This window comes from Bradyrhizobium australiense (genome assembly GCF_013114825.1).
In the GTDB taxonomy this organism is placed as follows: Bacteria; Pseudomonadota; Alphaproteobacteria; order Rhizobiales; family Xanthobacteraceae; genus Bradyrhizobium; species Bradyrhizobium australiense.
Window position 1 is genome coordinate 169,902 of the sequence record NZ_JAAVLX010000006.1, and the last position, 115,343, is coordinate 285,244.

A 115,343-nucleotide genomic window follows, 5' to 3' on the forward strand; every position below is an offset into this window, starting at 1 on the left:
GCGGCGGAGGTGGTAGTCGGTGTCTCCAAACGTGTTCTCGATCATGGTCAGCCGCTTGAAGTAGTGGCCGATCTTGGCTTCCTGGGTCATGCCGATGCCGCCGTGAAGCTGAATCGACTGCTGGCCGATGAATTTTCCGGACTTGCCGATCTGCACCTTGGCGGCGGCAACCGCGGTGGCGCGCTCCTTGGCGTCGTCGAAATCGGCCGCCATGGTTGCGAACATCGACATGCTGCGGGCCTGTTCGAGGGCGACGAACATGTCGGCGGCGCGATGCTGCAGGGTCTGGAAGCTGCCGATCGGCACACCGAACTGTTTTCGCGTTTTGAGATATTCGACCGTGGTCTTCAGCGATTCATCCATCGCGCCGACCGCTTCCGCGCACATCGCGGTGCGGGCATCGTCCACTACGCGCTCGATCAACGGCAGGCCGTTCTCGGGATCGCCGATCGCAGCATCGCTACCGACCTCGACGCCGGTGAAGGTGATGTCGGCCGCATGCAGCCCATCCTGGGTCGGATAGCCCTTGCGGGTGACACCCTTGGCGTTGGCGGGCACGAGAAACACACCGATGCCAGTCTTGTCATGCCGGCCGCCCTTGGTGCGCGCGGTCACGATCAGGGTGTCGGCGTTCTCGCCGTTGAGCACGACGAACTTTTCGCCGTCGATCACCCAACCGGCTTCCTTCTTCTTGGCCGTGGTGGAGACATCGGCGAGGTCGTAGCGCGAGTTCTTCTCGAGTTGGGCAAAGGCAAAGGTCTTGCTGCCGTCGATGATGCCGGGAATGTGCGCGGCTTTCTGCTCGGCCGAACCGCCATGGCGCAGGAAGCCGCCGCCGATCACGACGGTGGCGAGATACGGCTCCAGCACCAGCGCCTTGCCGAGCGCTTCCATCACGATCATGGTCTCGACCGCGCCGGCGCCAAAGCCGCCATCGGCTTCGGCGAACGGCAGGCCCAGCAAGCCCTGCTCGGCGAGCTTGCCCCAGACGGCCTTGCTCCAGCCGCCCTTCTCCTTCTGGTATTTCTTGCGCGCATCGAAATCGTAGGAGTCGGTCAACAGACCGTCGATGCTTTCCTTGAGAAGGCGCTGCTCCTCGGACAAATCAAAATCCATGTTCTTTTGCTCTCTCAAATCATGCCTGAGGCATGGAAATCGAACGAACCCGTAGGATGGGTAGAGCGAAGCGAAACCCATCGCACTGTTCGGTCTTGTGTTGTGATGGGTATCGCTTCGCTCCACCCATCCTACGAACGCTCAATCGTGATCCCCGTGGAAGCGGGGATCCAGTAATCCCAGGCGCCTGCAGTTCACGACCATCGCGGCGTACTCGGTCCCCCGCCTTCGCGGGGGACGACGTTTGTTTGGGTGGCGGCTTTACAGCCCCAGCACCGCCTTGGTGATGATGTTGCGCTGGATCTCGTTGGAGCCGCCGTAAATCGACACCTTGCGATTGTTGAAGTAGCTCGGCGCGATCTGGGCGGTCCAGTCCATGGTCTCGTTGGAGGCGTCGTCGCCATGTTCATCATAGGGCGCGGCGAACGGGCCGATCACTTCCATCAAGAGTTCGGTGGTGGTCTGCTGGATTTCCGAACCCTTGATCTTCAGCACCGACGATGCAGGATTGGGCTTGCCCTTGCCGTGCTTGCCCTCGTCGGCAACGACGCGGAGCTGCGTCAGCTCGAGCGCCTTGAGCTCGATCTCGCAGGCCGCCAGCTTCTCGCGGAAGCCCTGATCCTCGATCACCGGCTTGCCGTTCGACTCGACCTTGGAGGCGAGCTCCTTGATACGGCGCAGCCGCTCCTTGGAGACGCCGACCCTGGCGATGCCGGTACGCTCGTTGCCGAGCAGGAATTTGGCGTAATCCCAGCCCTTGTTCTCCTCGCCGATTAAATTCTCGACCGGCACCTCGACGTCGTCGAAGAAAACTTCGTTGACCTCATGGCCGCCGTCGATGGTCTCGATCGGCCGCACGGTAACGCCCTTCGATTTCATGCTGAACACGATGAAGGAGATGCCCATCTGCTTCTTCGCTGACGTGTCGGTGCGGCACAGGCAGAAGATCATGTCGGCGTGCTGGGCCAGCGTGGTCCAGGTCTTCTGGCCGTTGATGATGTACCTGTCGCCCTTGCGCTCGGCCTTGGTCTTCAGAGAGGCGAGATCGGAGCCAGAGCCCGGCTCCGAAAAGCCCTGGCACCACCAGTCGTCGACATTGGCGATCCGCGGCAGATAGTACTGCTTCTGCTTTTCGTTGCCGAAAGTGTAGATGACCGGCCCGACCATGCTGACGCCGAACGCGAGCGGGGCCGGCGCCGGATGCATCTGCAGCTCTTCATTGAAAATGTACTGCTGCACCGAGCTCCAGCCGGTGCCGCCATATTCCTTCGGCCAGTGCGAGACGCCCCAGCCCTTCTTGTTCAGGATGCGCCACCAGGCGACCATCTCGTCCTTGGAGAGATGACGGCCCTCGACCATCTTGCGCCGCGTCTCCGGCGGCACGTTGTCGCGGAAGAAGGCTCTGACTTCTTCACGAAACGCGATTTCTTCCTTGCTGAAAGCGAGATCCATCGGATCCTCCTGTGAGCGAACTGTGATTGTTGTAACGCGAACTCTTCGTTTCCGTCGTCCCTGCGAACGCAGGGACCCATAACCACCGGCTTTGTTGTTAGCAAAGCCGTCTCCCAATCTGCCCCAGGCCAGGCCGCGGCGTATGGGTCCCGGCTCTGCGCTTCGCTTGGCCGGGACGACGGCGGAGTTTAGGAACGACCTCCCGTTGCAACTTGCTGCTGTTTGATTGATGCGGCTTGCGGCGAACTCTGCTGCATGCGTAATTCGTGGCGCGATAATTTTCCGACCGGTGTGCGCGGCAACTCGTTAACGAATTCGACCGCCGCGGGCAGTTCGTGCTTGCCGAGCTTGCCGGTGAGGAAGGCGCGCAGTTCATCCAGCGTGAACGGTTTTGCGTCCGCGCGCAGCTTGATGAAGGCCTTTGCCGCCTCGCCGCGATAATCGTCGGGAATGCCGATCACGATCACCTCCTGCACGGCAGGATGCGTATAGATCGCCTGCTCGATCATCTGCGGATAGACGTTAAAGCCGCCGGAGATGATCATGTCTTTCTTGCGGTCGACCAGATAAAAATATCCATCGGCGTCCATGTAGCCGATGTCGCCGGTGAGAAAGCGGTCGCCGACAAAAGCTTCCGCGGTTTCCTTCGGCCGGTTCCAGTATCCCTTGGTGACGTTCGGACCGCGGATGCGGATTTCACCGGTTTCGCCAACCGGCATCAGTTTGGTCGGATCCTCCAGCGACACCACGTCCATCTCGATGCCGGGCAGCATCAGGCCGATCGAGCCGGGCTTGTCAGGCCCCTCCTTCGGGTGTGCGGTGCCGGGCGAGCAGGTTTCGGTCATGCCCCAGCCGCTCTTCAGCTTCATGCCGACCCTCTGCTCGAGGATCCGTGCGACTTCAACCGGCAGCGGTGCGCCGCCCGAGCCAACGCTGACCAGCGAGGACAGATCGCGCTTGTCGAGGTCGGGGAGCCCGGCGATCGCGATCCACATGGTCGGCACGCCCGGGAAGGCGGTCGCGCGTTTCACCTCGATGTCGCGCATCACAGCCTCGACATCGAAGCGCTGGTGCAGCGAGATCAGATTGCCGCGCCGGATCGACGACAGCAGCACTACCGTCAGTGCATAGATATGAAACAGCGGCAGCACGCAGATCACGCGTTCGATCGCATTGCGCTCGGCGCGCGCCGGCTTGCCCCAGACATCGTAGACCGACACCGCTGACGTCAGATTGCCGTGGCTCAGCATCGCGCCCTTCGGCAAGCCGGTAGTGCCGCCCGTATATTGCAGCAGCGCGACGTCATCGGTCGATATTGCCGGCCACTTCGTCGGCTTCTCCGCACCATCGATGAATTGCTTGTAGGGGACGATCTTCGAAGTATCCGGCAGCGCCGCTTGCGGTGTGCCGACCTTCCCCCAATGGTCGTCCTCGCAAACGATCAGGCGATCGAGCAGCCCCTTATCGAGAAATTTCAGCGCGGTCGGCAACAGGGCCGACAGATTGCTGGTCACCAGCACACGCGCGCCGGAGTCAGAGAGCTTATGCGCCAGCGCGATCTCGCCGTCGAGCGGCGACAGATGCACGACACGGCTGCCTGCCTTCAACGCGCCGAAGAAATTGATCGGGTGGTCAGGCGAATTGCCGAGGAACAGCGCGACCGAATTGTTCTTGCCGTAACCGGCGCGCAGAAAGGCGCTGGCGGCGGTCTCCGCCAATGCTTCGAGTTCGCTGTAGCTGATCGGCCGGTCGCGGAATTCAATTGCCGGCCGCGAGGCGAACTCGGCGGCCGCATCCGATAATAGATCCGGCAGCGTGCCGCGCGCGATCGAATCGTCCCAGCGGACGCCTTGCGGATAGAACTGTTCGCCGGGGTGGGTCATGGACGCCTCGTTGGCAGTGAGGCGGGCACGAACGGATCGGCTCCCCTCCCCCTTGCGGGGTCGAGACGAGCGAAGCTCGCTCTTGGGGATTGGGGAAGAGGGTCCACACCGGCAGTCCCGATGCGGCTAACCCCCTCCCTAACCCGCAAGGGGGGAGGCAACCGAGAGACCGTGCCGACCATCACCATCAAGCTGCTTTCGACTGCTGGGCCAGCGACGCAAACGTCTTACCCTCCGCGGCGAGGCGCTTGAGCAGCGGCGCCGGTTCGAGCGAGGGATCGTTGGTCTCCCTCGCATAGTACGACAGCCGGTCGGCGATGTGCTTCAGCCCGACCTGGTCGGCATAGAACATCGGGCCGCCGCGATAGATCGGCCAGCCGTAGCCATAGAGCCAGATCACGTCGATATCGCTCGGCCGCGCCGCGATGCCCTCCTCCAGGATGCGGGCACCCTCGTTGATCATCGGATACATCATGCGCTCGAGAATCTCGTCGTCGCTGACGACGCGCTTCTTGCGGCCGAGACGCTGCAGCGTCTCGTCGATCAGCTTCTCGACCTCCGGATCCGGCAGCGGCGCCCGCGAGCCGCCTTCGTACTTGTAATAGCCCTTGCCGGTCTTCTGGCCGAAGCGCCCGGCCTCACACAGCGCGTCAGCGATTTCCGACTTGATGCCGCGGTCCTTGCGCGAACGCCAGCCGATATCGAGCCCGGCGAGATCGCTCATCGCGAACGGCCCCATCGGCATGCCGAATTTCGTCACCACGGCATCGACCTGCTGCGGCAATGCGCCTTCGAACAGCAGCTTCTCCGACTGCTTGCCGCGCTGAGCCAGCATGCGGTTGCCGACAAAGCCGTCGCAGACGCCGACCACGGCCGGCACCTTTGCGATCTTGCGCGCGATGGAAACGGCGGTCGTCAGTGCGTCCGGCGCGGTCTTGTCGGCACGCACGATCTCGCACAGCTTCATCACGTTGGCCGGCGAGAAGAAGTGCATGCCGAGCACATCCTGCGGACGTTTTGTCACCTTCGCGATCTCATCGATGTTGAGATACGAGGTGTTGGAGGCCAGCACGGCGCCCGGTTTGGCGTATTTGTCGAGCGCCTCGAACACCTCCTTCTTGACCGCCATGGTCTCGAACACGGCTTCAATCACAAGGTCAGCGTCCTTGACGTGCTCGAGACCGACCTTGCCGTCGATCAGGCCCATGCGCTTGGCCGGCGCATCGGCCGGGATGCCGCCGCGCGCTGCGGTCGCCTCGTAATTCTTCTGCATCACGCCCATGCCGCGCTTGAGCTGCTCTTCGCCGGTCTCGATCAGCGTCACCGGGATACCGGCGTTGGCAAAGGACATCGCTATGCCGCCGCCCATCGTGCCGGCGCCGATGATAGCGACGCGTTCGACGGGACGCGGTTTTGTTCCCTCGGGCACGCCGGCGATCTTGGCGGCTTCGCGCTCGGCGAAGAAGGCGTAACGCTGCGCCTTGGACTGGTCGCTGGAGACCAGCTTGAGGAAACCTTCGCGCTCCTTTTTCAACCCTTCATCGAACGGCAGTTCGATGGCGGCGCGCACGGCATCGGCTGCGGCGAACGGCGCTTCCAGTCCGCGCGCCTTCTTGGTCAATGCGGCGACTGCGTTGGTAAAGATCGAGATGTCGGCCTTGGCGGCAGCGAGCTTGCTGTCATCGTCGCGCAGCTTGCGCAGCGGGCGCTTCTCCGCCAGCACCTTGCGCGCGAAGGATTCACCGCCCGACGCCGGCCCCTCGACGATTTCCTCGATCAGGCCGTTCTTCTGCGCCTCCGCCGCGCCGATCGGATCGCCGCTGACGATCATCTTGACCGCGAGCTCGGGGCCGACGGCGCGCGGCAGGCGCTGTGTGCCACCGGCGCCCGGCAACAGGCCGAGCTTCACCTCGGGCAGGCCGAGCCTGGCGTCCTTGGTCGCGACGCGATAGTGGCATGCCAGCGCTACTTCGAGACCGCCGCCGAGCGCCGTGCCGTGAATGGCGGCAATGATCGGCTTCGGCGAGTTCTCCATGAGATCAAGCACCTCGGCGAGGCCCGGAGGCTTCGGCGGCTTGCCGAATTCGGTGATATCGGCGCCAGCGATGAAGGTGCGGCCTGCGCAGGTCAGCACGATTGCCTTCACTTCCGAATCCGCGATCGCGCTCTTCATGCATTCGAAGATGCCGCCGCGCACCGCGGCGCTCAGCGCGTTGACGGGAGGGCTGTTGACCGTGACGATGGCGATAATGTCATGACGCTCGAGTTTTACAACTTCGTTCACGGGACTCTCCCTGGATCGTTTGTTCTTGGATGCCGCTCAACTTGCGTTGAGTAGCTACGGCCATTTCACCCAATTTCGCATTGCGAAATTTAATTCCACATCTTGACAGGGAGGGTTATTTTGAAGCACGTCCCTTGTCAACGAGCTCATCAGCAGCAGTAGCGGGTAATGAAACGTCCAGGGAAGAAAGTGGCGACTGATCGCAGCTTCGTCGTCGCGCTCTCCCGCGGACTTGATGTGTTGCGCGCATTCCAACCCAATGACGGGCTTCTCGGGAATCAAGAACTCGCCGCCCGTACTAAACTGCCGAAGCCGACCATTTCCCGGCTGACTTACACCCTCACCAAACTCGGTTATCTTACACCCGTTCCGCGCTTCGAGAAGTATCAGCTCGCGCCATCAGCCATGGCGCTGGGGTATGCCGCCCTTGCCAATCTCGGCGTTCGGCATTTGTCCGAGCCTTATCGCGAAGCGCTGATGCGCGAGACCGGCGGCGCCGTCGCGGTCGGCGGACGCGACCGTCACAGCATGATCTATTTCGGGCAGAGCCGTACCGGGCTGCTCGGCGTGCAGCTTGACGTCGGCTCACGCGTTCCGATCGCGACCACTGCGATGGGACGGGCCTATATCTGGGCCCTGCCCGACGACGAACGCGCCTCATTATTGCGCGAACTACGCGACCATTACGGCAATCGCTGGCCCAAAATGCGCGACGGCATCGAGCGCGCGGGCGAAATGCTCGCGCGTCACGGATTCACTATCTCTGCCGGCGAATGGCAGGACGATGTGCACGCCGTAGGTGTGCCGTTGAAGCTCAGCGACGGAACCGGACCGTACGCCTTCAATTGCGGCGCGCCCGCTTTCCGCTTCACGGAAGATCGCTTGATCAACGACATTGGACCTCGCCTTGTCACGATGGTAAGGAACATCGAGGCAGCGCTGGGCGGCGCGGCACCGCAATCAAAAAAAACAGAGAACAAAAAGTTGAAAGCAGGAGGAAGAGTTGCACGTTTGGCCGAGGGGATCAGATAGCCTTCACCATGACCGGCAAAAACATTTGCGCGGTCATTCCCGCTCCGTGATCAGGGCGGGCGGGACGCGATGACGCAGGCACAGCTCGCGCAGGGCAATTCTCCCCTGCTCGCGGTTCGCGACGTCAGCGTCGTGTTCGGCGGCATCATCGCGCTCAACGGTGTGTCCTTTAACATGCATAAGGGAAACATCCTCGGGCTGATCGGACCAAACGGCGCCGGCAAGACGACTTTGTTCAATTGCCTCTCCAGGCTCTATCAACCGTCTTCCGGGGACATCCTGATGGAGGGCGCCAGTATCCTGACGCGCCCGCCGCACCGGATCGCCGAGATCGGCATCGGTCGCACCTTCCAGAACGTCGCGCTGTTTCCCAATCTCTCGGTGCTCGACAATGTTCGGGTCGGCACCCACGCCCGCACCTCCAGCGACATCATCTCGGACTCGCTGAAGCTCACCTGGGTTCGCCGCAGCGAGGCTGACGTCAACAAGAAGGTCCATGAGATTCTCGACTATCTGGATCTTGAGGACGTCGCACACACGACGGTGTCCGGCCTGCCGTTTGGCACCCAGAAGCGCGTCGAGCTGGCGCGCGCGCTCGCCGCCGATCCCAAGATCCTGCTGCTCGACGAGCCGGCCGGCGGCCTCAATCACGAGGAAGTCTACGTGCTCGGCGATCTGATCCGAAAGCTTCGCGACGAGCGCCATCTCACCGTGTTGCTGGTCGAACATCACATGGGTCTGGTGATGTCGATCGCCGACCACGTCGTCGCGCTCAACTTCGGCCGCAAGCTCGCCGAGGGAACGCCGGCCCAGGTCCAGGCCGACCCGGACGTCATCAAGGCCTATCTCGGGAGCAAGGACCAATGACCGCGATGCTTAACGTCAGGGATCTCCGCGCCTATTACGGCCAGGTCCAGGCGCTTCATGGCCTCTCCTTCGCCCTCAACGAGGGCTCGCTGACCACCCTGCTGGGCGCCAACGGCGCCGGCAAGACCACCACCTTGCGGGCAATCTGCAACATGGTGCGTTCGACCGGCGCGATCGAGTTCGAGGGCAAGCCGCTGTCAGGCAGGTCCACCGAAAACGTCGTCCGTCTCGGCATCGCTCATGTGCCGCAGGGCCGCGGCACCTTCACCACCATGACGGTGGAAGAGAACCTGCAGTTAGGGGCCATCACCCGCACCGACAAGAAGAACATCGTCTCCGACATCGAACGGATGTATGCGCATTTCCCGGTGCTCAAGGAACGCCACACCCAGCAGGCCGGTACGCTGTCGGGCGGCGAGCAGCAAATGCTGGCAGTTGCGCGTGCGCTGATGCTGCGGCCGCGGCTGATGCTGCTGGACGAGCCGTCGTTCGGGCTGGCGCCCTTGATCGTGCGCGATCTGTTCAAGATTCTCGGCAAGATCAACCGTGAGGACAAAGTCACCATTCTGGTGGTGGAGCAGAACGCACAACTGGCGCTGGAGCTCGCCGATCAGGCGTACGTGATCGAAACCGGACGGATCGTGATGTCGGGTGACGCCAAGGACATCGCGACCAACGAAGACGTCCGCAAATCCTATCTCGGCTACTGAGGAGCAGGACAATGGAGCTGTTTACCAACCAGGTCCTGGCCGGCATCGCCACGGGCGCGATCTATGCCTGCATGGCGCTTGCCGTCGTGATGATCTACCAGGCGATCGACCACCTCAATTTCGCCCAGGGCGAGATGGCGATGTTCTCCACCTTCATGTCGTGGCAGATGATGCAATGGGGCGTGCCGTATTGGGGCGCCTTCATCCTCACGCTGGCGCTGTCGTTTATCGGCGGCATCGCGATCGAACGGCTGTTGTTCAAGCCGCTCGCCAAGGCGCCGGTCCTGACCAACGTCGCCGGCTTCATCGCGCTGTACGCCATCGTCAACTCGGTCGCCGGGCTGATCTGGGATTTCACCATCAAGCAGTATCCGACGCCGTTCGGATCCTCCCCCTTCCTCGGCAGCCAGCTCATCTCAACCCATCAGGCCGGCATGATCGGCATCACGCTCTTGATGCTGGTTCTGCTGTTCGTTTTCTTCCGCTTCACACGGGTGGGCCTGGCGATGCGCGCGGCCGCGTCATTGCCTGAATCGGCGCGGCTGGTCGGCATCAATACCTCGTGGATGATCGCGCTGGGTTGGGGCATGGCGGCCGCAATCGGGTCGGTGGCCGGCATGATGATCGCGCCGGTGGTGTTCCTGGAACCGAACATGATGCTGGGCGTGCTGATCTACGGATTTGCCGCCGCCGTGCTCGGCGGCCTGACCAGTCCGTTCGGTGCGGTGATGGGCGGCTTCCTGGTCGGCATCTTTGAGAACCTGGTCGGGACCTACATTCCCGGCGTCGGCAACGAGCTGAAGCTTCCGATCGCGCTCGCGCTGATCATCACCGTATTGGTCGTCAAACCGGCGGGCCTGTTCGGCCGGCCCATCGTGAAGCGAGTTTGATCATGAGCGCTGTTGAAGAAGTCGTCACCGAAGCCCCGGCCGTCGAGGCCGTTCCGAAGCGAGCCATGACGCTTGGCGTAGGTACCTCGCTGGTGGTGCTGGCAGCGCTGGTCCTCGCGCCGCTGTTCGTCAAGAACTTCATCATCTTCCAGATGACGATGCTGCTGATCTACGGCCTGGCGGTTCTGGCGCTGAACATCCTGACCGGTGGAAGCGGACAATTTTCGCTCGGCCAGAGCGCGTTCTACGCGGTGGGCGCCTACACCTCGGCAATCCTGATGGAGCATGTGGGCATGAACTATGCCCTCACGCTGCCGATCGCCGGCATCATCTGCTTCGGCTTCGGCTTCCTGTTCGGCCAGCCAGCGTTGCGGCTGTCCGGCGTCTATCTGGCGCTGGCGACGTTTGCGCTCGCCACCGCGATGCCGCAACTCTTGAAGCTGGGCTATTTCGAGCACTGGACCGGTGGCGTGCAGGGACTGGTCGTGACCAAGCCTGACGCTCCGTTCGGCCTGCCGATGTCGCAGGACATGTGGCTGTATTACTTCACGCTTGCGATCACCATTGGAATCTATATCGCCTCGGTCAATCTCCTGCGCTCGCGCTCGGGCCGCGCCTTCATGGCGATCCGTGACAACGAGATCGCGGCCTCCGCGATGGGCGTCGACGTCGCGCTCTACAAGACGCTGGCGTTCGGCGTCTCGGCCGGCATCACCGGCGTGGCCGGCGGCTTAGGGGCCATCGCGGTGCAGTTCGTGGCGCCCGACGGCTACACCATCACGCTCGCGATCTCGCTGTTCCTCGGCATGGTCGTCGGCGGCGTCGGCTGGCTGCCCGGATCGATCGTCGGCTCCGCCTTCATCATTTTTGTGCCGAACATCGCCGAGGGCATCTCCAAAGGCCTCTCCGGCGCGGTATTCGGCGTGCTTCTGTTCCTCGTGATCTTCCTGGTGCCGCATGGCGCAAGGCAAGTCGCGATTGTTGCGCAGCAGATGCTCGGCAAACTCAAGAAGAACTAAGAACTTTAAAGAAAAAACTCAGGAGAAACTATGCTTGCAATACTACGGACTACCGCCTTCCCGGCGGCGGTCGTCGCCTTCGTTTTCACTTCCAGCAGCGCACTCGCCCAAAAAAAGTACGACACCGGCGCGACCGATACCGAAATCAAGATCGGTCATATCGTGCCCTATAGCGGCCCCGCCTCCGCCTATGGCGTCATCGGCAAGACCGAAGAAGCCTACTTCAAGATGATCAACGAAAACGGCGGCATCAACGGCCGGAAGATCAAGTTCATCTCCTACGATGACGCCTATAGCCCGCCGAAGGCCGTCGAACAGGTACGCAAGCTGGTCGAGAGCGACGAGGTGCTGGTGGTGTTCAACCCGCTCGGGACGCCGTCCAACAGCGCGATCCAGAAATATCTGAACGCCAAGAAGGTCCCGCAACTGTTCGTCGCCACCGGCGCAACCAAGTGGAACGATCCGAAGCATTTTCCGTGGACCATTGGCTGGCAGCCCTCCTATCAGAGCGAGGCACAGATTTACGCCAAGTTTCTGATGAAGGAGAAGCCGGACGCCAGGATCGCCGTGCTCTATCAGAACGACGACTTCGGCAAGGACTACCTCAAGGGTCTGAAGGACGGGCTCGGCGCCAAGTCATCAATGATCGTTACCGAGGAAAGCTACGAGACTTCGGAGCCGACGATCGACAACCACATCGTCAAGCTGAAGACCACCGGCGCAGATGTCCTCGTCGACATTTCGACCCCGAAATTCGCGGCCCAGACCATCAAGAAGATGGCCGAGATCGAGTGGAAGCCGATGCACATCCTCTCCAACGTTTCGATTTCGGTCGGCAGCGTAATCAAGCCGGCCGGCCACGAGAATGCACAAGGCATCCTCTCGGCCGCCTATGCCAAGGACGGTACCGATCCGCAGTGGGACAATGATCCCGGCATGAAGAAGTTTTTCGCCTTTCTCGATAAATACTATCCCGAAGGCGACAGGCTCAACAGCTCGGTGGTCTATGGCTACGGCGCGGCCCAGACCCTGACCAGGATCCTCGAATTGTGCGGTGATGATCTGACCCGGGCCAATATCATGAGACAGGCCGCCAACTTGAAGGACTACACGCCCGACACGTTGTTGCCTGGCATCAAGATCAACACCTCGTCCACCGACTTCGCTCCGATCGAGCAACTTCAGATGATGCGCTTCAAGGGTGAGAAGTGGGATCTGTTCGGCGACATCATCAGCGGCGAGCTCGGCCATTAACTAATATTCCGCCGGGCGGTAGTTTCCCGGGGGTCTGACTAAATTAACGCCTCCCGCGACACCGTCGCGGGGGGCTTTTTGTTGCTGGAGGCAACCGAAAGGTATTCAATGCTGCCCAAGAGCCGCTAAGCGCTCCAATAAAAAACAATGACACAGTCATCGATCCCAGGGAGATCAAAAAATGTCCGCCATCAACTTGCGACTGGGAGCCTTTGCGGCTGCCCTCGCATTGCTTGCCGCGACCAGCAGCGGCGCGTTTGCACAAAAGAAATACGATACCGGCGCCACCGACACCGAAATAAAGATCGGCAACATCATGCCCTACAGCGGGCCGGCTTCCGCTTACGGCGTGATCGGAAAAACCGAAGAAGCCTATTTCAGGAAGATCAACGCCGAGGGCGGCATCAACGGCCGCAAGATCAACTTCATCAGCTATGATGACGCCTACTCTCCGCCAAAAACGGTCGAACAGGCGCGCAAGCTGGTCGAGAGCGACGAAGTGCTGCTCGTCTTCAATTCGCTCGGCACGCCGCCGAATACGGCGATCCAGAAGTACCTGAACAGCAAGAAGGTCCCGCAACTGTTCGTCGCGACCGGCGCCACCAAGTGGAATGATCCGAAGGACTTTCCCTGGACGATGGGCTGGCAGCCCAATTACCAGAGCGAGTCGCAGATCTACGCCAAGTACATTTTGAAGAACCACCCGAACAGCAAGATCGCCGTACTCTATCAGAACGACGACTACGGCAAGGACTATTTGAAGGGCTTCAAGGACGGGCTCGGCGCCAAGGCCGCATCGATGATCGTCATCGAGGAAAGCTACGAAGTCTCCGAACCGACTATCGATTCCCACATCGTCAAGATGAAGGCGACCGGCGCCGACGTCTTCTTCAACATCACCACGCCGAAATTTGCGGCGCAGGCGATCAAGAAAAACGCCGAGATCGGCTGGAAGCCGCTGCACTTCCTCAACAACGTCTCCGCCTCGATCGGCAGCGTGATGAAGCCGGCCGGGTTCGAGAATGGACAGGACATCATCTCGTCGCAATACTTCAAGGATCCAACCGACGCGCAATGGAAGAACGATGCCGCGATGAAGGCATGGAACGAGTTCCTCGATAAGTATTATCCGGAAGCTAATCGGGCCGATGCATCGGTGATGTACGCCTATATCGTCTCTCAAGGTTTGGTGCACGTGCTAAAGGCCTGCGGCGACGACCTGACCCGCGCAAACATCATGAAGCAGGCGGCCAGCATCAAGGATCTCGAACTCGACGGCCTGCTGCCTGGGGTCAAGGTCAACACATCGGCGACCGATTTTGCTCCGCTCTCGCAATTGCAATTGATAAGATTCAAGGGCGAGACCTGGGAACGCTTCGGCGAAATTCTCTCGGGCGATGTTGGCGGCTGACCCGACTGCGAGCTCTGCTGAAGATGCAGCCCCTGCGGCTTTTGCCGCAGGGGCTTTTTGTTGTGACGCCTCTGGCAAGATGCTAATCACGACGGTGTCAAAAGAGCCTTTTGAAGAGGCCCGACGGTTACATTAAGAAATGAAAAGGGAGAGACAGAAATGTCCACAATGAAAAAACTTGCGGTTGTTTCGACCGCTCTTGGACTACTCGCTGCAACTTCGAGCAATGTTCTCGCACAGAAGAAATACGATCCGGGCGCGAGCGACACCGAAATCAAGGTCGGCAATATCATGCCCTACAGCGGACCGGCTTCCGCCTATGGCGTGATCGGCAAGACCGAGGAAGCCTATTTCAGGAAGATCAACGCCGAAGGCGGCATCAACGGCCGCAAGATCAACTTCATCAGCTATGACGACGCCTACTCTCCGCCGAAGACAGTTGAGCAGGCGCGCAAGCTGGTCGAGAGCGATGAAGTGCTGCTGATCTTCAACCCACTCGGCACGCCGCCGAACACGGCGATCCAGAAGTACCTGAACAGCAAGAAGGTGCCGCAACTGTTCGTCGCCACCGGCGCCACCAAGTGGAACGATCCGAAGAACTTCCCGTGGACCATGGGCTGGCAGCCCAACTACCAGAGCGAAACGCAGATCTACGCGAAGTACATTCTGAAGGAGAAGCCGAACGCCAAGGTCGGCATCCTCTATCAGAACGACGACTATGGTAAAGACTACCTGAAGGGCTTTAAGGATGGGCTCGGCGCCAAGGCCGCATCAATGATCGTCCTGGAGGAAAGCTACGAGGTCTCCGAACCGACCATCGACTCCCACATCGTCAAGCTGAAGGCATCCGGCGCCGACGTGTTCATCAATATCACCACGCCGAAATTCGCGGCGCAGGCGATCAAGAAGAACGCCGAGATCGGCTGGAAACCGCTGCACTTCCTCAACAACGTCTCGGCGTCGATCGGCAGTGTCATCAAGCCGGCCGGGATGGAGAACGCCCAGGACATCATCTCCTCGCAATACCTGAAGGATCCGACGGATGCGCAGTGGAAGGATGATCCGGGCATGAAGGCGTGGAACGAGTTCCTCGACAAGTATTACCCGGAAGCTAACCGTGCCGACGCATCGGTGATGTTCGGCTATACCGTGGCGCAGGGTCTCGTGCATGTGCTGAAAGCCTGCGGCGACAATCTCACGCGCGAGAACGTCATGAAGCAGGCCGCAAGCATCAAGGACCTCGAACTCGGAGGTCTGCTGCCGGGTATCAAGGTCAACACCTCACCGACCGATTTTGCGCCGATCTCCTCGGTGCAACTGATCAAGTTCAAGGGCGAGACCTGGGAACGCTTCGGTGAAATCCTGTCCGGTGATGCCGGCGGCTAGTCATTTAGAATCTCGATCGGCCGATTTAGGCCTGAAGACCCCCGCAGGTAGCCTGCGGGGGTTTTCTTTTGCGGCGATTGGATGGATAACCTAACTCCCGTCTCAGTGAAATTCCCGTGCAACCATGACCGACCGACGTCCCCTCTTGCGTGCGATCTTTGATGCGGCCGTTGCGGCCGCGCATCCCGACGTCGTGCTTTCCGCTCATCTGCGTCCCGCGCCCAAGGGCGAGGTGATCTGCCTCGCCGCGGGCAAGGGCGCGGCGGCGATGGCGGCTGCCGCCGAACGACACTACCTAGATACGCTGGGGCTTGATCCGTCGCGTCTGACCGGCATCGCCACCACGCGCCATGGCCACGGCGTCCCGACGCGGCGGATCAGGGTCATCGAAGCTGGCCATCCAGTGCCCGACGAAGCCGGGCTGAAAGCCGCCGACGAAACGCTGCGTCTCGCCGCCGAGGTGACCGAAGACGATCTGCTGCTGGTGCTGTTGTCCGGCGGTGGCTCGGCGAACTGGATCGCGCCAGCCGAGGGCGTTTCGTTCGCGCAGAAGCAGCAGGTCAACCGCGCGCTGTTGCGTTCGGGCGCGCCGATCGGCGAGATGAACGTCGTCCGGAAGCATCTGTCGCGGATCAAGGGCGGCCGGCTGGCCCGCGCCGGGCAGCGCGCCGCCGAGATCGTGACGCTTGCGATCTCCGATGTACCGCACGACGATCCGTCCGCGATTGCATCGGGACCGACGGTACCTGACACCTCCACGCTGGCGGACGCCCGCGCGCTGGTCGCGAAATACAATCTCACAGTCGACGATGCCGTCAGGCGCGCACTCGACGACGTCAGGAACGAGAGCTGCAAGCCCGGCGATCCCGCCTTTGCCCGCGCGCAATTCGAGATGATTGCAAAGCCGAAGGCTTCTCTCGACGCGGCGATCAAGGTCGCGAGGGACGCAGGATATGAGGTCGTCGGCCTCGGCGCCGATCTCGAAGGCGAGGCACGCGAGGTCGCGGCCGACCATGCGCGGCTGGCGCTGAAAGCACAGAGCGAGGGCAAACGAACCGCGATCCTGTCGGGCGGCGAGCTCACGGTGACCGTGCGAGGCAATGGCCGCGGCGGTCCCAACCAGGAATATGCGCTCGCGCTGGCGGATCTTCTGAAGGATACGTCCGGCATTGTGGCACTGGCCGCAGACACCGACGGTGCCGACGGCGGCGCCGGCAGCGCGACCGACCCGGCCGGCGCTTTGATCGATCAGACGACGTTTGCGAAGATGAAGTCGCTCGGCCTCGACCCTGCGGCCTATCTCGCCAACAATGATGCGACTGCGTTCTTTTCGGCCACCGGCGATCTCCTGCTGACCGGCCCGACCCTCACCAACGTCAACGACGTCAGGGTGATCTTGGTGGATCCGTCGTAGATCTCCGGGCAGTTCCGGAACCTCGCACGCGCCGAAACGGCGTTAACGCTCTGTTGAGCAGTTTGCGAGGATCCCGCGCGCATTGTGTCCATCGCGAAGGCGCGATTCACCAGCTCGGCTTCTAATAGCCGTTCTCCTGGAGGAGGAGAGCCGCCAATGGCGGCTGGGGAAACGCTCCATGACGGATCACCGCCAGATAACCGCGCCGCGGTCAGCGCATTTGAGTGCGCGCCTCGAAGAGGCGATCGACCATTTGTCGCTCGGTATCGTCGTCTTCGACGAGAGGCGCGAGGTCGTTTTCTGCAACCGCCGCTACAGGGAAATGTACGGGCTCTCGCCTGAACAGGTGAAGCCGGGAACACCGACCCAAGAACTCATTCGGCACCGGCTGAATCTCGGCCTGAAGGTGCAGGTCGCGGTCGATGATTATATCCGTGAGCGCGTTGGTCGCGACATCGCACTCGACACCACCGTGCAGGAGTTCACCGACGGCCGGATCGTTGCCTACACCGTCTATCCGATGCCCGGCGGCGGCGGGATGGCGACCCACGAGGACATCACGGAGCGCGAAGAGCTCAATGCCCGGCTGAAGAAACAATACGAGCGCGGAAAAGAACAAGAGGAAGCCCTGCGCGTCAGGAACTTCCAGTTCGACACCGCGATCAACAACATGTCGCAGGGGCTTTGCTTCTTCGATGCCGACCACCGCCTGATCGTCTGCAACGACCGCTTCGTGGAGATGTACGACATTGCGCCCGAACGCGTCAGCCCCGGCATGTCGCTCATCGAGATCGTCGACCTGCGCTTCGAAGCCGGCAGCTTCCCCGCCATGACACGGGACGAATATCTGCAATGGCGCACCAACGTGGCGGTTTCCAATGAAGCCAAAGACAGCATCGTCGAACTGAAGAACGGGCGTACCTTCAAGATCCGCCACCGCCCGATGCCCGGCGGCGGCTGGGTCGCGACGCATGAGGACATCACAGAACAGCGCCAGTCCGAGGTCAAGATCGAGTACATGGCGCATCACGATGCGCTGACCGATCTTGCCAATCGGGTGCTGTTGAACGAGCGGCTCGAATATGCGCTGGGCAGGGTTTCGGGCGGGGAAATGGTGGCCGTCCATCACCTCGATCTCGATCAGTTCAAGGCCGTAAACGATACGTTCGGCCATCCCTGCGGCGACAGGTTGCTGAGGATCGTCGCCGAACGGTTGCGCTCCCTCGTTGGTGATTCCGACACGATCGCGCGGATGGGCGGCGATGAATTCGTCATCGTGCAGGCCACGATCTCGGACCCCGCCGATGCCACTTCGCTGGCGCAGCGCGTCATCGATGCGTTGAACGAACCCTATGAAATCGACGGCCAGCAGGCCGTGATCGGCGTCAGCATCGGCATTTCGGTCGGTCCCGGCGACGGATCGAATCCCGACAAATTGCTGCGCAACGCCGACCTCGCGATGTACCGCGCCAAAAGCGACGGCCGCGGCACGTTCCGTTTCTTCGAGCCTGCGATGGACCTGCAGATGCAGACCCGCCGCATCATGGAGCAGGATCTGCGCAAGGCGTTGCCGGCGGGCGAGTTCGAGCTGCATTACCAGCCGGTCGTCAACCTCGCGAGCAAGGAAATCAGCGGCTTCGAGGCGCTGATACGCTGGAATCATCCGACCAAGGGAATGATCTCGCCGGCCGCCTTCATCCCGCTGGCCGAAGAGATCGGCTTCATCGTGCCGATGGGCGAGTGGGTGCTCAGGAAGGCTTGTGCCACCGCCGCGCAATGGCCCGACAACTTTCACGTCGCCGTCAATATTTCAGCGATCCAGTTTCGCAGTCCCGGCCTGATACAGGTGATCGTCGGCGCGCTCGCCGCTTCCGGCCTTGCGCCGACCCGGCTGGAGATTGAAATCACCGAGAGCGTGTTGCTCCACAACAAGGAAGCGACGCTTGCGTTGCTGCATCAGTTGCGGGCGCTCGGAATCCGGATCGCGATGGACGATTTCGGCACCGGCTATTCGTCGCTGACCTACTTGCAGAGCTTTCCGTTCGACAAGATCAAGATCGATCGTTCCTTCGTCAAGAACATCACCGAGAATTCGAGCTCGCTCAACATCGTGCGCGCGGTTGCCGCGCTCGCCAATGGAATGGGCATGACGGCGACCGCCGAGGGCGTTGAAACGGCGGAGCAGCTCCACAGCATCGCATCCGAGGGATGCACGGAGATGCAGGGCTTCCTGTTCAGCCGGCCGCTTCCCGCCGCCGAGATCGAGCGGCAATTCCTGTCGGGACGCGGGACGCGCGGGGCTCAGGGCCGTATTATCGCGGCCTGACAATATCGACACCGTCATTCCGGGGCGATGCGAAGCATCGAACTATGGTGCGCAGTTGCGCACTTGAGAATCTCGAGATTCCGGGTCTGGTCCTTCGGACATCCCGGAATGACCGCCAACTCAAAACTCCGCCGCGATCTTCGACAGCATTTCCAGCAGCGCGACGCGGTTGGCGGGACCCAGCAATTCGTTGAGACGCGCCTCGTGCTTGCTGGCAACGAGCTTCTTGGCACGCGCCAGCACCGCTCTTCCCTTATCGGTCAGAACCAGGATGTGCGAGCGGCGGTCGTTGGTCGAGCGCATCCGGGCGCAGAGGCCGCGGCTCTCCAGCGCATCCAGCATCGAGACGAAATTCGGCCGGAGGATGCCGAGCGTGTTGGCGATTTCGGTCTGGTTGCGCCCGGGATTGCGGTCGAGCAACAATAGCACCGAGAATTGCGCCGGCGTCAGTTGCAGCGGCGCGACACAGCGCAGGAAGTCCTCGAATACCTTGAGCTGCGCGCGCTTGAGCGAATAGCCGAGCAGGTCGGCCAGCTCGCCCAGTTGCAGAGCGCCATTCTCGGCCGCGCCATCGGCGATTTCCTTGCCGTTGCTGCGCAACGGCTTGACGGCATCGGTCGCTGCCTTGGAAAATGTCATGGCGTGAGGCTCGCCCCTGAACAAGGCTCGGCCGGTGGACCGGGGCCTTGATGTTATATTTGATAATTGTTATCGGATATATCAAATCTCGGCGTGTTTCAACTGCCGAGATATGGGACGGCCGGCGGACCTTGCGGGGTCAGGACCGGCGACGCTTTTAGGGGGAGCGCCAGTCTTGAATACGACGATCATGCTGTTCCTGTTGCAGGACGGCATTACCAATGGCGCGATCTATGCGCTGCTCGGGCTTGCGCTGGTGCTGGTGTTTGCCGTCACCCGTGTCATCCTGATCCCGCAGGGCGAATTCGTCACCTACGGCGCCCTGAGCTACGCCATGCTGGCGACCGGTCAGGTGCCGGGCACCGCGAAGCTGGCGGCCGCCATGGGCGTGGTCGCCTTCGGCCTCGATCTGTTTGACGCACGGCGATCGTTGCGGCTCAAGCGGGTCTTGCGCGCCTTTGCCCTCAACATCGCACTCCCCGCCATGATCCTGGCCCTGACTTACGGCCTCGCAGGTCCCAAGACTCCGATCGGAGTCAACATTGCGCTGTCGCTTCTGATCGTCGCGGCAATCGGGCTGTTCCTCTACCGCATCGCGTTCCAGCCGATCGCCCATACCTCGGTGCTGGTGCTGCTGATCGCGTCTGTCGGCTGCCATCTCGCGCTGCAGGGCCTGGGATTGGTATTTTTCGGCGCCGAGGGCCTGCGCGGGCCGGCGCTGTCGAATACCGCGCTCACAATCGGGCCGTTGCGCTTCACCGGCCAGAGCCTTGCGGTGTACGGGCTGACGATCGCCTTCATCGTCGCGCTATGGCTGTTCTTCGGCTTCACGCTGATGGGCAAGGCGTTACGCGCTACCGCGGTCAACCGGCTCGGCGCCCGCCTCATCGGGATCCGCACCACGCTGTCGGGGCAGATCGCCTTTCTGCTGGCGTCCCTGATCGGCGCGATTTCCGGGATCCTGATCGTGCCGATCACCACGCTCTATTACGACACCGGCTTCCTGATCGGCCTGAAGGGCTTTATTGCCGCAATCATCGGTGGACTCGTCAGCTATCCGCTGACGGCCATCGCAGCCTTGCTGGTCGGCAGCGTCGAAGCGTTCTCCTCGTTCTACGCCAGCAATTTCAAGGAGGTCATCGTCTTTACGCTGATCCTTCCCGTGTTGGTGCTGCGTTCGCTCGCAGCCCCCGCGGTCGAGGAAGAGAAGGACTGACGCGATGAATCAGCGCGCCCCTCTCATCATCTTCGCGCTCGTGATGGCGGCGATCCCGTTCATCCCGGGGGTCCCGCCATTCTGGATCGTGCTGCTCAACAATATCGGCCTTGCCGCGCTGGTAGCGATGGGGCTGGTGCTCCTGACCGGCGTCGGCGGCCTCACTTCATTTGGCCAGGCGGCCTTTTGCGGCTTCGGTGCCTACACCACGGCGGTATTGACCACGGCCTATGGCTTCTCGCCATGGCTGACACTGCCGCTCTCGCTCTTGGTCAGCGGCATCGCTGCGGTCCTGCTCGGCATCGTCACGGTACGGCTGTCCGGCCATTATCTGCCGCTCGGCACCATCGCTTGGGGCATCGGCCTGTTTTACCTGTTCAGCAAGCTGGAATTCCTCGGCCGCAATGACGGTATCTCCGGGATCCCACCGCTCTCGATCGGCAGTTTTCGGATGCTCGATCCCGGCACGATCTATTTCGCGATCTGGGTCGCGGTGCTGGTCTCGGCGCTCTTGACCATGAATCTCCTGGACTCCCGCACCGGCCGCGCGATCCGCGCATTGCGGCGCGGACATATCGCCGGCGAAGCGTTCGGCGTGCAGACGCCGCGCGCCAAGCTTCTGGTGTTCATCTATGCAGCGGTGCTGGCAGGCCTGTCCGGCTGGCTGTATGCGCATTTCCAGCGCGCCGCCAACCCGACGCCGTTCGGCGCACAGGCGGGCATCGAATATCTGTTCATCGCCGTGGTCGGCGGTGCCGGCTATGTCTGGGGCGCGGTGCTCGGCGCCGGCATCGTCGTGATCCTCAAGGAGATCCTGCAGAGTTACCTGCCCTATATCTTCGGCGGCCAGAGCCAGCTTGAGACGATCGTATTCGGCATCCTGCTGGTCGTTCTGCTGCAATTCGCGCCGACCGGCGTCTGGCCCTGGCTGATGTCGCGATTGCCGATCAAGTCGGGTCGCAAGACACCCGACACATCGCTTCCCCTTGCCGCGCGCGAGCGCGCGCCGGCCTCGGCTGCCGTGCTGCTGCAGATCGAGAAAGCGCGCAAGCAGTTCGGCGGCGTGATAGCCGTCAACGACGTCTCCTTCGATGTCCGCTCCCGCGAGATCGTCGCCCTGATCGGCCCCAACGGCGCCGGCAAGAGCACGACCTTCAACCTGATCACGGGCGTGCTGACGACCACCGGCGGAACGATCTCCGTGCTCGGTCACAAGGTCGACAACGCTCCGCCGCAGGAGGTCGTCAAGCTCGGCGTCGCGCGCACCTTCCAGCACGTCAAGCTGGTGCCCGACATGACCGTGCTGGAGAACGTCGCGATCGGTGCGCATCTGCGCGGGTTTGCGGGCGCGATCTCCAGCATGTTCCGGCTCGACCGCGCCGATGAAGCGAAACTGCTGGCGGAAGCCGCGCGCCAGATCGAACGCGTCGGGCTCGGCGACCAGATCGACCAGTTGGCGGGAAGCCTCTCGCTCGGCCAGCAGCGCATCGTCGAGATCGCGCGCGCGCTGTGCGTCGATCCGCTGCTGCTGCTGCTCGACGAGCCGGCCGCGGGACTGCGACACATGGAAAAGCAGCGGCTCGCCGCACTGCTCCGTCAATTGCGGGACGGCGGCATGTCGGTGCTGCTGGTCGAGCACGACATGGGCTTTGTGATGGATCTCGCCGACCGCGTCGTGGTGCTCGATTTCGGCACCAAGATCGCCGAGGGCACGCCGGATGCGATCAAGACCAATCCCGACGTGATCAAGGCCTATCTCGGAGCTACCGCATGAGCGTGCTGTTATCGGTCTCCGACGCGCACGTTTCCTACGGCAAGGTCGAAGCCGTGCGCTCGGTTTCGCTCGAAGTGGCCGACGATGAGATCGTCACCATCATCGGCGCCAATGGCGCCGGCAAGACTACGCTGCTGAACGCCATCATGGGCGTGCTGCCGCTCAAGGGTGCCGCCGCCTTCGCCGGCATCGATATGGCCCCGCTCGACATCGAGGATCGCGTTGCGGCGGGCCTCTGTCTCGTGCCGGAGCACCGCGAATTGTTCGGCACCATGAACATCGAGGACAATCTGCAGCTCGGCGCCTTCCGGATTCCGAAGGCCACGGCCGCAAAATCGTTCGAGCGTGTCTATGCGCTGTTTCCGCGGCTCAAGGAGCGGCGCAAGCAATTGGCCGGCACGCTGTCCGGCGGCGAGCAGCAGATGCTGGCGATGGGCCGCGCGCTGATGGGCGCGCCAAAACTGTTGATGCTCGACGAACCGAGCCTTGGTCTCGCGCCGATCATCGTTGCCGACATCTTCCGCACAATCGGCGAATTGCGTGCCGCCGGTGTGTCGGTGTTGCTGGTCGAACAGAATGCGCAAGCGGCGCTTAAAATTGCTGACCGCGCCTACGTCATGGAACTCGGTGAATTTATCCTGTCCGGGCCGGCCAAGGATATCGCCAGCAACCAGCGCGTCGCGGCAAGCTATCTCGGCTTCCAGCACGAAGGCACGAGCGGGATCTAGATTCGAGTCTCACAGGCTTTCGGAGGGTGGGCAAAGGCGCATATGCGCCGTGCCCACCATCTCTCCTGTTCGCTGATCTATGGTGGGCACGCTTACGCTTTGCCCAGCCTACAGACCGAACGTCCTCACTTCGCCGGAACGTACTTCCCGTCCTTCACGGTCAGAATGATGCGCGAGCGGTCGTCGAGGCCGTAGCGATCCTTTTCGGTGAAGTTGTAGACGCCCTGGCTGGCTGCGATTTCCTTCTCCGACATCAGCGCCAGACGGATCGCCTCGCGGAATTCCGGCGTGCCCGGTTTGGCCTTTTTCAGCGCCACCGGTATCACGCGCTTTAGCACTTCGAACGCATCGTAGGAGTGGCCGGCGAACTGGCTGCGGCTGTTGGCGCCATACTTGGCTTCATAGGCCGTGTTGAGCGCCAGGCCCGGCTTCTTGGTCAGCGCGCTGTCGGGCTGGGACTCCGGCGACATCACCGGACCGGAAGCCATGATCACGCCTTCCGCCGCGGGACCTGCGATGCGGATAAAGTCCATGCTGGCGGCGCCGTGGGTCTGATAGATCAGGCCCTTGTAGCCGCGCTCGCGCAGGGTCGTCTGCGGCAGCGCCGCTGCGGTGCCGGAGGCGCCGACCAGAATCGCGTCGGGATTGGCGGCAAGCAGCTTCAGCACCTGACCCGCCACTGACGTATCCGGACGCGCGAAACGCTCCTCGGTGGCCAGGGTGATTCCCATTGGAATGGCCTGGTTCTTGAAATCGTTGAACCAGAGATCACCGTAGGAATCGGAGTAGCCGATATAGCCTACGGTCTTGATGCCGTGCGCCTTCATGTGCTCGTACAGCACCTTGCCCATGATCGGGATCGGCTGCGGCATTGCGACCGACCACTTGATGCGCGCTTCGTTGATCGGGAACGGGGCGAGGCCGATATGCGGGATTCCCGCCTCGTTTGCCACGGTCGCCACAGCGATCGTCGAGGGCGTCGTCGACGAGCCCATGATGACGTCGGCCTTGGACTCGGTGACAAAGCGGCGCGTGTTTGTTGTCGCCGTGGTCGGATCGCCGCCGTCGTCGAGCACGATGACCTTGATCGGCACGCCGCCGATTTCCTTCGCCACGAAGTCGAGCGAGTTGCGTTCGGGAATGCCGAGCGCCGCGGCAGGCCCCGTCGTGGTGATGGAAATGCCGACTACAATCTCGTTGGTTTGTGCAACCGCCGCGCCCGGCAGGGCGAGAGCCGCTATAACGGCTGCAGCGGACAGCAAGGCCTTTTTCATTCATTCCTCCCTTGATAATCTATTTATCGTTTAAGCAAAAACGGGCGACCACTTCAGCCCCTCCTTTAGATCATGCGGGAGCCTCCGTCAGCCCCGCATGAATCGCTCGATGATCTCCGGCGGCATCGGGGCCGATTTCAGCTTCGTAGGATCGTCCGGATGCTTGCCGACCAGCACGCGCGTCTCGAACGCCTCGATCGCCAATGCGTCGGCCTTAAACACGTTGTGGACCACCTCGAAGCTGGATCGCTTGAAGCTCTCGATGCGGCTTTCGATCCGGATCCACTCGCCATGGGTCGAGGGAATGTGGAATTTCGCCCGCGTGTCCACCATCGGGATTCCGACCAGGCCGTATTTGTGGATGATGTCCTGTTTCGAGAAACCGGCGGCTTCGAACATGATCGAGGTCGAATCGTCGAACATCGCGAAATAGCGCGGGTAGTAAACGATGTTGGCGGGGTCGCAATCGCCCCACTGTATCTGCACGTCGCGCCGGTTGACGAACATAAACGATCCCTACCGCGGCGCCATGCGAAGCGCGGCATCGAGCCGCACCACTTCACCGTTCAGATAGGGATTGTCGATCATGTGCAGCGCGAGCGAGGCGAACTCGTCGGCCTGGCCGAGCCGGCGTGGGAACGGGATCGAGGCGGCCAGCGAGTCCTGCGCTTCCTGCGGCAGATTGGCCAGCAGCGGCGTAAGGAACAGGCCCGGCGCGATCGTCAGCACGCGAATGCCGAACTGTGCCAGCTCGCGTGCGATCGGCAGCGTCATGGCGACGATGCCGCCCTTGGAAGCCGAATAGGCCGACTGACCGATCTGGCCGTCATAGGCTGCAACCGAGGCGGTCGAGATCACCACCCCGCGTTCGCCGGTGGCAAGCGGCTCCAGCTTCGACATCGGAGCCGTCGCCAGCCGCAGCATGTTGAACGAGCCGATCAGATTGACCTTGATCACCTTGTCGAAATCGCCGAGCGCCATCGGGCCGTCCTTGCCGATCACGCGCTTGGCGACACCGATGCCGGCGCAGTTCACCAGCACGCGCGCCGGGCCGTGGGCCGCCGCGGCCTTGGCGATCGCGCCTTCCGCGGAGGCAGCATCGGAGACGTCGCAGATCACGGCGACGCCGCCGATCTCGGCCGCGACGGCCTCCGCGAGGTTGGCGTTGAGATCGCAGACCGCGACCTTGGCGCCCTGCGCCGCGAGGCGGCGCGCGGTCGCCGCGCCCAATCCCGATGCGCCGCCGGTGACAATGGCAGCCTGGTCCTTCAAGTGCATGGTGCTCTCCCTGACAAGTTCTTGTTCGAATTCGGTTACGGCGTGATCACCTGCGCCGGCGGCGCTGGCGAATAGATTTCTTCGATCAGCGCGCCGCGGTTTTCCAACACCGCGCGCTGGTTGATCGAGCCCTTGTCGGTGACCTCGCCACGATCGATCGATAGCGGCGCATCGAGTAGCACCGCGCGCGTGATCCGGGTCGACGATCCGGTCGCGCCAGCGACAAGCTTCTGGAAGCGCTCGCGGAAGGCCGCGACGATCAGCGGATCAGACGCCGCGGCGGCCAGATCATCATGTGGAAGCGTCGGATTGATCAGACGGCAACCGTCGAGATCGAGCACCACCAGCGCCGATATTTCGTCGCGGTTGATGCCGGCAATGACGACGTCGCGCGCCAGTGGCGCACAAGCCGCGACAAAGCGCGCCCGCAGTGGGCCGACGCTGACCCAGGTGCCGCTAGCAAGCTTGAAGTCCTCGCCGATGCGGCCGTCGAAATCGAAGCCGGCGTCGAAATTATCGGGATCGGCCGGCTTGAGCGCGTCGCCCATCTTGTAGAAGCCTTCCTCGTCGAAAGACTTGGCCGTGATATCCGGCTGGCGCCAATAGCCCGGCATGACGTTCGGCCCCCTGGCGCGAACCTCAAGCTTGCCGTTGTTGGGCACGAGTTTCGCATCATTCCCCAGAACCGGCAGCCCGACATGGCCGGAGCGGCTGGTATGCGGATTGACCGACATGAAGAACGGCGCGGTCTCGGTGGCGCCAAGGCCGGTCAGCATCGGCACCCGATAGCCGGTTTCGCGAACCGACAATTCGTCGAGGCTGTTCCAGACAAAGGCCGATAACGCGGCGCCCGAGAAGAACATCGCATGAAGGCGAGCAAAGAATTTTTTGCGCAAGCCTGCATCATCGCGCAAGTATGGCAATAGCGATTCATAGCCCTTGGGGACGTTGAAATAGACCGTCGGCGAAATCTCCTGGAGATTGCGCACGGTCTCCTCGATGCCGCCGGGCATCGGCTTGCCCTCGTCGAGATACATCGAGCCGCCATTATATAGCGTCAGCCCGATGTTGTGGTTGCCGCCGAATGTATGGTTCCACGGCAGCCAGTCGACGATGACAGGCGGCTCATCCTTCAGAAATGCCAGCGTCTCGCGCAGCATCACCTGGTTGGCGCAGATCATGCGCTGGGTGTTGATGACCGCCTTCGGATTTCCGGTCGAGCCCGAGGTCAGCAGGAATTTTGCGATCGTGTCCGGGCCGATAGCCTCGTGAACTGCGTCGAGGCGCGGGTGCAATGGGGTCGCCATAAGATCTGCAAGTGTCGTGACATCACGGCCGGGCACCGCACCGCACGAGGCAGCGATCTCGGTCCCGAACGACACATTGACGGCCAGCGCATCGGCGAATTTCGTGGCGTCGTCCGCGAAGACGAGGCCGGGCGTCAACAGCTTCATCAGATAGCTGAGCTTCCCGTAGTCGCGCGACACCAGCGAATAGGCCGGCGATACCGGACAGAAGGGAATGCCCGCATAGAGCGCGCCGAACGCGACCAGCGCATGATCGACCGAGTTGCCGGACAGGATGACGACCGGCTTCTCGGTCGAAAGACCGCGGCCCAGCAGCGCGGAGGCGATGCGCCGCGACGACGCGAGCAGTTCTGCATAGGTGATCTGCCGCCAGCTTCGTGCCGCGTTGCGCTCGGCCATGAAGACCCGGTCGGGTGCCGCTGCCGCCCAATGATGCAGCCGGTCGGTGATACGCGCCGGATAATCGCGCAACTGCGCTTTCGGGCGCAGATAGATGGTGCCGTCGTCGCGGCGCTCGACATGCACCGCGGGCGTGCCGAACGAGATCGGGCGCAGCCGATGTTCGGCGCGCGCGGCTGAATCGGTCGAAGCGGACATGTCGGGCTTGGCGCTCATGTCAGGTCGGCTTCACCTTTGCGGTCTTGTGCTCGAGAAACGCGCGAATGCGGCGCTTGGCCTCTTTGTCGCTCTGCGCCACGGTTGCCATCAGGGATTCCATCAGCAGGCCGGTCTGCGGATTGGCCTCCGCAATCATCGGCAGCGCCTGCAGCACGGCAAAATTGGTGAGCGGCGCATTCGCCGCCACGCGTTCCGCGAGTTCCAGCGCCTTCGGCAGCGCGCCCTCGGCCTCCGTGAGATATTGCGAGAAACCATAGGCCGAGCCTTCGGTCGCCGAATAGACCCGCCCCGTGAGCATCATGTCGATCATCCGCGCCACGCCGATCAGCCGCGGCAGCCGCACCGATCCGCCGCCGCCGACGAAAATGCCGCGCTGGCCCTCGGGCAGCGCGAAATAGGCCGATGGTTCGGCGACGCGAATATGCGCGGCGCAGGCCAGTTCCAGGCCGCCGCCGATCACCGCACCTTTCAGCGCCGCGATCACGGGGACCCGGCTATACTGGATGCGGTCGAACACCCGATGCCACATCTGCGAGTGCCGCAGGCCCTCGGTGGCGTCATGCTCGGTCAGTTCGGACAGATCGAGGCCGGAGGAGAAATGGTCGCCGACGCCATGGATGACCACGGCGCCTGTCCCCTCGGGAAGATGGGAGAAACAATCCTGGATTGCGAGGATGATGCCGTCGTTCAGCGCATTGCGCTTGGCCGGACGGTTGAGGCCCACGGTCAGCACCGCGCCGTTCTGCTCGATCTTGAGCAGGTCGGATTGACCCGCTGATGCGGTAGAGGCGTTTCCCATCGGCGTGTATTGCTTCCTTTGCAGAATAGTTATGTTTTATAACGATTTTGGTGGGAGTCAAGGCGCCTGTCCGGGGGGCCTTGGTTTCGCTCCTTCTACGTCATTGCGAGGAGCGAAGCGACGAAGCAATCCATATTTCGGCAAGCGGCGATATGGATTGCTTCGCTTCGCTCGCAATGACGTCGAGATAGCGACGCCCAAACGATCGTCATCTCCCCGCGGATGCGGGGTATCCAGTACGCCGCGACTTATCAATTCGATCATTGACGTCTCTGGAATACTGGATCGTCCGCCTTCGCGGATGATGACGAGTCAATGCGTGTCGGCATTCTCGCGGCGCGGCGCGCCCGAGGTTTGCCTACAACTTGTCCCTCAAAATCAGAGGGCGCAGGGAAGACCGGGTGCGCGCCGCACCCGCGGTCTCGTGTGCAGTTGCGCATAGGAAAAACGCACACGAGCATACAGGTACAGCGGGAGCATCCGGGCCTTCCCTGCGCTTTACGGCTTACTTCGTGCTCTCCCCGGAGAACGGCTCTTTTGCCTCCGTCGCTCCTGCGAAGCTTTCGCTTCTCTAAGAACTTAACGCCAGCACCGCGGTGTCCGAACCAAACGACTTCACCGTACGTTTCTGGCGCCTACATCTTGCGCCATCCGCGTCCATCGCATCTCACCGCACGTTCGTGACGATCGCGAGCGCCCCTCAATGGGTGAGACGGACGGGGTTATGCGACTGATTTGGTGAGAACGAAAGCAGAATATTTTTGCGCAAAGGGCTGAACAGGTTTTACTGATTTGCCCGTCATGCCAGTTTGTGGCAGGCCGCCACAGAAAAACGCGCTTGTGCACAAAGCAAATCAGCTCGCAGTGCGTGATGTTGTAGCGTGGGCAAAGCGGCAGCGTGCACATCATCGCGGGGGCACGTCGCTAGCGCCCCCTAACAAAGACTCACAGCACCTGGTGCACATCAATAACCACGCGGTCGGCGTGACGGGCGGCGGAGGCGATGAAGAGGTTTTCCATCAGCCAGCGATATTTCTCTGCGCCTGTCTCGAACCGCGGCACGGTGCGGAAATAGATCAATTTTGGATCGACCGGCTCGCCGCGCTTCAACTTCTGCAGCAACTCGGTGGGACCGAAGCGCAGGCCCTTGTTCTCGACATAGATTACCGCGCCGTCATCGGTCTCGAAGGCGTATTTGGCTTCGAGCTCGATCAGTTCGTTCGGGCGGATGATCTGGAAATCGGCGCCGAAGGGGCAGACCTTGCCGTTGATTTCGCCCGTCACCTCGCCGCCGATGATCGGAATGATCCGGCGCACGCCGGTGCCGATCTCACCGGCCGACGTCACCTCGCCGATCAAGGCGGTGATGGTGAAGACATATCTGGTCGAAAGCTGCGGGGTCATCGGAGCGCCCTATCCGGCCATGCGTTGCGGCAGCCACAGCGCCAATATCGGAAATGCGATCAGGATCACCAGCCGGATCAGATCGGTCGCCACGAACGGGATCACGCCGCGGAAGATGGTCGAGAAGGAGACGTCCTTCACCACGCTCTTGATGACGAACACGTTCATGCCGACCGGCGGATGGATCAGCCCGAGCTCGACCGTCATCACGATGATCACGCCGAACCAGATCGGATCGAAGCCGAGATGCATGATGACCGGGAAGATGATCGGCACGGTGAGAATGATCATCGCCATCGCATCCATCAGGCAGCCGAGCACCAGATACATCACCATGATCAAGGCGAGGATTCCGTAGGGGCCGAGGCCGAGACCAGTGAGCAGCTCCGTCACCTTCTGCGGGGTCTGCGTCACCGTCAGGAAATAGCCGAAGATCAGCGCGCCGATCAGCACCGTGAACACCGCGGCCGCGGTGCGGGTCGCCTGCAACAGCGAGTTCAGGATCTTTTCCTTGTCGAGCCGCCCCGTGAGCACGCCGATCAGGAACGCGCCGGTGGCGCCGACGCCGCCCGCTTCCGTCGGCGTGAAGCGCGGCAGGAACGGCAACCCGTAGAGCCCGCCGATCACGAAGATGAACAGCAGCACCGGTGCCCAGATGTCCTTCAACCCGGCAAAGCGCTCGCGCCAGGTGGTTTGCTTACCTGTCGGCAGGAAGCCGGGGCGAAACCAGCCGATCAGCGCAATCGTCATCATGTACATGGTCATCGCGAGCAGGCCGGGAATGATGCCGGCGATGAACAGTTTTCCGATGTCCTGCTCGGTGATGATGCCGTAGACCGCCAGCACGGTGGATGGCGGCAGCATGGCACCCAGCGTGCCGCCGGCCGCGATCACGCCGGTGGCAAAGGACTGCGGATAGCCGAAGCGGCGCATTTCCGGATAGGCCACGGCCGAGAAGGTCGCAGCTGTCGCCACCGACGAGCCGCAGATCGCGGCAAAGCCGCCGCAGGCTGCGACGGTGGCGATGCCGAGCCCACCGCGGAGATGGCCGACAAAGCCATTGGCGGCGCGGAACAGTTCGCGGCTCATGCCGGAATTGCTGACGAACGTTCCCATCAGGAGGAACATCGGGATCACGCCGAAGGTGTAGTCGGTAACCGTGCGCATCGAGGTCTGACCGACCAGCTTCAGCGCCGGCGTGAAGCCGACCAGGTAACCGAAGCCGCAGACGCCGACGAGACCCATCGCCATGCCGACCGGCACGCGCAACAGCATCAAGGCAAACAGCGAGACGAATCCAAGGACGGCGACGGCATCTGTACTCATGCGATTACTCTACCGTCTTGACTTTGGCGTCATGGATATCTTCGGGATGGAAAATCAGCCGGTAGGTGCGGATCGCGATCAGCAGCACCGCGGCGCCGTCGCCGGCCCAGGCGATGGCAAAGAACGGCCAGGTCGGCATGTGCATGTCGAACGTCAGGACGTTGTCGTTGTAGGTGCCGCGCACCTTGTCGAACAGGGTGTAGGTCTGCACGGTGACAACGAACAGCAGCACCAGTGTCGCGAACACGTCGATCATGCGCTGGTATTTCGGGCCGACATTGGCCCACACCAGGTCGACGGTGATGTGGCCGCCGCGATAGCTGGTGGCGGCGATGCCCCAGAAGATCAGGATGCCGAGCAGCATGCGCCCGATGTCGAAGGAGTCGGGGATCGCATAATTCAGCGTGTTGCGCAGCAGGACGCCGATGAAAATGTTGAGGGCAACGATGCCGACAAAGCCGGCGGCGATCCATTCGATCGTGTCGATGAAACGATCCATCCACGCGCGATTCATGTCCGGAGCTCCCCATCGACTGATGCCGGTTGATTGAATAGGTCTGGCCGCGAACTCACTTAACCTCTCCCGCTTGCGGGGGAGCATAGGCCGCCCGCGGCCGTTCTTTGATGGAAATGCCGAAGCGGAGCTTCGGCTGGTGGGGGCTCTCTCCCCGAACTCCAGCATGCGTTATGCGGCACGACCCCCACCCGTAGCCGATGCTCCGCATCGGCGTTCTTCCAAAGAACGGCGACCACCGGCCGCCTATGCCTCCCCGCAAGCGGGAGAGGGAGCGCAACTCCTTCGCTACGGCTTCGGCTTACTGCGCGAGCGCGTTGTACTTGGTGAGCGAAGCCTTGAGTTCGGCCAGTGCCGCGTCCGGGTCGCCGCCGTTCTTCTTGACGCCCTCACCCCAGGTCTTGACCAGCGGCTCGGCCGCCTTCTTCCACGCCGCCGTCTGCTCCGGCGTCAGCTTATAGACCTCGTGACCCGACATCGCCTTGATCTTCTCGATGCCGGCGTCCTCGTACTTGCCCCAGGGTTCGCCAACGCGGCCGGCGGCTTCCGTGTTGCAGTTGTTGTCGATTGCCTTCTTTTGCTTGTCGGACATCTGGTCGTACTTGTCCTTGTTCATCACGAAGGCAAAGGTCGTGACGTAGATCGGCGCTTCGATGTGATACTTCGTCACCTTGTCGATGCCGAACAGCACCACCGACCCCCACGGGAAGGTAACGGCATCAGCGACGCCGCGCTCGATGATGTCGCGGACCTCGGGCGCCGAGGATTGCACATTGGTGCCGCCGAGCTGGGTCACGAAATTCGCCATGGTGGCGTGGGCGGGACGAATCTTCATGCCCTTGATGTCTTCGGGCGTGACGATTTTCTTGGTCCGCGAATGGAACGTCGACGGCGAATGGATGAAGGCCAGACAGAACTTGACGTCCTTCATCTCCTTCTCGGCATATTTGCGATACCAGGCGTCGAGCGCCATCGATCCGCCCTTGGCATCCGACATCAGGAACGGCAACTCGCCGGCGCTGATGATCGGGAATCGTCCGGGCTGATAGCCCGGGTTGATGTAAGTAACGTCGGCGATGCCGTCGCGCGCCATGTCGTAATGATCGAACGCCTTACCGAGCTGCTGCGCGGGGAAGACTTTGTATTTGACGGTGCCGCCGGATTCCTTTTCGACCGCAGCTCCCCAATCTTCGAGTGCCTTCTGCAACGGATGGGAGGCCGGCACCCAGTGCGACAGCTTCAGTTCAAAGGTTTTTTCCTGCGCCAGCGCAGGCGTCACGCTGGCGGCCAGCAGCATCGCCAGAAATGCTTTCCTCATCGGCATCCTCTCCCTTGGCACGCGGGCTGTTCGATCGCCCGACCTCGTTAATTAACATGTTATCTAACTCATCCGCGTTTTCAAGGCGGACATTTGACCCGCGGCGTCTCGTCTCTCCCTTGTCGCCATGTGCACCTCCGCGAAGTACACCTCTATTGTTTCGCGCCAATGTCCTTTGCCAAAACCGTTATATGATATAACTACCATTTCAGGCTTGGGGGCAACCGCCGGCTTGGAACCTATAATACCGGGGAGGAGCGGGTATTGAGGACAAAAGTAGCAATCATAGGCGCAGGTCCGGCAGGATTGTTGCTTGGGCAACTACTTCACCGCTACGGCATCGACAACGTCATTTTGGAGCGCCAGACCGGCGAATATGTGCTCGGCCGAATCCGTGCCGGCCTGCTCGAGGAAGGCACGGTGGCGCTGCTCGACGAGGTCGGCGCCGGCGAGCGCGCCCATCGCGAGGGGCTGGTCCATCATGGCGTCGAACTCGCCTTCAGCGGCGCACGCCACCGTATCGACATGTACGGCGCCACCGGCAAGACGGTCATGATCTACGGCCAGACCGAGGTGACGCTCGACCTGATGAACGCGCGCAAGGCGGCCGGCCTCACGACCATCTATCAGGCCGCCGACGTCAAACCGCTCGATTTCGACACCGACCGCCCGCGCGTCAGCTACGTAAAGGACGGCGTCAGCCACGAGATCGAATGCGACTTCATCGCCGGCTGCGACGGCTTTCACGGCGTCAGCCGCGCCAGCGTGAAGCCGTCCGCGATCCAGACCTTTGAACGGATCTATCCGTTCGGCTGGCTCGGCATCCTCTCCGAGACGCCGCCGGTCAGCCCCGAGCTGATCTATTCCAACCATGCGCGCGGGTTCGCGCTCTGCACCATGCGCTCGACCCGGCGCAGCCGTTATTATGTGCAGTGTCCGCTCGACGATCATATCGACCAGTGGCCGGATGAACGGTTCTGGGACGAACTGAAGCGTCGGATCGACCAGAAGGCGGCCGACGAACTCGTCACCGGCCCCTCGATCGAAAAGAGCATCGCGCCGCTGCGCAGCTTCGTCGCCGAGCCGATGCGGTTCGGCCGGATGTTTTTGGCCGGCGACGCCGCCCACATCGTGCCGCCGACCGGCGCCAAGGGGCTCAACCTCGCCGCCAGCGACGTGCATTACCTCTCGCAGGCGCTGCGCGAATATTACGACGAGAAATCCTCCGCCGGCATCGACGGCTATTCGGCCAAGGCATTGTCACGCGTCTGGAAGGCGGTGCGCTTCTCCTGGTGGATGACCTCGATGCTGCACAAATTCCCCGACGAAGGCGAATTCGGCGCGCGCATCCAGCTCGCCGAGCTGGATTACGTCGTCAACTCGAAGGCGGCATCGGCGTCGCTGTCGGAGAATTATGTGGGGCTGCCGTTTTAGACGTTTGCGTTCGCGAGATATTTCCATTGCGAGGAGCCAACGGCTCGCGCGAACGCGCGCCCGATGACAGGCTCCGCGACGGAGCGATCCATTTCTCCGCGTGCGGCGCTATGGATTGCTTCGCTTCGCTCGCAATGACGGGAAAAGAGCGCGACAATTTCAAACACCCGTCGAAATCCCGTTTAAAACTTTGTAGGTGGTGACATCGCGGCCGCCTTGCGTTCAATGACGAAAAACATCGTCACACCGCGAGCCGCCAATGACCGCATCCGATGTCCCTGCAGGGTTCGAGCCGCGCACCCGCAAGAGCCCGCTGACCGATCCCTGGGAGCCGCTGTATTCGAAGAAGACCGATAAGGCCGTGATCATCGGGCTGCGGCTCGCAAAACCGCACACCAATGGACGCGGCCTGATCCATGGTGGGCTGATTGCAGCGCTGGCCGATGCTGCCATGGGGCATAGCTGCGCGCATGTGATGGGCGGGGTGGCGTCGCTGGTGACGATCGGACTGGCGGTCGATTTCGTCGGCACCGCGCAGATTGGGCAGTGGCTCGCGGCCGAGAGCGAGGTGGTCAAGACCGGCAGGACGATCTGCTTCGCGCAAAGCCTGATCAAGGCCGATGACATCGTGATCGCGCGGGCCAATGCGACGTTTCGGGTGGTGCCGCAGAAGGAGCCGGTGTAGCGGCACCTCGTGTCCCGGACGCGGTGCGGCGCATAGCGCCGCTCCGCAGAGCCGGGACCCAGCGCAAGTGGGCCCCGGCTCTGCGGCGCACCACTGGCGTGCTGCACCGCGTCCGGGGGCACGATACCTAGCCAAAATGCCAGTCGGCCATCTCGGTTACGAGATCGATGAAGGTGCGGACCTTGGCCGAGAGCAGTCGCGAGGTCGGATAGACGATGTGGATCGGCATTGCCGGTTGTTCGAACCGCGCGAGCAGGATTCTGAGCCGCCTCGCTTTCAGCGACTCGGCGGCCTGATAGGCCATCACGCGCGTCAGTCCGCCGTCCTGCTCGGCGTACTGGATGGCGGCATCCGAGCTATTGGTGGCGAAGCGCGGTGTGCTGGCGACGCGGATCTCGCGGCCGTTCTCGACGAAACGCCAGTCAAGCGCCGCCGTCATGGCGCCGAACTGGATCGTGTCATGCGTGGAAATCTCCTGCGGCCGCTGCGGCTCGCCGCGCGCCTTGAGATAGCCGGGCGAAGCCACCACGATCCGCCGCATCTCGCCGACATGGCGCGCCACCAGCGTCGAATCGGGCAGATGGCCGATCCGGACGGCAAGATCGACGCCGTCTTCGACGAGATTGATCATGCGGTCGGACAAGCGGAGGTCGACGCCGACGTCGGGATAGCGCTTCAAATAGGCGGTCACGATTACGCTGACGTGCAGCCGGCCGAAGCCGACCGGCGCAGAGATGACGAGTTGCCCCTCGGGGCGCGTACGCTCGCCGGCGACGGCGCCCTCGGCCTCCTCGACGTCAGCCAAAATCCGCCGCGCCCACTCAAGGTAGCGCGAGCCAGCGTCGGTCAGCGTCACCTGCCGCGTCGTCCGCTGCAACAGCCGCGCGCCCAGACGATCCTCCAGCGCCGCAACCAGCCGCGTCACACCTGAGGGCGACAGGCCGAGCTTGCGCGCCGCGGGGGTAAAGCCCCGGAGATCGGCCACCGCGACAAAGGCCTGCATCGCATCGAGCCGGTCCATCCGACTATTGCATATCCAGCAATAGTGAAGTGTCAACTCCTCGGATTGTTTATATTACCGAAACGGCCATCTTGGAGCCGAAGGACGACCGTGTAGGCGCTCCATGACGGGAGGCTCAGATGTCTGACGTTCACACCTATTCCAGCGATATCGCCTTTACTCCGGCGGTGAAGGCGATCCAGACCCGCAAGGGCTCGCGCGAGGCCTATGCCAACGTCGAGGCACGCGGCGGCTGGCGCGTCGAGATCGACGAAAACCTTGCCGGCTTTCTGGCCGAGACCACGAGCTTCTATCTCGCGACCGCTTCCGCCGACGGCCAGCCCTATATCCAGCACCGCGGCGGGCCGAAGGGTTTTGTCAAAGTTCTCGACAACAACACCATCGCGTTTGCCGATTACAGCGGCAACCGGCAGTACATCACCCAAGGCAATCTGTCGGAGAATCCGAAGGCGCATATTTTCGTGATGGATTATGCGCATCGCCGGCGCGTCAAGATCTGGGGCGAGGCACGCGTGGTGGAGGACGATCCGGCCCTGACGAAATCGCTGATGCCGCAGGGCTACAAGGCGCGGCCCGAGCAGGTCATCCTGTTTCGCATTTCGGCGTGGGACACCAACTGCCCGCAACATATCCCGCAGAAGTTCGACGCCGCCGATGTCGCGCAGGCATTGGCTGTGCGCGACGCCCGCATCGCCGAACTTGAAGCGGAGCTGGCCGCCTTGCAGGGCCACTCCGCAGCCGCGACATCATGATCAGGCCGCCTGCTGCACCGGTGCCCAGGCGAATTCCGGATAGTACAGCAGCATCATGCGGTCGACATAAGCGGTGAGATTGGCGAACTGCTCGGTCCGCTGCCGCAGCGCCGACTCGAAGAACGGCGTCAGGATTCCGGCAAGCATAGCGAACGCGGTGGCGTCCATGCCGCAGGGCGACTCGCCCATCATAAACGGCTTGTCGCCGAGTTGGACCGACAGCGCAAACAGCGAGCGAACGGCGAGATCGATATCCTCGTCCGGAGCGTGGCGGCCGAGGCCGCTGAGCAGGTAGTTCTCGGCGACGCGGAACTGGGCGTCCTCGCGCATCTTCTCGCGCAAATGCGCCGGCGCGCTGTCGAAGAAATGCGCTGGGCCCTTGGCGAAATTGTCGCCGTCGACCCAGCGCGCGCCCACCAGCGCCCAATAGATATGATGCTCGATCATCCGCTCGAACGCCCAGGCTTGCGCCCGCGCCTGCAGGCTGAGCGGCGCGTCGAAATCGAAACCGTATTTGGCTTCCAGGTGCGCGCGAATGAAGGTGGAATCGGCGATCGTCTCGGCCTCATCGACGATGTAGGGCAACTGCCCCTTGGGTGAGGCCGGCGGCTTGGCCTTCTCCTTGCGATAGGCAAGACCGGCCATTTTGAGCTGGACCTCGGTCTTGGTCACAAAGGGGCTGATCTCCGGCAGGCCGAAGCCGGCGCCGAAGCCATAGAGGGTAATCATGCTGATCTCCCGATCTCAAAAAACGCGCCCGAGGCTAGCGTCTCCCTGCTGCCACCATTGTGTCAGCAGCAGCAAGGCCGGCCGCCGCCTCCCTCCTCCCGCGGCGAACGGGCCTTGCGCCCCCACGTGGCAAGCTGCGCCTGCGCATAGACGCACATTGCGGTAAGTGAACGCCATGCCAGCTCAACCATCGCCCAGCGCAGATCGGTGGTGACGCAGTGGATGGAAACGAGCTGTTCCAATGCAGATGGGTGGGCATTCACGAGAGGTCCGCGGCTTCGCCGGGAGCCGAATTCGCTGAAAATCGTCATGGACAAGTTCCCTTTAATTGAGGTGTTGTCCCGATATACAAAACCCCTGCTGCCAACATGCTGTCAGCATCGCGGGCTATCGATCAGGAAAAGAGACGAGCCATGAGACGGGCCGACCGGCTGTTTCAAATCATTCAGGTGCTCCGGCGCACCCGGAAGCCTTTGACGGCGGACGCGATCGCGGCCGAGTTGGAGACTTCGAAGCGAACCATCTACCGCGATATAACGACCCTGATCGAACAGCGGGTGCCGATCCGCGGCGAAGCCGGCGTCGGCTACATCCTGGAAAAGGGATTCGATCTGCCGCCCTTGATGCTTACGCCTGATGAGATCGAGGCCTGCGTGCTCGGCGCGCAATGGGTGGTCGGCCACGCCGATCCCACGCTGGCGCGCGCAGCCCAGGACCTGATGGCGAAAGTCGCCGAGACCGTGCCCGAACGCCTGCGGCCATTCGTGCTCGAGCCGGCCAGCCGCGCCCGGCGGGCGTGGAACCGGGAGCCCGACCGCATCGACATGGTGCGGACGCGGGCGCAGATCCACGATGGCAAGAAGATCACGCTGAACTATCGCGACGAGCATGGCCGCGACAGCCAGCGCACGATCTGGCCGATCGCGGTCGGCTATCACGAGGCGGTGCGGATACTGGCGGCGTGGTGCGAACTGCGGAAGGATTTTCGCAGCTTCCGCACCGACCGCGTCGTCGACGCGGTCTACCACGACGAAAAATATCCGGAACGGCGCGACATCCTGCGGGCGAAATGGCGGCGGAGCCTGGTCTGGGAAGCGCCCAAGGATACGTGATGCCGGTCCTGGCCACCGCCGTCATTTGGCGCTAAACGCGAGGCATGCAAGGAATCGCCGCCGATAACCAAAACCCCTGCCAAGCCTGTGGCGCCTGCTGCAGCTACTCGCAGAATTGGCCGCGTTTCACCACCGAGGACGACGCGGCGCTCGACCTGATCCCGGAAGGATTCGTCAACGAAAGACTGTCGGGAATGCGCTGCGACGGCGATCGCTGCTCGGCGCTGTCAGGCAAGGTCGGCGAGGCGACATCGTGCCTGATCTACGCCGTGCGGCCCGAGGTGTGCCGCACCTGCATGCCCGGCGACGTCGAATGTGCGATGGCACGAAAGCGGCACGGATTGCCGGTGTTGGCGTGAGCGTAGCCCGGATGAAGCGAAGCGCAATCCGGGACAAGTTTAGCCGGTTGCAAGAGGTCCCAGGTTACGCTCCGCTTCACCCGGGCTACGACGGCTGCGCTATGCCGTCACCGCTTCCGCAAAATCTTCGTCGTCGATCTCGTCCTCGATCGGCTTGAACGTCGAGAGCGGCTTGGTCGAAAGGGTGATCGGCTTGCGGCCGCCGTGGGACGGCGACGAGGCGGAACGCGCGGTGGGTTCGCGCGACAGCGCAAAGAGCGTGGAACCGACCCGGCCGCCGAAATGGACCAGATCGCGTTCGGTGCAGCTTGCCGCAACCGCAACGGCCAGCGCGTGGAGGTGGCTGCGACGGTAGCAGAACAGCGCCAGCATGGCGCGGACGTCGGATGAAACGCTTTCTACCAGCAGCGACAGCCCATGCGGATTGGCGCGATACATCTCGCCCAGCAGCTCGTCCCGAACCGGACAGAAATCATTCTCGAAGGCGTCGCGGCTTGAAAACATTGCGGTTCTCCCTTTGCGGAAGATGCCGCGCAATTCTCTAATGAAGGGTTAACCACGCGCACCAGTAGTATTCCGGAGGACTTGCCAGTGATGCCTGAACCGGAATCGGAACGTGATTCGCGCCGGCGCTGGTGCGCCTTCCAAATTCGGAGAGGGATTGGACCGATACCGCCGGGAGCGGGATCAGTTCGCGGCAATGAAGATCGCCAGGCCGAAACCGGTGAGATGATGCAGCGCCTGGTCGACGCCGATCAGCGTCCAGAACCAGGGATGCTCGTTCTCCAGCGTGACGCCGAACCTGGACGCGATGATCCCCTTGAGGCGATCGACGGTGATGTGAATGAAGAAATCGATAAAGGCGACGAACCAGAATCGCGGCGCGACAATCAGGATCAGTGCCAACGACACTGCCAGATGCACGAGGCAATGCGCGAGTAGCGGCAGGGCCCAGCCGGTCTTTTGATCCTTGCCGATCGCCATCCAGGAAGTTTGCAGCACGAAGTCGGCAATGACGTGCTTCACGGTGAGAAGCAGCATCCATCCGACCAGCACACCTACCGGGATCGAGGACGACATCGAAGGAAACAACAAAGCTGACGCCCTTTGCTGGGACTGACGAGATGGCGAAAAACCGGGACCTAGGCTGTCAGCGCAATGTTCTTGTCAAACCCGGACTATTCGAACGTTGCCTTCATTTATGACATCTCCCGCGCCGGAATGCACCTGTGGGTAGTCTGAAAATCGCACGGTGTGGCGGAACTGCGATACTGCGGCAAGCGCGCGCCCGCGGGGTAAGGTTACCGGCGGCCGCGCTTTGCAATCCCATAGGAGCGGGCTATCATTGCCCGCGGTCAAAATTATCGTTCTTTTCTAGACATTTAGGAATTCATTCGGACGACCTGCGGCGCCAGCCCGGCGGCGAGACGTCCCTGACCCCCGGTACGAGCCATGCGTGCTGAAGCCCCAACGCCGCATCCGAAAATGCCGCGTCGCCGCGTGCGGTCCGTCAAGAGCAACCGGACCCAGATCCTGCTGTTTTCCATCATGACGCTAGTCCTTACCGCCACCGTGGTATGGGGTGGCCGGACACTGCTGCGCAATTCCGAGACGCTGGTATTTGCCGTCGGCGACACGAATGGACCCGAGGCGCGTTTCGCCGCCCGGCTGGCGACGGTGCTGAAGAATAATTCCTCGCGGCTCCGGCTCAAGATCGTGCCCAACGGCGACAATGCCAAGGCGCTGTCGCAGTTCGACCGCAAGGAGGCCAACCTTGCGATCTTGCGCACCGACGCCAGGATCCCGCCCCGCGCCCGCGCGCTGGCGATCCTGGAACATGACCTGCTTCTCTTGATCAGCCCGAACGGCAAGAAAATCAAATCGATCGCGGAGCTGAAGAAAAAGAAGATCGCCGTCATAGCCGACAACGAGAGCGGCGCTGCGCTGGTGCGCAACATTCTCGAGCTGTCCGACAATCCGGACGCGGCGGTGCGGGTCCAGATGGCCCCGCCGGGCGCGAGCTTCGAGCAGTTGTTCGCCGCGGGGTTCGGCGCCGTGGTCAAGATCGCGCACGCCTCGCAGATCGTAAAGGACAAGAGCTACGAGCAATATGCCAGACGCGGCGGCTTCACCCTGAACGCGATCGAATCGGCGAAAGCGATCGCGAGGAAGTACCCGGCGATCTCTGAGGAAACAGTGGCGACCGGCATGCTTTCAGCTTCGCCCGCCGTTCCCGCGGAAGACGTCGACACGATCGGGCTCGAATGGCTGCTGGTTGGGCAATCGAAACTCCCGAACACGACGGTGGGCGATCTTGCGCGGATCATCTACGAGAACAAGGCCGAGCTCGGGCTCACCGACGGCTTCGCCTCCAAGATCGAGCCCGCAGACACCGACAAGGATGCCTTCGTCGTGGCGCATCCGGGCGCCACCGAATACATCAATGATGAGATCAAGTCCTTTGTCGAGCGCTACAGCGACCTGATGTATGTGGCGCTATTGGCGCTCAGCATCATCGGCTCGATCTTTGCCGCCATCTACGCCAAGATCACCCGGATCGCGCCAGAAAAGGCCAGCCAACTCGCGACCGCCATTCTCGATATCGGCGAACGCGTGGAATACGCCAACTCGCTCGACGCGCTCGACGAACTGCAGGACGAGCTGGAAGCGACGCTGCGTAGCGTGGTGATCGGCTTGCGCGACGGCACCATCAGCAGCGATGGGCTCGATACCTTCAAGCTCGGCTATGAATTCGTGCGCGACGAAATCGGCCTGCGCCGCGAACATCTCAAGCGGCACACCGCACAGGATCATGCGCAGGACGACAAGATCGTGGTCGTGAAGACCGCGTAGGACGCGTGATATCCTCATAGTGCGGCGCCGTAGGAGCAAAGCGAAAGCGTGCCCACCATCAGGACCTTCCGGATGGACAGAGGGTGGGCACGTCGCTGGCGCTCCTTTGCCTACCCTACACGTTCGCGTCGGCCGACGCCCGCGCCCGTATTTCCGCGATCTTGCGCTTGAGCGCCGCCTGGCGCGGGTCGGGCAAGGCGGCGGCGCGCGCTTCGGTTATCGCGCCGGCGAGATCCGATAAGGCCAGCACGCCGTCGAAGGTCGGCTTGACCAGCCCATCGATGATCGCGTTCCAATCGGCCATGCCCTGCCGGTAGACGTCGCCATAGCCCTCGATCATCGTCGCGGTCTGGATGATCGCGGGCGCGGCATGGAGCTGTTTGGTCAGGCTGCGGTCGATCATGTGCAGCCAGCGTTCGACCCAGACCCGCTCCTTGGCATAACGCACCGAAAGCAGCCGCCATCGCCGCAGCCCCGCCTCGATCTTGAGGCGGCGAATGCCAACGCGGCTTGCGGTGCTGAAGCGGATCGAGACGCGAATGTGCGTGCACCCCACCCATTCGAGTGCATCGAGCACGTACTCAGCGATGACGGCCGGAAGCGCGCCGACCAGCTCTTCAAGCCGGAATTTTTTGACGTCGACGGAGCCTGCCGACGCACCGGGCGGGCCGCTGAGTTCGGCAAGCTTGAGCTGCGCGATCCGGATCGGGTCCTCATAGCTCATGCGCACCGCCATCAGCCGCGCAATGTCGCCGAGCATCACGTCGTCGACGCCTCGTTTGCCGATGAACCGCCGCAGCCGGTCGACGTAAAGCCGGGCGTAGCTCGGGCCCTGATAGTCGATGAGAAGGTGGATGGCCTCGCTCGCGACCGCCATCACCGGCTCCGGCAGCCCCTCGGGCAGGAACGGCGGCTCGTCGTCATCCTCGCCGATGAAATCGGCCAACAGATAACGCAACGACGACAGGATACCGCGGTCTGTCACTCCCTTCGCTCCGGCTCCTACACGGGCTTCGGCTCGGCGGTGGACGCCAGATGCTGGGCCAGGCGTTTTTCCGCCGCCTCCAGGTTCTGGAACAGACGCGCGCTGGCGAGACGGAGGAAGTAGAAGCCGAAGGCAGGGTTCTGCACGTAAAGTTCCTCGACTTTGGTATAGCTGACGCTCAGGATGAGGCCACTCTCGACACATTCCAGCGTCTGGGTTCGCGTGTTCGAAGGCGACAGCATGCCGAGCTCGCCAACGATGGCGCCGACCGGCAAGACAATGCCCGACTCGACCAGCTTGAACTTGCCGCTGACGATATAGAGCATGTCCTCGGCCTTCTCGTCCTTGTAGAACAGGATCTCGCCGGCCGTGCAATTGCGCTCGGTCATGAACGGCTTCAGCCATTCCATCGACAGATCGCTGTTGACCGATTTCTTGACGTCGCGCACCAACTGCAGCATCTGGTGCAGGCGATAGGAGTTGACGAAAAGCATGACCGCCTGCACGCCCATGAACAGGTAGTTGTGGGTTGGAATTGCCGTCACGATCAGGATCACGTTGGCGAGAATGCCGAACACCCGCAACGGGATCATGGTCTTCATCGTGGTGGTGGCGACCACGAAGATCGACGCGAACAGCGCGCCGGCGGTTCCTGCGTGTTGTGCCAGATGAGACGTATCCATTGGAAGCCAACCAAATTATTCAGGGACTGTTTTTTCGCGATTCTGCTGCGGCGCCCGCCTATCGTAATGGCCGCAGGGCCTTTTTGGTATATGAGGAAAAGGCGACGTTTTGTCGGGATTCTCACTATTCCCGGGTAAAATTCACGCACCTATAGCCGCCCGCGCGGCCTGAGCCCGACCGGCCCTGGCGCAGCGGGCGCGAGGGCATCGTTGACGGCCTCCCCGGCGGCAGGCACTTTGCCCGCATTGGTCACGCTGCGGCTTGGCCGCACCTTCAGCTTTTTTGCCCGTCAGGCCCTCCCCATCCAAATGTCCAAGCGGCTCGTTCTCTCGGCACTGGCTCAATTCACCGCCAAGACGGCCGGCCGCAACATGACCAAAGCGGCCTATGTCGCCGTCGCGGCCGGCGTCGCTGCCATGGTAGTGCTCACGGCAGCCCCCGCCTACGACGCGGCGCACCATTGGGTCGACGCGGTGCTGTGGACGTGCCTGGCCTATTTCGTGTTCGAATGGCTGGTGCGCCTGCGCCACATGGCGCGGCAAGGACGGCTGGCGCTCTACGTGTTTTCCAGCAGCGGAGTGGTCGATACCATCGGCGCCCTTGCGGTGCCGGTCGCGCTCATCGCGGCCGTCGAGCCCCGGACGGCGTGGCTGCTCAGCATCCTCTGGGTGCTCAAGGTCGTTCCGGGCATTCCGGGGCTGCGGCAGCTCCGGCGCGTGCTGGTGCTGGAATCGGGACCCTTGCTCAGCGTGCTCGTGATCTTCCTGATGGTGGTGTTTCTGGCCTCCGTTGCCGAATATTTCCTGGAACGCGACGTGCAGCCGGCGACCTTCGGCAGCGTGCCGGCGGCGCTGTGGTGGGCGGTCGTGACGCTGACCACCACCGGTTATGGCGACGTGGTGCCGATCACGCCGCTCGGCCGCATGGTCGCGTCGCTTGTCATGATCTGCGGCGTCGGCGTGTTCGGGCTCTGGACCGGTATTCTGGCAACCGGCTTTGCCGCCGAGACCCGCCGCGACAATTTCCTGAAGACCTGGGAGACCGTCAGCAAGGTGCCGTTCTTTGCCACCCTCGGCCCGGCCGCGATCGCCGACGTCACCCACATGCTGCGAACGATGGACCTGCCGGCGCGCACCACGATCATCCGCAAGGGCCAGCAGGGCGACTGCATGTATTTCATCGCCGCCGGCGAAGCCGAGGTCGAATTGCCCGGAAAGAAAGTGCCGCTCGGCGAAGGCGCGTTCTTCGGCGAGATGGCGCTGCTCGGCAACAATCTGCGCGGCGCCAATGTCACGACTACCAAGGTGACGCGCCTCTTGGTACTCGACCTCGTGGACTTTCGCCTGCTGATGGCGCGACATCCCGATCTGGCCGAGACCATCGACGCCGAGGCCCGGCGGCGCGCGCAAGAGAACGAATAATTCACACAAGCAAGAACAACGGAGAACAGCATGCGTGAAGCAGCCGAGGCCGCGAGCGCGCCCATCCTCGAAATCAGCGGCGCGCGCGCCACCATCCGCCTCAACCGGCCGAAGCACCTGAACCGGCTGCAGAGCGAGGATCTCGGCGATCTCATGAGGCTGTTCGACCGGATCGAGGCCGATCCCGCGATCCGCGTGCTGGTGCTGACCGGCACCGGCCGCGCGTTCAGCGCCGGCTACGATCTCAATTCGGTCGCGGATCGTGCGACCAGCGAGAAGGAACAGCAAAGCGCCGGGTCGGCGTTCGAGGTCGTCGTCAACCGGCTGGAGGATCTCGGCGTGCCGACGATCTGCCGGCTCAATGGCGGCGTCTATGGCGGCGCGACCGACCTGGCGCTGGCCTGCGACTTCCGTATCGGCGTCGATACGGCTGAAATGTTCATGCCGGCGGCCCGGCTCGGCCTGCATTATTACAAGAGCGGCATCGCGCGTTATGTGTCGCGGCTCGGCGTCGACAATGCAAAAACGCTATTCCTCACCGCGCAAAAAATCACCGCGCCGGAAATGCTGCGGATCGGCTATCTCACCTCCATGGTGCCGGTGGAAGCACTGGACGAGGAAGTGGATCGTCTCGCCGCTATCCTGGCCGGCAACGCGCCGCTGGCGATGCGTGGCATGAAGCGCGCCATCAACGAATTCGCCCGCGGCAAACTTGACGAGGAAGCTGCCGACCGCCGCCACCGCGAGAGCATGCGCAGCGCCGAGATCAAGGAAGGCATCAAGGCCTTTGCGGAAAAACGGCCGCCGAAATTCTGAGCGAAAAGCTCATGCACGCTTCGTCCGCATCGCCCGGACCTGCTTGATAGCAGGATCGCGCGCCAGCGCCTGGTAGCGCTTGCTGTCGACCGCATAGATCGCAACGCGCCCTTTGGCATCGGCATGCACGCCCCAGCCGAAGCGCTTGCCGAGGCCTGACGCTCTCAGGCACGCCTGCCCTTTCGAGAAGAATTCGTCACGGGCAAGGCTTCGCTCCCGCTTTGTCGCCTTTGCGTCGAGTTGCCGGCCACGGGCGGAGGTCGCGAATATCACGTCGTCGGAAGTGTACTTGTAAGGCGCTTCCGCAATGATGTTGTATTGCAGGCCGGCTACGGTCGGATTGCCCGCGCGAAGCGGCGGCTCCTCGCTAGTACGCGCGGGACAATCTTCCGCGATCTGGATGAAGGTGTTGAAGCAGTTGGTGGTGTGAACTGTCTTGGCCATCCAGCAATCCAACCCTCGTCGCGCCGCTCACCCGCCGCAAGCCGCGGCATGCTGCGCCGCCATGACATCATCGGCCGCGGTGATCCGCTGGAAGGCGGGACGCGATGTGATGCGCTCGGCATAGGCCTTGAACACGTCCTTTTCGGGCACGAGGCCGAACATCATCGTCCAACTGAACGCCACGCCCCAGAGAATGTCGGCGGCCGTCATGCGTTCCCTGAGCAGATAAGGTCCCCTGGAAAGCTGCGTCTCCAAGACGCCGAGCATGGAGTCGTAATCGGAATAGGGCGATTGCGTCAGCGGCGCCGGTTCGCGCTTCATGAACTTGTCGATCAGGGCCGGCTCAAAGGACGAGCCATAATAGGCGATCCAGCGCAGATACGGGCCGCGCCTGGGATCGTCAAGCGCGGGCGTGAGCCCGGCTTCCGGAAACAGATCGGCGAGATAGATGTAGATCGCCACCTGTTCGCTCACCAGCGCCTCGCCATGGCGGATCACCGGCACCTTGCCCAACGGGTTGATGGCGAGATAGGCCGGCTGGCGCTGCTCGCCCGCCTTCATATTCAGGACATGGAGATCGTAAGGCGCTCCCAGTTCCTCCAGCAGCACCCGCGTGCCGGTCGCGCGGCTCTGCGGCGAGTAATATAGCGTGATGCGGTCCTTGCTGGTCATGGGCAGCCTCCTTTTGAACTTCAGGGTAACGGATCCTTCTATGCCCGCTCATACCTGACATCCTCTGTCAGGTATGGTTAAAGAGGGCATGCGCGCGAGCCGGCTGCTTTCAATCCTCACGACCCTGCAGGCGCGGGGACAGATCACCGCGCCTGAACTCGCGGAGGCGTGCGAAGTTTCGGTGCGCACCATCTATCGCGACATCGATGCGCTCGCCGCCGCCGGCATCCCCGTCTATGCCGATCGCGGCGCCGAGGGCGGCTATCGCCTGCTCGACGGCTATCGTGTGCGGCTGAACGGATTGTCGCAACCGGAGGCCGAGGCGCTGTTCATGACGGGACTGCCGGGGCCCGCAGCCGCGCTTGGTCTGGATGCTGCGATGATGGCGGCGCAGACCAAGCTAATGGCGGCGCTGCCGGCCAATCTGCGGTCGAATGCCGGCCGGATGCAGGAACGCTTTCACCTCGATGCACCAAGCTGGTTCGGCGAAGCCGAGCAGCCAAAACATCTGCGCGCCATTGCTGGCGCGCTGCTGCGCGAAAGCCTGATCGAAATCCGCTACCAGAGCTGGCGGGCCGAGAAGCGCCGTCGCGTCGCGCCGCTCGGTCTCGTGCTCAAGGGCGGCAGTTGGTATCTCGCAGGACAGGTCGACGGCAGCGTGCGCACCTATCGCGTCGCGCGCGTTCTTGATTGCAATGTTCTGGATGAGCGGTTCGTCCGGCCCGCGGACTTCGATCTCGCCGCCTATTGGCAAGCCGCAACGCTCCGGCTCGAAGCCGAGATGCATCCGAATTCCGCCACCGTGCGGCTGTCGCCGTTTGGCGTAAAACTGCTCAACGCCTTGAGCCAGCCCTATGTGAGGACGCGCACCCGTATCGAGGAGACCGCGGATGCGGCCGGCTGGCGGATTGCCGTCGTACCGATCGGGAAAACGGTGTGGCATGCGGCCGCCGAGTTGCTGCGCCTCGGCGCGGAGGCCGAGGTGCTGGCGCCGGCCGAGCTGCGCGACAAGATGGTCGAGCTGACGCAAGCCATGGCCGCACGCTATCAGAAGACACTGGCTAGACATCCTGATCGAAAGAACGTCCGAAAATCTCATCCCACGAAACACTCCTGAAACACGATTCTCTCCTTCGCGCGTGAACGCGAGCCGCTTCCGGCCCGACTGATGGGCAGGGACGCAACAACGGCCTCGCGCCAAGCAACTGGAGAAAATGAGTATGTTTCGTAAGGTTACCCTCGGACTGATTGCCGCCGCTTCGCTCACCTTTGCCGCTGCAGCGCCCGCTTCCGCCGGCGGCTTTTACCACGGCCATCACTGGGGCCATCATTGGGGCCATGGCTGGGGTCCCGCCATCGGCGTCGGCTTCGGCGGCGTCTATGTCGATACTGGCCTGAACGGCTGCCTACAGCAGCGCTGGGTGGAAACCCGCCGCGGCATGCGCCTGCGCACCGTGAACGTCTGCGCCTACTGATCGAATAACCTGCAAGGAAAACCCCGGTCGCGGCAAGCGACCGGGGCTTTTGCCGCCGGCGCGGTTTGGGCCTGATGGACGGGAGATGATCTATTCGTCGATGAACGTCACGGTATCGGCGACGCTTGCCCGCGAGGTGCGGTAGCTATTCACCTTGTGGGCGTGATCAGCATAGCCGAACGAAATGCCGCACACCACCTTGCGATCGTCGGCCAGCTTGAAGTGACGGCGGATCAGTCCGGAATGCCGCGCCAATGCCGCCTGCGGAATGGTGCCGAGGCCGAGCGCCTGCGCCGCCAGCATGAAGTTCGAGACATAGGCGCCACAGTCGACCGCGCCGTAGATGCCGAGCGGCTCGTCGGTGTGAATGATGGCGACATGCGGCGCACCGAAGAAATTGTAGTTCTCCAGCGCCTGTTTGGCATAAGCCATCTTGTCGCCTCTGGCGATGCCGAGCGTGTTGTAGAGCTGAAAGCCGCTTTCGCGGCGGCGTTCGAGATAGACGCCGAGATATTCGCGCGGCGGGGTGAAGTCGTGATCGTCCTTGGCGCCGGATGCGGCCTCGGCATAGATTGCCTTGCGAAACTTTTCCTTGGCTTCGCCGCTGGCGATCAGCACCTGCCAGGGCTGACTGTTGCACCATGACGCCGTGCGCTGCGAAACTTTGAGAATGTGCTCGATGGTTTCGCGCGGCACCTGCTGCGGCTGGAAGGCGCGCACGGAATAGCGGTCGTTCAGCAGTTCTTCGAGCACGCCGATGCGGTCCTGTGTCTGGCTTACTGCAGCGTCCATAACTGGCTCACTTTCGTGCCCCGGACGCAGCGCAACGTGTAACGGTGCGCTGCAGAGCCGGGGCCTATCAAGATTGGGTTCCGGCTCTGCGGAGCGGCACTACGCGCCGCACCTCGTCCGGGACACGAGAATCTACCTTCCCTTCGTCGGGATCTTGCTGAACGGCACGTCCTTGTCGACCCTGATATCACCGGGCAGACCGAGCACGCGCTCGGCGATGATGTTGCGCAGGATTTCGTCGGTGCCGCCGGCGATGCGCATCGAGGGCGAGGACAAGAGCATCTGCTGGAACTGGCCGCGCGCCGCTTCCTCATCTGCGCCGGTCAGCGCGCCGGCCGCGCCCTGCAGGTCCATCGCGTAGGTCGCGATGTCCTGCAGCATCGACCCCGAAACCAGTTTGCCGATGGAGTTTTCCGGGCCCGGCCGCTCGCCCTTCGACAACGAGGAGATGGCGCGGTAGCTGGTGTATTTCAGTCCGCTCGCCTTCACCGCCCAGCTCGCGAGCTTCGAGCGCGTCGCGGGATCGTCGATCGCAAGCCCGTCATCGGTCATCAGGTTGGAGCAGAATTCGAACATTTCCGGAAAGCCGGTCGCAAGCCGCGAACCGATCGACATCCGCTCGTTCATCAGCGTGGTCAGCGACACGTTCCAGCCGTCGCCGACTGCGCCGAGGCGCTGACTGTCGGGAATGACGACATCGGTGAAATAGACCTCGTTGAACTCCTGCATGCCGTTGGCCTGCTTGATCGGCCGCACCTCGACACCCTTGCTCTTCATGTCGAGGAAGAACATCGTCAGGCCCTTGTGCTTGGGCACGTTGGGATCGGTGCGCGTGATCAGCAGCCCACAGTCGGAATAATGCGCGCCCGATGTCCAGATCTTCTGGCCGTTGACGATCCAGTTGTCGCCCTTCTTTTCCGCGCGGGTACGAAGCCCCGCGACGTCGGAGCCACCGGCGGGCTCCGAGAAGAGCTGGCACCAAATATGTTCGCCGGACGCGAGTTTTGGCAGATAGTGACGCTTGTGCTCCTCGCTGCCGAACGCCATCACCGTCGGGCCGCACATGCCCTCGCCGATCTGGAACGGCTGCGTCAGCTTGCCATAAACGCCCTCTTCCTGCTGCCAGATCACCTTCTCGATCGGGCTGGCGCCGCGGCCGCCATATTCCTTCGGCCAGTGCAGGCAGGCCCAGCCGCCGTCGGCCTTCTTCTTCTGCCAGGCTTTGCCGACGTCGACGATATCTTCCTTCTCCAGCCGGATGCGGCCGAGCGATGACTTTGACAGCTCCGCCTCATATTGCTTCGGCGCGTTGGCGTCGATCCATTTGCGGGCAAGGCTGCGGAATTCGGCTTCCTGTGGCGTGTCGTCGAAGTTCATGGGCGGACCTCTCATTTCAAATCTTGCATCAATCTCAGACCCTCATGGTGAGGAGGCGCGCTAGCGCCGTCTCGAACCATGTGGCCCTACTGTGGCCTCATCCTTCGGACGCGCGCCACAGGCGCGCTCCTCAGGATGAGGGTCTTCATGTCCTTCCCTTGGTCGGGATCTGGTTGAACGGCACGTCCTTGTCGACCCGGATGTCGCCCGGCAGGCCAAGCACACGCTCGGCGATGATGTTGCGCATGATCTCGTCAGTGCCGCCTTCGACGCGGGTGCCCGGCGCGCGCAGCAGCATCGCCTGGAATTTTCCGGCGACTTCGGCATCATCAGCCCCGCTCAGCACACCGGCGGCGCCCTGCAAATCGAGCGCATACATCGCGACTTCCTGGACCATCGATCCCGCCACCAATTTGCCGATGGAGTTTTCAGGCCCCGGACGCTCCCCTTTCGATAGCGCCGAGATCGCGCGCATGCTGGTATATCTCAGGCCGCTCGCCTTCACCGCATAGTTCGCAAGCCTCGAACGAACGTTGCGATCCTCGATCGCGGGGCCATCCTCCAGCATCAGGCTGTTGCAGAACTCGAACAGTTCCGGAAAGCCGGTCGCGACACCCGCGCCGATCGACATGCGCTCGTTCATGAGTGTGGTCAGTGAGACGTTCCAGCCGTCATTGACCGCGCCGAGCCGCTGCGAGTCCGGGATTTTCACGTCGGTAAAATAGACCTCGTTGAAATCGGACTGGCCGCTGGCCTGCTTAATCGGCCGCACCTCGACGCCCGGGCTCTTCATGTCCAGGAAGAACATCGTCAGCCCCTTGTGTTTCGGCACGGTCGGATCGGTGCGCGTGAGCAAAATGCCGTAGTCGGAATAGTGCGCGCCCGAGGTCCAGATCTTCTGGCCGTTGATGATCCAGTCGTCGCCCTTCTTCTCGGCGCGGGTGCGCAGGCCCGCGACGTCGGAGCCGCCGGCGGGCTCGGAGAACAACTGGCACCAGATTTTTTCGCCGGAGGCGAGCGGCGGCAGATACTTGCGTTTCTGCTCTTCGCCCGCATAGGCCATCATGGTCGGCCCGCACATGCCGTGGCCGATGATGAACATGCCGCTAAGTTTGCCGAACGGCCCTTCTTCCTGCTGCCAGATCACGCGCTCGATCGGCGAGGCGCCGCGGCCGCCATATTCCTTCGGCCAGTGCAGGCAGGCCCAGCCGGCGTCGGCCTTCTTCTTCTGCCAGGCCTTTGCGACTTCGAGAATGTTGGCGCCTTTCAGCACGGTGCGGCCGAGCGAGGACTTTCGGAGCTCTTCCTCGTATTGCTTGGGGGCATTGGCTGATATCCACGCTCTCGCTTCGGCGCGGAACGCGGCTTCCTGCGGGGTGTCGTCGAAGTTCATGACCGTTGTCCTTGCTCGTCGTTCCGGACGATCCGCCTCGCGAATCGATCCGGAATCCAGAAGTTGTTACGTCGGAATTCCGGGTTCGATGCTTCGCATCGCCCCGGAATGACGTTCGCTACGTTACGCCGCGTTCTTCTTGCGCATGCGGTCGATCAACTGATCTTCCCAGTACGACAGGCTGCCGAGCGTCAGCGCCGTGGCGTTGGCGCGGCGGTAGTACATGTGGCAGTCGAACTCCCAGGTAAAACCCATGCCGCCGTGGACCTGGATGTTGTTCTTGGAGCAGTGCTGAAACGCCTGCGTTGCGCTGATGCGGGCAGCCGCTGCGGCTTCCGGCAATTCCGCCGCGTTGGTCGAGAGCGCCCAGGCGCCGTAGTAGCAATTCGAACGCGCCAGCGTCGCCGAGACATACATGTCGGCGAGCATGTGCTTCACCGCCTGGAACGAGCCGATCGGCCGGCCGAAGGCAATACGGTCGAGCGCGTAGTCGCGGCCCATTTCGAGTGCGCGATCGGAGCCGCCGACCTGCTCGAACGCCAGCAGCACCGCGGCGCGGTCGAGCACTTGCGTGAGGATACTCCAGCCTTCACCGGCGGCACCGAGCGGTTCGGCCTTGGCGTTCGTGAAGGTGAGTTCAGCTTGCCCACGGGTCGGATCGATATTGGTCAGCGGCTTCGCTTCGACACCGCCGGCCTTCAGATCGACCAGGAACAGCGCGATATCGGAATCGCGTACCGTCGAACCGGTGCGCGCGGCGACGACAGCAAAATCGGCAATCGCGCCATCGGGCACCGGCTTCTTCACGCCGTTGAGCGTGCCGCCGGAGGCCTGCAGCTTGATCGTCTTCGGCGACGGATTGCCCTTGCCTTCGAACAGCGCCAGCGTGCCGATCGCTTCGCCGCTCGCGATCTTCGGCAGCCATTTCTGCTTCTGCGCCTCCGAGCCCGCCAGCAGCAACGCTTCGGCGGCGAGGTAGACGGTGGAAGAGAACGGCACCGGCGCATTAGCGCGGCCCATCTCTTCCGCGATCACGCAAAGCTCGAGATGACCCGCGCCCGCACCGCCGAATTGTTCGGGGATCGTGATGCCTAGAAAACCCATCTCGGCGAGGCCTTTCCACAGCTCCTTGTCATAGGGCGCCTTGCCGTCGAGCACTTCGCGTACCGCCTTCGGCGGGCACTTTTCGGCGAGAAATTTTCTCGCCTCATCGCGCATCTGTTTTTGTTCGTCGGAGAAATCGAAGTTCATGGCGGGCCTACCTCAGTTGCTTTCTTATTGTTCTATTCCCCGTCATTCCGGGGCGATGCGAAGCATCGAACCCGGAATGACGAGTGGAGAGAGCGTCGTTCTCATTGCAGCACAATCACATCATCGCCTGGGCGATCGGCGTAAAGCTTCTCCACCAGCGCGGCGCGGCGCTCGAGGCCGGCGCGCTGGTTGATATAGCCCTTGTCGGTCAGTTCATTGCCGTCGATCGAGGGCGGCTCGGCCATCAGCATCGCGCGGGCAATCCGCATGCTGCTGCCGGTGGCGGAGGCGTTATGCGCTTTCAGCCCGCGCTTCAGGCGGGCGATCACCTCGGGATGTCTGACGACATCTTCAAAGGTCGCATCGGGATTGTCTGTTATCTGCCGGCAGGCCTGCAGATTGGGCCAGGCGAGTAACCCGATGAACGGACGGTCCTGCCCAGTGACCAGCGCGTCATGCACCACAGGCGTGGCGGCGGCGATCGCATCGGTGCGCAACGAGCCGACATGGACGAAGGTGCCGGTCGTGAGCTTGAAATCCTCGACCACGCGGCCGGCAAAGATGATGCCCTGCAGCGGATCGTTGTCGTCGACGAACACGCCGGCATCGCCGATGCAGTAGAAACCTTCCTCGTCAAACATCTTCTTGGTGAGATCGGGCTGGCCGAAATAGCCGGGAGTGACGTTGATGCCGCGCAGGCGCAGCTCGTATTTCGACCCGCACGGCACCATCTTCAGCTCGACACCGGGGAACGGCAGGCCGATCAGGCCGACCCGCTCGGTGTCCCAATAGGTGCCGGTCGAGGTCGGCGCGGTCTCGGTCGAACCCCAACCGGTGTAGAACACGATGCGCTCACCGGTGGTTTTCACCGCCAGCGCCTGCATGCGATCGTAGAGATCATCCGGCAGCCGCGCGCCGCCATAGGCCATCACGGTCAGATTCTTGAAGAAGCTGCGGCACAGCGCATCGTCCTTCTCCATTGCCGCCGCCAGTGCCGCATAGCCGGCGGGGACGTTGGCGTAATAGGTCGGCGATACTTCGCGGAGATTACGGATGGTTTCTTCAAGCTGGCCGGGCATCGGCCGGCCGTCGTCGATATAGAGCGTGCCGCCATCGATCAGGACCGGATTGAACGCGGCGTTGCCGCCCATGGTGTGATTCCACGGCATCCAGTCGAGCACGGTTGCGAGCGGCCCGTTCGGATCGCGCGGGCGCACCTGCATCATCATCGCCGCATTGGCGCACATCATCTCCTGGGTATTGATGACGGCCTTTGGCATGCCGGTCGAGCCTGAGGTGAACAGCAGCTTGCCGACGGTCTTCGGCGTGATTTTTGAAATCGAGTCTTCGACAGCTTTGGTAACCGGCGTTGCCGCGAGTTCGCCAAACGACACGCTCTTGATGCCTTCGCAGGGCCGCGCGACGTAAACCACAGTGACGCCGGTTAGATCGATTGCCCCGAGCGCCTTCTCGAAGGTCGGCCCGTCCTGCACCATTACGACCGCGGGCTTGATGAGGTTGAAGAGGTATTTGAGCTTGAGATGATCCTGGCTCATCAGCGAATAGGCCGGCGACACCGGCGCCGCGGGAGAGCGCGCCTGCATCGCCGCCTGCGTCATCAGCGCGTGCTCGATCGAATTGCCTGAGAGGATCGCAACGGGGCGGCCCTCAGTGAGACTAAGATTGAGCAGGCCCTGCGTCAGCCCGTCGACGATGCGCTTGGCTTCGCCATAAGAGACCTTTCGCCACTGCCGGTCCGCGCCGCCGCGCTGCGCCAGCCAGATGCGCTCGGGCGCTTCTCTCGCCCACTTCGCAAGAGACGCCGGAATGTGCTTCTCGTAAGGCTGCAGCGGAATGCGCGACTTCAGGATGATGACGCCATCCGGACGACGCTCGACCGCGATGTCGCGCGGCAACCATTCGATCTTGCGGAAGGCCGGCTTGGTCAGCACCTTCGCTGCACTCCCACTCATATTGCGTCTCCCGGAATTCTTGTCCTTTTGCGGATCTTCTCGTCATCGCTTGATATAGACAGGCTTTCGTTTCTCAAGGAAGGCCCTGATGCCTTCGTTGAAATCTTCCGAGCGGCTGCATAGCACCTGATTGCGGTCTTCCGTCGCGATCACGGCTTCGATCGAGCCGGCATCGACGCTCATGTTGAGGCATTCCTTGGAGAGCCGTAAGCCCACCGGCGACGCCGTCATCATCGCCTCGACGTAAGGCTCGGCCGCCGCGTCCAACCCGCCGTTCTCGACGACTTCAGAGACAAGACCGACCGCGAGCGCGCGCTCGGCGCCGATAAAGCGGCCGGTGAGGATCAGTTCCGAAGCAACCGACACGCCGACCAGGCGCGGCAGGAAATAGGAGGTGCCGATGTCGCAGCCGCCGAGACCGAGCTTGATGAAGGCGCAGTTCATCCGCGCGCTCTTCGTGGCTATGCGGATATCGGCGGCAAGCGCCAGCGCAAAACCGCCGCCGGCCGCCGCGCCCTGAATCAGCGCGATGATCGGCTGCGGGCAGCGTCGCATCAGCATCACGATGTCTGCGATGCGGCGCTGCGAGTCCAGCGACTCAGTCACGCCGGGAGGCTCCTGCTGCCCCGCGCGGCGCTGCATGGCGTGCTTGAGATCGAGCCCGGCGCAGAACGATGCGCCTGCACCCTTCAGCACGACGACACGCGTGGAGCGGTTGCGCTGCAGGCCTTCGAAATAGGCGTTGAGCGCGTCGATCAGCGACGGATCGAGCGCGTTGAGGCTATCGGGGCGATTAAGCGTCACCCAATCGACCCCGTCATTGTGTTCGATCAGCAGCGGTTGAGTCACGAGGCGCTCCTCATCACCGTCGTCCCGGCCAAGCGAAGCGCGAGCCGGGACCCATAACCACAGGCCTTCGTTGTTGCGCTACGCTGGGGACCCATCGCGCTTCAACGAGAGCGCTGTGGTTATGGGTCCCCCGCGTTCGCGGGGACGACGACCGAGTTTGCCCCTACCGCGGCGCCATGCGGATGGCGCCGTCGAGGCGGATGGTCTCGCCGTTGAGCATCGCGTTCTCGACGATGTGCACCGCGAGGGCACCGTATTCGTCGGGCTCGCCGAGGCGGGCCGGATGCGGCACCTGGGCCCCCAAGCTCTTGCGGGCTTCCTCGTTGAGGCCCATCAGCAGCGGCGTGAAGAAGATGCCGGGCGCAATCGTGTTGACGCGGATCTTCAGGCTCGCGAGATCGCGCGCTGCCGGCAAAGTGAGGCCGACGATGCCGCCCTTGGAGGCGGAGTAGGCGATCTGGCCGATCTGGCCTTCATAGGCCGCAACGGACGCGGTGTTGATGATGACGCCGCGCTCCTCGCCAATCGGCGCCGCGGTGGCGAGCCGTTCGGAAAACAGGCGCAGCGCGTTGAAGGTGCCGATCAGGTTGACGTTGATGATGCGGACGAACTTTTCCAAGGGATAAACGCCATCCTTGCCGACCACGCGCTGCGAGCCGCCAATGCCGGCGCAGTTCATCAGCACGCGCGCGGTGCCATGCGCCGCTTCCGCCTTGGCGATCGCCGCCTTCATCTGCTCCTCGCTGGTGACATCGGCATGAAGCGCTACGCCCTTCACTTCGGCCGCGAGCTTTTCGGCGTTCTCCTTGTTCTGGTCGAGCACGCCGATCTTGGCGCCTTTCGCGGCCATGGCGCGGGCGGTCGCGGCGCCCAGGCCGGAGCCACCGCCGGTGATGATTACGGCAACGTCTTGCAACTGCATTTTGAGAACCTTTCCTTGGGTGTTTTCTTCTCTAGTTGGCGAATGGCGAATGGCGAATAGCGAGTGGCGAATGGATCCATTCGCTATTCGCTACTCGCCATTCGCCCATTCAACATCCCGCCGCAGATCAGCGCTTCCATATGCTTGATGTAGTCGCGGCAGACTTCGTCGGTGACGGGACCGACCCCGGTCGCGCGCGACATTGCGTGGCGGCCGAAGAACAGGTGATCGCAGGCGCCGATCAGGCTCGTGTAGAACAGCACCGGATCGATATCGCGGAACTCGCCGGCCTTGACGCCCTCCGCCAGCAATCTCCGATGAAAGTCGAGCAAGGGCGCGACGAAAAACTTCGAGACTTCGTCGGCGGCTTCCGGGCTGCTTTCGTGCAGGAGATAGTGGATCAGCCGGTTCATATAGGGGAACTGGTGATAGGCGCGGATGATGCCGCCGATATGCAGGCGAAGCTTGGCGGTCGGCGAAATTGGCTGGCTGATCAAATATTCGAGCTGCGACATCTCGGTCGCGGCGTCGCGTGCCAGAAGCGCCAGCAACAGCCCGTCCTTGTTGCCGAAATGGTATTTCACGAGGGCTGCGTTGACGCCCGACTTCTGCGCGATGTCGGATAGCGATACCTCGATCGAGGCGCGTTCGATCATCAGCTCGCTCGCAGCCATAAGCAGCTTCTCGGCGGTGGTATTTTTGCCGCTCGGGAGCCTGATCGGTACGATGGTAGTCACCTGTGATGCCATTGCCTGCCTGCCGGGAAATCGGACGCACCTAAGCGCATGCCGCCGCTGCACTCAAGAGTTAATTGATTGATTGACTAAATCCCGCGCCGCCCCTTAAATCCGGCCCACCTTTTCCAAACACACCAACAATGACCAGGGAGAACAGACATGGCCGAGGCCTATATCGTCGCCGCTACGCGCACCGCGGGCGGCCGCAAGGGGGGACGTCTCGCAGGCTGGCATCCGGCCGATCTCGCCGCTTCCGTGCTGGACTCGCTGGTCGACCGCACCGGCGTCGATCCGGCCCAGATCGAAGACTCATCATGGGTTGCGTGATGCAGGCCGGCGAACAATCCAACAACATCGCCCGCAACGCGGTGATGGCGTCAAAACTGCCCGAGAGCGTGCCCGCCACATCGGTCGACCGGCAGTGCGGCTCGTCGCAGCAGGCGCTGCATTTTGCGGCGCAGGCGGTGATGGCCGGCTCGATGGACATCGTGATCGCTGCCGGCGTGGAATCGATGACGCGGGTGCCGATGGGCCTCGCCTCGCAGCTCCCCGCCAAGAACGGCTTTGGTCATTACAAGAGCCCGGGCATCGAGAAGAAATATCCGAACATCGTATTCAGCCAGTTCACCGGCGCGGAAATGATGGCGGAGAAGTACGGCCTCTCCAAGGACCAGCTCGACGAGTACTCCTACAACAGCCATCAGCGCGCGATTGCGGCGACGCAAGGTGGCAAGTTCAAGGACGAGATCGTTCCGCTGCAGATCACCCGCGCCGACGGATCGACCGACACCCACCATATCGACGAAGGCATCCGCTTCGACGCCAGCCTCGACGGCATCAAGGGCGTCAAGCTGATCGCCGAGAACGGCAAGCACACCGCCGCCAGCGCCAGCCAGATCTGCGACGGTGCTTCCGGTGTGCTGGTAGTCAATGAGAAGGGCCTGAAGTCACTCGGCGTCAAGCCGCTGGCGCGCATCCATCACATGACCATGATGGGCGGCGATCCCGTGATCATGCTGGATGCCCCGCTGCACGCCACCAAGCGGGCGCTGGAAAAGGCCGGCATGTCGATTGGCGATATCGACCTGTTCGAGGTGAACGAAGCCTTCGCCGCCGTGCCGGTGGCGTGGCTCAAGACGACAGGCGCCGATCCTGAAAGACTCAACGTCAATGGCGGCGCGATCGCGCTCGGCCATCCGCTCGGCGGCTCCGGCACCAAGCTGATGACCACGCTGGTCAATGCGCTGAAGCAGAACAACAAGCGTTACGGCCTGCAGACCATGTGCGAAGGCGGCGGCATGGCGAATGTGACGATCGTGGAGCGGCTGTAAGTCGCTCGCAGCCACAGTCGTCTCAACCATAAAGGTGTCGTCCCGGCCTTGAGCCGGGACCCATAACCACAGGTGCATGTAGTTATGCCGGGCTGAAGCTGCAGCTCACTTCGAAATCTACATCAGTGGTTATGGGTCCCTGCGTTCGCAGGGACGACGCAAATAATAATAGTCATCCCGAGGAAACGTTTGTGTCCCACCCCTCCATCCACGCCCGCAACACGCCGAACAAGATCGCCTATCAGATGGCGGGCACTGGCAAGGCGATCACCTATCGCGAGCTTGACGAACTCTCGAACCAGGGCGCGCATTTGTTTCGCTCGCTCGGCCTCAAGGCCGGCGACCACATCGCCTTCCTGATAGAAAACCGCCTGGCGTTCATGGAGATCTGCTGGGCGGCGCAGCGCTCGGGCCTCTATTACACCGCGATCAGCCGCTACCTCACCGAAGAAGAGATCGCCTATATCGTGAAAGATTGCGGCGCCAAGATCTTCATCACCACGCCGCAATGCGCCGACAAGGCGAAGGGTCTTATCAAGGGCGAACCCGGCGAGCCGCTGTTCTTCATGGTCGACGAGCCCGCGCCCGGCTTCCGCTCCTGGGACAAGGAAACGATCGCCATGCCAGTGACGCCGATCGCGGATGAAGTCGCCGGCTACGACATGCTGTACTCATCGGGCACCACCGGCCGGCCCAAGGGCATCAAGAAGGAATTCGAGGGCAAGGCGATCGACGTGCCGAACCCACTGCTGAAAATTCTCTGCGCCGACATGTGCGGCATGTCGTCCGACAGCATCTATCTATCCCCGGCGCCGCTGTACCATGCGGCTCCCTTGCGCTTCAACATGATGGCGATCACGCTCGGCGGCACCTCCATCATCATGGAGCATTTCGATGCCGAGGAGTTCTTGAGGCTGGTCGAAAAATACAAGGTAACGCAGTCGCAGCTGGTGCCGACCATGTTCGTGCGCATGCTGAAGCTGCCGGACGAGGTGCGCAACCGCTACGACGTCTCGTCGCTGAAAGGCGCGATCCACGCCGCCGCGCCCTGCCCGGTCGACGTCAAAGCGAAGATGATTGAATGGTGGGGACCGATCCTGATCGAATATTACGCCGGCTCCGAAGGCAACGGCGTCACGGTCTCGACTTCGCAGCAATGGCTGACCCATCGCGGCACCGTCGGCCGCGCCGTGGTCGGCGAGGTGAAGATCCTCGACGAGAACGACGAGGAAAGGCTGGTGGGCGAAATCGGCACGGTCTATTTCGCCGACGCGCCTGTTTTCGCCTACCACAACGATCCCGAGAAGACGAAGAAGGCCTACAACGCCAAGGGCTGGTCGACGCTCGGCGACGTCGGCTATCTCGACGCCGAAGGCTTTCTCTATCTCACCGACCGCAAGAGCTACATGATCATCTCGGGCGGGGTGAACATCTATCCGCAGGAGACCGAGGACGTCCTGATCACCCATCCCGCTGTCGCCGACGTCGCGGTGTTCGGCGTGCCGAACGAGGAGATGGGCGAGGAGGTCAAGGCCGTGGTGCAGCCGCATGACATGGCCAAGGCCGGCAAGGAGCTCGAGGCAGAACTGATCGTGTTCTGCCGCAAGCATCTGTCGCCGATCAAATGCCCCAGGAGCATCGATTTCGAAGCCGAGCTGCCGCGCACGCCGACGGGGAAACTGGTGAAGCGGCATCTGCGCGACCGATATTGGCCTAAGCCGGCGGTGAAGGGGTAGCTTTCTTCCCGTGTCCCGGACGCGGTGCAGCGTGCAACACTGCTCCGCAGAGCCAGGAGCCACGACCATGCGAGCTGTTGATGGGCCGCGGCTCAGCAGCGCACCGCAAGAGCGCTGCGGTGCGTCCGGGGCACGCCAGCAATGCCTCGTCATGCCCGGGCTTGTCCCGGGCAGCCACGTCTTTACAGTCTCGCAGCAAAGAAGACGTGGATGCCGGGCCCGGCCCGGCCATGACGAGGATACATAATGGCCGCCCTCCCCGACATCCCGCTCCCCTCCACCATCCGCTCGCGATACGTGGACGGCATCAACGGCCTGCGCATGCATGTGCTCGAAGCCGGCTTCGAAACCCGCGGCCGGCCCTGCGTGCTGCTGCTGCATGGCTTCCCCGAGCTCGCCTATTCCTGGCGCAAGGTGATGCCGGTCCTGGCGGAGGCCGGCTACCACGTGATCGCCCCGGACCAGCGCGGTTACGGCCGCACCACCGGATGGGACCCGGATTACGACGGCGATCTCGCTTCCTTCCGCCTCACCAATCTGGTGCGGGACGCGCTTGGGCTGGTGTCGGCATTCGGCTATCGCAGCGTCGACGCCGTGATCGGGCACGATTTCGGCTCGTCGGTCGCCGCCTGGTGCGCGCTGATCCGGCCCGACGTGTTTCGCTCGGTCGTCATGATGAGCGCGCCGTTCGGCGGCCCGCCGTCGCTGCCGTTCAACACGGTGAACGAGCCTGCCAAGCCCGCCGAGGATCCCATCCACCGCGAACTCGCGGCGCTGCCGCGGCCGCGAAAGCACTATCAGTGGTACTACTCGACGCGCGAGGCGAACGACGACATGCACCGCGCGCCGCAGGGCGTGCATGATTTCCTGCGCGCCTACTACCACCACAAGAGCGCCGACTGGAAAGGCAACCAGCCTTATCCGCTGAAGTCCTGGAGCGCGGAAGAGATCGCAAAGCTGCCGACTTACTATGTGATGGACCTCGCCAAGGACATGGCCGCCACCGTTGCTGAGGAAATGCCATCGGCGGCGGAAATTGCCGCCAACAAATGGCTGCCAGACAGCGAGCTCGCCTTCTACAGCGCCGAGTACGAGCGCAACGGATTCCAGGGCGGCCTGCAATGGTATCGCTGCGGCACCTCGGGTGCGTTCCTGCCCGAACTGCAGACCTGGTCGGGCCGCACCATCGACGTGCCCTCCGCCTTCATCTCGGGCAAACAGGATTGGGGCACCTATCAGCGCCCCGGCGTCTACGAGGCGATGCAATCGAAAGCCTGCACGCGGATGGTCGGCTGCCATCTTGTCGATGGTGCGGGCCACTGGGTGCAGCAGGAACAGCCCAACCAAGTGAGCTGGTTGCTGGTGCAATTCCTGCGAGGGGCCGGCGCAAAGGCTAGCCAAACAGTTTGACCGCGGCACCGCCACATCTTAGAATGATTCTAAACTAAGAGAAGGCGGGCGTCCCGTGAAGAATTTCGCCGACCTGACCGAGCGCGAAGTGCTGGCCGTTGCGATCTCTTCCGAGGAAGAAGACAGCCGCATCTACATGACCTTCGCGGAGGACCTCGCCAAGCGCTATCCGGATTCGGCCAAGGTGTTCGAGGAAATGGCCGAGGAGGAGCGCGGCCACCGCCACCGCTTGCTCGAGCTCTACGAGAAGCGTTTTGGTCCGCATCTGCCGCCGATCCGCCGTGAGGACGTCAAGGGATTTCTGCGGCGCCGCCCGATCTGGCTGACCAAGAACCTGCCGCTCGACACCATCCGGAAGGAGGTCGAGACGATGGAGCTCGAGGCCGAACGCTTCTACGCCAAGGCCAGCGAGCAGGCCGAGGATGTCGGCGTCCGGCGATTGCTCGGCGACCTCGCGGAGGAAGAGAAGGGCCACGAGCGGCTGGCGGTGAAGCTGACCGGCGAAATCCTCAAGCCCGACGTGCGCGCGGAGGAAGACAGGACGCGCCGGCGCATGTTCGTGCTGCAATATGTGCAGCCGGGGCTTGCCGGACTGATGGATGGCTCGGTGTCGACGCTGGCGCCACTGTTCGCCGCAGCCTTTGCCACGCATCAGAACTGGCAGACGTTTCTGGTGGGTCTGGCCGCCTCCATCGGCGCCGGCATCAGCATGGGTTTTGCTGAAGCGCTCTCAGATGACGGTTCGATGACCGGGCGCGGTTCGCCCTGGCTGCGCGGCATCACCTGCGGATTGATGACGACGCTTGGGGGCATCGGCCACACCATGCCCTATCTCGTTCCCGACTCCTGGCCGAACGCGTTCTGGGTCGCGACCGCGATAGCCTGCATCATCGTGTTCTTCGAACTATGGGCAATCGCCTTCATCCGCGCGCGCTACATGGACACGCCGTTCCTGCAGGCCGTGTTCCAGATCGTGCTCGGCGGCGCCATCGTGCTTGCGGTTGGGATAGTGATCGGGGCGGCTTAGTAGCGTGATGGCCTTCGATCAAACGCTCGCACTATCTCCGTCATCTCAGGAATAAGCGCACTTGCGCATTCGCCAAGCGCTAGCAACATGGCGGGCTCCCCGCTGTACAGCCATTGCTCTTGCCGCGCGTACCCAAACTGAGCATCATCCGCGCCGCATTCAGAGCAGACCGGGAGCACGCCTTGGCCAAATCGCAATGGAGTTTCAAGACCGCGGTCGAACTATCGGCCGCACTTGCCACGAAAAAGGTTTCTGCGGTCGAACTGGCCGAGGACGCGATCGGTCGCATCGAACGGCACGATACCAAGATCAATGCAATTTGCGTTCGCGATTTCGAGCGCGGCCTCGCCGCCGCCCGCGCCGCCGACGCCGAACTGGCGCGCGGCGTCAAGAAGCCGCTGCTCGGCATCCCGCTGACGGTGAAAGAGTCCTACAACATCGCGGGGTTGCCGACCACCTGGGGCATTCCGGCGCAGAAGGATTTCACGCCGACGGAAGACGCGCTGTCGATCTCGCGCGTCAAGGGCGCCGGCGGCGTCATCCTCGGCAAGACCAATGTCCCGCTCGGGCTCGGCGACTGGCAGAGCTATAACGAGATCTACGGCACCACCAACAACCCCTACGATCTCGGCCGGACGCCGGGCGGCTCGTCCGGCGGCTCCTCGGCCGCGCTCGCAGCCGGTTACGGCCCGCTGTCGCTCGGGTCCGATATCGGCGGCTCATTGCGCGTGCCCGCGTTTCATTGCGGTGTCTATGCGCACAAGCCGACCTTTGCGCTGGTGCCCGGGCGCGGCCACACCCCGCCGCCGTTCCAGCCGCTGCCGATCGATCGCGACCTTGCCGTGATTGGCCCAATGGCACGCAGCGCCGCCGATCTCTCGCTGCTGCTCGACACCATCGCAGGGCCCGATCCGCTCGAGGCCGGCAAGGGTTACAAACTCGCACTGCCGCCGTCGCGCCACGGCGCGCTGAAAGACTTTCGCGTGTTGGTGGTCGATACCGACCCGGTCATGCCGACCGACGAAGTGGTGCGCGGCACGATCCACAAGCTCGCCTCCACCCTCGAAAAGGCCGGCACCAAAGTCGATCGCAACAGTCCGTTGCTGCCGAACTTTGCGGAGACGTCCCGGCACTACATGCGGATGCTGATGTCGTTTCTCGCGGCCTCGTTCCCGCCGGAAGCCTATGCCGGCGCAGAGGCCGCCGCCGCCGCGCTGCCGGCAAGCGATGTAAGCCTCGGCGCCGAGCGCCTGCGCGGCATGGTGCAAAGCCACCGCAACTGGCTGATGGATGATGTCGCGCGCGCGCGCCTGCGTGCGCAATGGCGCGAACTGTTCAAGACCTACGATGCTGTGATCTGTCCGATCATGCCGACGCCTGCCTATCCGCACGATCACTCCGATGACCAGGAAAAGCGCCGCATCGGGATCGACGGCAAGCATTATGTCTATCCCGATCAGCTTTCGTGGCCCGGCATCGCTACGCTGCCCGGCCTGCCTGCGACCGCGATCCCGACCGGCTTTTCGCCGGATGGATTGCCGGTCGGCGTGCAGATCGTCGGGCCGTGGCTGGAGGACAGGACGACGCTGAAATTGGCCGAACTGATCGAGCGCGAGTTCGGCGGGTTCGTGCCGCCGCCGATGTTTGATGATTAGCGCTCGAGCGAAGCGAAGCAATCCATCGCGCCACAAGCGGAGACGTGGATTGCTTCATCACTATGCTCCTTGCAATGACGGGAGGAGACACTGGAGGCAACCACATGACCAGCGACATCGACGAACTTGCTGCGCTGAACCGCGACTACGTAAATTCAGTCCAGAACTCCGACGTCAAGCGCTTCGACGAAATCCTCGCGCAGGATTTCTATTGCAGCAATCCCGACAAGTCGCTGGTCGACCGCGCGGCGTTTCTAAAGCAGACGGCGGTACCGGTGACGATCAAGAATCTCACCGCGCAAGAGGTAAAAATCCGCGTGCTCGGCGACTTCGCCATCATCCACGCCGCCACCAGCTACACGACCGCCGACGGCCAGCAAGCCCACGGGCGCTACACCGATTGCTGGGCGAAACAGAATGGCCGGTGGCTTGCAGTGTCGGCGCATGTGTCGCGGTAAGCCAACATCCAATCCCGCGTCGTCCCTGCGAAAGCAGGGACCCATAACCACTGAAGGGCGTGGCGGGAGAAGCCGTCTCCCCTTGTGCCCATTCCGCGGGCCGCAGCGTATGGGTCCCGGCGTTCGCCGGGACGACGATGTTCGCGCGCGGACTACGCCTCACGCATCGAACACAATCACGCTGCGCAGCGTCTTGCCGGCTTTCATGTTGGCAAAACCCTCGTTGATTTCGGAGAGTTTTAGCTTGGCTGAAATCCAGTCCTCCAGATGCAACTTGCCGCGCATGTAGAATTCGACCAGGCGGGGCATGTCGACGCGGAAATGGTTGGAACCCATCGACGAGCCCTGGATGCGGCGCTCGCGCAGGAAGTCGAAACCGTGCAGCTCGATCTTCTGGCCGAACGGGATCATGCCAACGATGGTCGCGGTGCCGCCGGCCGCCAGCATGGCAAAGGACTGCTCGGCGGTTTCCTTGCGGCCCAGCACCTCGAAGGAGTGATGCACGCCGCCACCGGTGAGTTCACGCACCTGCTGCACCACGTCGCCGCGGGAGGGATCGACGATGTCGGTGGCACCGAGCTTTGTGGCCAACTGCAGCTTGGCCGGATTGGTGTCGATCGCGATGATGCGGCCGGCGCCCGCAATCGCGGCGCCATTGATCGCGGCCATGCCGACGCCGCCGCAGCCGATCACGGCGACCGTTTCGCCGGCCTGAACTTTTGCGGTGTTCACCACCGCGCCATAGCCGGTGATGACGCCGCAGCCGATCAAGGCGGCCAGCTCCAGCGGCATGTCCTTGCGGATTTTGACGATGGCGTTTTCGTGCACCAGCATCTGCTCGGCGAAGGATGAGAGATTGAGGAACTGATGAAGCTTCTCCTCACGCGCCCAGGACAGCCGGTTGGACTGGCCGGGCAGCATCTTCACTGTCGTGTCGGTGCAGAGCACGGTGCGGCCGGTGGTGCAGTTATCGCAGGTGCCGCAGAACACCGAAAGACACGTCACGACGTGATCACCGGGTTTTACATAGGTGACGTCGGAGCCGACCTTTTCGACGACACCGGCGGATTCATGTCCGAGCACCGCCGGCAGCGGGTGCGGATAGAGCCCTTCCATGAAGTGCAGGTCGGAATGACAGAGGCCGGCGACGCACGTGCGGATCAGGACTTCGCGCGGGCCGGGGTTCGGCACGCTGACGTCCTCGATCACCAGCGGCTGGTTGACTTCATGCAGAACGGCGGCCTTCATCGGTGTTTCCCCTTCAATTCTGTTCTTTTGACTTGACCTGACGACAGCCTACGCTGCGGTGAGCAATTCGCCAACCTCATCCATGCCGACGCTGCGTTCGCCGAGCAGATGACCGGTGATCGCGCGCTGGGTGGCATTTTCCGCAAGCCGGAACGGATCGCTCGGCGCGACGCGATGGTCGACCACCATCCGCGACAGCAAGAGCCGCTTGGCGTCGCCGCGCATCTCATGAATCCGCCCGCCCTCCCATGCCAGCGCAACAGCGCTCGCGACATGATAGAGCAGGCTGGTGGCGCGCCGCGCATCGCCCTCATTGTCGCGCCTAGCGGCCACTTCGCGGGCGAAGCCGACCGCGCGGTCTGTCAGTTCACGCAGGCGATTGCGCCAGGCTTGCGGCACATTGGCGCTGTCGTCGAGGCGGGCGTGCAGATCGGCGGCGAGTGCCGCATCGGCGCCGTGGCGGCCGACCGCGCGCGTCAGCGCGTCGATCGCGACGATATTGCCGGTACCTTCCCAGATCGAGCCGAGATGGGCGTCGCGCAACAGCCGCGCGGTGGCAAATTCCTCGATGTAGCCGATGCCGCCGCGCATCTCCAACGCATCGCCGCAGACTTTACGGGCATCACGCGTGGCGCGGAATTTCAGCGTCGGCGTCAGAATGCGCAGCAGCGCGGCCGCATCCTGGCTGCCGGCCTCGGCGCGATCGAGCGCGTCGGCCGTGAGAAAACTCATCGACAGCGCCTGCTCGGTCGGCAACATGATCTTCATCAATTGCCGCTGCGCCAGCGGCAGGTCGATGATTCTTTGGCCGAACACCACGCGGTTTCGCGCCACCGTCATCGCGTCATGGTGCGCCCGCCGCATCAGCGCGGTGGACTTGACGCCATTGGAGAGCCTGGATGAATTCACCATCTCGGCCATCTGCACGAAACCGCGGTCGAGCTTGCCGACCGCGTAGGCAATCGCACCCTCGAACTTGATCTCGCCTGATGCCATCGAGCGGGTGCCGAGCTTGTCCTTCAGGCGCACGATCCGGTAGTGGTTCTGCGAGCCGTCGTCGAGAAACCGCGGCATCAGGAACAGGCCAACGCCGCGCGTACCAGGGCCCGCGCCTTCGGGGCGCGCCAGCAGCATCACCACCTTGGCATCGGCATTGGAGCAGAACCATTTCTCGCCATAGAGCCGCCAGTGGTCGCCTTCCTGCACGGCCTTCGTCGTCAGCGTACCGACGTCGGAGCCGCCCTCCTTCTCGGTCATGAACTGGCCGCCCTGGGTCAGCTTGCTCATGTCGGTCTGGGTCAAGCCGTCGAGATATCTTGCCTTCAACGCGTCGCTGCCGAAATTGTTGAGCAGTTTTGCGCAACCATCCGTGACGTTGATTGGGCAACCCATGCCGAATTCAGTCTGATTGAACAGGAAGGTGAAGGCGTGCTTGGCGACAACAGGGTATTTGTCCGGCCAGCCCATGATGCCCTTGCGGATCGACATTGCGTGAATGCCGAACTCGCCGAACGCGGCCTTCTCGAGCTCGCGATAGGCCGGGTGATATTCGATATGCTGGGTATCACGGCCGAACTTGTCGCGCTGGTGCAGCACCGGCGTATGACGGTCGGCAAGCCGGGCGCATTCGTCGAGATGGCCGCCGGCCAATTGGCCGAGACGGTCGAGATGCGGCTCGATATGGCGAAACAGCGCATCGGGCAGATATAGCCGCAGCAGATCCGTCAGCGCTGGATCGGCGCGATAAAAATTCATCCCCGTCGTATCAGGCGCGAGCAATCCCGGCTGATTGCCTGAGGTGGCTCCACGGTCTTGCATGAGTGGATGCATTTTTTAGCCCTTGTTCGTTCGGCCCGATATTGATCATCTACCGATAGCGCAGGCTTTCAAGCCGTCAACAAGCATAATTGGAGGGGCCGCCCATGGCGGACGGATACCGCGTCATCGGCGTCGATATGTCCCCTACTCGATCAGCTCCGCTGTGATGCCCGACGGTACTGGCACTCCGCTGTGGCGGCCGCGGCTTGCCTTGCGCGATTGCGCACCTAGATACCGAGTCCCGGCCTTCTCTGGAGAGCGCTCATGGAAATTCCCAGCTACAAGATTGCCCTGATCGTCGGCGTCGGCGAGGGATTGAGCGCATCGCTGGCGCGACTGTTTGCGCGCGAAGGCATCAAGATTGCGCTCGCCGCGCGCAAGGTCGAGAAGCTTGGCGCGCTCTGTACCGAGACCGGCGCCCGCGCCTTTGCCTGCAACGCTACCGAGGCCGAGGAGGTGGAGCGGCTGTTCGGCATGGTCGAGCGCGAGATCGGCACGCCTGACATCGTCGTCTATAACGCCAGCGCCCGCGCACGCGGCGCCTTCACCGACCTGGTTCCGGCCGAAGTTGCGAACGCGATCGCGGTCTCGGCTTTCGGCGGCTTCCTGGTGGCGCAGCAGGCGGCGATACGCATGCTGCCGAACAGGCACGGCGCGATCCTGTTCACCGGCGCCTCCGCCAGCGTCAAGGGCTATCCGCAATCGGCGCCGTTCGCGATGGGCAAATTCGCGCTGCGGGGGCTGGCCCAGAGCATGGCGCGCGAATTGTCGCCGCAAGGCATCCATGTCGCGCATTTCGTCATCGACGGCGGCATCCGCAGCGCTGCGCGTGCCGAACCTGCCGACAGGCCGGACTCGATGCTCGATCCCGACGCGATTGCATTGAGCTACTGGAACGTGCTGCAGCAACCGCGCAGCGCCTGGAGCTGGGAAGTCGAATTGCGGCCGTGGGTGGAGAAGTTTTGATTCGAGTCATTCCGGGGGCGCGAAGCGAACTATGGTGCGCAATTGCGCACCTGAGAATCTCGAGATTCCAGGTCTGGTCCTTCGAACCATCCCGGAATGACGGAGCCAAATAGCAAACTGAGGGGCGACATGACCACCGAAACCAAGATCGACACCGGCACCGACGAATTGCTCTGCGTGATCCGCGACCGCGTCGCCATCATCACGCTGAACCGTCCCGAAGCGCGCAACGCGTTCTCGGATACGCTGACGCCGGCGCTTCGCGGCATGATCAAGACCTGCGGCGAGAACCCCGAGGTCGGCGCGCTCCTGCTGACCGGCGCAGGCACCGCGTTCTGCGCCGGCGGCAACGTCAAGGGCATGGGCGCGCATCGCGACAAGAAGAAGCTCGAAATGTCGTATGACGAGAAGGTTGCCGACCTGCAGGAGCGGCAGCGCTTGTTGACCGGCGCGCTGGTCTCGGTGCGCAAGCCGACCATAGCCGCCCTGCCCGGCCCCGCGGTCGGCGCTGGCCTTGCGCTCGCGCTGGCCTGCGACATCAGAATCGCGGCGCAATCGGCGTTCATCTCCACCGGCTACGTCCGCGTCGCGCTCTCCGGCGACTACGGCATCGCCTGGCTGTTGACGCGGTTGGTCGGCACCTCGCGGGCGCGCGAGCTGATGTTTACCGGCGAAAAGGTGGATGCCGCCAGATGCGAAGCGATCGGCCTCGTCAACCGCGTGGTGCCCGACGACAAGCTGCAAGCCGAGGCCTTTGCGCTGGCCAAATCCATGGCCGAAGGCCCGACGCTCGCGCTCCGCTACATCAAGGACAATCTCGACGAAGCGCTCCAGTTCGACTTCGCCACCGCGCGCGACCATGAGGCCGAACGTCTCGTGCGCCTGACCACGACCGCCGATCACAAAGAAGCGGTTCAGGCCTTTATCGACAAGCGCAAGCCGGTGTTCAGGGGAGGTTGAGCTTCTTTTCCCGCATGAGAGCATGCCGTAGCCCGGATGGAGCGGAGCGAAATCCGGGGCAAGTCTCACATGCGGGTAGACCGATCCCGGATTGCGCTTCGCTCCATCGGGGCTACGAGATTTCGACTCTAGATCGGGTTCTCCGCGAACAGCCGCGCCACCATCACCGAATCAAGGTAGGCTCGCACGCGAACGATGGTGTCGTTCCTGAAATAGCAGACCCAGCAATAATGGTTGTCGAAGCGAAAGCCGTTTTTCGCGGTCGCTTCGGAATGCAGCTCCACGATCGCGACATCGTCCTGCACGATCAGATTATCAACGTGCAGCTGTGCCCCGTTTGGCAACACCTTGCCGAGCTTGGCGAACGTGCCAGCGACGAAATCGGCCTTGGATTTGTAATGACCGGCGAGCGGGTGCGTGCCCATGACGGTCCAGTCGACGTCATCGGCGACCTGGGCGAAGAATCCGGCGCCATCGCCATTCTCAAGGCCGGCGAAAATCTTCCGCACGAATCCAGCATCGGCTGCCATGGCCGGCCCTCCCATTTGCCAGGCGCAGGCTAGTCCGGGGCACCGGGATTATCAACGCCGTGGCTGTCTGCGGAGAAAAATGGCCCGGTTCTGGTGCGGCCAGAACCGGGCTCAGTGGTCAAACCGCAAGCGAGGACATTGCGCTCGGAGAGGCGGCGGCGAGCCGCCAACTGGCGCATGGGATTTCCTGCGGTTCGAGGTGGATTTCTTTCTGAAAGCGCGTCAGCTTCCAGTCGCCGGGCGTATTGGTGAAGGCGTAGCCTGCCTTGCGGGCAAGCGCGATCATGGCGTCGTTGGAACGCAGCGTGTCGCCGAAGACGCGTTCGGCGCCGAACGCGGCCGCGCGGCATTCGAGATTTTTCAACAGCGCCTTGCCGATGCCGTGACCCTGCCAACGGTCGTCGATCGAGAGGCCGAATTCGATTCCAGCAGTCTCGCTGTCGAAGGCATAGCGCGCTTCGCCGACGATGGTCTCGCGGCCCTCGATCGCCATCGTCGCGATCACGCTGAAGCGATCGGCCTCGCCGACATGAATGAAGCGCTCGAGTTCGGATGGCGGCAGTTCGCTGGCGGCGCCGAGGAAACGGTTGTAGCGGGAACGCGTCGATAGCGCGCGGAAATAGTTCTGCAGCGCCTCGGCGTCGCGCGGCTCGACGAAGCGCACGGCCACAGCCTGGCGGTACCGCGAGCGCAGTACGTCCGAATACTGCCTGAGATCGTCCAAACGCAGCCTGGTCATCGCGCGCTCCCGCCGGTCCTCAATGAAATGGCCGGCGTCCCCCTGACGAGGCGACGCCGGCCTGGCTGCGATCTAAGCCCGCCAGAACGGTTTTTCGGCCTCATAGGCGACGTCGCTCCAGGAGATGCCGATGTCGTGCAGGTCCCGGTCCGACCACTTGGCCAGTTCGCGGCGCGACTGGTAGCGCTGCCGCCAAACATGGAGGGTCTCGGCCAGGTGGCCCAAAATCCCCGTTCCATGATGATTTATCATCGATTCATGCGTGTAAGTGGACATTTTCGGCTCCTGTAGTAATCTGTTGGCGCTAATATCTGCGCTTTAGGGGCCGTTCACAAACGATACTTTGTACCGCTTCGGATGATATAAACTCATATACCAGGAGGATCGGGAAATGACTGCCAGACTGCCGTCGCTGAATGGTCTGCGCGCCTTCGAGGCAGCCGCCCGGCATCTGAGCTTCACGCAGGCCGCCTCCGAGCTGAACGTCACGCAGACCGCGATCAGCCACCAGATAAAGCGGCTGGAGGAAGAGCTCGGGGTTCGCCTCTTTGTCCGCCAGAACCGCTCGCTGACGCTGACGGCGGAAGCGCAGGACTACCTTCCCGGCATCCGCGCCGCCTTCAACGATCTCCGCCTCGCAACCGATCGCCTGCTGCGGAAAGACGACGACCATGTGCTGACGGTCTCGACGCTGGCCTCGCTGGCCGCCAAATGGCTGCTCCCCCGGCTCACGGCTTTTCAGGAGGCACAACCGGGGATCGACGTTCGCATCACGACCTCGACCAGTCTCGTCGACTTCCACCGTGACAAGGTCGATGCCGCGATCCGTTACGGCCGCGGCCAGTGGGCGGGCGTTCGCGCCGACTGGCTGATGGCGGACGAGCTCTTCCCGGTATGCAGCCCCGCGCTGCTCAAGGGCAGCAAGCCGCTGAAATGCCCGGAGGACCTCCGGGACCATGTGCTGCTCCACACCAGCAACGCGAATAGCGACGATTGGCGGCTGTGGCTGACGGCGGCCGGGTTGCCGGCCGATTTTTCGAAACAGCCGGGCGTGACCTTCGACATGATCTTCATGACGGTGCAGGCCGCGATCGACGGCCTCGGCGTTGCCATGGGCCGCACCGCCTATGTGCAGGAAGACATCGCCAAGGGGCGTCTGGTCGTTCCCTTCAAGATGGCGTTTCCGGTCGATGCCGGATTCTATCTGGTGTCGCCTGCGGGCAGAGCCGATCCGCCGAAACTGTCGGCGTTCCGGCAATGGCTGCTCGCCTCTGTGCAGAACCATTCCTGACGTGCTGATATTCCGTACAGCGCGTTGCATGCGACATAGTCGCATGCCGCGACGTCGATCGCTGATGCGGGCAACGAGAGACGTGACGCGGCCGTTGCATCAGGCTAGAAAATCGCTGGGGCGGATGGATTTGCCTGGCCGAGCGCCGGTTTGATTTCCAGGCCAACCACGAACAAGCGCGCATGGCCAATTTGAGTCAGAAGTTCGATGTGCTGGTGATCGGCGGCGGTAACGCCGCGCTATGTGCCGCCATCAGTGCCCGGCGCGCGGGCGCATCCGTGCTGGTGGTGGAAGGCGCGCCAAAGTTCTATCGCGGCGGCAATACCCGCCACACCCGCAACATGCGTTGCGCCCACGATGCCGCGACCGACATTCTTACCGGGCCGTACACCGAAGAGGAGTTCTGGGACGATCTGTTGCGCCTGACCGGCGGGCAGACCGACGAGGAACTAGCCAAATTCATGATCAGCGAGTCCAAGGACATCCTGAACTGGATCGTCAAACAGGGCGTGCGCTGGCAGCCCTCGCTCGGCGGCACGCTGAGCCTCGGCCGCACCAACTCGTTCTTCCTCGGCGGTGGCCGGGCGATGCTGAACGCGCTCTATCTCACCGCCGAAAAACTCGGCGTCGAGATCGTCTACGACGCCGAGGTCACCGACCTTCAAATCGAAGATGGCATGTTCCTGTGCGCCAAGCTGAAGCAGCCGGTCGATGGCGCCGCCGAAATCCGCGCCTCGGCGCTGGTGGCCGCTGCCGGCGGCTTCGAGGCCAATGTCGAATGGCTCAAGGAATATTGGGGCGAGGCCGCCGACAATTTCCTGATCCGCGGCACGCCCTATAACCGTGGCACGATCCTGAAAATGCTGCTCGACAAGGGCGTGCAGGACATCGGCGATCCCACGCAATGCCATGCGGTCGCGATCGACGCCCGCGCGCCGAAATTCGACGGCGGCATCATCACGCGCCACGACTCGGTCGTGTTCGGCATCGTCGTCAACAAGCACGCCCAGCGCTTCTATGACGAAGGCGAGGATATCTGGCCGAAGCGTTACGCGATCTGGGGCCGGTTGGTGGCCGCGCAACCCGACCAGATCGCCTACATCATTTTCGATGCCTCGGTTCGCAACAGCTTTATGCCGACGCTGTTTCCGCCGATCGAAGGCGGCAGCATTGCGGAGCTCGCCGGCAAGCTCGAGCTCGATCCGGCGGCATTGCAGAAGACCATCACCGAGTTCAATGCGGCGGTTAAGCCTGGCACCTTCGACCACACGATACTGGATGATTGCCGTACCGAAGGCATCACGCCGCCGAAGACGCATTGGGCGCGCAAAATCGAGACGCCGCCTTATCTCGCCTATCCGGTGCGGCCCGGCATCACCTTCACCTATCTCGGTACCCGCGTGAACAGACAGGCGCGCATGCTGATGAAGGATGGCAAGCCCTCCGCCAACATGTTCGCCGCCGGCGAGATCATGGCCGGCAACGTGCTCGGCAAGGGTTACGCGGCCGGCATCGGCATGACCATCGGCAGCGTGTTCGGTCGAGTAGCGGGACGGGAAGCGGCGAAGAATGCGCGGAATTAGTGAGTCTCCTCGCCCCGCCCTTCGCGGGGTCGAGACGAGCGAAGCTCGCTCTGGGAGGTCAGATTGCGCAGCAATCCGGGTGAGGGGTTGTCTCCGCAAACGCAGTGCGTGGAGAGAGCCCTCACCCCGACCCTCTCCCCGCTAAGGGCGGGGAGAGGGAGAAGAGATCGGAGAGAGGAAACATCATGTCGCGCATTGCATTTATCGCAGCCCTACTGACTGCACCCACGCTGGCCCACGCTGCCGAGCCGATCGCGCTGCGCGATATGGGCTCGTTCCATATCGGCGGACGCTTGGTCGAAATTTCCGGCAAGCCGGTGAAGGAAGTGACCTTCACCCCCGGCGGTGTGCCCGCAAAAGTCGATCCCAACGGCACCTATCAGGTCGAGCAGATGTATGTGCAGTATTTTCTGCCCGCCAACGAAAAGGGCGCCTATCCACTCCTGATGTGGCATGGCGGCGGCCTGACCGGCGTGACCTACGAAACGACGCCCGACGGGCGCGAGGGCTGGCTGAACTATTTTCTGCGCAAAGGCTGGGCCGTCTACAATTCCGACGCAGTCGAGCGCGGTCGTGCCGGCTGGGCGCAATATCCAGACATCTTCAAGGGCGAGCCGGTATTCCTCACGACAGCCAATCCATTCGAGCGCTTCCGCATCGGCGACGGCGCAGGCTCTTACGATCCCGATCCGGCCAAGCGGAAGCTGATGCCCGGCAGCCAGTTTCCGAACGAGGGCTACGAGAACTTCGTCAAGCAGAACGTGCCGCGCTGGACCACGACTGACGACGCCATCATTGCCGCCTATATCGCCGAGATCGACCGCGTCGGCCCTTCAATTATCCTGTTCCACAGCCAGGCCGGCAGTTTCGGCTTCAAGGTGGCGCAGGCGCGGCCCGACAAGGTCAAGGCGCTGATTGCGATCGAGCCGGCCGGCCTCGGCGATCCCGCCAGGGTCGATGTCCTGATAAACATCCCGACGCTGATCGTCTATGGCGATTACATCGAGAAGGATTCGCGCTGGCCGAAGATTCGCGCCAACGGCATTGCCTTCGCGGATGCCATCAAGGCCGCCGGGGGCCGGGTCGATGTCATCGACCTGCCGCAGGTCGGGATCAAGGGCAATTCGCATATGGTGATGATGGACAAGAACAACGCCGAAGTCGCGGGCCTGATCCAGAAGTGGCTGGAGAGCCAGGGGCTGACGAAGTAAGCGGGTTTTTGCTTGAGGGGCAGGAAGCAACGGATGCACGGAACGCGAATCCTTGACGAAGCCGACCGCCTCATGACGGTCTGCAATTCCTGCCGCTATTGCGAGGGCCTCTGCGCGGTATTTCCGGCGATGGAAATGCGCCGCGCGTTTTCCGACGGCGACCTCAATTATCTTGCCAATCTCTGCCACGCCTGCGGCGCCTGCTACACGGATTGCCAGTTCTCGCCGCCGCATCAATTCAACGTCAATGTCCCGAAGACGCTTGCGGTGGCGCGCACTGAATCCTGGGCGGCCTATGTCTGGCCGCGCGCCTTTGCAGGCGCCTTCGCGCGCAACGGGCTCGTCATCAGTCTTGTTGCCGCGCTCAGCGTTGCCGCATTCATTTTCGGCTTCGCCGCTTGGCACGACCGGCAGGTGCTGTTTGGCACGCACACCGGGCCGGGCGCATTTTACAAACTGATGCCGCACAACGCGATGGCCGCGTTGTTCGGCTCGGCGTTTCTCTACGCGGTCGTTGCTTTGATGATGGGCGTGCGCGCGTTCTGGCGCGACATCGGCGAGCCCGTCGGCATGAAGACCGATGCTTCTGCGCTGTTGCAGGCCATCCGCGATGCCGGCGAGTTGCGCTACCTCGATGGCGGCGGCGTCGGCTGTTTCAACGAGGATGACCGCCCGACCGACCGCCGCCGGTTCTATCACCACTTCACCTTCTACGGCTTTGCATTGTGCTTCGCCTCGACCTGCGTTGCGACGCTCTATCACTATCTGCTGGCGCGGCAGGCACCTTATGCATGGTGGGATCTTCCGGTGGTCCTCGGCACGCTCGGCGGCATCGGCTTGTTGATCGGGCCGATCGGCTTGCTCGCCGAGCGATCGAAGCGCGATTCCGTGCTGGTCGATGAAGCGCGTTACGGTATGGATGTCGCGTTCATCGTCATGCTGTTCCTGACCAGTCTCACAGGCATGGCGCTGCTGGTGTTACGTGAGACGGCAGCTATGGGACCGCTGCTGGCGCTGCATCTCGGCGTGGTGTTTTCGCTGTTCGTCACCATGCCCTATGGCAAGTTCGTGCACGGCATCTATCGTTTCGCCGCGCTGGTGCGCTATGCGCGGGAGCGCAGGGCGATGGCGCAAGGGGCAGGCGAATAGCATTCTTCGGCATGGGCCAGCGAAGCGATGCAATCGTGATGTCATGCATGGAGAAATGTCCATAATGATATTGAGCCTGATCTTTGTTGATGATGTCGCGGATGTGATCGCGCGCAACGCAAGTTGATCGAGCAGTTCCCGCTGACAACTTATGCAGCTTTTTCCCAAAAGAACTTGAACCAAACGAGCCCCGCACTGTTTGCAGTGCAAGTTCACAAAGGCAACCCGGATGGAACCGGAAGCCGATCCTGAGGAAGCGCTCTTTCGGGCGCCACCAACCGAGAGAGAGCTGATGAGCAATCCGTCCTCCGGCCGGCGAAATCCGGCAATCCTGAGAGTTTCCGCCATCGGCGTGGCCGGGCTGTTATCGGCGCTAATGGTGACGGCGGTGGCGCCGCCGATCGTCGCCGATCAATCCGACCGCGCCGTCGTCAACGCGCCGGTGACGCTGCTGACCGCGCCGATCGGCGGCGAAATCGACGCGCTGACGGCGCTTCCCGGCAGTGACGTCCGTGATGGCGACAGGCTGGCGCAGATCAGCAATCCAAGGGTCGACCGCGGCACGCTCATCTCGCTGGAAGAAAAATCATCCGACGCACGTCAGAAGCTCGATGCGACACGGGCAAAGGGTGACTCCGACCGCGCCTATGTCGCTTCCCTCGACGCCGAGCTCGCCAGCCAGGCCCAGCAACTCAAGATGCAATTCCAGTCGCAGATCGAGGAGCTGCGCGCCCGGGTCGCGCAATCCAACGCCCAGAGCGGCGAAAAGAAGGCCTTGGTGGAACGGCAAAGCAACATGGTGACCCGCAATGCCGCAAGCATGGACATGCTCAGGCCGACCACGCAGCAATTTAGTGCGGCGTTACATAACGCGGACGCAGAGGGCGCCAAGCTGAACCAGAAAATCGCGCAGCTCGATGCCCTGAGCAAGGGCATCTATGTCGGAGACGAGCTGATTGCGCTGAACAATCTGGCTCAAAAGCGCCGGGACATCGACCTCGACGCCAAGCGCATGGAGATCGAGGAGAAGCAGCAGTCCGCCGTCCTCGCCGACCTGGAGCGCCTGATTGACGCCGAGCAGAAGCGGCTGGCGAGCCTCGCAGAAGCCGACGTGCGTTCCCGCGGCCCGGGCAAAGTGCTGACCATGGGCGCGGCAATGGGGCGTCATGTCAATGCCGGTGATACCATCAGCTCCATCGTCGATTGCGACAAACGCTTCGTGGTCGCCATCTTCTCCTATCGGCAGGGCCAAACCATGATGCCTGGTACCCGCGTCCGCATCGACGGCAGTTCTTTCCGGTCCGGCGTCGTCAGCGCGGTGTTGCCGAAAACGAGCGATAAGGTCGACGAGCGTTTTGCGGTGCCCTTTCCACAAACCGAACGGCGCGAGCTCTATGCGATGATAACCCCGGATGGCGCGAACGCGACTGGCGCGCAGGCGCAGGAAACGCAGACTTCGGACACCTCGACCTGCCCGGTCGGGCAGTGGGTGACGGTGACGCGCGACAACGGCATCGTGCCTTCAATGTCGGTCTCCTGGCGCCGGATCGGCAATCTTGTGGCATCATGGACTCATGAGGATAGCCGCAACCCCGACACCGCGCAAAATCACCCGGTCGACGCGAATACCCGCCGGGCCGGCATGGCGCGGCTGCAGGCCGCTTCCCGTTCCCCGGTGCCGCAGGCGCTGAAGGCAGACGAAGACTGGTGGTCCCGAACCCGCGCACTCGTATCGCGATGAAGCAAGCGCTCGCGATGGTATTGTGTGCCGCGGTCCTGGGTTCGTCGTCCGCTGCGAGCAGGCAGGCGGAAAAAGCCGGCGCGTTTTGCGCCGGACTGGACAAGGCGGTGGCGCCGCTCGTTGGAGACGCCGACGCGGTCTTTATCCGCAGCTATGCACCCGGCACGGATGAGGCGAGCCTGCCTTCGGGCATCGCCAGCACCGCCTTCGTCTACGACAACGCGCTCGCCGTCATTGCGCTGATCGCCTGCGGCAACATGGCGGCCGCGAAACCGATCGGCAACGCCTTGAGCCGGGCGGCCCGCAACGACCGGACCTTCAATGACGGCCGGATCCGCAACGCCTATCGCGCCGGCCCGGTCGGCAACGGCGCTCCCAATCTGCCGGGATGGTGGGACGAACGCGCTAAAATCTGGGCCGAGGATGCGGCGCAGGACGGCACCGCGACCGGCAACGTTGCATGGGCGGCCTTGGCGCTGCTGACGCTGCACCAGGCGACGCACGATCCGCAGTATCTCGCCGACGCGAAAGGCCTGATCGACTGGATCATCGTCGCGACCGCCTGCGATGAAGGCTTCTGTGGCGGCTTTCACGGCTATGATCCGCAGCAGGTCAAGCTCACCTGGATGTCGACGGAGCACAATGTGGACGTCTCCGCCGCCGCCAATTGGCTGTTCCGTCTGACAGGCGAGCCGAAATATGCCGACGCGGCCAGGCAAGCCCGGCAGCTCGTCAATCGCGCCTTTCGCGGAGATCACTTCCTCCTCGGCACGAAACCCGACGGTAATCTTGCGGATGAAGGCCTGCTCGCGCTTGACGTTCAGCTCTGGCCCTGGATGGCCGCGCCCGATGCGCCTGCGGTCTGGCGAAATGCGCTCGGCTTCGCGCAAACGCACCTTGCGGTCGATGGCGGGTTCGATTTCAACGGCGATCGCGACGGCCTCTGGATCGAGGGGACAGCGCAGGCGGCACTGGCCTACCGGATCGCCGGCGACGCGGCGCAGAGCAACCGTCTGCTAACGGGCTTGAAGGCCGACCAAACACGCTCCGGTCTGCTCAACGCCGCGCGCACCGCGCGACTGACGACCGGGTTATCGATCGACCCGACCGGCACCGTGCCCGACTTCTTCTACTACCGCCGCCCGCACCTCGGCGCGACAGCGTGGGCGGCGCTGGCCGAAACAGGCTGGAATCCGTTCACCGGGGAAAGAATACAATGATATTTCCGAGCGCCAGCGATGACCTGTCGATCCTGACCATCGATGCCGGAATCTTGCTCGGGCTTGTCGTGATGGCGCGGCTGCTCGACCCGCTGCGCGCCAAGGACCGCGTCCTGTTCGGCGTAACCGCGTCGGCGTTTCTGATCCTTTACGCACTCTGGCGATGGAACGATACGTTGCCGCCGTTTGCGCTCTCGGCCGAAAGCCTCTGGCCGCGGCTGTTCATTTCGTTCGAATTTCTCGCCATTCTCTACACGCTAATCTCGATCGTGATCCTGTTCCGCAGCACCGATCGCATCGCGCAGGCCGACGCGGCGCAACGCGAACTAGCTGGATCGCGAGGCTACCCCGCCGTCGACATCTTCATCTGCACCTATGACGAGCCGCTCGAAGTCCTCGAACGATCGATCCTCAGCGCGCTGGCGCTCGACTATCCCAATGCGACGGTCTGGGTGCTCGACGACACCAGGCGCGACTGGTTGCGCGACTATTGCGCACAAGTCGGCGCCAATCATCTGACGCGGCCGGACAACAGCGGCGCCAAAGCCGGCAACCTCAATCATGGGCTGGCGGCGACCGCGCGCGAGAGCAATGCGCCCGTCATCCTGGTGCTCGACGCCGACTTTGCACCACGGCGGGATTTTTTGAAACGCACGGTCGGCCTGCTGTTGTCCGATCCGGAGGTTGCGATCGTGCAGACGCCGCAATTTTACTACAACGCCGACCCGATCCAGCACAATCTGCTCGCCGGGAAGAGCTGGGTCGACGATCAACGCTTCTTCTTCGATATCTTTCAGCCGGCCAAGGACGCGTGGGGCTGCGCGTTTTGCGTCGGCACTTCGTTTGTCGTTCGCCGCGACCGGCTTGACGAGATCGGCGGCTTCCCGCAGCAAGCGATTTCGGAAGACATCAACCTCACCTACACGATGCTGGCGCGCGGCTACCGTACCTGGTGGCTGAACGAACCACTCAGCTTCGGGCTTTCGGCCGAAGGCATCCCGGAATACATCACCCAGCGCGCGCGGTGGTGCCTCGGCACCATACAGGTCGCCCTGCTCCCCAATGGTCCGCTGTTCGGCGGCGGCTTCAGCTTCACCCAGCGCTGGCACTATTTTCACGGGGTGCTGAACTGGCTCTGCAAACCATTCATGGTGCTGTTGCTGGTCGCGCCGACGATTTACTGGTTCGGCGGCCTGCCCGCTTTCGAGGCCGACTATCTCTCCTTCCTGCGCTACGGCGTGCCGGCGCTGCTCGGCCAAATCATCTACATGGGCTGGATCTCGCGCGGGCGGACGCTGCCGTTGTTCATGGAGGCCACCCACGCTGTCACCTGCTTTGCGGTGACCGCGACGCTCCTGAGCGCCATCGTCAAGCCGTTCGGTCGCCCCTTCAAGATTACCGACAAGGGCGGTGACCGCTCGACGCCGCGCGTCCATTGGAAGCTCGCCGGTATCTTTGGCTTGATCGCAGCAAGTTCCGCCGCCAGCATCCTGTGGGCATTCATCTCGCCCTATGCCGCCAGCGAAATTTCCTCGCTCGACTTCTTCAATTTGCTTTGGGCGGCCATTGCGATGCTGATCGCCTTCATCGCCTTTCTCGTCTGCTTCGAATTGCCCCGCAGCGGCGATGTGTTCGAAACGGATGAGCCCGCCTGGCTCTCCGGCGAAGGGAAAATCCTGTCGTGTCGCCTGGTCGGGGTGTCGCCGACTTCGGTGCGTTTCTCGGGTCCGGCCGGCGACGCGCTCGAGCTTGCAGGCTGGCGTTACCAGATTCATCTGGAGGGCTTGGGATGGACCGACATTTCCATGGTCTCGCGATCCGGCCACACCGTGCTGGCGCGGCTCGAGCCGAGCGCCGAACAGTATCGGCGGCTGGTGGTCCGGCTTTTCAGCGGGTCCTATGGCAATATCGCCGCCGTGGCCAGTCTTCGCGGCGCCCTGGCCGGGTTGCTGCGACGGGGATTTCGCGGCGCGTGATGCGTTCCAGTCCCGCCATAGGTCTACAAATCCACCACCACGTAGTCGCTCTCTACCGCGACTTTGATCGTCTCCGCGACATACGGCCCCTTCACCACGGCGGATCCGGGCTCGACATTCACGGGATAGGCCCGGGCGCGAAACCTTTTCGGGTCGCAATAGGATTGGCCTGTGCGGATGTCGAATTCCCAGCCGTGCCAGGGGCAGCGGATGATTTCGCCAAGCTTGGTGTATTCGATCTCGCCGGGGTTGGAGGATTGCGCCAGCCCGATCAGCGGGCCCTCGCACAGGGCCGCGCCCTGGTGCGGGCAGCGGTTCAACAGGCCGAAGAACTCGCCCTTGATGTTGAAGATCGCGATCGGCCGCTCGTCGATGATAAGGAATTTTCGCGTCCCCGGCGGTAACTCGTCCACCGGGGCAATAACGTGCCGCACCATCTTAATCTCTGCGCATGATCTGTTCGGAAAACCGGTGCCCACTTTTCCGGATCATGCGACACCGTACAGCTTCTTCGCGTTGCCGAGATAGAACGCTTCGCGGTTGGCCGCGCTGACGCCGGCCGGCAGGACGCGCGAGGGTTCATCAAAGTCCCAATGCGGGTAGTCGGTCGCGAACAACAGCTTGTCCCAGCCAATCCACTCGATCGTCTGGAACAGGTGATCGCGGCGCTCCGGATCTTCCATCGGCTGCGTCGTCCACCAGATGTGATCGCGGATGTATTCCGATGGTTTTCGCTTGAGATGCGGCACCTCGCTGTGCAGCTTCTCAAAGGTCTTGTCGAGCCGCCACGCTAGCGACGGTGCCCAGCCGAAGCCGGCTTCGATCATAACCATCTTCAGTTTCGAAAACCGCTCGAACACACCTTCGAGCACGAGGCTCGCCAGCGCGGTCTGCTGGCATTGCGAGTGGCCCACCATCTCCTCGATGTAGAAGCTTGGCCAGCCCGACGGGGTGAGCGGATTGCCGCCGAAGCCGAAGGCGTGGACGCCGACCGGCAGCCCGATCTCCTGCGCGGCCTCGTAGATCGGCCAGTAGCGGCGCTGCCCGAGCGGCTCGACGTTGCGGCTGAGCAGCAGCACCTGCACGAAGTTTGGGTCGCCCGCGCGCTTGCGGATTTCGGCGGCCGCCGTCGGACCGTCCTCGTTGGCGACGACGATCGAGCCCTTCAGGCGGGAATCCTTAGAAGTCCACCTCTCGATCTGCCAGTCGTTGATCGCGGAGCAGATCGCGCCGGCGAGATCCTGGTTGCGCAGGCCCTGCCCGCTGGCGAGCGGATTGAGCACGCCGAGCGCGACGTTATAGGGATCGAGAAGCTGCTTCTGCATGAAGGACAGCGAAGAGCCTTGCGGCCCGCCTTCCGGCGGCCAGGCATCGCGTCGCGAGGCATTCGGCTGCGCCTTCGGATAGGGCGGGCCTTCCATCATGCCGTGATAGGCCTGCTTGCCGTAGGTCTCGAGATGGGCGTGCCAGCGCTTTGCGAGGAACGGATAGAGCTCGGTCGCGGTCGCGCGCGCCGGATGGATATCGCAATCGGCAATCGCGGTTTTTAGGCTGAGGGATGTCGAAGGTTCTGGGCGGAACTGGACGTTCATGGCGTCGTCTCCTTCGCGAATTCCAGCCGGCCGTAGGTCGCGAGCGGGTTATCGATCATGATCTTGCGAACAAGATCGCCCGACAACCCCGGTGGCAGCACCTCGTCCCCGTCGAATTGCCAATGCGGATAGTCGGTCGAGAATAGGAGCAATTCGTCCGACTGCATATGGTCAAACAAGCGATTCAGGGTTGCCGGATCGGGCGGCGCATCGACCGGCTGCAGCGAGAAGCGGATGTTGCTGCGCACAATCTCCAGCGGCGCGCGATCGACCCACGGCGTTTCCATCCGGATGCCGCGCCAGAATTTGTGCAGGCGCCACAGGTAGGCCGGCAGCCAGGTAAAGCCCGATTCCAGCATCACCATCTTCAGGGCAGGATGCCGCGCGAACACGCCTTCGACAATCAGGCTGGTGAGCTGGGTCTGAAAGGCCGTTGCTTGGGCCACGTAATCCTCGATGTGATAGGAACCCCAGCCGATCGAGGTGGGCGGGTTGTGATAGGCGCTGCCGGCATGGATGCCGATGGTGAGGCCCAGCCGTTCGGCGGCGGCGTAGATCGGCCAATAGGCGCGTTTGCCCAAGGGCATGTCGCCCATCACGAGCAGTAATACCTGGACGAAGCGGCTATCCTTGCCGCAACGCTCGATCTCGGCGACTGATTTCTCCACGCTCTGGGTCGGGATCACGATCGAGCCGCGCAGCCGCGCATCCTTGTCCAGCCATTCTTTCACGAGCCAGTCGTTCAGCGCACGACAGAACGCGTCCTGCATATCCTCGGAGAACACCATCTGGACGCCGTAGAGCGGATTGCAGATGCCATAACGGACGCGAAACGGATCGAGCGCCTGCCGTTGCATGTCGGCGAGGTCCGAGCCCGGCTTGCCCTGCCCAGGCCGCCAGTCCGGCCGCGAGGAGATCGGCGAATTGGTCGGATAGGATTGCGAGACCAGGTCGGTCATGCCGCGCGTCGTTACCTGATCGCGCCAGTAGTCGTTCATGTAGGGCAACAGGCTGGTCAAATGCGGAACGGCGGGATGCAGGTCGCAATCCACGCCTCCCGCGATCGGCGACGTCATGGTGTTTCCTCGTATGCCCGCGCGACGCAGTTGTTTGGACGCATTCAATCAGGGCGGCGCGCACGCCGCAACTCGGCAAGCGTAACCCTCCTGTGTTAGGAAGGCATGACTGGACAAATGGCGTGCGCGCAGGAGTTGAAATGAACGAGCTTGTTACGATCGCAGAAAAGATCGCAGCGCAGTTAATCGCGAGGAAACAGACCATCGCGGTTGCGGAATCCTCGACCGGCGGCCTGATCTCGTCGGCGCTGCTGTCGGTGCCGGGCGCGTCGGCCTATTTTCTTGGCGGCGCGGTGGTCTACACGCGCGATGCCCGGCGGCTGTTAATGGACATCCCGGATGACGCCATGAAGGGCATTCGCTCGGCGTCCGAACCGTACGCGAAACTGCTCGCAAGCCAGGTCCGCCAGCGTTTTGCGACCGACTGGGGATTGTCGGAAACCGGCGCGACAGGCCCGACCGGCAACCGCTACGGCGACGCCGCCGGCCATAGCTGCATGGCAGTAGCGGGGCCGCAAAACGAAGTTTTTACGCTGGAGACCGGAAGCGCCGACCGGCAGGCCAACATGCAGGCGTTTGCGAAAACGACGCTGAATTTGCTGCTGGAGAATTTGTCGAGGTGAGGCAATCGTTGCCCGGTATGGAGCGCAGCGAATCCGGGGCAGTGCCGCCGGATGAATTGGTCCCGGATTGCGCTGCGCTCCATCCGGGCTACGTGATCAACCGTTACCTGAGGATCGCAACCATGCAACAACAGTTCGACCGCGCCGCAGAGGATCTCGGTAATTCGATCCATTTTCGAGCATGTCAACGTCACCATCCCCGATCAGCGGTTGGCGACACTGTTCTATGTCGCTGGGCTCGGGCTGACCCGCGATCCCTATCTAATGGTGTCGGACACCAACATGTGGGTCAATGTCGGCAGGAGTCAGTTTCATTTGCCGCAGGGCGCGCCGCAGGTGCTGCGCGGCCATACCGGCATCGTTATCGCGGGCCGCGCGGCGCTGCTCGACCGGCTCGCCTCGGTCGCAAAGAAGCTGGAGGGCACGGCGTTCGCGTTCAACGAGCGCAACGACCATATCGAGGCGATCTGCCCGTGGGGCAACCGCGTGCGCTGCTATGAGCCGGACGCCGCGCGCTTCGGGCGCATCACGCTCGGCATTCCCTATGTCGAATTCGACGTGCCGGCCGGGACGGCGAAACCGATCTGCGCCTTCTATCCCGCGATCATGGGCATGCAGGCCGAGTTCACGAACGGCGACGGCGCCGTGGCGCGCGTCAAGGCCGGAAAGAATCAGTATCTGCAGTTCCGCGAGACCGACCGTGCGCTGCCGGATTACGATGGTCATCACGTGCAGATCTACATCACGGACTTCTCGGGCCCTTATCGCCGCCTGAGCAAGCGCGGCCTGATCTCGCAGGAAGACAACCAGTATCAATACCGCTTCCGTGAAATCGTCGATCTCGAGAGCGGCCGGCACCTGTTCACCGTCGAACACGAGGTGCGCAGCGCCACGCACCCGATGTTCATGCGGCCGCTGGTCAACCGCAATCCGGCCGAGACCAACCGCACCTATGCTCCTGGCCATGAGCAATGGGCGTGGGCGATGGGGCCGGATGAGTATGACCTGAGGTAGTGGACGGCTGTTTCGAGGCCTCTCGCCGAAGCAGGTTCGACAGCGGGGCTTCAGCCTTCGAGACGCCGCTTTCGCGGCTCCTCAGGGATGAGGGAGACAGATAACCCGCGCGAACCTTTCAACCCTCATGGTGAGGAGCCTCGAAGCGGCGTCTCGAACCATGAGGCCGCGGTCACGCCCGCACCGCCTCACCTCTCCCTAAACGAGCGCATCAACTGGTCGCTGAACGGCTTCAGTAGATAGGACAACATGGTGCGGTCGCCGGTTTGCACGAAGGCCTCCACCGGCATGCCGGGAATGATCTTGACCTCGCCGAGGCGCTTGACCTCGTCCGGCGGCAGCGAGACACGGATGGTGTAGTAGCTCTGGCCGGTGCGCTGGTCGGTGGTGACGTCGGCGGAGACGCGGGTCACCACGCCGTTCAACTCCGGCGTGGTGCGCTGGTTGAAGGCGGATAGCCTGAGCAGAGTCTTTTGGCCGACCTGCAGCTTGTCGATGTCCTGCGGGTTGACCTTGGCCTCGACCGACAGATCGTCGGCCTTCGGCACGATCATCATGATGGCGTCGCCCGCGGTGATGACGCCGCCGACGGTGTGCACCGTCGACTGCAGCACGACACCGTCCTGCGGCGCGCGGATGTCGATGCGGCGCAGTTGATCCTCTGCGGTGACCTTGCGCTCGACGAACTCGCCGATCTTGTCGTTGGTCTCCCGCAGATCCTTGGAGACCTCGCTGACCACGTCCTTGTCGATCTGGATGATCTGGAGCTCGGTTTCGGTGATCTTGCCCCTCGCCTGTGCGCGCGCAGCGATGTATTGCGCGCGCTCCCCCGAGAGGCGGGCGAGATCACGCTCCAGAACCGTCAGGCGCGAAATCTGGATCAGGCGCTGCTCGTAGAGCTGGCGGACGCCGACCAGCTCTTTCTCGACCAGTGCGATTTCCTTTTCCTTGGCCTGTTCCTGAGCGGTGAGGCCGGCGATTTCCTCGTTGAGCTGCGCCACGCGCTCGCGCAACTGCGATTTCTGCCCAGCGCGCCCGAACACGCGCACCTCGAACAGTTTGGTTTCGCTCGCGATGACGTCGCGGACATCAGGATCGTCGGCGCGATCGGAGAGCTGCGGCGGGAACTTGATCTTGTCGAGGCCGCGCTGCTCGGCCTCTAGCCGCGCCGCCCGCGCCCACAATCCGTTCAGCGTCTTGACCACAATGGCCAAGCTCGCCTTGACCACGGTCTCATCGAGCCGCACCACGACGTCACCCGCCTTGACGACATCGCCGTCGCGCACCCTGACCTCGCCGACCACGCCGCCGGTCGGGTGCTGGACCTTCTTGACGTTGGAATCGACCACCACCGAACCCGGCGCGATCAGCGCGCCCGAGATCTGCACCGTCGAGGCCCAGCCGCCGAACCCGCCGGCAATGACCAGCATCAACGCCAGGCCAACGATGAGATGCGAGCGGATCGAGCGGCGCGCGCCTTTCAGCTCCGCGATCATGATTTTTTCGCAGCTCCCGCTTCGGAAACGATCTTGATCGGCGGCGGCGACGGTACGCGCTGCAGCACCTGGCCGAGCACGGTTTCCTTCGGACCGAACGCCTGCATGCGGCCGTCCTTCAAGACCAGCAATTGATCGACCGCCTCGATGCCGATCGGCCGGTGCGCCACCACGACCACGATGGCGCCGCGTTCGCGGGCAGCGCGCACCGCGCGGGTCAGCGCCTCGTCGCCCTCGCTGTCGAGATTGGAGTTCGGCTCGTCGAGCACGATCAGAAACGGATTGCCATAGAGCGCGCGCGCCAGCGCCACGCGCTGGGCCTGGCCGGCCGACAGCGCAGTGCCCTGCTCGCCGATCTGGGTATCGTAGCCCTCGCGCATCTTGATGATCATCTCGTGCACGCCGGCTTCCTTGGCGGCGGCGATGATCTCCTCCGACTTCGCGTCGGGGTCGAAGCGGCAGATGTTCTGCGCCACGGTGCCGGCGAACAATTCGACGTCCTGCGGCAAATAGCCGATGTGGCGGCCGAGCACGTCCGACGACCACTGGTCGAGCGCCGCGCCATCAAGCCGCACCTTGCCGCGGGCCGGCGTCCAGACGCCGACCAGCGCGCGTACCAGCGACGATTTGCCGGAACCGCTCGGACCTATCACGCCAAGGCCGGTGCCAGCGTCGACGGCGAAGTTGACATCCTGCACGATAACGCGCTGGTCGCCCGGCGCCACGATGCTGACGGCCTCGATCGACAGCCGTTTCGTGGGCGCCTGCAACAGCGTCTGTTCATTCGCCGCCGGCACTTGCTGCAGGAGTTTTGATAAGCGATACCAGCTCTGGCGCGCGGCGACAAAGCCTTTCCAGTGGGCGATCGCAAGATCGACCGGCGCCAGCGCCCGCGCGCTCAAGATCGAACCCGCAATGATGATGCCGGCGGTGGCTTCCTGGTGGATCACGAGGTAAGCGCCGACCGCGAGCACCGCCGATTGCAGCATCATGCGCAGGACCTTGGCCACCGCACCCAGGCCGCCGGCGATGTCGCTGGCGCGCTGATTGCCCGCCAGATAGGTCTCGTTGGCCTCGCCCCAGCGCTTCATCAGCCGTCCGGACATGCCCATCGCGACCAGCACTTCGGCGTTGCGGCGGCTGGTGGCGGCCAGATCGTTGCGCCGCGCGGCAAGCGTCATCGCCTCCTTGGCCGGCGTCCGCGACAAGAATTCGGTAATCAGCGTCAGCGTCACCAGAATGACGGCGCCGACCAGCGCGGTGACGCCGAGCAGCCAGTGAAACGCAAAGCAGATCGCGAGATAGAACGGCAGCCACGGCAGGTCGAAGAACGCGCCCGGCCCCATGCTGCCGAGAAATGACCTGATATTGTCGAGATCGCGCAGCGGCTGCAGGCCTTCGTTGCGGGCGCCGACCATCAGCGGCAGCCGGACCACGGTCTCGAACACGCGCGCATTGATGGCTTCATCGAGCGCGGTTCCAATGCGGCCGAGAATGCGACCCCGGATCAGATCGAGACAGCCTTGCGCGATGTAGAGTCCCCCGGCGAGAATCACCAATCCGACCAGGGTCGGCACGCTGCGGCTCGGCAGCACCCGGTCGTAGACCTCCAGCATGAAGACCGAGCCGGTGAGATACAGCAGATTGATCATGCAACTCATGACGCCAACGCCGATAAAGGCGTTGCGACAGGCGCGCAGCGCTTCACCGAGTTCGGAACGCCGGACGCCGGGAGCGGCTGCCATTAATGCGTGTCTCTTCAAAAGGATCAGGTGACGTGCGGGTTTTAGCGATGTTTTCGGACATCGTCTATTTAAGTCACGTTAACCCCAACTCAGTTCACCCCCTGAAGCGGCTGGAGGCGGCATTCGCGCATTTGGGCAGCTAATTTGACGCCGGCGCCAGCCCTGCGGCGGGCTCGGCCTTCGCCTGGCGCGGAAACGGCACCAGAATCACCGACATCGAGACCCGGCCGATCTCGCCGTTGACGTCGAGCAGGACGCCGCTTCCGACGCCCAGCCCGTTTGCCGGCCGCCATCGGGCTTGGGCGCGAACGCCGACCCAGTCGCCGGCCGGCCGGCGGAATAACTGAACCGTCAGATTGGGGTTCGGGTCCGCGACCACGTCCTGGACCGGGCGGGCGATGCCATGGGTCCAGTCCGCCGGGCCGAGCACCGAGGATAGCGGCAGCATCGACGAGGGTCCTGCGCCGTCGATAACATTATGGTTCATACGAAACCAGGCGATGCCGTCGCCCTGGCGCGCTTCCATGGCCTCCATGAACCAGGGCTTGCCATGCGCCGCCCGCTTCGTGCGGATCGGAAACTGCATAGGATCGGCGGCCTCGCTTGCGAGATCGGCAAATCCGGGCACCTCGACCGCGCGTTCCCGCGACAACGTCACCCGGGCAGTGGCGCAGGGCTGGTCTTCATCGGCCGGCCACAGCGTGTTGTCGATCACGCTGACGCGGCCGCCGTCGGTCACGACCGAATGAGCGGTTCGTAACTCCGCCATCGGCGTCGGGCGCAAAAACCATGCGGAGCACGAAATTGCCGTCCCCCATCTGCGCTGATCAGCCAGTGCCTCGACTTCCGCCGCCAGCAGGCTTGCGACTGCGCCGCCCTGCAGGCCCGCGAAGGGGCCGGCGGCAAGCGCTGTGGGTTGCCAGCGATGGGAGCCGACGGATTCGAAGATGGCCATGGATCGTCTTCCAGTGGTGACGATGGTTGAACGTCGAGCCAATCTGGCGGAAACTGGAGGCTGCAACAAAAGGGATTTTCTCACCTCAGATGAATATCATTCACCCGTCCGAACCGCCCGGCGCATCGCTGCACGCGATTCCTGCCTTGCCCGCGCTGCTGGCGTTCGAGCGCGCTGCGTCGCAACTGAGCTTTCGCCGCGCGGCGCGCGACCTGTCGCTGAGCCCATCGGCGATCAGCCATCAAATCCGCGGGCTGGAAGAGCAGTTCGGCACGAAACTTTTCGTGCGCGGGGCGCGCTCGGTACGACTGACCGCGGACGGCGAGCGCTATTTTGCAAAAGTCTCGGCGGCATTGGCGGCGCTGCAGGGTGCCAGCCGCGATATGCTGCAGCATCGCCGCGACGCCAACGCCGAACTCTGGATCAGTTCGCTGCCGTTCTTCACCTCGGCCGTGCTGATTCCGGCTCTGCCGGAGTTCAATCGGCGCAATCCGCAGCTGACGCTGCGCATCGAGGCCACGCATCAATATGCCGACTTCAATGCCTCGCGCGTCGACGTCGCGATCCGCTACGGCCGCGAGCACTCGGCCGGGCTGAAATTCGAACCGCTGGTCGCGGTGAAGGGGCTGCCGGTCTGCGCACCCGGATTGATCAGGGGCGGATTGAGAAAGCCGGAAGATTTGTCGCGGCAGGTTCTGATTCACCTGACGACGCAGCCGCGCGCCTGGCCCGTCTGGCTCAGGGAGGCCGGCCTCTTGCATCTCAAAGCGCGCGGGCACCTGTGGCTCGACAACGTGCCGGCGATGTTGGAAGCCGCCGAGCAGGGGTTTGGCGTGACGCTCGCCATGTCGCCGCTGATCAAGGCACGGCCTTCCTTCGGCAAGAAGCTGGTCGTGCCATTTGCGTTCGAGACCACGCATAGCGAGACGATCTACCTCGTCTCCCGCACCGAACAGGCGCGCGACCGCCGGATTGCCGCGGTGCGGCGCTGGATCGCAGAGGCGGTTGGCCGTGCGAAATAGCGTCGCGCTAAAACCGCCCGCCGGTCCGCAACAGCCGGACGATCAGCAGCAGGATGACGGCGCCGATGGTGGAGTAGACGATCTCGGACACCAGCCCGGTACCGAGACGGATGCCGAGCTTGGGAAACAGCAGGCTCGCGAGCAGCGCGCCGGCGATGCCCACTAATATATCGCCGATGATGCCAAATCCGGTGCCGCGCACGATCTTGCCGGCGAGCCAGCCGGCCACCAGGCCGACAAACAAAATGACGAGAATGCCTTCGTTGGAAATCTGCATGTGAAGCCCCCAAGTTGCGGCGCAAGCCGGACGACAGCCTATTCACGATTGTACGATGTGACGAGCCTTCCGTGCGCCTTCCACATGCGGCCTGCGAAGTGAAACTTTTTTATGTCACGCGCGTTATGTCGGCATGAAACACGGCGATATTTGGTATGTGACTTTCGGTCCGGACAAGACGGACGATACTGCGGAGAGCATGGCCCGCTCGACCCGCACCTTCAAATCTGAAATCGACGCCAAACTGTTTGCAATGCAAATCCTGGCCAAGGGCTGGTCCGCCAGCGCCGGCACGCTCAATCCGCATCAGCCGAAGCAGGTCGTCGGGCCGGCGCAGATCGAGCGCTGGGCCGATCCGGGGCTGGGTGGATAAATCACGTGTCCCGGACGCGGTGCATCGCGAAGCGATGCACCGCAGAGCCGGGACCCCTCGCCAGCGCGGATGGCCCCCGGATCAGCAGCGCACCACGCCGCGAAGAGCGGCGCGCCGCGCAGCATCCGGGGAACGCGGTTGGCAACCTGATCTCTTCGTCATGGCCGGGCTTGTCCCGGCCGTCCACGTCTTTGCAAGCGAAAGCAAACCTGGATGCACGTGGGTGCACCCTGCTCCATACGAACAGTCTTACTCGCGGCGGCACCCCCACCCCAGCCCTCCCCGCCAGCGGGAGAGCGAGTGCAGCGCCGCGGCGGCGATTAGCTCGTGACAGCGTCAACAGGCTCGGCCAGTACGCAGCGTGCCGTTCGACCCGGCGATACCGGCACGTTCGGCGGCAGGCGTTCGGTGCAGCGCGGCTGCGCAACCGTGCAACGCGGCGCGAAGGAGCAACTCGCGGGAGCCTTGTCGAGCGAGGGCGGCGTGCCTGGGATGGTTTCCAGCCGCTGGCCGCGTTTTGCGCCGTGGACGGTTGAAGCCAATAGTCCCTTGGCATACGGATGCACCGGCGTGCGCACGATGTCGCGCAAGCGCCCCTGCTCCACGATCTGGCCGGCATACATGACCGCGACGCGGTCGCAGATTTCGATGGCGACGCCGATATCGTGGGTCACGAAAATCACGGACATGCCGAACTCGCGCTGCAGTTCGCGGAGCAGCAGCAGGATCTGGATTTGCACGGTGGCGTCCAGCGCCGTGGTCGGCTCGTCGGCGAGCAGTATTTTCGGCTTGCAGGCCAGCGCTAGTGCGATCATGGCGCGCTGGCGCATGCCGCCGCTCATTTCGTGCGGATAGGCTTCGAGACGGCGCTTGGCGGAGGGAATGCGTACCACCTCCAGCATTTCCAGCGCACGCGCGAGTCCCTCCTTCTCGGTCTTGCCTTCGTGGCGGACCACGGTCTCCGCGATCTGGCGACCGATCGTGTAGACGGGATCGAGCGCCAGCGCCGGCTCCTGAAAAATCATCGAGACGGTCTGGCCACGAAATGCCGAAAGCTCCTCGTCGTTCATCGCCAGCACATCGCGGCCCAGCACCTTCACGGTGCCCGAAATCTGCGTCCGCTTCTTCGGCAACAGCCGCATCAGCGCGCGCAAGGTCACGCTTTTTCCCGAGCCGGATTCGCCGAGCAGACCGAGCACCTCGCCCTCGCCAAGCGAAAGCGAGATATCGTTGACAGCATGAACCGTGCGCTCGCCGGTGAAGCGGATGTTGAGGTTGCGGATATCGACGAGATTGCTCATGCCGCCGTTACTCATGCCAGTTTGGGTAGCTGCTGGTGATAGTCCGTTGCGCGCTGAAACGCCGCGCCGATCCGCACCAGCCCGGCCTCATCGAAGGGGCGGCCGATCAACTGCATGCCGACCGGCAGGTCGGTTTTTGTGAAGCCCGACGGAATCGAAAGCGATGGCAGGCCGAGATAGTTGATTGGCCGGGTGAAACGCGTAATGCGCTGGATCACGGCTTCCGCGTCGAGGCTGTTGCCGACATCGCTCTCGGCAATCGTCGCGGCCGGCATCGGCGCGACCGGCGCGATCACTGCGTCAGTGCCTTCCACCGCCGCGAGGTAGGCGGCAAGTGCCGGGCCGCGCCAACGCATCGCTTCGAGATAGGTCACGGCCGGAATGGCGAGGCCGTTCTGCAATCGCATCAACACTTGCGCACCGTAATCCTGGGGACGTTCGATCATCCATCGCTTGTGGATGGCGGCGGCCTCGGTGGCGAGCACGATCTGGCAGGCGGCGGTGAGCTGGCGCTGGTCGGGCAGCTCGACCTTGACGATTTCGGCACCTTCGCGCTTGAGAGTGGCGATGGTCTCGTCGAGCACCCGCGCCACTTCGGAATCGAGATCGTCGACATAGAAGGCGGTCGGCACGCCGATCTTCACGCCCTTCATCGTGCCTGTGGTCGAGGCCATGTAGTTCGGCACCGGCCGCGTGGACGTGGTCGGATCCTCGGGATCGGCGCCCGCCATCAGCCCCACCAGCAGCGCGCAGTCTTCGACCGTCTGCGCGAGCGGCCCGACGGTGTCGAGCGATTGCGACAGCGGCATCGCGCCGGCGCGGCTGATCAGGCCGACCGTGGTCTTGAAGCCGGTGACGCCGCAGAAATGCGCCGGCATCCGGATCGAGCCGCCGGTATCGGACCCGAGCGCTGCAAAGGTCAGCCGCGCCGCGACCGCGGAGCCCGAGCCCGACGAGGAGCCTCCGGTGATGTGATCGACATTCCAGGGGTTGCGCACTGCGCCGTAATGCACGTTGTGGCCGGTCGGCCCGTAGGCGAACTCGACCATCTGCAATGAGCCGAGCCTGACGGAGCCGGCGTCCTTCAGCCGCTGCAGCGCGGTCGAGGTCGTCGTCGCCACGTAGTCGCGCCGGATTTTCGAGCCGCAGGTCACCACCTTGCCGGCCTCGTAATACATGTCCTTGTGCGCCATCGGCACGCCGTGCAGCGGGCCGAGATTCTTGCCGTTCGCGAGCGCCGCGTCGGCGGCATCTGCGGCGGCCAGCGCCTTGTCCGCCTCGATCGCCATGAAGGCGTTGACCCGCGGCTGCCATTGCGCGATGCGGCCGAGACAGAACTGCGTCACCTCGCGCGAGGACAATTTCTTGCTGGCGATCGCCTTGGCAACCGCGACCGCTGACATCAAGGCCGGTTCGCCGCTCATTTCGACACCTTTGCGTTCTGCACCAGCAGGAAGCTAGCCGGCTCGAGATCCATCGGCAGCGTGCCGGCCACGGGCGCAAAGCCGTCAAAAGCCGGGCCGATGGAATTGGCGATACGCGCGGATACTTCTGCATCCTGCGGCACGCCCGCGACGTCGGTCATTACCTTGACCTGTTTGGGATCGGGTCTTGTCATGCGGCGGTTACTCCCATGTCGTTTTTCTTGTCAGTTTCCTTGGCCGGTGCGCGGCTGTGCCCGGAGCCAGCGATGGCCATGTAGCACGCCGCCTGATGGCCCATTGTATCGAGATCGCTGAGCTTTGGCGTCGCATTTGCGCAAAGCGGCTCCGCAAACGGGCAACGGGTGTGAAACCGGCAGCCAGACGGCGGATCGATCGGATTGGGCGGGTCGCCGGAGATCGGCGGCGTCTCGGTGCGGTTATCAGGGTCGGACGAGGGCATGGCCGCCAAGAGCGCCCGCGTATAGGGATGCGCGGGGGCATCCCAGACCCTGTCGACCGGGCCGAGCTCGACCACCTCGCCGAGATACATGACGAGCACGCGGTCCGAGATATAGCGCACCACGTTGAGATCGTGGCTGATGAAAAGATATGTCAGCCCGAATTCGCGCTTGAGGTCTGCGAGCAGGTTGAGCACCTGGGCTTCGACCGATTTGTCGAGCGCTGATACCGCTTCATCAAGGATCACGAGCCTCGGCGACAATGCCAGCGCACGCGCGATGTTGACGCGCTGGCGCTGGCCGCCGGAAATTTCGTGCGGGTAGCGGTTGGCGAAGGTTTCCGGCCGCAAGCCAACCTTGCCGAGCAACTCGCGCGCCAGCGTCCGCGCCGAGCTATCAGCCATGCCGTGCACCTTTGGCCCGAACGCGATCGATTCTTCAATGGTCAGACGCGGATTGAGCGAGGCGTAGCTGTCCTGAAACACCATCTGCATGCCGCGGCGCAATTCGCGCAACGACAGCGCGCGGCCGACCTGCATGCCGTCATAGACGATGTCGCCGGCATCGCGCTTCATCAGGTGCATCAGAAGACGCGCGGTGGTCGACTTGCCGCAGCCGGATTCGCCGACGATGCCGACGGTTTCGCCTTTGGCGATGGAGAAAGAAACATCATCGACCGCGCGCACGGTTTTACGAGGGCTGAACAGGTCACCGCGCACCGGGAAGTGTTTTGTAAGTCCGGTGACCTGCAACAGCGGCTGCGCCGCGCCGCCGATGTCCTCGACCTGCTCCAATAACTCGACTGACGGGCTTGTTTCACTCATTGCGTCAGTTCCTGATGTCCATGGCGCTGCGCATGCCGTCGCTCAAAAGATTGAAGCAGATCGAAACCGCAAAAATCATGACGCCCGGCAGCGCCGCCACCCAGGGATTGATATAGATCGCGGTGCGCAGCGTGTTCAGCATCAAGCCCCATTCCGGCTCCGGCGGCTTTGTGCCGAGGCCGAGGAACGACAGGCCGGCGGCGAGGATCATTGACACCGAGATCAGACCGGTGGCGTAAACGAAGATTGGCCCGAGCACGTTGCCGAGCATATGCACGCGCATGATGGTGAAGGGTCCGGCCCCGGAGGCGCGCGCGGCCTCGACGAAATCCATGTTACGCACGCCGGTCGTGACGCTTTCGGCGACACGGGTGATCTGCGGCACGAATACGATGGTCAGCGACACGATGGAATTGACGATACCGGCGCCGAGCGCGCCGGAGATCGCGATCGCCAGCAGCACCGACGGGAAGGCGTAGAAGACGTCGATGGTGCGCATGATCGCGGTATTGAGCTTGCCGCCGACATAGCCGGCGACGAGGCCGAACGAGGTGCCGATCACGAAGGCAAAGATCACGGGCAGAATGCCGATGATCAGCGACAGCCGCCCCCCATAGATCAGCCGCGCCAGCATGTCGCGGCCGAGTTCGTCGGTGCCGAGCGGATAATTCGGCGTGCCGATGTGGCGAAGCCGGCGGATCATCGAGCCCTGATAGGGATCGGCGAGCCCGAGCCATGGCGCCAGCAGCGCGGAGGCGAAGATCAGCACCAGCACGAACGCGCAAGCCATGCTGACCTTGTCGCGCGCGATGCGGCGGCCGACGGTGGCCCAATAGCCGCGCGCCTTGGTGGCGGGGGCAGCCTGTAGCGCAGTATCCGACATCACGGTCATATGTCAGCCCCGCTTGATGCGCGGATCGATCGCGGCCTGCGCGATATCGACCAGCAGATTGAGGGCCACGAAGAACAGCGCCAGTACCAGGATCGTGCCCTGCAGCAGCGGCAGGTCGCGCTGGAAAATCGCCGAATTGAGCAGCAAGCCCGAGCCGGGCCAGGAGAATACGGTCTCGATCAGGATCGAACCGCCAAGCATGTAACCCAGTTGCAGCCCCATCACCGCGAGCGCGGTCGGCGCTGCGTTCTTGATGACGTGTTTGAACACGTCAAGTTCGCGCAAGCCCTTGGCCCGCAACGCCTCAACGAAATCCTGCGAAAGGATGTCACCAGTCAGCGCGCGCACGGTGCGGGTGACGATGCCCATCGGGATGACAGACGTCGTGATCGCCGGCAGGATGAGATATTTCATATGCTCCCAATCCCAGCCCCACGCGCCGGAGCCGCCGGGACCGGCACCGACTGCGGGCAGCCAGTTGAGCTGCACCGAGAAGATGATGACCATCACCATGCCGAGCCAGTAATGCGGCACCGAGACGCCGGCAATCGCAATCGAGGTCGCGACCTTGTCGATCCAGGTATCGCGAAAGTAGCCGGCGATGAGGCCGAACAGCAGCCCGAGCGTGAAGCCGATCAGCGCCGCGGCAATCGCAAGCGTCACGGTGTTGCCGACCGCGCGCAAAACTTCCGTCAGCACCGGGCGGCCGGTCGCAATCGAGCTGCCGAGATCGCCATGGAGCGCGCGCCACAGCCAGAGCCCGAATTGCACCGGCAGCGGGCGATCAAAGCCATAGGCCGTGCGCAATTGCGCGGCGAGTTCCTGCGACGCATCCGCCGGCAGCACGGCAACCAGCGGATCGCCGGGCGTAATGTGCACAAGCAGGAAACACACCAGCGCGACGCTGATCACGATCGGAATGACGTAGACGATACGTCGGGCAATATAGGCGAACACGGGTTACCTGACGTGATGCAGCACCATGAGATGCGCAGGTTACAGGAAGGAGCGCACGATGCGAGGGCTCCTTCCCCCTTGCGGGGGAGGGTTAGGAAGAGGGGTGACCACACTGGGACTGCCCGTGTGAACCCCTTTCCCCGACCCCTCCCCGCAAGGGGGAGGGGAGCCCTACCATTGTGCTCACCTTACGGCGCCAGTGACACCGGCGAAAAGTCGACGAACCAGCTCTTCGGCTGCACAAAGCCCTTCACCTTCGGGCTCATGGCGCGCGGGGAGACGTCGTGGGCGACGTAGAGGAACGCCGCGTCGTCGACGGACGCCGCATGCAGTTCGGCCAGCGCCGCATCACGCGCCGCGGGATCGAAGGTCTGGCGCGCTTTCGTCACCAGCTCGTCGAACTTGGGATTGTTGATGTAGCCCCAATTGTTCGACACCGGCGGTGCCATCGACGACTGCAGGAAGCGCACCAGCGCGAAGAACGGATCCATCGCCGCATAAGTCACGTTGGTGGCGTTGGCGCCGTTGGCGGTGGGATCCTTGGCGCCCCGGCGCCAGTTGGTGAACAGGGTGTTCCACTCGATGACGTCGAGCTGGACGTCGAAATAGCACTCGGCCAGCGCCTGCTGCAGGTATTCGTTCATCGGCAACGGCTGCATCTGGCCCGACCCTGAGGCCGAGGTCTGGGTCTTCACCGTCAGCTTCTTGTTCGGGCCGTAGCCGGCTTCCTGCATCAGCTTTTGCGCGGCGGCCTTGTCATACTTGATTTCAAATTTTGGCTGGCCGCGCCAGGGGTGGCCGGGCTCGAACGTGCCGGTCGCCGGCACCATCAGGCCGGCAAGCAGGCCTTCCTTGAGCCCTTCGCGATCGACGCAGAGATTTGCGGCCTTGCGGACGCGGATGTCGTTCCAGGGCGAACCTTCGATGCGCGAGAACTGCCACGGCCAGACATGCGGGGATTCATTGGCCTGGAGCTGGAAACCACGCGCCTTGATCTCCTTGACCGCATCCGGCGCCGGCGCCTCGACCCAGTCGACCTGGCCGGACAGCAAGGCCGCGGTGCGGGCGTTGGCCTCCGGCATCGGCAACAGCACCATCCGGTCGATCTTGGGCACCCGGCCCTTGTCCCAATAGCTCTCGTTCTTAACCAGCTCCAGCCGCTCGCGCGGGGTGAATTTCGACATCTTCCACGGACCGGTGCCCGAGGCGTCCCTGGCAAACGCGGCCCAGGCGGCCTGCGATTTCGCCTTGGCGTCGGCGCCTTCAGCCTTGTCATAGAAGGCCTGCCACTTGGCAGGGCTCGCCATGAAAAGGTTGGTCAAGTTGATCGGGAGAAAGCTGTCCGGCTCCTTGGTTGTCAATTCCACCGTCATGTCGTCGATCTTGCGCGCCGAGGCCAGCGTCGGCATGCGCGAGGCGGTGACGCCGACCTGGCTGGCGTCGAAATGCGGCGCGTCCTGCTTCAGTACTTTCTCAACGTTCCAGACCACGGCGTCGGCATTGAAGTCGCTGCCGTCATGGAATTTGACGCCGGGGCGCAGCTTGAAGGTCCACTTCTTCTTGTCGGCCTCGTCCACCTTCCATTCGGTCGCGAGCCCGGGAATCATGACGCTTGCCTTGTCGGCCGAGGACAGGTCCCACATCGTCAGGCCGTCATACATGGTCAGCCCGGTGAAACGGTTGCCCTCAAAACCCTGATCGGGCTGGCCGAGCGTGCGCGGAATATCGGCAGCCGTCATGCCGATCCGCAGCACCGTTTCGGCGCTTGCGAGTTGCGGCAGACCGACCACCAGCGCGGTTGCCAGCAGCCACGCGGCGGCCGTCTTCTTCGATTTGTCGTTACGCATTTGCAGCAATCCCCTTCTCAACGCTTGGGTGACTAATTCTTATGCAACCGTATGCAACGCCTGTGCCAAACAGCATGCTTCCATCCGGCTATGCATTTGACCGCACAACTCCTTGTGAAGCGCGCATGCAATTCACGGCGGATGCCTAAGCTGGCACCAAGCTTGCATTTTTAGCTCCAAAACTCGCCCGATGGAGCTTAATTCATGCGCACCCGAAATTCGATGCTTCTTGCTGCCGCGGCAGTAGCCCTCGGATCATCTCTTGGCTTCTCCGCGATTTCGGCGCAGGCGGAGACCGTTGTGCGCTACGGCATTTCGATGGCGGACATTCCGCTAACCACCGGCCAGCCCGACCGCGGCGCCGGCGCCTACCAGTTTTCCGCCTATACTATCTACGATCCGCTGGTCGCCTGGGAGATGGACGTGTCCGACCGGCCGGGCAAACTGGTGCCGGGCCTTGCCACCGAATGGAAGGTCGATGACAGCGACAAGAAGAAATGGCGTTTCTCGCTGCGCCAGGGCGTCAAATTTCATGACGGCAGCGACTTCAATGCCGACGCGGTGATCTGGAATCTCGACAAGGTGCTCAACGACAAGGCACCGCAATTCGACAAGCGCCAGAGCGCGCAGGTCAAGACCCGCCTGCCCTCGGTCGCGAGCTACGCCAAAATCGACGAGGCGACGATCGAGATCACGACCAAGACGGTCGACTCCTTCTTCCCGTACCAGATGCTCTGGTTCCTGGTCTCAAGCCCGGCGCAATATGAAAAGCTCGGCAAGGACTGGGACAAGTTCGCCAGCCAGCCCTCCGGCACCGGGCCATTCAAACTGACCAAGCTCGTCCCGCGCGAACTCGCCGAGCTGACCAAAAATCCGGACTACTGGAATCCGAAGCGGCTTCCAAAGGCCGACAAGATCGTGCTGATCCCGATGCCGGAAGCGCTGACGCGCACCAATGCGCTGCTAGCCGGTCAGGTCGACCTGATCGAGACCCCGGCGCCGGACGCGGTGCCGCAGCTCAAATCCGCGGGCATGAAGATCGTCGACAACGTCACGCCGCATGTCTGGAATTATCATTTGAGCGTGCTGCCCGGCTCGCCCTGGACCGACATCCGCCTGCGCAAGGCGCTGAATCTCGCGATCGACCGCGAGGCCGTGGTCGGGCTGATGAACGGCCTGGCGAAACCCGCCAAGGGACAGGTCGATCCGTCGAGCCCGTGGTTCGGCAAGCCATCCTTTGAGCTCAAATATGATGTCGCGGCGGCGAAGAAGCTGGTGCAGGAGGCCGGCTATTCGAAGGAAAAGCCGCTGAAGACGACCTTCGTCATCGCGCAGGGCGGCACCGGGCAGATGCTGTCGCTGCCGATGAACGAATTCCTGCAGCAGAGTTTCAAGGAAATCGGCATCGAGATCGACTTCAAGGTGGTCGAGCTCGAGACGCTCTATACGGCATGGCGCAAGGGCGCGGCCGACGAGATGAACGCCGGCATCACCTCCAACAACATCGCCTATGTCACGTCAGACCCGCTCTACGCCATCGTCCGCTTCTTCCACTCCGGCCAGATTGCCCCCGTCGGCGTCAACTGGGGCGGCTACAAGAACGCGAAGGTCGACGCGCTGATCGACGAGGCCAAGCAGACGTTTGATGTGGCCAAGCAGGACGAACTCTTGGCGCAGGCGCATGCGCAAATCGTCGACGACGCCACGCTGGTCTGGGTGGTGCACGACACTAATCCGCATGCACTGTCGCCGAAGGTGAAGAAGTTCGTGCAGGCGCAGCACTGGTTCCAGGATTTGACGCAGATCGGGCTGGAGTGAGGAAGTGTAGGGTGGGCAAAGGCGCTCTTGCGCCGTGCCCAGCATTCCATCGCGCGCTCGCAATGGTGGGCACGCTACACTTTGCCCAACGCGCTTCGGTCCATCACTTCGTCAGCAGCGCGAAGGCGCCGTTCCAGTCTTCCGGCGGCGGATTTTCGAGATAGTTGCGGATGCGCGCTTCGTAGAGATTGTAGAGCAGCTCCAGCGAATTTGCTTCGTCGGTCTTGCGGCCGCGCGCGATCGCGGCCAGCGCGCCGTCCCAGTCACGGTTGCGATAGCAGGCGAGCATCTCGATCGTAAGGTTGCGCAGGCGCTGAAAACGGCCGGACTGCGCGGTGTCCTCGCGACCGGCGATGGCGTAGATCACCTCCGGCTCGTTCTTGCCCTTCACCATAATGAAGTCGAGCTCGAGGATGGCGAACTTGTCCTTGACCGCCAGCGCGGTCTTGGAGCCGACGATGATCGGAAAACCATATTCTTTCGACTGCCCTTCGAGGCGCGAGGCGAGATTGACGCTGTCGCCGAACACCGAATAGTCGAAGCGCTGGTCGGAGCCCATGTTGCCGACCACGCAGAGGCCGGTATTGAGGCCGACGCCGATATTGAGCGGGATGAACGGACGTCCCTCTTGCTTGGCCTCCAGCTCGCGCGCCTGGTTAAGCTCGTCGACGCGCTCCAGCATGTCGAGCGCCGCCTCGCAGGCGTTGAGCTCGTGGTCCTTGTCGTCCAACGGCGCATTCCAGAACGCCATAATGGCATCGCCCATGTATTTGTCGATGGTACCTTTGCGGTCGAGGATGGCGTTGGTCAGCGGCGTCAGGAAACGGTTCATCAGCGCCGTGAGCCCCTGCGGGTCGCTCTTGTACGTTTCCGAGATCGAGGTGAAGCCGCGCATGTCCGAGAACATAATGGTCATCTCGCGCTCCTCGCCGCCGAGCACCAGCTTTTCCGGCGACTGCGCAAGCTGCTCGACCAGAGCCGGCGACAGATATTGCCCGAAGGCGGAACGAATCTGCCGGCGCTGCGCCTGCTCGCGCACAAAGCTGGAAAAGATCAGCGTAAGGTAGATCGCCGTGGTCGACATCAGGGGATAGGTAAAATCGATCAGCAGCCGGTTCTGGGTGTAGAAATATGCCGAGGTTCCGACCAGCACGCTTGCGAACGCCGCGCCGAGGGCAACCAGCGTGATCGGCCCGAACAGCGGCGCAAACGCGATCACCAGAAGCCCGAACAGCAGCGCTGTCGCGAATTCGACGGCAATGCCGTAGATCGGCTGCGAGATCACCGCGCCGCTGAGCGCGCTCTCGAGCACCTGGGCGTGGATCTCCACGCCCGGCATGGCGCGCGATACCGGCGTGGTCTTGATGTCGTTGAGGCCGACCGCGGACGTACCGATCAGCACCAGCTTGCCAGCGATCATGTCGGGCGCGACGTTCTTCTCCAGCACGTTGACCGCGGGGACATAGATCGAGGCGTCGTTGTGGGCGTAGTGAACCCAGAGCTGGCCGTTATGGTCGGTCGGAATCTGGACGCCCTTGATGCCGAGGCTCTTGATACCGGCCTTTTCGGCTTTGATCAGGATCGTGCCCGAGCCGGTGGCGACGCGGAGCATCTCGAAGGTCAGCGAGGGCATGGTCTGACCCTGCGCCTGCATGATCATCGGCACCCGCCGTACGATGCCGTCGCGTTCGGGCTTGATGGTGAACAGGCCGCGCCCGGCGGCGGCGTGCTCCAGCACCGGAACGTTGCGCAATAGGCCGGGGAAATCGAACATGAAGCGCTGCGGCTCCTCGCCGAGCATCGCAATCCCGGTCACCGGCAGTGTCTTGTCGAGGGTTGCGATTTCCTCCGGCAGGCCCGACTCGCCGAGCACGACGCGCGACTTTCGGATCGCATCGGCGAAGATCTGGTCGTTGCTCGGCAGCGCGCGCAGCTTGGCGCGGGTTTCCTCGTCGAGCTGCGGGATCGCCTCGGCCGCAACCGCGGGGTTGAGCCGGTCGGGCTCCGAAAACACCGCGTCGAACGCGATCACCACGGCTCCCAGCTTGGTCAACTCATTGACAAGGGCCGCGATCCGCGTCCGCGGCCATGGCCACTGCCCGAGCTTCTCGAGGCTCTTGTCGTCGATATCGACGATGGTGACCGGCCGTGCCGTTTTCTGGCGCGGATCGATGCGCTGGAAGGCATCGAAGGTCCGAACGCGGATTTCCTCCACAGGGGCCGGGTCGGCGACGCGAAGCGCGGCGAACCCGATCAGCAGCACAAGGCACAGCAGCCTTGCATAGCCGATGCGCCGCCCGAACCATCTCCGCAATACCCGCAGTCGTTTCATGCTGTCTGGATATCACGCATCGACGGATCAGGCATGCCGGATTCGCGCGAAAGGCTGCTCTACCTACTGCCGCGGATCAGATATTACCGCTGCCGCCCGGGTGAAGAATGAAGTCGCTCATGTGCAGGTTCGCCTTGGCGACGTTCGACAGCAGGATGCTGTTGTTTCCATCGAACTGTATCAGCGAATCTGCGCCGACCTGCGCGACTGCACTGCTGTTGAGCCAGGAATTGAATGAAGCCAGATCATCAGGAGTGAACGGCAGATTCGTCAGAAGATCGATCTTGTCCTGCCCCGGCAAGAAATCGGCGATCGTGTCGTTGCCCATGTGCTTGGCGAACACGAATTGGTCGGCGCCTGCGCCGCCCTTCAGGATGTCGTCGTGCGCGGTCGAGAAGATCACGTCGTTGCCCGAGGTCGCCAGCATCGAGAGGGGCGTCGTCCCGTCGACCTGGTCTCCGGCCAAGGTAAACTGAGTGGTGTTGATGACCGGCGCATCGTTCTTGGCGCCCACGCTGTAGACCCCGCTGCTGAATGCGGTCGTACCGCCTGTCGTCGAAGGCATTGGAATGATCGAGCCGGAGGTCGAGCCATCGGTGCCATCCCAGGCCATGAAGGTCAGATGCTCGGTGTCGCCGCTTCCGGAGCCGGTGAAGCGCACTTTCGCATCGGCGGAGAGCAACAATGCCTTGCCGGACGCCAGGTCGATCGCGTGCCAATCCCCGCCGGCGATCTGATACTCCCAGCTTCCCCCCGCGTCACCGTTGTCGACCCCGGTGATGGCGATGCCGAACAGGGCGCCGTCGGGATCGCTGACGGTGAGCTTGTCGTTGCCGAAGAAGAAATGGCCGTCGAAGACAGCAACGCCATTGTGGTTCGCGAGCTGCGCCACCTTCGTGGACACACCCGACTGCACGACCGGTGCGTCGTTGGTCGATGTCACCGTCATGGTTGCGGTGTCCGACGCCACCGAGAAAGCCGTGGAGCCGCCTGCCAATGATGCATCGACCGTCGCACCGCTGGTTCCGGTGGTTTGATCCCACGCTAGGTAGGTAACTGTCGCGGTTTCGCCATTCTCTCCGTCGGATACGTACTTGATGAGGTCGGTCGGGGCCAACAGCAAGGCTGATGTCGTCGATACCGCCGGGAAAGCGAAGAAGGTGGTCCCGTCAGTGGAATATTCCCAGTGGCCATGTGCGCCCGTCGTGGCGGTGATCGCGATGCCCTGCAGCGCGCCGTCATCGACATCGGTAATGCTGGCTCCGAGGAACGAGGCAACGGTCTGGCCGGCGATCGTCGTAGCGCCCTCCACGATCGGTGTCAGGAATGGGTGCGAGGCGGTCAGCACCGGTGCATCATTGGTGCCGGTGATGGTAACGTCGATCGTGCGGCTGACCGTACCTCCGTGGCCGTCGTCCAGCGTGATCGTGAAGTGCTCGACCTTTGTCTCGCCCTTCGCGAGGAATTCGACGGCCGAATCCGGAACGCTGTAGTTCCAGTTGATGAGGCCGCCAATACCATTGACAGTGTCAGGATTCACGGAGGCGGTCAGGGAGCCGAGCGCCCCGCTGGATGCCGTGATCGTTGGTCCAATGTCATGGGCGTCCGTGAGATCGACATCCGCCAACGCAATCGTGCCGCTATCGGTCAGATTGCCCGCAGGCATGTCCTGTTCCGTCACGGCGCCGGTCACGTCCTCGGTCGCAACGACGGGGGAATCATTGGTGCCGGTAATGGTCACGACGAACTTCTTGGACGTGGTCCCGCCATCGCCGTCGTCGATCGCAACCGTATAGGTCAGTGTCAGGACCTCGCCCTTCGCGAGATAATCGAAAGCAGTCGAGGCCGCCGAGAATGACAGACTGACCGAGCCGAACGATGAACCGGAATTCTTGGTCGCAGCCCCTGGCGTGACCAGTGCGATCAGCGCCGCCTCGTCGAGCGCAAGGCCGGTCATGGTGCCGGACGCCACGGCATGGGTGATCGCGGCGGTATGGCCGACGTCGGTCAGGTCGACGTCGGTGAACGCCACCGGGATCGTCGTCGTCAGCGCCGAGGTATCGGTCTGCTCGGTCAGATTCTTCTGCGCGATATCGGCAATTACAGGCGCATCGTCGCTGCCGGTGACGGTGACGACAAAAGTCTTCGGCGTCACGCCGCCATCGCCATCGTCGATCGCGACCGTATAGGTCAACGTCAGGACTTCGCCCTTCGCCAAATAGTCGAATGCGGTTGAAGCCGCGGAGAATGACAGGTCGACCGACCCGGCCGAGAAGCCGGCGGCTTTGGTCACCGTACCCGGCTTGACCAAGGCGATCAGCGCCGCCTGATCGAGCGCCAGGCCTGACGTGGTGCCGGTCGCCACCGCCTTGGTGATGGCTGCGGTGTGGCCGATATCCGACAGATCGAGATCGGTGAAGGTGACCGGGATCGTCGCTGTCAGCGCCGACGTACCGGTCTGCTCGGCGAGGCCCTGCTGCGCGATATCGGCGATCTCAGGGGCGTCGTTGCTGCCGTTGATGGTGACGACAACATCCTGCGAGGTGATGCCGCCATGATGGTCGTCCACCTCTACCGTGTAGGTCAGCATCACCGTCTCGCCATCGGCGAGGTAGTCGAAATAACTGTCCGGCGCCGAGAACGACCAGTTCTTCGAGCCCTGCACGCCGTCGGTGGAATCGGTCAGCGGCCCCAGCGTCAGCCAGCTCAGTTGGACCGTTCCGTTGGCGAGGCCGGTCACCACGCCGGAGGCGCTTACGTCGGTGATCTTGAGGTCGTGCGTGTCGGTCAGGTCGGCATCGGTGAAAGTGATCGCGCCGCTGGCGGCATCTGGCGTCGCCGAATTGTGGGTGTCTGCGCGTTCCGCGATGGTCGCGGTCTGTGGGTCGCTGGTGATCTCAGCCGTATCGTTGCTGCCGGTGACGGTGACGGTAAACGGCTTGGTCACCACACCGCCATGGCCATCATCGACCGTGGCCGTATAGGTCAGCGTCAGGATTTCGCCGTCGGCGAGGAAATCGAACGCCCCGTCGGCTGCGCTGTAACTCCAGCTTGCCGAACCGTTGTTGGTATTGCCGTTCGCCTGCACCACCGTCAGCGGCACATCGACAGCTGCGATCGCAGCGAGCTCGGCTGCAGTGAGCGATGAGGTGATGTCGGTGAGGGCGGCGTTCTTGTAGGTGAAAGACGTGAACTCCGCGCTCGCCACCGGGCGGTCGGTCAGGTCGACGTCGGTGAAACTAATCGTGCCCGATACCGTATGAAGCGCCGTGGATCCGGTTGGATTCGGCTGGCTGGGATTCACCAGCTCGGGGAACGCGGCGCTCGTCACCTCGATGGTTGGAACATCGTTGGTACCGGAGACGGCGACATCGGCGCCATCGATCGAGACCGTGATCGACGTCGTAATGACGCCGCCATGGCCGTCATCGACCTGAGCGACGTAGTTGAGCACCAGCGTCTCGCCCTTGGCGATGAAATCGAACTTTTTATCCTCGATGCTGTAGGTCCAGGTCGCCGAGCCGTTATTGGTGTTTCCGGCCGCCTGCACCACGCTGAGCGGCACCTCGACGGCCAGGATCGCCGCCAACTGCTCCGGCGTCAGCGTCGCGGTGATGTCGTTGCCCTGTGCGTCGTAATAGCGAAACGGATCGGTCGTGGAGATCGCCGCGCCGACGACAGGGCGATCGGTCAGGTCGACATCGCCGAAGGTTACGGTGCCGGACACGGTATCGATCACCGTATTGCCGGTGCCGATCCGCTCCGTGATCTCGCCGCCGGTCGCGGAGATCGTCGGCTTGTCGTTGGTGCCGGTGATGACGATCGTAAACGGCACAAACGTCGTCTCGTTGTTCGGCGCGTAGTTGTTGTCGACCCGCGCCAGGTATGTCAGTTTCAGCGTCTCGCCGGCGGCGAGGAAGTCGAACGCGCCATCGGCGACGTTGTAGGTCCAGGTCGCCGTGCCGATGTTCTTGCCGTTGGGGTCCTGCACCACGGAGAGCGGCACTTCGACTGCCTTGATGGCGGCGAGTTGCTGCGCCGTCAGCGCGGCGGTGACATCGGCGCCCTGCGTGTTCTGATAGGTGAAGGAAGAAAACTGCGCACTGACGCTCGGAGTGTCGCCGGCGTTGATGTCGACATAGTTGACAATGCCGGAGATGCTGTTGAGCGCGGAGCTCGCGGTCACATCAATCCGTTCGGCAACCGCGCCGCCGAACGCCGCGGCCTGCGGCGGCCCGGGAATGTGCTCGAGCCTGGGGGGCGGGCCCGGATCCGCAAAGGGAGTACCCCCGCTCGGGACGTTGACCAGCTGAAGCGTCACGGGAACGAACTCCCCGCCGGTCAGCTTGACAAACAACGTTTCCGGAACGATCGAGTCGGTAAAATTGGTGGTGAGCTTGGTGTTCGGGTTGTTCAGGTCGGTGAACTTCAGCGAGAATACGTCGCTGATGATCTTCTGCGCGTCGGGCGATAGCTGCACCGACGATTGGAAGCTGACCGTGCCCTGGCCATTGATGATTGTCTGCGTGCCGGCCCGGTTGACGGTCGCGATCGGCGTCAGCGTGGTCTTGTCGAACAGGATGTAGGAGCCGGTAGTGCCGTCGGGCTCGACCAGCACCTGGAATTTCGCCGGCGGCGCGATACCCGTGCCGGGCACCTCGAAGTCGATCTCGACCAGCACCGCCGTGCCACGGATGCCCATGGTCGCGACCGGCGTGTCGACCTTCATGTCGCCTTTCTTGGCGGTGGCGCCGGCAACAAACGAGATCGTGCCCTGCACCAGGCTGAGCAGCGATTTGTTGTCCGACCCGTTGGGGTCGTAGACCATTTCGTTCAGCACCATCCTGGCGTTCGATGCGAGACCGAACACGGTGCCGTCGATGAAGGTGATGCCGAGCGTCGAGTCGGAGCCGGACTGGACGACGTCGCCTTTGTGGACAGTGTCGCCCTGGTTCAGGATGATCGACACACCATTGCGGATCGCGGTCGCATTCCCCGTCAACTTGGTGACGTGCCCGATGATAGCCGGCGCGATGCTGGCGCTGCCGTCCGCCTGCGCGAACTGGGTGTGGCCGCTCAGCGCGTTGACGATGTCACCGGTGAGATGGGCGCCATCGGGCGATGCCAGCGCGGCGCGCTTCTCGCCCTTGAAGTAATCGCGCAGCACGAGTTCGCGGTCACCACTGGTGAGGATGAGGTCGATACCGGACCGCTTGAAGTCGCCTGCGAAGAGCAGACGGGCATCAGAAATGATTATGGCGTCGGACGGCGCATGTGTCGAAACTTTGTCGACATGAGCCTTTCCTTGGGAAGGAAGATGGCCGTGCGGTGACAGCAGCCCGAGGTCAACAGCCACACCGGAAAAAGGGTCGAGTTCGTCCGATCCGAACTTGCCGGCGTAATTCAATTGGGCACCATGCCTAAATCGTTAAGAATTATAAAATTTCCTGCGGGGTTTTGTACCATGCAGGTAAGGAACACAAAAGCACGCATCCCGCGTACACCCCCAATATGGGGTATGTCTGCGGCCAGACCGAAAAAGTCCGCGAAAAAGTGTCGGGCGAGAGTGTGGCGAGGACAAGGCCGAATTTCACAGGACCTTCGAACAACGATTACAGCTTTCGCCGAGGCACAAAAATAAGCAATCATAATGGCTTATCGTTGGTGCACCGCATCGAATGGCGTTTCAGACGGCTGCTCGAAAACTGGTCACGTCGCCGGAATTGTCAGATGCGCAGGTCCTGCCTCCCCGCTTCACGGGGTCAAGGACAGGTTGTGATCGACCGCCGAACAGGCCATCCGGTAGGGTTAATTCGAAATCTCGCGATCCCTTCGGAATCGTAAATGTCGCACCGGTTTCTCCGCTCCTGCGGGGTAGCCGGTCGGCGCCGCGACGGATTCCATCACCTCCAGTGCCGGATGGATCGATAAAATTGTCGGCAAGCCGGCAAGACCAGCTTCAGGTTATTTCGCACTTCCTAGGCCCTTTTCGCCGCGCCTTAAGCAGATCAAAAGCCGGGCCCGCTCATCCTGTCCCTGCAAAATGATCCGGTCACGCGCAGGCAAATCAAGCCCGCCGATGCCCGGACAAGGGGCGTCAGATGGGGTTGTCAGTCTACGCGCGCGCATGGCGTGCGGGCATCGTTGTGTGCGGCCTGGCCTGGTTCGGACCGGCCGACTTGCGCGCTGAGACAGCGGAGCCGTCAGCGCCAGCGGAGCTGGTGCAGCGATCGGCCGAGCCGTTCGGGCTCACCGCATCTTCCCTCTCGAGCGGCGGGCTGCACGACAAATGGCTCGGCGTGCAGCGCCGCCTCGACGACGAAATGGTGCAGCTCGCGCTCTGCGAAGGCGACCGTGACGGCTGCGTGTCTCCGGCCGCGTTGAAATTCCTCGACATCGTGGATGCCGCGCGCTTGCGCGAGGGCCGCGCCCGGGTCGGCGAGATCAACCGCGCGATCAATCTCGCCATTCGGCCGATCAGCGACCTCGCCCAGCACGGCCAGATCGACGTCTGGACCTCACCGCTCGCGACGCTCGCGCGCGGCAGCGGCGACTGTGAAGATTACGCCATTGCGAAATTCATAGCTTTGCGCCGCGCCGGCCTTGCGCCCGACGATCTCAGAATCGTGGTCCTGCACGACACCATCCATGGCGAAGACCACGCCGTTGTCGCCGCGCGGCTGGAGGGGCATTGGCTAATGCTCGACAACCGCCGCATGGCCATGGTCTGGGATTCCGACGTCAGAAACTACCGGCCGACATTCGTGATCGGTCAGCACGGCGTTATGAAATACGCCGATGCTCCCCTGCTCGCCGACGCCTCGGGCAGTACGCTTGCGGCTCCGCTTGTCGTGAGTTTTCTCGCGGCCTCTGCGGATCGGTCATCTGAACGCGCCGACTGACGAGTGACAGCGCGCAATTGTTGCGCGGCGACGGCTGACAACAATCTGCTTTCCTTGCCTGATCTTCCCTGCCTCGCGGCGAATGGTGTGCCGCAGCCGTTATGCCAGCCTGCATTCGTTCGATGAAGACGCTCGCGCAAAACATACGAGGCAGATTTTCTCTTTTTCATTTCGCGCGCTGCTTTGATTGACGCGATCCTTCTCACCAGCATAGCATTCCACCAGATCCGCTAGAGATCACTGGGAGGGAATGAGATGACACGTTTGCCGCGCGTTGATTCCGCTTGCCGTTTATTTCCTGAAATTGCCGTTACTTCCCGTCGACCGGCGCGCCTTGCGCAGGCCATGATCGCAATCGGGCTGGGCTTGACGCTATCCTGGGGCGCAGCCCTTGCGCAGATGCCCACTAAGGGATCGCCCGAGCACATCAAGGCCGTTACCTCCGCGGTCGACGGCGCATCGATCAAGGCCAACACCGCGACCTCGAACGACTGGCCGACCATCGGCCTCGACTATGCCGAGACGCGCTTTTCCAAGCTCAACCAGATCAATGCCGACAACGTCAAGAAACTCGGGCTGGTGTGGAGCTATCCGCTGGAGTCCTCCCGCGGCGTCGAGGCGACGCCGGTGGTGGTCGACGGCATTATGTATCAGACCGCGTCATGGAGCGTGGTGCACGCCATCGATGCCCGCACCGGCAAACGGCTGTGGACGTACGATCCGAAGATCGATCGCACGAAGGGCTACAAAGGCTGCTGCGACGTCGTCAATCGCGGCGTTGCGCTCTGGAAAGGCAAGGTGTTCGTCGGCGTCTATGACGGGCGGCTGATTGCGCTCGATGCCGTCACCGGAAGGGTGGCCTGGGAAAAGGACACGCTGATCGACAAGGAGCATTCCTACACCATCACCGGCGCGCCGCGCGTGTTCAACGGTAAGGTGGTGATCGGCAATGGCGGCGCGGAATACGGCGCCCGCGGCTATGTTACCGCCTACGACGCCGAGACCGGCAACCAGGCCTGGCGTTGGTTCACGGTGCCGGGCGATCCGTCAAAACCGTTCGAAGATGAATCGATGGCGGCTGCCGCCAAGACCTGGGACCCCGCCGGCAAATACTGGATCAACGGCGGCGGCGGAACGGCGTGGGATACCATCACTTTCGATCCAGACCTCAACCTCGTCTATATCGGCACCGGCAACGGCTCACCGTGGAATCGGGATGTGCGCAGCCCATCGGGCGGCGACAACCTCTATCTGGCGTCGCTGGTCGCGCTGAACGCCGACACCGGGAAATACGTCTGGCATTATCAGGAGACGCCCGGCGATCACTGGGACTACACCTCGACCCAGCCGATGATCCTCGCCGACCTCACCATGGACGGCACGCCGCGCAAGGTGATCCTGCACGCGCCGAAGAACGGGTTCTTCTTCGTCGTGGACCGCACCAACGGCAAGTTCATCTCCGCCAAGAACTTCGTCGATGTGAACTGGGCAACCGGCTACGACGCCAACGGCCGGCCAATCGAGGTGAAGGAGGCGCGCGGCAAGGAGCCGTATGACAGCATCCCGGGCCCGTACGGCGCCCATAACTGGCATCCGATGTCGTTCAATCCGCAGACCGGCCTCGTCTATCTGCCGGCACAGAACATCCCGGTGAATCTGACGCCAGAAAAGACGTTCAAGCATAACGCGCAGGCGCCCGGGAAATTCGCATCGGCTGCAGGCTGGAACCTCGGCTTCATGCTGAATGCGACGCCGCCGAAGAGTCCGGCGTTCGGCCGGCTGGTCGCCTGGGATCCGGTGAAGCAGAAGGAAGCCTGGCGCGCGGAATATGTGGCGCCGTGGAATGGCGGCACGCTCACCACCGCGGGCAACCTGGTTTTCCAGGGCACTGCAGACGGGCGCTTCATTGCCTACAACGCCACGACCGGCGAAAAGCTCTGGGAGACGCCGGTCGGTAGCGGCGTGGTGGCCGCGGCCTCGACCTACATGGTCGACGCCAAGCAGTATGTCTCGATCGCGGTCGGCTGGGGCGGCGTGTTCGGAATTGCCGCCCGCGCTACCGAACTGCAGAGCCCGGGGACCGTCTACACGTTCGCACTCGACGGCAACGCGCCGCCGCCGGCCTTCGTGAAGTACCAGACTGAAGGCCTGCTCGCCGGCATCAAGTACGACCCGAAGGACGTCGAGGAGGGCACGGCGCTCTATGTCACCGCCTGCGCCCAGTGTCATGGCGTACCCGGCGTCGACAGGGGCGGCAATGTCAGGAATCTCGGCTACGTTTCCAGAGAGACCGTCGAGAACCTGAAGGACTTCGTGTTCAAGGGCCCGTTCCACGACCAGGGCATGCCCGACTTCACCGGCAAGCTGACCGAAGCCGACGTGGTGAAGATCCAGGCCTTCATCCAGGGCACGGCGGACGCGATAAGGCCGAAGTGACGATCGTCATTGCGAGGAGCGGAGTGACGAAGTTCTGGGCCAGCCTCAAGCGCAACAATAGGGGCTGCGCGATCTTCTCGCGCAGCCCTTTGTCGTTGGGGCCATTATCGTAGGAGCGAAGTGCCCCTCAGAACATCAGGCCTTCCTTGACCAGCACCCAGCGGCCGTTCTTGATCTGCTGGACCTGGGTGATGGTGTTGGCGAGATGGTCGGTCTTGGAGAACTTGGTCGGCGGCGAGTTGAAGATGTCCATGAACTTCTCGCCGGATTCCAGCGCGTCCATCATCTTCTGGCCGGTCAGGTCCTTGCCCGCCTTGTTAGCGTAGAACGCGAACGTCATCATGGCGTTGTAGCCGATGATCGCCTGGGTATTGGCATCCGTGCCGAACATCTTCTTGTAGTTGGCGAGCCAATCCTTGACCTTGCCCTTCGCCGTGTCCTCGTACGGGATTTCGAAACCGGACGCGGCGTAGAGGCCCTCGACCGCTTCCTTGCCGAGCGCCGGCACTTCCAGCACGTTGGTCGGCGTGGCGCCGAGGAAGGTGACGTCCCAGCCGAGCTTCTTGGCTTCGCCCATCGCGCCGATGGTCTCGCGGATCACCGTGCCGAGCACGACCATATCGCAGCCGTCGGACTTCATCTTCGCGACCTGCGCGCTGAAATCGGAAGCGCCACGCTTGTAGCTCGTCACCGAAGCAGGCTGCAGCTTCATCGCGGTGACCTGCTGCGTGAAGCCGTCAAGCACGTTCTTTCCGTACTCGTCGTCCTGATACATGATGCAGGGCTTCTTGAAATTCTTGGTCTCCAGCATGTATTTGACGGCGGCGCGCGTGCTCTCGACGTAAGGCAGCAGGTTGTTGAACTTCAGCCTCTCCTGCGGCTTGGCCGGATCGAACTTGAAGGTGAATTCGGCCGCCGTCAGCGGGAAGAGCTGCAGGACGCCGGCGTCGAACAGGATGTCCTGCGCGGCGAGCACAGTGGGCGAGCCCATCGGGCCGACCATGGCGAAGACCTTGTCGCGCTCGACCATCTTCTGCGACGCCAGCACGGCGCGCTTCGGATCGTAGCCGCTGTCCTCTAGGATCAGCTTGATCTTGCGGCCGTTGATGCCGCCGGCGGCATTGATCTCCTCCACCGCCATCTTCATGCCGTTGGAAACTGGCACGCCCCAAACCTTGATCGGACCGGACAGATCCTGATGGGTGCCGACGACGATCTCGGTGGCCGAGATGCCTTGATCGGTAACCTTGGTCTGAGCTGCGGCCGGCAGTTGGGTCAGCGCAAGGGCGCTCACCGCAAGGGCCAGCACCTTGAACGATTTCGACATTGCAGTCTCCTCTTCCTTGGCCCGTGTTGCGCGAAGGGTGGGCCTTCTCGATCCTTCGCCGTTTTCAAATATTTTGGTCCCAAAATATACGCCTAAGCCACCGCCTTCTCGCGATACATGGCCTCAATCTCGGCGGCGTAACGCTTGTTCACGAAACTGCGCTTCAGTTTCATGGTCGGCGTCAACTCCTCGTCCTCCGGCGTGAGCTGGCGCTCGATCAGGTAAAACTTCTTGATGGTCTCGACGCGCGCGAAGTTGGCGTTGACGGCCTCGATCTCGCGCTGGATCAGGTCCTGGATCTGCTGCGCACGGCACAGGCTGGCGTAGTTGGTGAATGGGATATCGTGGTCCTGGGCGTATTTCTCGACATTCTCCTGGTCGATCATAACGAGGCAGGTCAGATACGGCCGCTTGTCGCCGATCACCACGGCATCGGATACGTAAGGCGAGAACTTCAACTGGTTCTCGATCTCCGACGGCGTGATGTTCTTGCCGCCCGACGTGATGATGATGTCCTTCATCCGGTCGGTGATCCTGACGAAGCCTTCATTGTCGATCGAGCCGACATCGCCGGTGTGCAGCCATCCCTTGGCATCGATGGTCTCGGCGGTCTTTTCCGGCTGGTTCA

General features: G+C 62.9%; 98 protein-coding genes and 1 pseudogene (2 of these 99 cut by a window edge). 45 read left to right on the forward strand and 54 right to left on the reverse strand.

Going from position 1 to position 115,343, the window contains the following annotated elements:
• The 4 genes from pimD to HCN58_RS19535 all read right to left on the reverse strand — a co-directional run.
• Nucleotides 1-1,116: the 5' portion of a pimeloyl-CoA dehydrogenase small subunit gene (pimD, locus tag HCN58_RS19520; RefSeq protein WP_171581004.1), read on the reverse strand. 27 nt of this gene lie to the left of the window's left edge; the window shows 1,116 of its 1,143 coding nt (coding positions 1-1,116); it begins with the start codon at nucleotides 1,114-1,116; the stop codon falls past the left edge of the window.
• 261 nt (nucleotides 1,117-1,377) lie between these two features.
• On the reverse strand, nucleotides 1,378-2,568 hold the full coding sequence (gene pimC, locus HCN58_RS19525) for a pimeloyl-CoA dehydrogenase large subunit (RefSeq protein ID WP_171581005.1): 1,191 nt from the start codon (nucleotides 2,566-2,568) through the stop codon (nucleotides 1,378-1,380).
• Nucleotides 2,569-2,756: 188 nt separating this feature from the next.
• A complete protein-coding gene (gene pimA / locus HCN58_RS19530; RefSeq protein ID WP_171581006.1) occupies nucleotides 2,757-4,451 on the reverse strand; it encodes a dicarboxylate--CoA ligase PimA in 1,695 nt (564 codons plus the stop codon).
• Between the two features lie 187 nt (nucleotides 4,452-4,638).
• On the reverse strand, nucleotides 4,639-6,735 hold the full coding sequence (locus HCN58_RS19535; RefSeq protein WP_171581007.1) for a 3-hydroxyacyl-CoA dehydrogenase NAD-binding domain-containing protein: 2,097 nt from the start codon (nucleotides 6,733-6,735) through the stop codon (nucleotides 4,639-4,641).
• A gap of 168 nt (nucleotides 6,736-6,903) precedes the next feature.
• Between HCN58_RS19535 and HCN58_RS19540 the strand changes: the two genes are divergently transcribed.
• The 10 genes from HCN58_RS19540 (at nucleotide 6,904) to HCN58_RS19585 (ending at nucleotide 19,044) form a co-directional block, all read left to right on the forward strand.
• Nucleotides 6,904-7,767, forward strand: a complete 864-nt coding sequence (locus HCN58_RS19540; protein WP_171581008.1) for an IclR family transcriptional regulator — start codon at nucleotides 6,904-6,906, stop codon at nucleotides 7,765-7,767.
• A 69-nt stretch (nucleotides 7,768-7,836) separates the two neighbouring features.
• The gene (locus tag HCN58_RS19545; protein WP_171581009.1) at nucleotides 7,837-8,634 is read left to right on the forward strand and encodes an ABC transporter ATP-binding protein; all 798 of its coding nucleotides are present in this window, start codon (nucleotides 7,837-7,839) and stop codon (nucleotides 8,632-8,634) included.
• On the forward strand, nucleotides 8,631-9,344 hold the full coding sequence (locus tag HCN58_RS19550) for an ABC transporter ATP-binding protein (protein WP_171581010.1): 714 nt from the start codon (nucleotides 8,631-8,633) through the stop codon (nucleotides 9,342-9,344). The genes HCN58_RS19545 and HCN58_RS19550 overlap by 4 nt, the downstream gene beginning before the upstream one ends.
• 11 nt (nucleotides 9,345-9,355) lie before the next feature.
• Entirely contained in the window at nucleotides 9,356-10,234 is an 879-nt protein-coding gene (locus tag HCN58_RS19555) for a branched-chain amino acid ABC transporter permease (protein WP_171581011.1), read from the forward strand.
• Nucleotides 10,235-10,236: 2 nt separating this feature from the next.
• On the forward strand, nucleotides 10,237-11,253 hold the full coding sequence (locus HCN58_RS19560) for a branched-chain amino acid ABC transporter permease (protein ID WP_171581012.1): 1,017 nt from the start codon (nucleotides 10,237-10,239) through the stop codon (nucleotides 11,251-11,253).
• A gap of 30 nt (nucleotides 11,254-11,283) precedes the next feature.
• Nucleotides 11,284-12,507: an ABC transporter substrate-binding protein gene (locus tag HCN58_RS19565; RefSeq protein ID WP_171581013.1), complete on the forward strand. Its 1,224-nt coding sequence runs from the start codon at nucleotides 11,284-11,286 to the stop codon at nucleotides 12,505-12,507.
• Between the two features lie 181 nt (nucleotides 12,508-12,688).
• Nucleotides 12,689-13,918: an ABC transporter substrate-binding protein gene (locus HCN58_RS19570; RefSeq protein ID WP_171581014.1), complete on the forward strand. Its 1,230-nt coding sequence runs from the start codon at nucleotides 12,689-12,691 to the stop codon at nucleotides 13,916-13,918.
• A gap of 159 nt (nucleotides 13,919-14,077) precedes the next feature.
• Entirely contained in the window at nucleotides 14,078-15,304 is a 1,227-nt protein-coding gene (locus tag HCN58_RS19575) for an ABC transporter substrate-binding protein (protein WP_171581015.1), read from the forward strand.
• Nucleotides 15,305-15,428: 124 nt separating this feature from the next.
• Complete coding sequence (locus HCN58_RS19580) at nucleotides 15,429-16,718, forward strand: glycerate kinase type-2 family protein (protein ID WP_171581016.1); 1,290 nt, start codon at nucleotides 15,429-15,431, stop codon at nucleotides 16,716-16,718.
• A 178-nt stretch (nucleotides 16,719-16,896) separates the two neighbouring features.
• Nucleotides 16,897-19,044: a sensor domain-containing protein gene (locus tag HCN58_RS19585; RefSeq protein ID WP_171581017.1), complete on the forward strand. Its 2,148-nt coding sequence runs from the start codon at nucleotides 16,897-16,899 to the stop codon at nucleotides 19,042-19,044.
• 120 nt (nucleotides 19,045-19,164) lie between these two features.
• Here HCN58_RS19585 and HCN58_RS19590 read toward each other — a convergent pair whose 3' ends face one another.
• Nucleotides 19,165-19,683, reverse strand: a complete 519-nt coding sequence (locus HCN58_RS19590; protein ID WP_171581018.1) for a MarR family winged helix-turn-helix transcriptional regulator — start codon at nucleotides 19,681-19,683, stop codon at nucleotides 19,165-19,167.
• Between the two features lie 175 nt (nucleotides 19,684-19,858).
• Here HCN58_RS19590 and HCN58_RS19595 point away from each other — a divergent pair, with 175 nt between their 5' ends.
• The 3 genes from HCN58_RS19595 to HCN58_RS19605 are packed head-to-tail and all read left to right on the forward strand — an operon-like array spanning nucleotide 19,859 to nucleotide 23,401.
• Nucleotides 19,859-20,899, forward strand: coding sequence for a branched-chain amino acid ABC transporter permease (locus HCN58_RS19595; protein WP_171581019.1), 1,041 nt, complete (start codon nucleotides 19,859-19,861; stop codon nucleotides 20,897-20,899).
• A gap of 4 nt (nucleotides 20,900-20,903) precedes the next feature.
• The gene (locus HCN58_RS19600) at nucleotides 20,904-22,673 is read left to right on the forward strand and encodes a branched-chain amino acid ABC transporter ATP-binding protein/permease (RefSeq protein ID WP_171581020.1); all 1,770 of its coding nucleotides are present in this window, start codon (nucleotides 20,904-20,906) and stop codon (nucleotides 22,671-22,673) included.
• Entirely contained in the window at nucleotides 22,670-23,401 is a 732-nt protein-coding gene (locus HCN58_RS19605) for an ABC transporter ATP-binding protein (RefSeq protein WP_171581021.1), read from the forward strand. The genes HCN58_RS19600 and HCN58_RS19605 overlap by 4 nt, the downstream gene beginning before the upstream one ends.
• 125 nt (nucleotides 23,402-23,526) lie before the next feature.
• Here HCN58_RS19605 and HCN58_RS19610 read toward each other — a convergent pair whose 3' ends face one another.
• From HCN58_RS19610 to HCN58_RS19650, 9 genes are all read right to left on the reverse strand, one after another.
• Nucleotides 23,527-24,675 carry an ABC transporter substrate-binding protein gene (locus HCN58_RS19610; protein ID WP_171581022.1) on the reverse strand — a complete coding sequence of 383 codons (1,149 nt, stop codon included), beginning with the start codon at nucleotides 24,673-24,675 and terminating at the stop codon, nucleotides 23,527-23,529.
• An 87-nt stretch (nucleotides 24,676-24,762) separates the two neighbouring features.
• Nucleotides 24,763-25,182 carry an acyl-CoA thioesterase gene (locus tag HCN58_RS19615; RefSeq protein WP_171581023.1) on the reverse strand — a complete coding sequence of 140 codons (420 nt, stop codon included), beginning with the start codon at nucleotides 25,180-25,182 and terminating at the stop codon, nucleotides 24,763-24,765.
• Nucleotides 25,183-25,191: 9 nt separating this feature from the next.
• Complete coding sequence (locus HCN58_RS19620) at nucleotides 25,192-25,953, reverse strand: SDR family NAD(P)-dependent oxidoreductase (protein ID WP_171581024.1); 762 nt, start codon at nucleotides 25,951-25,953, stop codon at nucleotides 25,192-25,194.
• Between the two features lie 35 nt (nucleotides 25,954-25,988).
• Entirely contained in the window at nucleotides 25,989-27,875 is a 1,887-nt protein-coding gene (locus HCN58_RS19625; protein ID WP_171581025.1) for a feruloyl-CoA synthase, read from the reverse strand.
• 1 nt (nucleotide 27,876) lies between these two features.
• Complete coding sequence (locus tag HCN58_RS19630; RefSeq protein WP_171581026.1) at nucleotides 27,877-28,677, reverse strand: crotonase/enoyl-CoA hydratase family protein; 801 nt, start codon at nucleotides 28,675-28,677, stop codon at nucleotides 27,877-27,879.
• Nucleotides 28,678-29,622: 945 nt separating this feature from the next.
• The gene (locus tag HCN58_RS19635) at nucleotides 29,623-30,081 is read right to left on the reverse strand and encodes a DUF3237 domain-containing protein (RefSeq protein ID WP_171581027.1); all 459 of its coding nucleotides are present in this window, start codon (nucleotides 30,079-30,081) and stop codon (nucleotides 29,623-29,625) included.
• Between the two features lie 9 nt (nucleotides 30,082-30,090).
• The gene (locus HCN58_RS19640) at nucleotides 30,091-31,407 is read right to left on the reverse strand and encodes a TRAP transporter large permease (RefSeq protein ID WP_171581028.1); all 1,317 of its coding nucleotides are present in this window, start codon (nucleotides 31,405-31,407) and stop codon (nucleotides 30,091-30,093) included.
• 4 nt (nucleotides 31,408-31,411) lie between these two features.
• Nucleotides 31,412-31,921, reverse strand: coding sequence for a TRAP transporter small permease (locus HCN58_RS19645; protein ID WP_171581029.1), 510 nt, complete (start codon nucleotides 31,919-31,921; stop codon nucleotides 31,412-31,414).
• A gap of 301 nt (nucleotides 31,922-32,222) precedes the next feature.
• Complete coding sequence (locus HCN58_RS19650) at nucleotides 32,223-33,239, reverse strand: TRAP transporter substrate-binding protein (RefSeq protein ID WP_171581030.1); 1,017 nt, start codon at nucleotides 33,237-33,239, stop codon at nucleotides 32,223-32,225.
• 264 nt (nucleotides 33,240-33,503) lie between these two features.
• On the opposite strand from HCN58_RS19650, the gene pobA reads away from it, so the two are divergent.
• The gene (gene pobA / locus HCN58_RS19655) at nucleotides 33,504-34,673 is read left to right on the forward strand and encodes a 4-hydroxybenzoate 3-monooxygenase (protein WP_171581031.1); all 1,170 of its coding nucleotides are present in this window, start codon (nucleotides 33,504-33,506) and stop codon (nucleotides 34,671-34,673) included.
• Nucleotides 34,674-34,932: 259 nt separating this feature from the next.
• Nucleotides 34,933-35,358 (forward strand): PaaI family thioesterase, encoded by a 426-nt coding sequence (locus HCN58_RS19660; RefSeq protein WP_171581033.1) that lies wholly within the window; start codon nucleotides 34,933-34,935, stop codon nucleotides 35,356-35,358.
• Nucleotides 35,359-35,485: 127 nt separating this feature from the next.
• On the opposite strand, the gene HCN58_RS19665 is transcribed toward HCN58_RS19660, so the two are convergent.
• Nucleotides 35,486-36,379, reverse strand: a complete 894-nt coding sequence (locus tag HCN58_RS19665; protein WP_171581034.1) for a LysR family transcriptional regulator — start codon at nucleotides 36,377-36,379, stop codon at nucleotides 35,486-35,488.
• 119 nt (nucleotides 36,380-36,498) lie between these two features.
• On the opposite strand from HCN58_RS19665, the gene HCN58_RS19670 reads away from it, so the two are divergent.
• Nucleotides 36,499-37,131: a pyridoxamine 5'-phosphate oxidase family protein gene (locus HCN58_RS19670; protein WP_171581036.1), complete on the forward strand. Its 633-nt coding sequence runs from the start codon at nucleotides 36,499-36,501 to the stop codon at nucleotides 37,129-37,131.
• Here the strand turns inward: HCN58_RS19670 and HCN58_RS19675 are convergent, their stop codons facing one another.
• Together HCN58_RS19675 and HCN58_RS19680 are read right to left on the reverse strand one after the other, a co-directional pair.
• Nucleotides 37,132-37,860 (reverse strand): glutathione S-transferase family protein, encoded by a 729-nt coding sequence (locus HCN58_RS19675; RefSeq protein WP_171581037.1) that lies wholly within the window; start codon nucleotides 37,858-37,860, stop codon nucleotides 37,132-37,134. It lies immediately after the preceding gene.
• A gap of 62 nt (nucleotides 37,861-37,922) precedes the next feature.
• A complete protein-coding gene (locus HCN58_RS19680) occupies nucleotides 37,923-38,171 on the reverse strand; it encodes a hypothetical protein (protein WP_171581038.1) in 249 nt (82 codons plus the stop codon).
• Nucleotides 38,172-38,273: 102 nt separating this feature from the next.
• On the opposite strand from HCN58_RS19680, the gene HCN58_RS19685 reads away from it, so the two are divergent.
• Complete coding sequence (locus HCN58_RS19685; protein ID WP_171581040.1) at nucleotides 38,274-38,972, forward strand: helix-turn-helix transcriptional regulator; 699 nt, start codon at nucleotides 38,274-38,276, stop codon at nucleotides 38,970-38,972.
• A 44-nt stretch (nucleotides 38,973-39,016) separates the two neighbouring features.
• On the forward strand, nucleotides 39,017-39,331 hold the full coding sequence (locus HCN58_RS19690) for a YkgJ family cysteine cluster protein (protein ID WP_171581041.1): 315 nt from the start codon (nucleotides 39,017-39,019) through the stop codon (nucleotides 39,329-39,331).
• A gap of 99 nt (nucleotides 39,332-39,430) precedes the next feature.
• On the opposite strand, the gene HCN58_RS19695 is transcribed toward HCN58_RS19690, so the two are convergent.
• Nucleotides 39,431-39,835, reverse strand: a complete 405-nt coding sequence (locus HCN58_RS19695) for a hypothetical protein (RefSeq protein ID WP_171581043.1) — start codon at nucleotides 39,833-39,835, stop codon at nucleotides 39,431-39,433.
• Between the two features lie 183 nt (nucleotides 39,836-40,018).
• Nucleotides 40,019-40,372 carry a DUF3307 domain-containing protein gene (locus tag HCN58_RS19700; RefSeq protein WP_171581203.1) on the reverse strand — a complete coding sequence of 118 codons (354 nt, stop codon included), beginning with the start codon at nucleotides 40,370-40,372 and terminating at the stop codon, nucleotides 40,019-40,021.
• Nucleotides 40,373-40,783: 411 nt separating this feature from the next.
• Here HCN58_RS19700 and HCN58_RS19705 point away from each other — a divergent pair, with 411 nt between their 5' ends.
• Nucleotides 40,784-42,184, forward strand: coding sequence for a TAXI family TRAP transporter solute-binding subunit (locus tag HCN58_RS19705; protein ID WP_171581044.1), 1,401 nt, complete (start codon nucleotides 40,784-40,786; stop codon nucleotides 42,182-42,184).
• Between the two features lie 115 nt (nucleotides 42,185-42,299).
• Here the strand turns inward: HCN58_RS19705 and HCN58_RS19710 are convergent, their stop codons facing one another.
• On the reverse strand, nucleotides 42,300-43,169 hold the full coding sequence (locus HCN58_RS19710; protein ID WP_171581045.1) for a DUF6537 domain-containing protein: 870 nt from the start codon (nucleotides 43,167-43,169) through the stop codon (nucleotides 42,300-42,302).
• 17 nt (nucleotides 43,170-43,186) lie between these two features.
• Entirely contained in the window at nucleotides 43,187-43,852 is a 666-nt protein-coding gene (locus tag HCN58_RS19715) for a Crp/Fnr family transcriptional regulator (protein WP_171581046.1), read from the reverse strand.
• Nucleotides 43,853-44,161: 309 nt separating this feature from the next.
• Here HCN58_RS19715 and HCN58_RS19720 point away from each other — a divergent pair, with 309 nt between their 5' ends.
• Together HCN58_RS19720 and HCN58_RS19725 are read left to right on the forward strand one after the other, a co-directional pair.
• The gene (locus tag HCN58_RS19720; protein ID WP_171581204.1) at nucleotides 44,162-45,274 is read left to right on the forward strand and encodes a cyclic nucleotide-gated ion channel; all 1,113 of its coding nucleotides are present in this window, start codon (nucleotides 44,162-44,164) and stop codon (nucleotides 45,272-45,274) included.
• Between the two features lie 30 nt (nucleotides 45,275-45,304).
• Nucleotides 45,305-46,090: an enoyl-CoA hydratase/isomerase family protein gene (locus HCN58_RS19725; protein ID WP_171581047.1), complete on the forward strand. Its 786-nt coding sequence runs from the start codon at nucleotides 45,305-45,307 to the stop codon at nucleotides 46,088-46,090.
• A gap of 9 nt (nucleotides 46,091-46,099) precedes the next feature.
• On the opposite strand, the gene HCN58_RS19730 is transcribed toward HCN58_RS19725, so the two are convergent.
• Together HCN58_RS19730 and HCN58_RS19735 are read right to left on the reverse strand one after the other, a co-directional pair.
• Nucleotides 46,100-46,534 (reverse strand): DUF6157 family protein, encoded by a 435-nt coding sequence (locus tag HCN58_RS19730; protein WP_171581048.1) that lies wholly within the window; start codon nucleotides 46,532-46,534, stop codon nucleotides 46,100-46,102.
• A 27-nt stretch (nucleotides 46,535-46,561) separates the two neighbouring features.
• The gene (locus HCN58_RS19735) at nucleotides 46,562-47,206 is read right to left on the reverse strand and encodes a glutathione S-transferase family protein (protein WP_171581049.1); all 645 of its coding nucleotides are present in this window, start codon (nucleotides 47,204-47,206) and stop codon (nucleotides 46,562-46,564) included.
• Nucleotides 47,207-47,294: 88 nt separating this feature from the next.
• On the opposite strand from HCN58_RS19735, the gene HCN58_RS19740 reads away from it, so the two are divergent.
• Complete coding sequence (locus tag HCN58_RS19740; RefSeq protein ID WP_171581050.1) at nucleotides 47,295-48,323, forward strand: helix-turn-helix transcriptional regulator; 1,029 nt, start codon at nucleotides 47,295-47,297, stop codon at nucleotides 48,321-48,323.
• Nucleotides 48,324-48,426: 103 nt separating this feature from the next.
• Nucleotides 48,427-48,681: a hypothetical protein gene (locus HCN58_RS19745; protein WP_171581205.1), complete on the forward strand. Its 255-nt coding sequence runs from the start codon at nucleotides 48,427-48,429 to the stop codon at nucleotides 48,679-48,681.
• A 90-nt stretch (nucleotides 48,682-48,771) separates the two neighbouring features.
• Here the strand turns inward: HCN58_RS19745 and HCN58_RS19750 are convergent, their stop codons facing one another.
• The 8 genes from HCN58_RS19750 to HCN58_RS19785 form a co-directional block, all read right to left on the reverse strand.
• Nucleotides 48,772-49,473, reverse strand: a complete 702-nt coding sequence (locus HCN58_RS19750) for a nitroreductase (RefSeq protein ID WP_171581051.1) — start codon at nucleotides 49,471-49,473, stop codon at nucleotides 48,772-48,774.
• Between the two features lie 132 nt (nucleotides 49,474-49,605).
• The gene (locus tag HCN58_RS19755; protein WP_171581052.1) at nucleotides 49,606-50,850 is read right to left on the reverse strand and encodes an acyl-CoA dehydrogenase; all 1,245 of its coding nucleotides are present in this window, start codon (nucleotides 50,848-50,850) and stop codon (nucleotides 49,606-49,608) included.
• A gap of 145 nt (nucleotides 50,851-50,995) precedes the next feature.
• Complete coding sequence (locus tag HCN58_RS19760; protein ID WP_171581053.1) at nucleotides 50,996-52,243, reverse strand: acyl-CoA dehydrogenase; 1,248 nt, start codon at nucleotides 52,241-52,243, stop codon at nucleotides 50,996-50,998.
• A gap of 123 nt (nucleotides 52,244-52,366) precedes the next feature.
• Nucleotides 52,367-53,494 (reverse strand): acyl-CoA dehydrogenase family protein, encoded by a 1,128-nt coding sequence (locus HCN58_RS19765; protein ID WP_171581054.1) that lies wholly within the window; start codon nucleotides 53,492-53,494, stop codon nucleotides 52,367-52,369.
• A 101-nt stretch (nucleotides 53,495-53,595) separates the two neighbouring features.
• A complete protein-coding gene (locus tag HCN58_RS19770; protein ID WP_171581055.1) occupies nucleotides 53,596-55,467 on the reverse strand; it encodes an AMP-binding protein in 1,872 nt (623 codons plus the stop codon).
• Between the two features lie 42 nt (nucleotides 55,468-55,509).
• The gene (locus tag HCN58_RS19775; RefSeq protein WP_171581056.1) at nucleotides 55,510-56,316 is read right to left on the reverse strand and encodes an enoyl-CoA hydratase/isomerase family protein; all 807 of its coding nucleotides are present in this window, start codon (nucleotides 56,314-56,316) and stop codon (nucleotides 55,510-55,512) included.
• 163 nt (nucleotides 56,317-56,479) lie between these two features.
• A complete protein-coding gene (locus HCN58_RS19780) occupies nucleotides 56,480-57,238 on the reverse strand; it encodes an SDR family NAD(P)-dependent oxidoreductase (protein WP_171581057.1) in 759 nt (252 codons plus the stop codon).
• Nucleotides 57,239-57,321: 83 nt separating this feature from the next.
• Nucleotides 57,322-57,987, reverse strand: coding sequence for a TetR family transcriptional regulator (locus HCN58_RS19785; protein ID WP_171581058.1), 666 nt, complete (start codon nucleotides 57,985-57,987; stop codon nucleotides 57,322-57,324).
• A 147-nt stretch (nucleotides 57,988-58,134) separates the two neighbouring features.
• Here HCN58_RS19785 and HCN58_RS19790 point away from each other — a divergent pair.
• The 6 genes and pseudogenes from HCN58_RS19790 (at nucleotide 58,135) to HCN58_RS19815 (ending at nucleotide 65,592) form a co-directional block, all read left to right on the forward strand.
• A pseudogene (locus HCN58_RS19790) lies at nucleotides 58,135-59,306 on the forward strand (acetyl-CoA C-acetyltransferase).
• 191 nt (nucleotides 59,307-59,497) lie between these two features.
• A complete protein-coding gene (locus HCN58_RS19795) occupies nucleotides 59,498-61,042 on the forward strand; it encodes an acyl-CoA synthetase (protein ID WP_171581059.1) in 1,545 nt (514 codons plus the stop codon).
• 246 nt (nucleotides 61,043-61,288) lie between these two features.
• Nucleotides 61,289-62,452 (forward strand): alpha/beta hydrolase, encoded by a 1,164-nt coding sequence (locus HCN58_RS19800; RefSeq protein WP_171581060.1) that lies wholly within the window; start codon nucleotides 61,289-61,291, stop codon nucleotides 62,450-62,452.
• 55 nt (nucleotides 62,453-62,507) lie between these two features.
• Nucleotides 62,508-63,479, forward strand: coding sequence for an iron exporter MbfA (gene mbfA, locus HCN58_RS19805; protein WP_171581061.1), 972 nt, complete (start codon nucleotides 62,508-62,510; stop codon nucleotides 63,477-63,479).
• Between the two features lie 182 nt (nucleotides 63,480-63,661).
• Nucleotides 63,662-65,134, forward strand: a complete 1,473-nt coding sequence (locus HCN58_RS19810) for an amidase (RefSeq protein WP_171581062.1) — start codon at nucleotides 63,662-63,664, stop codon at nucleotides 65,132-65,134.
• Nucleotides 65,135-65,238: 104 nt separating this feature from the next.
• The gene (locus HCN58_RS19815) at nucleotides 65,239-65,592 is read left to right on the forward strand and encodes a nuclear transport factor 2 family protein (protein WP_171581063.1); all 354 of its coding nucleotides are present in this window, start codon (nucleotides 65,239-65,241) and stop codon (nucleotides 65,590-65,592) included.
• A gap of 159 nt (nucleotides 65,593-65,751) precedes the next feature.
• Here the strand turns inward: HCN58_RS19815 and HCN58_RS19820 are convergent, their stop codons facing one another.
• Together HCN58_RS19820 and HCN58_RS19825 are read right to left on the reverse strand one after the other, a co-directional pair.
• Complete coding sequence (locus tag HCN58_RS19820) at nucleotides 65,752-66,840, reverse strand: Zn-dependent alcohol dehydrogenase (RefSeq protein WP_171581064.1); 1,089 nt, start codon at nucleotides 66,838-66,840, stop codon at nucleotides 65,752-65,754.
• A gap of 48 nt (nucleotides 66,841-66,888) precedes the next feature.
• Nucleotides 66,889-68,658: an acyl-CoA dehydrogenase family protein gene (locus HCN58_RS19825; RefSeq protein WP_235983741.1), complete on the reverse strand. Its 1,770-nt coding sequence runs from the start codon at nucleotides 68,656-68,658 to the stop codon at nucleotides 66,889-66,891.
• A gap of 264 nt (nucleotides 68,659-68,922) precedes the next feature.
• Here HCN58_RS19825 and HCN58_RS19830 point away from each other — a divergent pair, with 264 nt between their 5' ends.
• Together HCN58_RS19830 and HCN58_RS19835 are read left to right on the forward strand one after the other, a co-directional pair.
• Nucleotides 68,923-69,624 (forward strand): SDR family NAD(P)-dependent oxidoreductase, encoded by a 702-nt coding sequence (locus HCN58_RS19830; RefSeq protein ID WP_171581066.1) that lies wholly within the window; start codon nucleotides 68,923-68,925, stop codon nucleotides 69,622-69,624.
• A 129-nt stretch (nucleotides 69,625-69,753) separates the two neighbouring features.
• Entirely contained in the window at nucleotides 69,754-70,584 is an 831-nt protein-coding gene (locus tag HCN58_RS19835; RefSeq protein ID WP_171581067.1) for an enoyl-CoA hydratase, read from the forward strand.
• A 128-nt stretch (nucleotides 70,585-70,712) separates the two neighbouring features.
• Here the strand turns inward: HCN58_RS19835 and HCN58_RS19840 are convergent, their stop codons facing one another.
• The 3 genes from HCN58_RS19840 to HCN58_RS19850 form a co-directional block, all read right to left on the reverse strand.
• The gene (locus HCN58_RS19840) at nucleotides 70,713-71,114 is read right to left on the reverse strand and encodes a nuclear transport factor 2 family protein (protein ID WP_171581068.1); all 402 of its coding nucleotides are present in this window, start codon (nucleotides 71,112-71,114) and stop codon (nucleotides 70,713-70,715) included.
• A 118-nt stretch (nucleotides 71,115-71,232) separates the two neighbouring features.
• Nucleotides 71,233-71,853, reverse strand: coding sequence for a GNAT family N-acetyltransferase (locus HCN58_RS19845; protein ID WP_171581069.1), 621 nt, complete (start codon nucleotides 71,851-71,853; stop codon nucleotides 71,233-71,235).
• Between the two features lie 72 nt (nucleotides 71,854-71,925).
• Nucleotides 71,926-72,129, reverse strand: a complete 204-nt coding sequence (locus tag HCN58_RS19850) for a DUF1127 domain-containing protein (RefSeq protein WP_171581070.1) — start codon at nucleotides 72,127-72,129, stop codon at nucleotides 71,926-71,928.
• A 115-nt stretch (nucleotides 72,130-72,244) separates the two neighbouring features.
• On the opposite strand from HCN58_RS19850, the gene HCN58_RS19855 reads away from it, so the two are divergent.
• The 7 genes from HCN58_RS19855 to HCN58_RS19885 all read left to right on the forward strand — a co-directional run bounded on the left by HCN58_RS19855 (nucleotide 72,245) and on the right by HCN58_RS19885 (nucleotide 82,024).
• Nucleotides 72,245-73,144 carry a transcriptional regulator GcvA gene (locus HCN58_RS19855; RefSeq protein WP_171581071.1) on the forward strand — a complete coding sequence of 300 codons (900 nt, stop codon included), beginning with the start codon at nucleotides 72,245-72,247 and terminating at the stop codon, nucleotides 73,142-73,144.
• A gap of 191 nt (nucleotides 73,145-73,335) precedes the next feature.
• The gene (gene tcuA, locus HCN58_RS19860) at nucleotides 73,336-74,727 is read left to right on the forward strand and encodes an FAD-dependent tricarballylate dehydrogenase TcuA (RefSeq protein ID WP_283814612.1); all 1,392 of its coding nucleotides are present in this window, start codon (nucleotides 73,336-73,338) and stop codon (nucleotides 74,725-74,727) included.
• Between the two features lie 185 nt (nucleotides 74,728-74,912).
• Nucleotides 74,913-75,938: an alpha/beta hydrolase gene (locus HCN58_RS19865; protein WP_171581073.1), complete on the forward strand. Its 1,026-nt coding sequence runs from the start codon at nucleotides 74,913-74,915 to the stop codon at nucleotides 75,936-75,938.
• Nucleotides 75,939-75,971: 33 nt separating this feature from the next.
• Nucleotides 75,972-77,087: a tricarballylate utilization 4Fe-4S protein TcuB gene (gene tcuB, locus HCN58_RS19870; protein WP_171581074.1), complete on the forward strand. Its 1,116-nt coding sequence runs from the start codon at nucleotides 75,972-75,974 to the stop codon at nucleotides 77,085-77,087.
• A 292-nt stretch (nucleotides 77,088-77,379) separates the two neighbouring features.
• Entirely contained in the window at nucleotides 77,380-78,828 is a 1,449-nt protein-coding gene (locus HCN58_RS19875) for an HlyD family secretion protein (RefSeq protein ID WP_171581075.1), read from the forward strand.
• Complete coding sequence (locus HCN58_RS19880) at nucleotides 78,825-80,048, forward strand: hypothetical protein (RefSeq protein WP_235983743.1); 1,224 nt, start codon at nucleotides 78,825-78,827, stop codon at nucleotides 80,046-80,048. The genes HCN58_RS19875 and HCN58_RS19880 overlap by 4 nt, the downstream gene beginning before the upstream one ends.
• Nucleotides 80,045-82,024 carry a glycosyltransferase family 2 protein gene (locus tag HCN58_RS19885; protein WP_210266072.1) on the forward strand — a complete coding sequence of 660 codons (1,980 nt, stop codon included), beginning with the start codon at nucleotides 80,045-80,047 and terminating at the stop codon, nucleotides 82,022-82,024. Before HCN58_RS19880 ends, HCN58_RS19885 begins: the two co-directional genes overlap by 4 nt.
• Before the next feature lie 23 nt (nucleotides 82,025-82,047).
• On the opposite strand, the gene HCN58_RS19890 is transcribed toward HCN58_RS19885, so the two are convergent.
• From HCN58_RS19890 to HCN58_RS19900, 3 genes are read right to left on the reverse strand one after another with little or no spacing between them, the layout of a single operon-like run.
• Nucleotides 82,048-82,461 carry a Rieske (2Fe-2S) protein gene (locus tag HCN58_RS19890; protein WP_171581076.1) on the reverse strand — a complete coding sequence of 138 codons (414 nt, stop codon included), beginning with the start codon at nucleotides 82,459-82,461 and terminating at the stop codon, nucleotides 82,048-82,050.
• Between the two features lie 51 nt (nucleotides 82,462-82,512).
• The gene (locus tag HCN58_RS19895) at nucleotides 82,513-83,616 is read right to left on the reverse strand and encodes an amidohydrolase family protein (RefSeq protein ID WP_171581077.1); all 1,104 of its coding nucleotides are present in this window, start codon (nucleotides 83,614-83,616) and stop codon (nucleotides 82,513-82,515) included.
• Nucleotides 83,613-84,692 carry an amidohydrolase family protein gene (locus HCN58_RS19900; protein ID WP_171581078.1) on the reverse strand — a complete coding sequence of 360 codons (1,080 nt, stop codon included), beginning with the start codon at nucleotides 84,690-84,692 and terminating at the stop codon, nucleotides 83,613-83,615. The genes HCN58_RS19895 and HCN58_RS19900 overlap by 4 nt, the downstream gene beginning before the upstream one ends.
• A 140-nt stretch (nucleotides 84,693-84,832) precedes the next feature.
• Here HCN58_RS19900 and HCN58_RS19905 point away from each other — a divergent pair, with 140 nt between their 5' ends.
• Both HCN58_RS19905 and HCN58_RS19910 read left to right on the forward strand, forming a co-directional pair.
• On the forward strand, nucleotides 84,833-85,315 hold the full coding sequence (locus HCN58_RS19905) for a CinA family protein (RefSeq protein WP_171581079.1): 483 nt from the start codon (nucleotides 84,833-84,835) through the stop codon (nucleotides 85,313-85,315).
• A gap of 210 nt (nucleotides 85,316-85,525) precedes the next feature.
• The gene (locus HCN58_RS19910) at nucleotides 85,526-86,329 is read left to right on the forward strand and encodes a hypothetical protein (RefSeq protein ID WP_235983744.1); all 804 of its coding nucleotides are present in this window, start codon (nucleotides 85,526-85,528) and stop codon (nucleotides 86,327-86,329) included.
• Between the two features lie 188 nt (nucleotides 86,330-86,517).
• On the opposite strand, the gene HCN58_RS19915 is transcribed toward HCN58_RS19910, so the two are convergent.
• From HCN58_RS19915 to HCN58_RS19925, 3 genes are all read right to left on the reverse strand, one after another.
• The gene (locus HCN58_RS19915; RefSeq protein WP_171581080.1) at nucleotides 86,518-87,825 is read right to left on the reverse strand and encodes an HlyD family type I secretion periplasmic adaptor subunit; all 1,308 of its coding nucleotides are present in this window, start codon (nucleotides 87,823-87,825) and stop codon (nucleotides 86,518-86,520) included.
• Nucleotides 87,822-89,570 (reverse strand): type I secretion system permease/ATPase, encoded by a 1,749-nt coding sequence (locus tag HCN58_RS19920; protein WP_171581081.1) that lies wholly within the window; start codon nucleotides 89,568-89,570, stop codon nucleotides 87,822-87,824. The genes HCN58_RS19915 and HCN58_RS19920 overlap by 4 nt, the downstream gene beginning before the upstream one ends.
• 139 nt (nucleotides 89,571-89,709) lie before the next feature.
• Entirely contained in the window at nucleotides 89,710-90,525 is an 816-nt protein-coding gene (locus tag HCN58_RS19925; protein ID WP_171581082.1) for an acyl-CoA thioesterase domain-containing protein, read from the reverse strand.
• Nucleotides 90,526-90,614: 89 nt separating this feature from the next.
• Here HCN58_RS19925 and HCN58_RS19930 point away from each other — a divergent pair, with 89 nt between their 5' ends.
• Nucleotides 90,615-91,547, forward strand: coding sequence for a LysR substrate-binding domain-containing protein (locus HCN58_RS19930; RefSeq protein ID WP_171581083.1), 933 nt, complete (start codon nucleotides 90,615-90,617; stop codon nucleotides 91,545-91,547).
• 7 nt (nucleotides 91,548-91,554) lie between these two features.
• Here HCN58_RS19930 and HCN58_RS19935 read toward each other — a convergent pair whose 3' ends face one another.
• Nucleotides 91,555-91,824, reverse strand: a complete 270-nt coding sequence (locus HCN58_RS19935; RefSeq protein WP_171581084.1) for a GlsB/YeaQ/YmgE family stress response membrane protein — start codon at nucleotides 91,822-91,824, stop codon at nucleotides 91,555-91,557.
• A gap of 157 nt (nucleotides 91,825-91,981) precedes the next feature.
• Between HCN58_RS19935 and HCN58_RS19940 the strand changes: the two genes are divergently transcribed.
• Nucleotides 91,982-92,197, forward strand: coding sequence for a Sec-independent protein translocase family protein (locus tag HCN58_RS19940; RefSeq protein WP_171581085.1), 216 nt, complete (start codon nucleotides 91,982-91,984; stop codon nucleotides 92,195-92,197).
• A gap of 320 nt (nucleotides 92,198-92,517) precedes the next feature.
• Here HCN58_RS19940 and HCN58_RS19945 read toward each other — a convergent pair whose 3' ends face one another.
• The 7 genes from HCN58_RS19945 to HCN58_RS19975 form a co-directional block, all read right to left on the reverse strand.
• Complete coding sequence (locus HCN58_RS19945; protein ID WP_171581086.1) at nucleotides 92,518-93,498, reverse strand: ABC transporter ATP-binding protein; 981 nt, start codon at nucleotides 93,496-93,498, stop codon at nucleotides 92,518-92,520.
• An 11-nt stretch (nucleotides 93,499-93,509) separates the two neighbouring features.
• Complete coding sequence (locus tag HCN58_RS19950; RefSeq protein WP_171581087.1) at nucleotides 93,510-94,922, reverse strand: amidase; 1,413 nt, start codon at nucleotides 94,920-94,922, stop codon at nucleotides 93,510-93,512.
• Nucleotides 94,919-95,116: a hypothetical protein gene (locus tag HCN58_RS19955; protein ID WP_028351776.1), complete on the reverse strand. Its 198-nt coding sequence runs from the start codon at nucleotides 95,114-95,116 to the stop codon at nucleotides 94,919-94,921. Before HCN58_RS19955 ends, HCN58_RS19950 begins: the two co-directional genes overlap by 4 nt.
• Complete coding sequence (locus tag HCN58_RS19960) at nucleotides 95,113-96,204, reverse strand: ABC transporter ATP-binding protein (RefSeq protein WP_171581088.1); 1,092 nt, start codon at nucleotides 96,202-96,204, stop codon at nucleotides 95,113-95,115. Before HCN58_RS19960 ends, HCN58_RS19955 begins: the two co-directional genes overlap by 4 nt.
• Before the next feature lie 4 nt (nucleotides 96,205-96,208).
• On the reverse strand, nucleotides 96,209-97,087 hold the full coding sequence (locus HCN58_RS19965) for an ABC transporter permease (protein ID WP_376701199.1): 879 nt from the start codon (nucleotides 97,085-97,087) through the stop codon (nucleotides 96,209-96,211).
• 12 nt (nucleotides 97,088-97,099) lie between these two features.
• Nucleotides 97,100-98,053, reverse strand: a complete 954-nt coding sequence (locus HCN58_RS19970; protein ID WP_171581090.1) for an ABC transporter permease — start codon at nucleotides 98,051-98,053, stop codon at nucleotides 97,100-97,102.
• A gap of 188 nt (nucleotides 98,054-98,241) precedes the next feature.
• Nucleotides 98,242-99,900 carry an ABC transporter substrate-binding protein gene (locus tag HCN58_RS19975; protein ID WP_171581091.1) on the reverse strand — a complete coding sequence of 553 codons (1,659 nt, stop codon included), beginning with the start codon at nucleotides 99,898-99,900 and terminating at the stop codon, nucleotides 98,242-98,244.
• A 204-nt stretch (nucleotides 99,901-100,104) separates the two neighbouring features.
• On the opposite strand from HCN58_RS19975, the gene HCN58_RS19980 reads away from it, so the two are divergent.
• Complete coding sequence (locus tag HCN58_RS19980; protein ID WP_171581092.1) at nucleotides 100,105-101,718, forward strand: ABC transporter substrate-binding protein; 1,614 nt, start codon at nucleotides 100,105-100,107, stop codon at nucleotides 101,716-101,718.
• Nucleotides 101,719-101,821: 103 nt separating this feature from the next.
• On the opposite strand, the gene HCN58_RS19985 is transcribed toward HCN58_RS19980, so the two are convergent.
• The gene (locus HCN58_RS19985) at nucleotides 101,822-104,050 is read right to left on the reverse strand and encodes a CHASE2 domain-containing protein (protein WP_171581093.1); all 2,229 of its coding nucleotides are present in this window, start codon (nucleotides 104,048-104,050) and stop codon (nucleotides 101,822-101,824) included.
• Between the two features lie 76 nt (nucleotides 104,051-104,126).
• Complete coding sequence (locus tag HCN58_RS19990; RefSeq protein WP_171581094.1) at nucleotides 104,127-109,457, reverse strand: VCBS domain-containing protein; 5,331 nt, start codon at nucleotides 109,455-109,457, stop codon at nucleotides 104,127-104,129.
• A 694-nt stretch (nucleotides 109,458-110,151) separates the two neighbouring features.
• Here HCN58_RS19990 and HCN58_RS19995 point away from each other — a divergent pair.
• Together HCN58_RS19995 and HCN58_RS20000 are read left to right on the forward strand one after the other, a co-directional pair.
• On the forward strand, nucleotides 110,152-110,952 hold the full coding sequence (locus HCN58_RS19995) for a transglutaminase-like cysteine peptidase (RefSeq protein ID WP_171581095.1): 801 nt from the start codon (nucleotides 110,152-110,154) through the stop codon (nucleotides 110,950-110,952).
• A 345-nt stretch (nucleotides 110,953-111,297) separates the two neighbouring features.
• Nucleotides 111,298-113,388, forward strand: a complete 2,091-nt coding sequence (locus HCN58_RS20000; RefSeq protein ID WP_171581096.1) for a PQQ-dependent dehydrogenase, methanol/ethanol family — start codon at nucleotides 111,298-111,300, stop codon at nucleotides 113,386-113,388.
• A gap of 127 nt (nucleotides 113,389-113,515) precedes the next feature.
• Here the strand turns inward: HCN58_RS20000 and HCN58_RS20005 are convergent, their stop codons facing one another.
• A complete protein-coding gene (locus tag HCN58_RS20005; RefSeq protein WP_171581097.1) occupies nucleotides 113,516-114,715 on the reverse strand; it encodes an ABC transporter substrate-binding protein in 1,200 nt (399 codons plus the stop codon).
• Between the two features lie 92 nt (nucleotides 114,716-114,807).
• Nucleotides 114,808-115,343: the 3' portion of an AMP-dependent synthetase/ligase gene (locus HCN58_RS20010; protein WP_171581098.1), read on the reverse strand. It continues 1,303 nt past the right edge of the window; the window shows 536 of its 1,839 coding nt (coding positions 1,304-1,839); its start codon lies off the right edge, out of view; it ends in the stop codon at nucleotides 114,808-114,810.

Bases quoted from the DNA above. Each gene is read 5' to 3' on its own strand.
- pimC (WP_171581005.1), bottom strand. From the start codon at position 2,568: ATGGATCTCGCTTTCAGCAAGGAAGAAATCGCGTTTCGTGAAGAAGTC.
- pimA (WP_171581006.1), bottom strand. From the start codon at position 4,451: ATGACCCACCCCGGCGAACAGTTCTATCCGCAAGGCGTCCGCTGGGAC.
- HCN58_RS19540 (WP_171581008.1), top strand. From the start codon at position 6,904: ATGAAACGTCCAGGGAAGAAAGTGGCGACTGATCGCAGCTTCGTCGTC.
- HCN58_RS19545 (WP_171581009.1), top strand. From the start codon at position 7,837: ATGACGCAGGCACAGCTCGCGCAGGGCAATTCTCCCCTGCTCGCGGTT.
- HCN58_RS19550 (WP_171581010.1), top strand. From the start codon at position 8,631: ATGACCGCGATGCTTAACGTCAGGGATCTCCGCGCCTATTACGGCCAG.
- HCN58_RS19555 (WP_171581011.1), top strand. From the start codon at position 9,356: ATGGAGCTGTTTACCAACCAGGTCCTGGCCGGCATCGCCACGGGCGCG.
- HCN58_RS19560 (WP_171581012.1), top strand. From the start codon at position 10,237: ATGAGCGCTGTTGAAGAAGTCGTCACCGAAGCCCCGGCCGTCGAGGCC.
- HCN58_RS19565 (WP_171581013.1), top strand. From the start codon at position 11,284: ATGCTTGCAATACTACGGACTACCGCCTTCCCGGCGGCGGTCGTCGCC.
- HCN58_RS19570 (WP_171581014.1), top strand. From the start codon at position 12,689: ATGTCCGCCATCAACTTGCGACTGGGAGCCTTTGCGGCTGCCCTCGCA.
- HCN58_RS19575 (WP_171581015.1), top strand. From the start codon at position 14,078: ATGTCCACAATGAAAAAACTTGCGGTTGTTTCGACCGCTCTTGGACTA.
- HCN58_RS19580 (WP_171581016.1), top strand. From the start codon at position 15,429: ATGACCGACCGACGTCCCCTCTTGCGTGCGATCTTTGATGCGGCCGTT.
- HCN58_RS19585 (WP_171581017.1), top strand. From the start codon at position 16,897: ATGACGGATCACCGCCAGATAACCGCGCCGCGGTCAGCGCATTTGAGT.
- HCN58_RS19590 (WP_171581018.1), bottom strand. From the start codon at position 19,683: ATGACATTTTCCAAGGCAGCGACCGATGCCGTCAAGCCGTTGCGCAGC.
- HCN58_RS19600 (WP_171581020.1), top strand. From the start codon at position 20,904: ATGAATCAGCGCGCCCCTCTCATCATCTTCGCGCTCGTGATGGCGGCG.
- HCN58_RS19605 (WP_171581021.1), top strand. From the start codon at position 22,670: ATGAGCGTGCTGTTATCGGTCTCCGACGCGCACGTTTCCTACGGCAAG.
- HCN58_RS19610 (WP_171581022.1), bottom strand. From the start codon at position 24,675: ATGAAAAAGGCCTTGCTGTCCGCTGCAGCCGTTATAGCGGCTCTCGCC.
- HCN58_RS19615 (WP_171581023.1), bottom strand. From the start codon at position 25,182: ATGTTCGTCAACCGGCGCGACGTGCAGATACAGTGGGGCGATTGCGAC.
- HCN58_RS19620 (WP_171581024.1), bottom strand. From the start codon at position 25,953: ATGCACTTGAAGGACCAGGCTGCCATTGTCACCGGCGGCGCATCGGGA.
- HCN58_RS19625 (WP_171581025.1), bottom strand. From the start codon at position 27,875: ATGAGCGCCAAGCCCGACATGTCCGCTTCGACCGATTCAGCCGCGCGC.
- HCN58_RS19630 (WP_171581026.1), bottom strand. From the start codon at position 28,677: ATGGGAAACGCCTCTACCGCATCAGCGGGTCAATCCGACCTGCTCAAG.
- HCN58_RS19635 (WP_171581027.1), bottom strand. From the start codon at position 30,081: ATGACCCCGCAGCTTTCGACCAGATATGTCTTCACCATCACCGCCTTG.
- HCN58_RS19640 (WP_171581028.1), bottom strand. From the start codon at position 31,407: ATGAGTACAGATGCCGTCGCCGTCCTTGGATTCGTCTCGCTGTTTGCC.
- HCN58_RS19645 (WP_171581029.1), bottom strand. From the start codon at position 31,921: ATGAATCGCGCGTGGATGGATCGTTTCATCGACACGATCGAATGGATC.
- HCN58_RS19650 (WP_171581030.1), bottom strand. From the start codon at position 33,239: ATGAGGAAAGCATTTCTGGCGATGCTGCTGGCCGCCAGCGTGACGCCT.
- HCN58_RS19660 (WP_171581033.1), top strand. From the start codon at position 34,933: ATGACCGCATCCGATGTCCCTGCAGGGTTCGAGCCGCGCACCCGCAAG.
- HCN58_RS19665 (WP_171581034.1), bottom strand. From the start codon at position 36,379: ATGGACCGGCTCGATGCGATGCAGGCCTTTGTCGCGGTGGCCGATCTC.
- HCN58_RS19670 (WP_171581036.1), top strand. From the start codon at position 36,499: ATGTCTGACGTTCACACCTATTCCAGCGATATCGCCTTTACTCCGGCG.
- HCN58_RS19675 (WP_171581037.1), bottom strand. From the start codon at position 37,860: ATGATTACCCTCTATGGCTTCGGCGCCGGCTTCGGCCTGCCGGAGATC.
- HCN58_RS19680 (WP_171581038.1), bottom strand. From the start codon at position 38,171: ATGACGATTTTCAGCGAATTCGGCTCCCGGCGAAGCCGCGGACCTCTC.
- HCN58_RS19685 (WP_171581040.1), top strand. From the start codon at position 38,274: ATGAGACGGGCCGACCGGCTGTTTCAAATCATTCAGGTGCTCCGGCGC.
- HCN58_RS19690 (WP_171581041.1), top strand. From the start codon at position 39,017: ATGCAAGGAATCGCCGCCGATAACCAAAACCCCTGCCAAGCCTGTGGC.
- HCN58_RS19695 (WP_171581043.1), bottom strand. From the start codon at position 39,835: ATGTTTTCAAGCCGCGACGCCTTCGAGAATGATTTCTGTCCGGTTCGG.
- HCN58_RS19700 (WP_171581203.1), bottom strand. From the start codon at position 40,372: ATGCTGCTTCTCACCGTGAAGCACGTCATTGCCGACTTCGTGCTGCAA.
- HCN58_RS19705 (WP_171581044.1), top strand. From the start codon at position 40,784: ATGCGTGCTGAAGCCCCAACGCCGCATCCGAAAATGCCGCGTCGCCGC.
- HCN58_RS19715 (WP_171581046.1), bottom strand. From the start codon at position 43,852: ATGGATACGTCTCATCTGGCACAACACGCAGGAACCGCCGGCGCGCTG.
- HCN58_RS19720 (WP_171581204.1), top strand. From the start codon at position 44,162: ATGTCCAAGCGGCTCGTTCTCTCGGCACTGGCTCAATTCACCGCCAAG.
- HCN58_RS19725 (WP_171581047.1), top strand. From the start codon at position 45,305: ATGCGTGAAGCAGCCGAGGCCGCGAGCGCGCCCATCCTCGAAATCAGC.
- HCN58_RS19730 (WP_171581048.1), bottom strand. From the start codon at position 46,534: ATGGCCAAGACAGTTCACACCACCAACTGCTTCAACACCTTCATCCAG.
- HCN58_RS19735 (WP_171581049.1), bottom strand. From the start codon at position 47,206: ATGACCAGCAAGGACCGCATCACGCTATATTACTCGCCGCAGAGCCGC.
- HCN58_RS19740 (WP_171581050.1), top strand. From the start codon at position 47,295: ATGCGCGCGAGCCGGCTGCTTTCAATCCTCACGACCCTGCAGGCGCGG.
- HCN58_RS19745 (WP_171581205.1), top strand. From the start codon at position 48,427: ATGTTTCGTAAGGTTACCCTCGGACTGATTGCCGCCGCTTCGCTCACC.
- HCN58_RS19750 (WP_171581051.1), bottom strand. From the start codon at position 49,473: ATGGACGCTGCAGTAAGCCAGACACAGGACCGCATCGGCGTGCTCGAA.
- HCN58_RS19755 (WP_171581052.1), bottom strand. From the start codon at position 50,850: ATGAACTTCGACGACACGCCACAGGAAGCCGAATTCCGCAGCCTTGCC.
- HCN58_RS19760 (WP_171581053.1), bottom strand. From the start codon at position 52,243: ATGAACTTCGACGACACCCCGCAGGAAGCCGCGTTCCGCGCCGAAGCG.
- HCN58_RS19765 (WP_171581054.1), bottom strand. From the start codon at position 53,494: ATGAACTTCGATTTCTCCGACGAACAAAAACAGATGCGCGATGAGGCG.
- HCN58_RS19770 (WP_171581055.1), bottom strand. From the start codon at position 55,467: ATGAGTGGGAGTGCAGCGAAGGTGCTGACCAAGCCGGCCTTCCGCAAG.
- HCN58_RS19780 (WP_171581057.1), bottom strand. From the start codon at position 57,238: ATGCAGTTGCAAGACGTTGCCGTAATCATCACCGGCGGTGGCTCCGGC.
- HCN58_RS19785 (WP_171581058.1), bottom strand. From the start codon at position 57,987: ATGGCATCACAGGTGACTACCATCGTACCGATCAGGCTCCCGAGCGGC.
- HCN58_RS19800 (WP_171581060.1), top strand. From the start codon at position 61,289: ATGGCCGCCCTCCCCGACATCCCGCTCCCCTCCACCATCCGCTCGCGA.
- HCN58_RS19815 (WP_171581063.1), top strand. From the start codon at position 65,239: ATGACCAGCGACATCGACGAACTTGCTGCGCTGAACCGCGACTACGTA.
- HCN58_RS19820 (WP_171581064.1), bottom strand. From the start codon at position 66,840: ATGAAGGCCGCCGTTCTGCATGAAGTCAACCAGCCGCTGGTGATCGAG.
- HCN58_RS19825 (WP_235983741.1), bottom strand. From the start codon at position 68,658: ATGCAAGACCGTGGAGCCACCTCAGGCAATCAGCCGGGATTGCTCGCG.
- HCN58_RS19830 (WP_171581066.1), top strand. From the start codon at position 68,923: ATGGAAATTCCCAGCTACAAGATTGCCCTGATCGTCGGCGTCGGCGAG.
- HCN58_RS19835 (WP_171581067.1), top strand. From the start codon at position 69,754: ATGACCACCGAAACCAAGATCGACACCGGCACCGACGAATTGCTCTGC.
- HCN58_RS19840 (WP_171581068.1), bottom strand. From the start codon at position 71,114: ATGGCAGCCGATGCTGGATTCGTGCGGAAGATTTTCGCCGGCCTTGAG.
- HCN58_RS19845 (WP_171581069.1), bottom strand. From the start codon at position 71,853: ATGACCAGGCTGCGTTTGGACGATCTCAGGCAGTATTCGGACGTACTG.
- HCN58_RS19850 (WP_171581070.1), bottom strand. From the start codon at position 72,129: ATGTCCACTTACACGCATGAATCGATGATAAATCATCATGGAACGGGG.
- HCN58_RS19855 (WP_171581071.1), top strand. From the start codon at position 72,245: ATGACTGCCAGACTGCCGTCGCTGAATGGTCTGCGCGCCTTCGAGGCA.
- HCN58_RS19865 (WP_171581073.1), top strand. From the start codon at position 74,913: ATGTCGCGCATTGCATTTATCGCAGCCCTACTGACTGCACCCACGCTG.
- tcuB (WP_171581074.1), top strand. From the start codon at position 75,972: ATGCACGGAACGCGAATCCTTGACGAAGCCGACCGCCTCATGACGGTC.
- HCN58_RS19875 (WP_171581075.1), top strand. From the start codon at position 77,380: ATGAGCAATCCGTCCTCCGGCCGGCGAAATCCGGCAATCCTGAGAGTT.
- HCN58_RS19880 (WP_235983743.1), top strand. From the start codon at position 78,825: ATGAAGCAAGCGCTCGCGATGGTATTGTGTGCCGCGGTCCTGGGTTCG.
- HCN58_RS19885 (WP_210266072.1), top strand. From the start codon at position 80,045: ATGATATTTCCGAGCGCCAGCGATGACCTGTCGATCCTGACCATCGAT.
- HCN58_RS19890 (WP_171581076.1), bottom strand. From the start codon at position 82,461: ATGGTGCGGCACGTTATTGCCCCGGTGGACGAGTTACCGCCGGGGACG.
- HCN58_RS19895 (WP_171581077.1), bottom strand. From the start codon at position 83,616: ATGAACGTCCAGTTCCGCCCAGAACCTTCGACATCCCTCAGCCTAAAA.
- HCN58_RS19900 (WP_171581078.1), bottom strand. From the start codon at position 84,692: ATGACGTCGCCGATCGCGGGAGGCGTGGATTGCGACCTGCATCCCGCC.
- HCN58_RS19905 (WP_171581079.1), top strand. From the start codon at position 84,833: ATGAACGAGCTTGTTACGATCGCAGAAAAGATCGCAGCGCAGTTAATC.
- HCN58_RS19915 (WP_171581080.1), bottom strand. From the start codon at position 87,825: ATGATCGCGGAGCTGAAAGGCGCGCGCCGCTCGATCCGCTCGCATCTC.
- HCN58_RS19920 (WP_171581081.1), bottom strand. From the start codon at position 89,570: ATGGCAGCCGCTCCCGGCGTCCGGCGTTCCGAACTCGGTGAAGCGCTG.
- HCN58_RS19925 (WP_171581082.1), bottom strand. From the start codon at position 90,525: ATGGCCATCTTCGAATCCGTCGGCTCCCATCGCTGGCAACCCACAGCG.
- HCN58_RS19930 (WP_171581083.1), top strand. From the start codon at position 90,615: ATGAATATCATTCACCCGTCCGAACCGCCCGGCGCATCGCTGCACGCG.
- HCN58_RS19935 (WP_171581084.1), bottom strand. From the start codon at position 91,824: ATGCAGATTTCCAACGAAGGCATTCTCGTCATTTTGTTTGTCGGCCTG.
- HCN58_RS19945 (WP_171581086.1), bottom strand. From the start codon at position 93,498: ATGAGCAATCTCGTCGATATCCGCAACCTCAACATCCGCTTCACCGGC.
- HCN58_RS19950 (WP_171581087.1), bottom strand. From the start codon at position 94,922: ATGAGCGGCGAACCGGCCTTGATGTCAGCGGTCGCGGTTGCCAAGGCG.
- HCN58_RS19955 (WP_028351776.1), bottom strand. From the start codon at position 95,116: ATGACAAGACCCGATCCCAAACAGGTCAAGGTAATGACCGACGTCGCG.
- HCN58_RS19960 (WP_171581088.1), bottom strand. From the start codon at position 96,204: ATGAGTGAAACAAGCCCGTCAGTCGAGTTATTGGAGCAGGTCGAGGAC.
- HCN58_RS19965 (WP_376701199.1), bottom strand. From the start codon at position 97,087: ATGTCGGATACTGCGCTACAGGCTGCCCCCGCCACCAAGGCGCGCGGC.
- HCN58_RS19975 (WP_171581091.1), bottom strand. From the start codon at position 99,900: ATGCGTAACGACAAATCGAAGAAGACGGCCGCCGCGTGGCTGCTGGCA.
- HCN58_RS19980 (WP_171581092.1), top strand. From the start codon at position 100,105: ATGCGCACCCGAAATTCGATGCTTCTTGCTGCCGCGGCAGTAGCCCTC.
- HCN58_RS19985 (WP_171581093.1), bottom strand. From the start codon at position 104,050: ATGAAACGACTGCGGGTATTGCGGAGATGGTTCGGGCGGCGCATCGGC.
- HCN58_RS19995 (WP_171581095.1), top strand. From the start codon at position 110,152: ATGGGGTTGTCAGTCTACGCGCGCGCATGGCGTGCGGGCATCGTTGTG.
- HCN58_RS20000 (WP_171581096.1), top strand. From the start codon at position 111,298: ATGATCGCAATCGGGCTGGGCTTGACGCTATCCTGGGGCGCAGCCCTT.
- HCN58_RS20005 (WP_171581097.1), bottom strand. From the start codon at position 114,715: ATGTCGAAATCGTTCAAGGTGCTGGCCCTTGCGGTGAGCGCCCTTGCG.